We start from the raw sequence: 108,107 nt of genomic DNA on the forward strand, positions 1-108,107 counted from the left end.
CTCGGCCAGTCCCAGGCGGCGATGGCCACGTGGATCTTGGTGGCCTGGGCCGACACGCCGATCTGCTCGGGCCCGCGCCAGGCGATCGGGCGCAGGTAGCAGTCGGTCAGGCCGTTCTTGGCGGCGGTCGCCTTGCAGGCCTCGTCGATCTCCTCCACCGTGTACGGAATCTTGAAGTCGAGGATTTCGGCCGACCGGAACAGGCGCTCGGTATGTTCTCTCAGCGCGAAAATCTCCCCGCCATACATGCGTTCGCCCTCGAACACCGCCGAGGCGTAGTGCAATGCATGGGTCAGTACGTGCACCTTCGCGTCCCGCCAGGGCACAAATTGCCCGTCCAGCCAAATAAAGCCGTCGCGGTCATCGAAGGGAACGAGTGACATGAGCGAAAATTCTCCTCTCGCATTGACGGGGGATTTAAACGCTTCCAAAGACGCGGCGTCAAACGATACGCGCGCTATAGCACCGATCTTTTTCGCATGAACGCCCTTCCCGACGCCCGCCTGGTCCTCAGGGAGGAAGAGCTCGACGCGGCGCTGGAGCTGCTGATGCTGTCGGAGGCCGCGCTGTGGGCCGCCTGCGACGCCGCCCTGGACGCCGAACCCGAGCGCCGGCCGCCCCTCGGGCGCGGCCATTATCGCGCCGCCTTCCTGCTCAAGCGCCGGCCGGGGGTCGGCGTCCAGGAGCTGTCGCGCCTGACCGGCCTGTCCAAGCAGGGGGCCAGCAAGGTGCTGGGCGACCTGGAGCGGCACGGCCTGGCGGCGCGCGAGGCCGGCGAGCACGACGCCCGCCGCCGCCCCGCCAGCCTGACGCCGGCCGGGGCGGTCTTCGAGGCGCGGGTGTCGGAACGCTTGCGCGGCCTGCTGGCGCGGGCCTATCGCAGCGGGGGCCTTGACGCGGTGGGCGGGGCCCGGCGCATCCTCGCGGCCATGGCCGGGCCGCGCCTGAACGTCGGCCGCAGCCGTCGCGGAGAGACTGAGTGAACGGACGCAACCTCGATGGCCGTGAACGCCACCTGCTGGTGGTCGACGACGACAACCGCATCCGCGACCTGCTCAAGGAGTACCTGAACCGCGCCGGCTTCCGGGTCACCGGCGCCGCCGACGCAGCCTCGGCGCGACGGCTCATGGAGACCCTGGACTTCGACCTGCTGGTCTTCGACGTGATGATGCCGGGCGAGGACGGCTTCTCGCTGACGCGCTGGGTGCGCGAGCGGGCCGACACGCCGGTGCTGATCCTCACCGCGCGCGGCATGGCCGGCGACCGCATCGAGGGCCTGACGATCGGGGCCGACGACTATCTGCAAAAGCCCTTCGACCCGCAGGAGCTGCTGCTGCGGATCGAGGCCATCCTGCGCCGCACCGGCGCCAAGCCCAGGCCGGGCGGCCGGGTGCAGTTCGGCCGCTGCGCCTTCGACCTCGACCGGGGCGAGCTGTTCCGCGACGAGGCCCTGGTGCGGCTGACCGAGGCCGAGACCCAGCTGATGCGCCGGCTGGCCAACAGCCCGCACGCGGCGGTCGACCGGCTGGACCTGGCCCGCGACACCGCCGACATCACCGGCCGGGCGGTCGACGTCCAGGTCACCCGCCTGCGCCGCAAGATCGAGGACGATCCGAAGGCGCCGCGCTATCTGCAGACCGTGCGCGGCGTGGGCTACATGCTGGCGGCCGACTGATGCGCCGCCTGCTGTCGCGCTGGCTGTGGCCGCGGTCGGTCAAGAAGTGGCTGCCGACCACCCTGTTCGGCCGCAGCCTGCTGATCATCATCCTGCCCGTGGCGATCATGCAGGTGGTGGTGACCTGGGTGTTCTTCGACGCCCACTGGGAGGCGGTGACCAGCCGGCTGTCCGACAGCCTGGCCGGCGACATCGCCTGGGCGGTCGAGAGCTATCAGGACGATCCGAGCCCGCCGGCCCTGGCCCGCCTGGCCGCCCGCGCCGAACGGTCGATGGGCCTGTCCATCGCCCTGCAGCAGAACCGCAACCTGCCGACGGGCCGCCGCGCCTCGTTGTTCGCCGCCCTCGACCGGTCGCTGCAGCGCGCGCTGGAGGACCGGCTCGACGCCCCCTTCTGGTTCGACACCACCCGCTACCCCGCCTATGTCGACATCCGCGTGCAGGTCAAACAGGGGGTGTTGCGCATCATCGCCCCGCGCGACCGGGCCTTCGCCACGCGCGGGCACATCTTCATCCTCTGGCTGGTGGTGGCCACGGCCCTGCTGACCGCGGTGGCCGTCCTGTTCATCCGCAACCAGGTCCGGGCCATCGAGCGGCTGGCCGAGGCGGCCGACGCCTTCGGCCGGGGGCAGGACTCTCCCGACTTCAAGGCCCACGGCGCGCGCGAGGTGCGGCAGGCGGCGAACGCCTTCATCGCCATGCGCGAGCGCATCCAGCGCCACATCGACCAGCGCACCGCCCTGCTGGCCTCGGTCAGCCACGACCTGCGCACGCCGCTGACCCGCCTGAAGCTGGAAGCGGCCCTCGCCGAGCCGTCCCCCCGCGTCGAGAGCATCAAGCAGGACCTCGACGAGATGGAGCATATGATCGACGAGTATCTCGCCTTCGCCCGCGGCGAGGGCGGCGAGAGCGTCGACGCCGTCGCCCTGCGCCCGCTGGCCGAGGAGGTGGCCGAGGCCGCCGGCCGCGCCGGCGCGGCGGTCACGGTCGACGTCGACCCGGCCCTGACGATCGAGGTGCGGCGCAACGCCATCAAGCGGGCCCTGTCCAACCTGGCGATGAACGCCGCCGCGCACGGACACGTCGTCGAGATCGCGGCCCGGGCCCGCGTCGGCGGGGGGGTCGACATCGCCATCGACGACGACGGCCCCGGCATTCCCGAGGACCGGTACGAAGAGGCGTTCAAGCCGTTCAACCGCCTGGACGAGTCGCGCAACCAGAACGAAAAGGGCGTCGGCCTGGGCCTGGCCATCGCCCGCGACGCCGCGCGAAGCCATGGCGGCGACGTGGTGCTGTCGCGCTCGCCCCTGGGCGGCCTGCGCGCCGTCCTGCGCCTGCCCGGCTAGGAACGCCTGGCCCCCGGGGCGTCACGGCGGCGCCACGATCGGCCTTTAACCGTTGGCGGTCGAACAGGGGGGCGCATGACCATGGCCAAGACGACGAGATGGACCGGGCGGACGGCCCTGGGGGCGACGGCGGCGCTGGTCCTGGCGCTCGCCGCCTCGGCCGCCCCGCGCGAGGCCCTGACCAGCCAGGGGCTCGGGCCGGTCAAGGTCGGCATGACCCTGGCCGAGGCGCAGGCCGCGCTGGGCGGCGCCAAGCTGACGACGGCCGACAACGAGCCGGAGAACCCGCAGGGCTGCAAGATCGCCCGGCGCCTGGGCGCGGCGGTCAGCTACATGATCGAGAAGAACCGGATCGTCCGCATCGACGTCTTTCCGACGCCGGAGACCGGCCGCGTCCCACCCGACGTGCGCGCCGCCGCCGGGGTGGGGGTCGGCTCGACCGAGGCCGACCTGCGTCGCGCCTACGGCCGGGCGTTGAAGTCGTCGCCGCACCCGTATGACGAGAACGGCCGCTATTTCCGGGTCAACGACGCCGGCGGCCGGTCGGGCCTGATCTTCGAGACCTCGCACGGCCGGGTGACGTCGTTCCGGGCCGGACGCGAGCCGGCGCTGAGCTATATCGAAGGCTGCTCCTGAACCGGGGCCGCGCGTCCTAGAAGCCGGCGCCGACCTGCTTCAGCCGCTCGCGCAGGGTCTTCAGGCGCTTGTCGAGCTCGGCCATGGTGCGGTTGAGCGCGCCCTCGTCGTCGCGCCAGACCTGGAGCACGCGGGCCCACACGGCGGTCATCGCCGCGATGCGGACCGGCGTCGCCTCCACGCCGCCGGCCTCCAGCAGGGCCCGGGCGGTGCGCGGCAGACGCCGGGCCGCCGGCAGCGGGCCGTCGGCCTTGGCGACGGCGATCAGGGCGGCGCGGTGCGGCTCCATCGCCTCGATGCGGGCCATGGCCGCGTCGAACAGCCGGTCGTGGAGGTCGGCGTCGCCTTCGTGCGCGGCCGTGGCCAGGGCCGCGCGGTCGAAGCGGCGGGCCAGGTGGTCGACGATCCGCCCCTTGCTGTCGGCGAGCGCATAGAGGTCGGCCAGGGAGATCTCGGCCTTGGCCGCGATGTCGCGCAACGAGATCTGCGGCCAGGGGCGGTCGGCCGCCAGGGCCAGGGCCGCGGCGGCGGCGCGATCGAGGATGTCTTCGTCCGGCTTGCTCATGCCGCCTAGATGGCCGCTCGCGCCCGCCGCCACAAGGCGGCGTCAGCCAGCCAGTTCGCGCGAGCGGCGCACGGCCGCCTCGACCGCCGCGTCGAGCAGCGGACCAAGCCCGGCCTCGCCCGTCAGCACCGCCAGGGCGGCGGCGGTGGTGCCCCCCGGCGAGGTGACCTGCCGGCGCAGTTCGGCCGGCTCGCCCCCTTCGGCGTCGAGCAGCGCCGCCGCCGAGACGATGGTGGCGCGCGCCAGCGTCCGCGCCGTCTCGGCGGCCAGGCCCTGCCGCTCGCCCGCCGCCTCCAGGGCCTCGATGAAGGCGTAGAGGTAGGCCGGCGCCGATCCGGAGACGCCGACGGCGGCGTCCATCTGGGCCTCGTCCTCGATGTCGGCGGTGGTCGCCACCGGATCGAACAGGGCGTGGGCGGCGGCGCGGGCCGAGGCGTCCTCGGCGAAGATGCTGGCGACGCCCTTGGCGATGGCCACCCCGGTGGTGGGCATCACCCGCGCCGCGCGCCGGCCGCCGAAGGCCTGGGCGATGTCGGCTCCGCGCACGCCGGCGGCGATGGAGACGATCACGGCGTCCGCATGCAGACGCGGCGCGATGGCGGCCGCCGCCTCGCGCCAGGTCTGGGGCTTGACCGCCAGGAGCAGCGTCCGCGCCTCGGCCAGGGCCTCGTCGCCGGGGTTGAGCCGCGCGCCCGCCGCCTCGGCGGCGCGGGCCTCGTCGGAAGGATGCGGGTCCTTGATGATCAGATCGGCCGGCGCATAGGCCCCGACGCGGGACCAGCCCCGGATCAGGGCGCCGCCCATGCGGCCGGCGCCCAGCAGGAGAATCGGCGTCGCGGCCATCGCTTGCGCTCCCGTCGGCGGCGCGCCGCCGGAACTGGCCTCAGGCCTGGCCCACGGTCTCGAACATGCAGGCGGCCATGGCGTCCTCGGGGCTCTTGGAGCCCTTCAGCAGGAAGTCGAAAGCCGGATAGAAGCGGTCGGCCGCCTCCACCGCCGCGTCGATCATCGAGGCGGCCTGGGCCAGGGTCGGGCGCTCGCCCGACGGCAGGGCCAGCGAATGGCGGAACACCACCTCGCCGTCCTCGGTCCAGACCTCGAAATGGCCGAGCCAGACGCGCTGGTTGATCAGGGACAGCAGCTCATAGGCGGCGGCGCGCTTGGACTTGGGCGCGCGCATGTCCAGCGACAGGCAGAGCTGCAGGCAGTCGGCCTCCGGCCGCCAGGCGAACCACAGCTCGTAGTCCTTCCAGTCGCCGGCCAGGGCGAACGCCAGGTCGCCGTCCTCGGTGCGGTCGAAGGTCAGGTTCTCGGCCGTCAGGACATGCTCGACCACGTCCAGCGGATCGAGGCCGAAGTCGACTTCGTCTTCTTCCGAATGGGGGGTGTCCATGACCCTGACCAATCCTTCCGCGGGGCCCAGGACGGCGGAGATCCGCCGCTTTCAATCGCCCCTGATTTGGAATCCTAGTCTGCTTCGCGCAGTTCGTAACCGCCTTCACGTGGCGGGCGAGCCTATTTCGCGGGTTCGTCCACAGACTGTGTTTTCAAGGCCGCGACCTCGGCGCGCAAGGCGGCGATCTCGGCTTTCAGGCCGTCGAGCTCGTCGCGCCGCACCAGATCGAATTCGGCGACGGCGCGGTCGACCTGGGCGCGGAACGCGGCCTTGGCCTCCTCGCCGGCGGCCTGGGCCATGCCCATGGCGCTGGTCGTCAGCTTGGCGAACTCGTCGAGGAGCGGATTTTGCGTATGCATGCCCGCCTTATATGGGAAACCGGCCGCGAAAGCGAATAGGCGGCGAAATCCCCGCCTCCCCGCGCCGCGCCCGGCCTGCTAAACCGCTTGTCGAACGACCGTCGGGACCGGCCTGGCCGCCCCTGCGCAGAAGGATCGTCCATCGTGGTGTTTCCGAATTTCGACCCCTATGTGCTGGGCCTGCACTACGGCGACTTCGGTCTGCGCTGGTATGCGCTGGCCTATATCGCCGGCATCCTGCTGGGCTGGCGCTACGCCTCGGGACTGACGCGGAACGCCCGGCTGTGGGGAACGCGGACGCCGACGGCGACCCCGCCGCAGATCGACGACCTGATCCTGTGGATCACCCTGGGCGTCATCGGCGGCGGCCGGCTGGGCTACATCCTGTTCTACATGCTGACCCGCGCCGACCAGCGCGCCCTGATCGCCGAGCACCCGCTGGAGCTGATCAAGGTCTGGCATGGCGGCATGAGCTTCCACGGCGGCCTGATCGGGGTGATGCTGGCCGTGGCGTTCTTCGCCCGCGCCAACAAGCTGGACCTCCTGCGCGTGGGCGACCTGGTGGCGCCGGCCGTGCCCATCGGCCTGTTCTTCGGCCGGCTGGCCAACTTCATCAACGGCGAGCTGTGGGGGCGGGCCACCGACGCGGCCTGGGGCGTGGTCTTCTGCAACCAGCGCATCATGGAGGCCAACGGCGGCTATTGCCCGGCCGGGGACGCGCCGCGCCATCCCAGCCAGCTCTACGAGGCCCTGCTCGAGGGCGTGCTGCTGTTCCTGATCCTGCGCGTGGCCACCCACCGCCTGAAATGGCTGCAACGCCAGGGCGGGGTCAGCGGCCTGTTCCTGCTGTGCTACGGCCTGTTCCGCATCAGCCTGGAGAACGTGCGCGAACCCGACGCCGGGCTGAACCACCTGCCCCTCGGCCTGACCATGGGCATCCTGCTGTCGGTTCCGATGGTGGCCGGCGGCGCCTGGCTGGTCTGGCGCGCCGCGCGCGCCGCGCCGCCGGTCGAGGCCGCCGCGACGCCGCCGGCGGCATGAGCCTGAAGGACCGCCTCAAGGCCCAGATCGCCGCCGAAGGGCCGCTGACCGTCGCCCAGTACATGACCGCCTGCCTGCACGATCCGCAGGACGGCTACTACGCGGCCCGCCCGGCGCGAAGGCCCGTCCTCGGCGAGGACGGCGACTTCATCACCGCCCCCCTGGTCAGCCAGATGTTCGGCGAACTGATCGGCCTGTGGGCCGTCGAGGCCTGGAGCCGCCTGGGCCGGCCGGCGCGGTTCCGCCTGGTCGAGGCCGGGCCCGGCGACGGGACCCTGATGAGCGACCTGCTGCGCGCGGCCCGCCTCGCGCCCGACTTCCTGGCCGCCGCCGACCTGTGGCTGATCGAGACCTCGGCGCCGTTGCGCGCCCGCCAGGCCCAAGCCCTGGCCGGCCTCGCCCCGTCGCCCCGCTGGGCGGACGGCCTCGGCGAGGTTCCGGGCGGCGCGCCCCTGATCCTGGTCGCCAACGAATTGCTGGACTGCCTGCCGGTCCGCCAGTTCGTGCGCGACGCGGGCGGCTGGGCCGAGCGCATGGTCGGCCTCGGCCCCGACGGCGAGTTGGCCTTCGGCCTGCGCAAGGTTCCCGCACCCCGCATCGGGGCCGCCCCGCCCGTGGGCGCGGTGCTGGAGATCTCGGCGGCGCAGGCCGCCTTCGGCGCCGAGCTCGGGGCGCGGCTGGCCGCCGACGGCGGCGCGGCGCTGCTGATCGACTACGGCCGCGACCAGCCCGACGTCGGCGACACCCTGCAGGCCCTGCGCCGGCATCGGAAGGAATCGCCGCTGGCCTCGCCCGGTGAGGCGGACCTGACCGTCCACGCCGATTTCCCCGCCGTGCGGGCCGCCGCCGAGGCCGCCGGGGCGGCCAGCGCCATCCTCGCCCAGGCCGGGTTCCTGGAGCGGCTGGGCGTGCGCCAGCGGGCCGAGGCCCTGGCCCGCGCCCGCCCCGACCGCGCCGCGACCGTGGCGCGACAGCTTGCGCGGCTGACCGAGGCGGACCAGATGGGGGTTCTGTTCAAGGTCGCGGCCTTCTGGTCGCCGCCCGCCGCCGTTCCGCCCGCCTTCGAGGACGTCTGATGGCCGAGCTTCCCGTTCTGCGATCCGCGCTGCTGGCCGACCTGCCCGGGGTGCGCCACGCCTTCTTCAGCCGCAAGGGCGGGGTGTCCAAGGGGATTTATGAAGGCCTCAACGTCGGGCGCGGCTCCAAGGACGACCCCCGCGACGTCGCCGAGAACCGCCGCCGCGCCGCGGCCCATTTCGGCGCCGAGCCGGGCGCGCTGCTGACCTGCCACCAGATCCATTCCACCGTGGTGACGACCGCCGACGCGCCCTGGGGCGACGCCCGGCCCGAGGCGGACGGCGTGGCGACGACGACGCCGGGCCTGGTCTGCGGCGCCCTGGCCGCCGACTGCGCGCCGATCCTCTACGCCGACGCCGAGGCGCGGGTGGTGGCCGCCGTCCATTCCGGCTGGCGCGGCGCGCTCGGCGGCGTCCCCGGCGCGGCGGTCGAGACCATGATCGGCCTGGGCGCCGAACGCAGCCGCATCGTCGCCGTGGTCGGCCCCTGCATCGGCCCGGCCTCCTACGAGGTCGGGCTGGAGTTCCTCGACCGCTTCGAAGCCGAGGCGCCGGGCTCGGCGCGGTTCTTCCGGCCGGGCGCGGCCGGGGACAAGCGCCTGTTCGACCTGCCCGCCTTCGTGCTCCACCGCCTGGCCGAGGCCGGCGTCGCCCGCGCCGAATGGATCGGCGCCGACACCTGCGCCGACGAGGACTTCTTCTCCAACCGCCGGGCGTTCAAGCGCGGCGAGGGCGACTACGGCCGCCTGCTGTCGGCGATCGCCCTGGCCTGACGCCTTGCCGGCGGCGGCGATTTCGCGCAGACCGGGCGTGGGCGAACTGGAGGCGCAGGATGGAAGCTCCCGAGGTCGAGGGTCACCACTCTCATCATCACACGGGACACCGGTGGGTCGACCTGCTGCTGGCCGGCTGCGCCATCCTGATCTCGGTGATCTCGCTGTTCCTCGGCATCCATCACGGCCATACGATGGAGAAGCTGGTCCAGGCCAACACCTGGCCCTATCTCGACTACGGCACCAGCAACGCCACGCCGGACGGCGGGACCGACATCACCCTGCAATGGCACAACGCCGGGGTGGGGCCGGCGCGGGTCGAGACCTTCGAGGTGTTCTACAAGGACAAGGCCGTGGCCTCGCCGCGGGCCCTGTTGGACGCGTGCTGCCAACCCGCGGAGGGCGCCGGCAAGCCCCGCTTCATCACGTCGAGCCTGGGCGACATGGTCCTTCCGGCGCGGGAGACCACGCAGTTCCTGCGCATGCGGCCCGGCGATTCGTCCCCGGAGGTGATGCGCGCCTTCGACCAGGCCCGCGCCTCGATCGCCTCGCGCGTCTGCTACTGCTCGGTGTTCGACGAATGCTGGCTGCGCGACAGCCGCCAGCGCAAGCCCGAGGCGGTCAAGACCTGCCCCACGCCCGCGACGCCCTATCGCGACTGACCCCGTGCGGCGACTTTTCGCACCGCCGTATGATCAATCGAAACGAAATGGCTCTAGAAGCCTTTATCAGGCTGGTGCGCGTCGGCCGTCGAAACCGCTTCCCCTTTCGGCTGACGCGCACTAGAAGCTCGCGCGCATGACCCCCCAGGGAGTGTGACAGACCCATGAAGCTGCTCGCCGGCAACTCCAACCGCACCCTGGCCGAGGCCATCTCGGACTATCTCGACAACCCGCTGACCCGCGCCCAGGTGCGCCGGTTCGCCGACAACGAGGTGTTCGTCACCATCGACGAGAACGTCCGGGGCGAAGACGTCTTCATCATCCAGTCGACCAGCTATCCGGCCAACGACAACCTGATGGAGCTCTTGATCTGCATCGACGCGCTCAAGCGCGCCTCGGGCAAGCGGATCACGGCGGTGATGCCCTATTTCGGCTACGCCCGTCAGGACCGCAAGACCGGCGGCCGCACGCCGATCTCGGCCAAGCTGGTGGCCAACCTGATCACCCGCGCCGGCGCCGACCGGGTGCTGACCATGGACCTGCACGCCGGCCAGATTCAGGGCTTCTTCGACATCCCCACCGACAATCTTCTGCCGACGCCGCTGATCGCCAACGACATCCGCAACCACTACGGCCAGGGCGAAGGGGTGATGATCGTCTCGCCCGACGTCGGCGGCGTGGTGCGCGCGCGGGCGCTGGCCAAGCGGATCGACGCCGACCTGGCCATCGTCGACAAGCGCCGCTCGGGCCCGGGCGAGAGCGAGGTCATGAACATCATCGGCGAGGTCAAGGGCCGCCGCTGCATCCTGTTCGACGACATCGTCGATTCGGCCGGCACCCTGTGCAACGCCGCCGCCGCCATCATGGACCAGGGCGCCGAGTCGGTTTCGGCCTATGTGACGCACGGCGTGCTGTCGGGCGCGGCCAGCGACCGGGTGACCAAGTCGGTGCTGCGCGAGCTGGTGGTCACCGATTCGATCGAGCCGGCCGACCTCGTCCGCGGCTGCGAGAAGATCCGCGTGGTCAGCGTCGCGCCGCTGATCGGCGAGGCGATCCGGCGAATCGCCAACGAGGAATCGGTCTCCAAGCTGTTCGATTGACCTGGCCGGCGACGCGGGGCGCGGGCGGATGACCCAGTTGATCCTCCTGCCCGGCCTGCTGAACGACGCCGAGCTGTGGCGCGACGAGATCGCCGCCCTGTCGCCCCTTGTCGATTGCCGTGTCGGCGACCTGACGCGGGGCGAGACCATGGCTGCCCTGGTCGACGACGTCCTCGCCGTGGCCGAGCCGACCTTCGCCCTCGCCGGTTTCTCGTTCGGCGGCTATGTCGCCCTGCAGGTGCTGGCCCGCGCGCCGGAACGGGTGGAGCGCCTCGCCCTGATCGGCACGTCGGCCCACGCCGACGGTCCGGCGCGACAGGCCCAGAGGCGGGCCCTCGACCAGGCCGCCCGCCAACCCGGCCGCTTCACCGGCATCGGCGAGCGGATGCTGGCCAGCTATGTCGCCCCCGCCCGCCTGGGCGACCGCGAGCTGGCCGAGCGCGTGCAGGCCATGACCCGCCGGCTGGGCCGCGACGTCTTCCTGAGGCAGAACGCCGTCGAGCGGCCGGACGGCGAGGCCGCGCTGCGGGCCTTCCCGCGCCCGGTGCTGATTCTCTGCGGCGAACACGACGTCATCCGCCCGCCCGCCGAGCACCGCGACATGGCCGGAATGGCGCCGGACGCCGAGCTGATCGTCGTCCCCGACGCCGGGCATCTGGTTCCGATGGAGCGCCCCCTCGACGTCGCCGAGGCCATGCGGCGCTGGCTTTCGCGGCCGCCCAGAGATTTTCCCTGAGGCGTCGCCGTAATGCGCGGCCGAACGGTGCGTTATGGTCAACACATGGTTAAGATCGGCGCGGCCATAATCTCGACCACACCGCTTTATAGCTCTCCGCAAACTGTATCCTTGGGGGACACGCCGGCATGAAATCCGCTCAGCGCGCCCGATATTCCGCGACCTTGGCGGCGATCTTCGCCGCCGGACTGGCCTTGGCCGCCTGTAATACGCCCGCGCCGCCGCCGCCTCCGCCGCCGCCTCCGGCCGCGCCGCCGCCCGTGGCCCTGACCTCGCGGGTCATCGAGGCCGCCGCCGCCTACAAGGCCTACATGGACAAGACCGCCAAGATCAGCCCCGACTTCAAGGACGGCGATCAGGTGGCCCAGTCGGTGCGCGACGCCGCCGGCTACGAGACCGGCGGCCTGCAGAAGGGCGCGGCCGCCTACGCCGCCGTCGCGGCGTTGCAGGACGCCGGCTTCGTGGCCAACGTCCGCGTCTACGCCGTCGATCCCGCCCAGCGCCGCGACATGGTCGCCAAGATCATGGCCGACCCGACCTACGTTCTGGGCGTCAAGGGCGCGGACGCCGCCGCCGGCCTGGCCGTCGCCGCCCTGGACGACGCCGGCGCCAAGGTCGTGACCAGCGGCAAGGCGGTCAAGCAGGCCGCCTACAGCGTGCAGCACTCGGCCTGGTCCAAGGCCGACGTGCCGGGCCGGGACGCCCGCCTGGCCCTGGCCAAGAGCCTGTCGGGAACCATGCCGCCGGCGGCGGTGGACGATTCGGCCAAGCTGCAGTCGGCCACCACGGGCGCGCCGAGCTCGCTGGGCCTGACCGGCGCGGCCTTGCCGCCGCCCTATACGCCGACCGTGGTGCGCGGCCTGGCGGTGGCCGCCATCGCCGCCCTGGGCGAGGCCACCGACGTCAACGCCGACAACCTGATGCTGCTGCTGGCCGACCCCGGCACCGAGCAGTGCCTGAGGATGGCCAAGCTGAACCTCTATCAGTGCCTGGCCGTGGCCCGGCCCCATTACGAGGACATCTTCTGCCTGGGCCAGCACGAGATGATCGACACCGGCCAGTGCATCGTGAAGGCGGCCGGGGCGCCCAAGCCGGTCGAGGCCGTAGCGCCGCCGCCGCCGGAGAAGCCCGTCCCGGCCAAGAAGCCGACCAAGAAGGCGGCGGCCAAGAAGAAAAAGAAGTAGCTTCGGCTCCTTACGAACGACACGGTCCGCTCCGCCTTGCATGGCGGGGCGGATGCGTGTATCTAGCCGCACCCTATTCATCCGACCGACGCCGCGCGGATTTGCGCGGCGGTTTCGTTTTGAGAGCATGGCCATGGCCGAGATCGTCCTTAACGTCGAAGTCCGCGAGCGCACCGGCACCGGCGGCGCCCGTGAAACCCGCCGCGCCGGCCTCGTGCCCGGCGTCCTTTACGGCGGAGACCGCGACCCGGTCGCCGTGGCCGTGAAGTCCAACGAGTTCCGAAAGGCGCTCTACACCGGCAAGCTGCTGGGCCACCTGGTGACCCTGAAGCACGGCGCCGAGACCCAGCCGGTCATCGCCAAGGCCATCGACTTCCACCCGGTCACCGACGAGCCGTGGCACTTCGACCTGTACCGGGTCGACGAGCACCAGCAGGTCAAGATCGCGATCGTGGTCCACTTCAAGAACCAGGACGCCTCGCCAGGCCTGAAGCGTGGCGGCGCCCTGACCGTGGCCCTGCACGAAGTCGAAATCCTGGCCGCCGCCGACCAGATCCCGGAAGAACTGGTCGTCGACCTGACCGGCCTGGACATCGGCGCCCACATCAACGCCTCGGACATCAAGCTGCCCAAGGGCGTGACCCTGGCCGGCAAGGAAGACCTGGTCGTCGCCTCGATCACCGGCTCTTCGGCCCAGGCCGCAGAGGAAGCCGCGGCGGAAGCCGCCTCGGGCGAAGCCTGATCCGCTTCAGCCTGTAACGGGCGCTGGCGATGTTGATCCTGGCTGGTCTCGGCAATCCCGGGGCGAAGTACGAGAACAACCGCCACAACATCGGCTTCATGGCCGTCGACGAAATCGCGCGCCGGTGGAGGTTCTCCGCCGGCCGCAGTCGTTTTCAGAGCCTGACCGCCGAGGGGCAGATCGACACGCCCGAGGGCCCGGTGCGCGCCCTCCTGATGAAGCCCCAGACCTTCTACAACGAGACCGGCCGCGCGGTGGGCGAGGCCATGAAGTTCTTCAAGCTGACCCCGGCCGACGTGGTGATCTTCTACGACGAGATCGACATGGCCCCCGGACGGTTCCGCATGAAGACCGGCGGCGGGGCGGCCGGCAACAACGGCATCCGCTCGGTGACCAGCCAGATCGGGCCCGACTTCCGCCGCGCCCGCCTGGGCACCGGCCATCCGGGTCACAAGGACCGGGTGATGGGCCATGTGCTGTCGGATTTCCACAAGGTCGAGCGCCCCTGGGTCGAGGCCCTGACGCGGGCCTGCGCCGACGCCCTGCCCCTGCTCGCCGCCGGCGAGGACGAGCGCTATCAGGCCGAGGTCATGCGCCTGGCCCCCGCCGAGAAGATCGACCCGCGCAAGGCGGCGCGCGCCTCGGATTGACCGGGCCGGCTCCCATATAGGATAGCTCTTGCCGGTACCTGCGAAGGCGTCCTGATGTCCCTGCCCCTGCCCCTGCTGGGCCTGTCCCTGCTGTTCTCGATCCTGCTGTGCGTGCACGTGGTGCGCAGCGGCCGCGAGATGTACTGGCTGTTCATCATCCTGATGTTCCAGCCCCTGGGCGGACTGGTCTATCTGGTCGCCATCGTCATGCCGGAGATGATGCGCGGACCCGCGGCGCGGAAGATGGGCGAGGCCGCGCGCGACACCCTCGATCCCCAGCGCGAGTACCGCGAGGCCAGGCAGGCCTGCGACGACAGCCCCACCGTGCACAACCGCATGAAGCTGGCCGCCGCCGCCGCCGACCTCGGCCGCCACGACGAGGCCGAGGCGCTGTACCGCGAGGCGGCCCAGGGCGTGCACGCCGACGATCCGGCTCTGCTGACCGGCCGCGCGCGGGCGCTGGTCGAGCTGAACCGGCCGGCGGAGGCCCTGGCCTTGCTCGAACAACTGGACGGCTCGGGCGACGCCGCCCGGACGCCGCAGGCGACGCTGACCCGGGCGCGGGCCTACCAGGCCCTGGGACGCGTCGGCGAGGCCGACCGGGCCTATCAGGACGCCGTGGTCCGCTTCCACGGCCTGGAGGCCCTGGCCCGCCAGGCGGCCTTCCTGGCCGAGGCCGGCCGCAAGGGCGAGGCCCAGGCCGTGCTGGCCGACATCGACGGCCGCATCGCCAAGGCCAATCCGCATTTCCGCAAGGAAGGCCGCGCCTGGCGCGACTTCGCTGCGATGGCAGTGGCGGGGCGTTAGTTCAGGACGCGCCCGGCAGGACGCAGCCCTTGGCTGCGGGCGCCTTCTGGCAAAATCGCCCCCGGGTCTCCTTGAAAATCTCCTTCCACTGATTGCGGAGGGCTGTTCCAACATCCCCCGCAACCTGCTTTTGCTGTCCCACAAGGTGTCGCCCAGTGGCTCCCTCGAAAAAGGCGAGCGCTGTGTCAAGTTCGTCTGGGGTAAATGTTCGCGCATAAACTTCTGCGGCGGTATCGATGAGCTTAGGCTTGTATTCCACGGCTATTTCCTGCGCCGCTTCGAACAGCGCTTTACGCTCGTCAGCCGTGAACGTGGAAGCTCGATCCTCCGCGTAGAGGCCGCCCAACACGCGCTCCTGATAGGCCTTCACCGCTGAATCCAGTCCCATGGCGAGAACCAGCCGACGGGCTTTGGCGACGATTTCTGGCGCGGATGGCGGCGGCGCCGGCCCATCCTTTGGGACGGAGAAACGCAGCGGTATGCGAACCTCGCTTTCTACTGGCTGCCCCTTCCTGAGCGCCGGGCGGAAGCGAAGCTGCGGAGTCAAGCTGAGCGCCGCCTCTCCGAAACCCATTCCTTGGGGCTCCTCCGTCAGCACGCCGCAGGCCTTCAGGTTTCCCTCCACGGCGACGCGGCATTGGAGCTGGACATAGCCTGGCGTCTCGCTCTTAGCGGCAGCCTGCGGGTACACCCACATCATCTGTTCATCGGTCGGCTTCACGAGCCAATCCGGCTTCGTATCGATGTGAGCATCGGCCATAGTTGCGCCCATGGACGCGACGGCCAGAAATACGGTCAGCATGGCAGTCCCCCCTTCGCACAGACTCTCGCCATCGCTGCGCAGAAGATCAAGGCGCGCATGACGCGAGTTGGCCGCTATTCTGGTTCGCCATCGGGGTGCAGTCGTGCTAGGTCGCCCCGACCTGATCTCCACAACATTCGCATTCGAGACCCATGGCCCTGAAAGTCGCCATCGTCGGGCTGCCCAATGTCGGCAAGTCGACCCTGTTCAACGCCCTGACCCAGACGGCGGCCGCCCAGGCGGCGAACTATCCGTTCTGCACCATCGAGCCGAACGTCGGCGACGTGGCCGTGCCCGAGGCGCGGCTGGAGGCGCTGGCCAAGATCGCCGGCTCCAAGGAGATCATCCCGGCCCGGATCAACTTCGTCGACGTCGCCGGCCTGGTGCGCGGCGCCTCCAAGGGCGAGGGCCTGGGCAACCAGTTCCTGGCCAACATCCGCGACTGCGACGCCGTGGCCTTCGTCGCCCGCTGCTTCGTCGACGACGACGTCACCCACGTCGAGGGCCGGGTCGATCCGCTGTCGGACCTGGAGATCATCGAGACCGAGCTGATGCTCGCCGACCTCGAGAGCCTGGAGAAGCGCGTCCCCAATCTCGAGAAACGCGCCCGCGCCGGCAGCGACAAGGAAAGCGCCAACACCCTGCGCTTGGTCAACCTGGCCCTGGAGCAGCTGCGCGAGGGCCGCCCCGCCCGCGCGGCGACGATCAGCAAGGAGGACGACAAGGGCTGGCGCATGCTGCAGTTGCTGACCGCCCTGCCGGCGCTCTATGTCTGCAACGTCGACGAGGGCTCGGCCGACAAGGGCAACGCCCTGTCCGACCTGGTCGCCGAGCGGGCGGCCAAGGACAAGGCCAGCGCCGTGGTCATCTCGGCCAAGATCGAAAGCGAGATCGCCCTTCTCGACGCCGGCGAGCGCGCCGAGTTCCTGGAGACCCTGGGCCTGGAGGAGCCGGGCCTGAACCGCCTGATCCACGAAGCCTACAAGCTGCTCGGCCTGCAGACCTATTTCACGGTCGGCCCCAAGGAAGCCCGCGCCTGGACCATCCATGTCGGCGACACCGCGCCCCAAGCGGCCGGCGTCATCCACACCGACTTCGAGAAGGGCTTCATCCGCGCCGAGACCATCCCCTACGCCGAATACATCCGCCTGAACGGCGAGGTCGGCGCCAAGGAGGCCGGCAAGATGCGGCTGGAGGGCAAGGAATACGTGGTGCAGGACGGCGACGTCATGCACTTCCGCTTCAACGCCTGAGGCCGGCCGGAGAAATCCGGCCCGCGGCCGTCGCGACTCGGGGCGTCAAGTCTGGTTCTGGACGCCCCGTCGCCTATCTGCTGGTCTCCAACGCGACGGAGGATCCCGCGTGAGCGACACCATCGAACTGACCAGCCCCATCGACGGCTTTTCCTTCACCGCCCTGCACGCGCAGCCGACCGGCCCGCGCAAGGGCGGCGTCATCGTCATCCAGGAGATCTTCGGCCTCGACCAGTACGTCCAGGCCGACGTCGACCGCTGGAGCGCCCTCGGTTTCGAGGTCGTCGCGCCGTCGATGTTCGACCGGCAGGAGCGCGGCTACGTCGCCGAGCATGACCCGGCCGGCTTCGAGACCGGCCGCAAGCACGTGTTCGCCAACGGCTTCGAGAACCCGATCGCCGACGTCCAGGCCTGCGTCGACTTCCTCAAGGCTCGCGGGCCGGTGTTCCTGGTCGGCTATTGCTACGGCGGGGCCATCACCTGGCTGGCGGCCAACAAGGTCGCCGGCCTGTCGGCGGCGGCGAGCTATTACGGCGGCATGGTCGCCCAGAACGCCAGCCTCACCCCGGCCTGCCCGGTCATCTGCCACTTCGGCCGCAAGGACCAGCACATCCCGGCCGACCAGACCAAGGCCGCCATCGAGGCCGCCCAGCCGAACGTGCCGGTCTATATCTACGAAGCCTCGGGCCACGGCTTCAACAACGACGGCCGGCCGGACTCCGACCTGGAGGACGCCAAGCTGGCCCGCCGCCGCACCCTGGAGCTGTTCCAGGCCAACGGGGCGGGATGATGGGCGAGCGGATCGCCCTGACCAACCCGGCGGACGGCTTCGCCTTCGGCGCCTATCACGCGCCGCCGGCCGAGGCCCGACGCGGGGGGCTGGTGATCCTGCACGCCATCTGGGGGGTGACGCCGCACCTGCGGGCCCTGGCCGACGACATGGCCGGCGAGGGCTACGAGGTGCTGGTTCCCAGCCTGTCCGACCGGTTCGAACCCGGCTTCCCGGACAACGACGTCGATCCCCCGCGCCTGCCCCGGCGCGAGGTCTGGGCCGAATCGGTCGGCTGGGGCGCCGGAACGCTCGGCGACGTGCAGACGGCCATCGACCATCTGGCCGGACCGGTGTTCGTGATGGGCTTCTGCTTCGGCGGCACCACGGCTTGGCTGGCCGCCAGCCGATGCACGGGGATCGCGGCGACGGCCTGCTTCTACGGCGGCGCCATCGCCCGCTATGTCGATGAGACCCCGCGCTGCCCGACCATCCTGCACTTCGGCAAGACCGACCCGCTGATCCCGCCGGACGAGGTGGCGGCGATCACCGCCGCCCACCCAGACATCCCGGCCTTCCTCTACGACGCCGGCCACGCCTTCGTCGCGCCCAACGCCTATCACGCCGACAGCGCCCGGCTGGCCATGCTGCGCACCCGGCAACTGTTCCAGCGCTCGGGCGGCGGCCGGGGCGAGGCCTGAAACGACGCCGCCCCGGCGTTCCTCATCAGCCCTTGATGAAGGCCAGCAGGTCCGGATTGATGACGTCGGCGTGCGTGGTGCACATGCCGTGCGGCAAGCCCGGATAGACCTTCAGCGTGCCGTGCTTGACCAGCTTGGCCGACAAAAGCGCGGAATCGGCGATCGGCACGATCTGGTCGTCGTCGCCGTGCAGGATCAGCACCGGCACGTCGATGGCCTTGAGGTCCTCGGTGAAGTCGGTTTCCGAAAACGCCTTGATGCACTCGTAGTGGGCGTTGGCCGCCCCCGTCATGCCCTGGCGCCACCAGTTGTCGATCACTCCCTCCGACACCTTCGCGCCGGGACGGTTGAAGCCGTAAAACGGTCCCGCCGGCACGTCGCGGAAGAACTGGGCCCGGTTGGCGGCCAGCGCCGCGCGGAAGCCGTCGAACAACTCGATCGGCAGGCCGCCGGGATTGGCCGGGGTCTTCAGCATGATCGGCGGCACCGCCCCGATCAGCACCGCCTTGGCGACCCGGCCCTTGCCGTGCCGGGCCACATAGCGCGCCACTTCGCCGCCGCCGGTGGAATGGCCGATGTGCACGGCGTCCTTCAGGTCCAGGTGCGCCGCCAGCGCCGCCACGTCGGCGGCGTAGGTGTCCATCTCGTGGCCGGACGCGGTCTGGCTGGAGCGGCCATGGCCGCGGCGGTCATGGGCGATCACCCGATAGCCGTGCTGCAGGAAGAACAGCATCTGGGCGTCCCAGTCGTCGGACGACAGCGGCCAGCCGTGATGGAAGACGATGGGCTGGCCGGAGCCCCAGTCCTTGTAGAAGATTTCGGTTCCGTCCTTGGTCTTGATCAAAGGCATGGGATGACCTCTCGTCGGGGCGGCGCGCCGCCGTGAACAGCGGAGACTGCGTCGCCGCGGGGAGGAGCCTCGGCTCCGACAACAAAGCGCGGCCGCGCAGAAGGTTCTTGCGGAAAGATTCGCACCAGGCGGCGGCTAGCTTCGGCCCAGCACCCGGCCGGCGACGGCGTCCAGCCTGGCCGCCAGGGCTGGATCGCGGGCGTGCGGCGGGGTGATGATCGCATCGTCGAGGCAGGTGTCAATCGGCGAGGGCGCGCGCTCGGCCGGCAGCAGGTCGGCCAGCCGCCGCACCAGCGTCCGCGCCTTGTCGGCGTTGTCGCGCAGCACCTTGAGGATGTCGCCGACCTCGACCGGCTCGCCCTCGTCGCGCCAGGCGTCGTAGTCGGTGACCATGGCCACGCTGGCGTAGGGCAGCTCGGCCTCGCGGGCGAGCTTGGCCTCGGGCATGTTGGTCATGCCGACGACGTCGCAGCCCCACGACCGGTAGAGCCGGCTCTCGGCCCGGGTCGAAAACTGCGGGCCTTCCATGGCCAGATAGGTCCCGCCCTCGAAGGTCGGGGCGCCAGCCGCCCTGGCCGCCCGCGCCGCCAGGGCCGACAGACGCGGGCAGACCGGGTCGGCCATCGAGACGTGGGCGACCAGCCCCTCGCCGAAGAAGCTCTTTTCGCGGGCGAAAGTCCGATCGACGAACTGGTCGACGACGACGAAGGCACCCGGCGGCAGGTGGTCGCGCAGGCTGCCGACCGCCGACAGCGCCAGGATGTCGGTGCAGCCCGCCCGCTTGAGGGCGTCGATGTTGGCGCGGGCGTTGACCGCCCCGGGCGGCAGGCGATGGCCCTGGCCATGCCGGGGCAGGAACACCAGTTCGACCCCGCCCAGCCGGCCGCGCGACAACGCGTCGGACGGCGCCCCCCAGGGCGTCGACGCCGTCTCGCGGCGGCGGTCCTCGAGATCCAGGTCGTAGAGCCCCGAGCCGCCGATGATCCCCAGCACCCAGCCCGTCATGCCGCCCTCCCCGCGCCTGCTTCGCGCCGCCAGCCTAGCTCCAGGCGCGTAGGAAGTCCGGCAGGCACGGCAGGAAATCGAGGGCGACGTGCAGCAGGACGACCAGGCCCAGGCTGCGCGTGCGGCTCCAGATCACGCCGAACAGCAGGCCGACGGGCGACAGGCCGGCGACCCCGAGGGCCATGGCCTGCAGCAGGCTGGCGCCCGGTCCGGCGTAACTCGCCTCCGGACGCAGATGCAAGCCCCAGGCGTGGCCCAGGCCGAACAGCAACGCCAGGAGGGCGGCCGCCCCCAGCGACGAGCCGAGCATGGCCTCCAGCCGCCCCTGCAGGCCGACACGGAACACGAACGCCTCGCCCAGGGCGACCGCCACGATCAGCCAGAGGAAGCAGGCCGGCGCGGCCCAGCCCAGGGTCGCCGCCGACGGGCGCAACGCGGCGACGCGGGCCAGGCTGGGCCCGGCGAACACCACGGCGGCGAGCAGGGCGGCGGCGGCGGCGATCAGGATCGCCCACGGTCCGAGCCGGCCCGCTCCGCGCGGCCCGCGCCATCGGCCGCCGACCGTGGCGACCAGAAGCGCCGGGGCCAGCCCGTAGGCGGCGATCCTGGCGGCGGTTCCGGCGACGGACCCGCCCGCCGTCCAGCCCGAGGCGACCAGCCCGTGGACGGTGAGGACCACGGCGGCGGCGGCCAGCAGCCGGCCGACCGGCCGCTCCGGCGACGACGGCGCGGCCGGCGCCAGCGCCCAGACCGCGGCGGAGGCCGCCAGGCCGGCCAGGCCGGTCAGAATGAAGGGAAACGCGGCGCCGGCCTCGGGCGCCTCAAGGAGAAACGCCGACGACGCCGCCCACAGGCCGGCGTAAATCATGACGCAGCCGGTCGTTACGCTTGATGATCGAGCCGGATCGCCCACCTCGATCCTCCCCAATGTTCTGTACTATGACGACTTCGTCGGGCGGACACTGCCTCGACCAGCCGGCGTCGCCAAATGAGACTTTGTTCATGATCGGGCCCAGGCCTTTGGCGTGGCGAGCGATCGGGCGGTTCCTCCCCCTGGCGGCCGCCCTGGCCTCGCCGTCCGCGGCGGCTTCGGCGGAACTGGCCTGCCGGATGGAAGGCGCCGTTCTGCTCGTTCCCGCGCGGGTGGCCGGGGTGGCCGGCGAATACATCCTCGACGCCGGCGCGCCGCGGACGCTGCTGCACGACACCCGCGCCCAGGGCGCCGGCCTGGACGTCGTCGCGCTGCGCGCGCCGGTCCGCGTCGGCGGCGTCGATCTGGGCGAAGCCGCCATCGCAGTGGTCGACCTGGACGCCCGCACCCGCCGCCTGCCGATCCCGGCGGCCGGCGTGATCGGGTCGGACGTCCTGTCGCGGCGGACAGTCGACATCCGTTTCTCGCCGTGCCGGGTCGCGTTTCTTCCCCCCGCCGGCCGCGCGGCGGCCAGGGGGCGGCGCCTGCCGATGCGGCTGATCGACGGCGCGCCGGCGGTCGAGGCCGCCGTCTCCGACGGCGCGACCAGCCGCCGGGGCTGGTTTCGCGTCGACACCGGATCGCCGCTAGCGGTCAGCCTGTCCGCCGACGGGGCCGTCGCCCTGGACGAGGCCAGCCGTCCCGTCGCGCCGGAAACCACGTCCCCTGACGCCGTCCGCCCGCGCCTGGGCCAGCTGCGGGCGCTGTCGGTGGGCGCGATGCTGATCGAGAACCCGCCAGCGGGGCTGGCCCAGGTTCAGGCCGGGCTGGCCGGGGCGCTGGGCGCGCCGGTGTGGATGACCGCCGGCCGTCTGCGGCTCGACTACGCCCATGGCGATCTGATGCTCGGCCCGCCCTGATCCCCGGCCAAGCAAAAGGCCCGCCGGATCGCTCCGGCGGGCCCTTGCATCGCGTCCGGCGCGAGCGCGTCCAGGTCAGTGCGACTGGTTGCGCCACACCCGGCGGTAGCTCGCATAGAGCAGACCGGCGAAGGCGATGAGATAGATCATCACCGCGAAGCCGACCTGCTTGCGCTCGACCATCTTGGGCTCGGCCGCCCACATCAGGAACGCCGCGACGTCCTTGGCTTCCTGCTCGACGGTGGCCTTGGTGCCGTCGTCATAGGTCACCTTGTCGGCGGTCAGGGGCGGAGGCATGGCGATGAAGCCGCCTTCCGGCGTCTTGTGCTTGTCGCCGCTCCAGTACGAGCCCAGGTCCCCCGACATGTAGGGGTTGTAGTGCTGGGTCGGACCGGCCTTGAGCCCGGCGGGCGGCGCCTCGTAGCCGGTCAGGATCGAGTAGATGTAGGCCGGGCCGCCTTCGCGGGCCTTGGCCATCACCGACAGGTCCGGCGGCGCGGCGCCGCCGTTGCCGGCCGCCGCGGCGGCGGTGTTGGCGTAGGGCGAGGGGAAGTGGTCGGCCGCGGTGGCCGGACGCTTCACCGGATCGCCGGTCTCGGAATCGATGTCGTCGACCTGATAGTCCTTGGCGAGCGCCTTAACGTACGGGCTCTCGTTCGGGTTCTTGTACTTGGGGTCGTAGAACGGTCCGCCCGGCTGGGCCAGGTTGCGGAAGCTGACCAGGTTCATCGAGTGACAGGTCGCGCAGACCTCGCGATAGACCTTGTAGCCCCGCTGGAGCTGGGCCTGGTCGAACTTGCCGAACGGGCCTTCGAAGCTCCAGTGGACGTCCTTCGGCTCCTTGTGGGTGGTCGCCGCCTGAGCCGAGGCCCCCGCCAGCGCCAAGCCGAGCGCGGCTGCGAGAACGATACCTTTGCGCAGCATCGGGGCTCAGTCCTTCTTGGAGTGGTCGCCGGCGAGCACGGGCGACGAGATGGATTCGGGAACCGGCAGCGGCTTCTCGCGCAGACCCAGGACCGGCAGGATCACCAGGAAGTAGGCGAAGTAGTAGAAGGTCGCGATCCGGGACAGCCACACGAAGTTCAGGCCGATCGGACCGGCGTCGGTCTCGCCCACCTTGATGACCATGTCGTCCGGCAGGTTGCCGCCGCACCAGCCCAGGACCAGGCAGGCCGCCAGGAAGATGAAGAAGAACAGCCGGGCGGTCGGACGGTAGCGCATCGAGCGCACCTTGGACGTATCGAGCCAGGGCAGGATGAACAGCATGCCGATGGCGCCGAACATCAGCAGCACGCCGCCGAGCTTGTCCGGCACCGCGCGCAGGATGGCGTAGAACGGCAGGAAGTACCATTCAGGCACGATGTGCGCCGGCGTCACCAGCGGGTTGGCCGGGATGTAGTTGTCGGCGTGGCCCATGGCGTTCGGGTTGAAGAACACGAAGGCCGCGAACAGGATCAGGAACAGCACCATGCCGAACCCGTCCTTGACGGTGGCGTAGGGCGTGAACGGCACCGTGTCGGCCTTGGACTTGGGATCGACGCCGGTGGGGTTGTTCTGGCCGGTGACGTGCAGGGCCCAGATGTGCAGCACCACGACGCCGGCGATCATGAACGGCAGCAGATAGTGCAGCGAGAAGAAGCGGTTCAGGGTCGGGTTGTCGACCGCGAAGCCGCCCCACAGCCAGGTGGTGATGGCGTCGCCGACCACCGGGAAGGCGCCCAGCAGGTTGGTGATGACGACCGCGCCGTGGAACGACATCTGGCCCCAGGGCAGCACGTAGCCCATGAAGGCGGTGGCCATCATCAGCAGGTAGATGACGCAGCCCAGGATCCACAGCACCTCGCGCGGGGCCTTGTACGAGCCGTAGTACAGGCCGCGGAAGATGTGGATGTACACCGCCAGCAGGAACATCGAGGCGCCGTTGGCGTGCAGGTAGCGGATCAGCCAACCGTAGTTGACGTCGCGCATGATGCTTTCGACGCTGGCGAAGGCGTGGCCGGCGCTGGGGTCGTAGTGCATGGCCAGCACCACGCCCGAGACGATCTGCAGGCCCAGGCACAGCGACAGGATGCCGCCGAAGGTCCACCAGTAGTTCAGGTTCCGGGGCGTCGGGTAGTCGACGAAGCTGTCATAGCCCAGCCGGACGATCGGCAGGCGGGTGTCCAGCCAGCGGGTGAAAGCCGTTTTCGGCTCGTAGGTCGAATGTCCGCTCATGGGTCCTATCAGCCGATCTTGACCTTGGTGTCGGAAAGGAACGCGTAGTCAGGCATCACCAGGTTCTTGGGCGCCGGACCTTTGCGGATGCGGCCGGCGGTGTCGTAGACCGAGCCGTGGCACGGGCAGAACCAGCCGCCGTAGTCGCCGCCGCCGAAGGTGGGCACGCAGCCGAGGTGGGTGCAGGTGCCGACCAGGATCAGCCATTGCGCCTTGCCGGGCTTGTGACGCTCGGCGTCGGTCTGCGGGTCGCGCATCTCGGCGTGGTCGTCCTTGACCGCCGCGGCGATTTCCTTGGCCGTGCGGTTGCGCACGAACACCGGCTTGCCCCGCCACTTGACCACGACCTGCTGGCCCTCGGCCACCTTGGTCAGGTCGAACTCGATCGACGCCAGGGCCAGGGTGTCGGCGGCCGGGTTCATCTGGTCGATGAACGGCCAGGCGATTCCGACGCCAGCCCCGGCCGCGGCCGCGACCGCAGCGATGTGGATGAAGTCGCGCCGGCTCGGATCGTCGGCCACGTGCCCGTCGCCGGGTTTGGTTTCCACCACGGTGTCAGCCACCTTGAGCACCCTTCGATATCGAACGCCGTCGCTTGCGTTCGGAAAGCTTCCATGCGGGCCCGACCGGACCCCCGTCCCCATTCCGTCTGCGACACATGGCGGGCCTTGAACAGCGGCTCAGGGTTGCAGCAGAACGCCGCAACAGTTTACCGCCTGAGTCGTCGTCAGCCCGCCGACGTGCCGTGGAATGGACCGCTTAGAATGCGTGTGGCGCTTTTTCAACCGGACATTCCGCAAAATGTCGGAGCGGCCATCCGTCTGGCCGCCTGTCTGGCCGTCCCGCTGGACGTCATCGAGCCCTGCGCGTTTCCGCTTTCCGACAAATCCGTGCGCCGCGCGGCGATGGATTACGCAGCGTCGGCCGAGGTTTCGCGGCACGATTCCTGGGCGGCGTTCCTGGCCGCGCCGGCCCGCGCCGAGGGCCGGCTGCTGCTGTTCTCGACCCGGGCGGCCGAACCGTTCCAGCACTTCGCCTACGCCCCCGGCGACACCCTGCTGTTCGGCAGCGAGAGCGCCGGCGTCCCCGAGGCGGCGCACGCGGCCGCCGACCATCGCCTGTTCATCCCCCTGGCCCCCGGGGCGCGGTCCCTGAACGTGATCACGGCCGCCGCCATGGCCCTGGCCGAGGGGCTGCGTCAGACAAATGCTTTTCCCACATAAATTGTAGGGCTATAGAGCCCTCACGATCAATCCGAATGAGCGACGCCCCATGACCGAATCCGCCCTGCTCGACGCGCGCAAGGCCCAGGCCCGCGCCTGGTTCGAATCCCTGCGCGACCGGATCATGGCCGCCTTCGAGGCGCTGGAGGACGCCGCGCCGGCCGCGCTCTACGGCCCGACGCCCGGCCGGTTCGACAGGAAGCCCTGGACGCGCGAAGCCGGCGGCGGCGGCGTGATGGGCATGATGCACGGCCGCTTCTTCGAGAAGGTCGGGGTGCACGTCTCGACCGTGCACGGGACCTTCCCCCCCGACATGGCCAAGACCGTCCCCGGCGCCGCCGAGGACCCGCGCTTCTTCGCCACCGGGATCAGCCTGATCGCCCACATGGCCAATCCGCGCGTGCCGGCCGTGCATATGAACACCCGCTTCATCGCCACCACGAAGAGCTGGTTCGGCGGCGGCGGCGACCTGACCCCCCTGCTGGCCGACCAGCGCCGGCAGGACGCCCCCGACGCGGCGGTCTTCCACGCGGCGTTCAAGCGCGCCTGCGACGCCCACGACCCGGCCTGGCACCCGAAATACAAGGCCTGGTGCGACGAGTACTTCTTCCTGCCGCATCGCAACGAGCCGCGCGGCGTCGGCGGCATCTTCTACGACCACCACGACAGCGGCGACTGGGACCGCGACTTCGCCTTCACCCGCGACGTCGGCGAGGCCTTCCTGGAGGTCTATCCCAAGATCGCCCGCCATCGCATGGACGAGCCCTGGACCCCGGCCGAGCGCGAGGAGCAGTTGGTCCAGCGCGGCCGCTACGTCGAGTTCAACCTGCTCTACGACCGCGGCACCACCTTCGGCCTGAAGACCGGCGGCAACGTCGAATCGATCCTCAGCTCGATGCCGCCCGTGGTGAAGTGGCCGTAGGCTTCCACCCCGCTACCTCATCCCGGCCGCAGCGCCCGAAGGGCGCGGAGCGCCGGGACCCAAGCTAAGCCTCAGCCGCCGCATGGATCCCGGCTCGCCCCTGCGGGGTGTCCGGGATGACGGCGCACAGTGGCGGTAAGGTCGGGCCAGCCGACATCCGCCGAAGCGGACGGCCCCCGGTCTGAGAAGGGTGGCTAGCGGCCCTTGGCCGATGAACTGTTCGCCAGCCTTGCGATAGTCATGTTGTACGTCGACGCATAACCCTCCGCGACTGACCGAAGCTCTTGGCAACCTTCAGTCGTGGTGTCGCTCGTTTCGGTCAGCATGACGTGAGGTAACAGGCTAACTAAGTCCTCGCTCACGCCGGGGACCGTACCAACATATCCGCCCAGCATAACTAAGTGATTGTCGCCGCGCGCGTGCGCCGCTTCGGCGTCCGCAGTTGCATCTGCAGCTTTTAGCCTTTCAAGGCTCGGGCAACCGCGTGCTCTCCCGCGCTGAGAGGACAGATCGACGACGTACGCCCCAGCCGCCAGCAGCACTATGCCCAGCAATGCCGTAGTTGCGATCCGCTTCATCATGGCCTCCGCCAGGGGTCGTAAAGCCGCGTCAGCCGCTTGATTGCTTGCATCGTCGCAGGCCTCGACCAGACGGAACGGCCTCAGGCCTGCTTCACCCAGGCGATGACGAAGCCGTCGTGGCCCTTGCTTCCCACCGTCTGCACGGCGGTGCCCTCGACGCGGGGTTCGGCGGCCAGCATGTCCATCAGCCGGCGCACGCCCAGGACGGCCGGATCGGCGGTCCCGGCCTCGATCACCCGGCCGGCGCGGACGACGTTGTCGACCACGATCACCGAGCCGGGCCGCGACAGCCTGAGCGCCCAGGCGAAATAGTCGGCGTTGCTCTGCTTGTCCGCGTCGATGAAGGCGAGGTCGAACGGCCCCACGCCCTCGGCGGCGAGCTTGGGCAAGGTCTCCAGCGCCGGCCCGAGCCGCAGGTCGATCAGGTCGGACAGGCCGGCCCGCTCGAAATTGGCGCGCGCCACCTCGGCGTTGCGCGGATCGATCTCCAGGGTGGTCAGGCGGCCGCCCGGCGCCAGGGCCCGGGCCAGCCAGATGGCGCTGTAGCCGCCCAGCGCGCCGATCTCGAGGATGCGCCTCGCGCCGACCATGCGGGCCAGCAGATGCAGGAGCTTGCCCTGGTTCGGCGCGACGTCGATCGCCGGCAGGCCCGCCGCCCGCGCCGCCGCGAGCGCCCCGTCCAGCGCCGGGTCAGCGGGAACCAGACGGTCGATCAGATAGCCGTCGATCGCCGTCCATTGCGCCTGGGTCATCGCCGCCTGCTCCTTCGCCGGTGAGTCGCCGCTAGTAGGCCATGCCCTGGGCCACGGCCTTGAGCCGTTCGATGGCCGAGAACTTGTCGTCGATGAAGTCGTGGTCGATCCACCAGGCCTCGACCTCGCGCAGCACCTCGCCGACCATCGGCCCGCGCGGCACCCCGGCCTTGACCACGTCCTCGCCGTTCAGCGGGAAGGCCGGCGGGGCCCAGGTCGCGCCGACCGCCAGCAGGCCGCGCCATTGCGGCGTGGTCGCCGGGCGGTCCGAGGCGGCCCAGGCCAAGCGCACCCGGTCGGCGAAGGCCTCGGCGCCCAGGCGATAGACCAGCCGCCGCGCCTCGCGCGGGCTGGCCCACGAGACGATGCGCGGATCGGTCCCCAGGGCCGCCGTCAGCCGGTCGCGCTGGGCGTTGGACAGGCGCAGCCGCTCGGCCGCGCGCAACGCCGCCGCCGGATCGTCCGGCAGCAGGGCGGCCAGGCGCAGCAGGGCGTCGTTCTCGAACAGCTGGTCGGTCTGGACCTCGACCAACCGCTCCAGGCGGGCCGTCCCGACGGCTTCGGGCAGGATCTCGGCCAGCACGCCGGTCTGGGCCATCAGGCGGACCGTCGGGCGCGGATCGTCAGCGGCCAGCAGCTTGAGCAGCTCCTTGGCCGTCCGCTCGGCCGAGACCGCCGGCAGCAGGCCCTTGAGGCGGGCGCAGGCGGCCAGCGCCCCGGCGTCCGGCTCGCCCCGCCCGTACCAGGCGGTGAAGCGGAAGAAGCGCAGGATGCGCAGGTGGTCCTCGCGGATGCGGGTCTCGGCGTCGCCGACGAACACGATCCGCCCGGCCAGGGCGTCGTCGATCCCGCAGCCGACCGGGTCGAACACCGTCCCGCCGGCGTCGGCGTAGAGGGCGTTCAGCCTGAAGTCGCGCCGCGCCGCGTCCTCGCTCCAGTCTTCGGTGAAGGCCACCACCGCCCGGCGGCCGTCGGTCTCGATGTCGCGGCGCAGGGTGGTGATCTCGAACGGCCGCCCGCCGGAGACGGCGGTGACGGTGCCGTGCTCGACCCCGGTGGGAACCGCCTTGAGCCCCGCCGCCTCGATGGCGGCGATCACCGCCTCGGGCCGCAGGACGGTGGCGATGTCGACGTCGTCGACCGGCCTGCGCATCAGGGCGTTGCGCACGCAGCCCCCGACGAAGCGCGCGCAGTCCGGCCCGCCGGCGGCCTCCAGCGCGGCCATCACCGCCCGGGTCTCCGGCGCGGTCAGCCAGGGCTGCGCGCCGACGCCTGCGGCCTCATCCTTCGCGGCGACCATTCCCATTCCTCACCTCTTGTCGAACCGGCCCGGGACGATCCTGCCGTCGCCGGACGCTTCCGCGGGCACATAGACCTTGGCCCGGTTGTCGTCATGAAACACCGCCCCGGCCATCAGGGACAGGGCGAACAGCGCCGCCGCGATCGCCGCCAGCCAGGCCCAGGGCGTCGCCCCCATCGGCCGGCCCGAGCGCCGCGCGATCTCGCGCCAGACGAACCAGACCACGAACGGCAGGGCCAGCAGCACCAGCCGCGACAGGACGATCCTAAGCAACCGCTTCCCCGTACAGCCGCTCATAGAGGCCGCGCAGCATCCCCGCCGTCGCGCCCCAGATGAACCACTGCTCGTAGGGCATGGCGTAGAAGTAGCGCCGCCCGCCGCCCGGCGTCTCGCGCGACTGGCGCTGGTGGTTGGCCGGGTTCATCAGGAACTCGAACGGGGCCTCGAAGACGTCGGCGACCTCGTCGGGATTGGCCTTGAGCGTGAAGCCGGGCTCGATCCAGCCGACCACCGGCGTGACATAGAAGCCGGTGACCGTCTGGTAGCCGCTGAGCAGGCCCAGCGGACGCGCGAAGCTCGACTCCAGGCCGATCTCCTCCCAGGCCTCGCGCAGCGCGGTCTCGACCGGCGTCTCGCCGGGGTCGCAACCGCCGCCGGGAAAGGCGATCTGGCCGGTGTGGCTGCGCAGGGCGTCCGAGCGCCGGGTCAGGATGACGTTGAGCCCATGCTCGCGCTCGACCAGCGGGACCAGCACCGCCGCCGCCCGCAGCGAAGCCAGCTCGCCCCGGCGCAACTCGGGATTGAGGTCGTAGTCCGAATGCGCGGCGGCGCGCCCCGGATGGTGGGCGTCCAGCGGGTCGAGCCGGCCGGCGATCCAGTCGCGCAGCTCGCCGGGCGGGGCGTCCGGGCTCATGGCCGCGCCGCCTCGGCCGGGCCGATGGGGAACCAGGCGCCGTTGGAGGCGACGCCCAGCCGCCCGGCGTCGGCCGCGCCGGGGGCGGCCATCTCCACCAGCTCGTAGAACACCGGCCGGGCGATGCGCGCCTCCAGCCCCCGCCGCACGTGCACATAGGGGCGGGGCTCGCCGGTGACGGGGTCCTCCTCGACGCGGATGGGGTTTTCCGGCCCGGCCTCGACCTCGTCGCCGACATTGGTGACGAAACGCAGGGCCTCGCCCACACGGTCGACGCGGACGGCGACGAACGGCGCGTCCTCGACGACGATGCGCATCTTCTCAACCGGCGTGACCAAATGGAAACCGTCGGGGTCCTTGCGCAGCACGGTGGAGAACAGCCGCACCAGGGCCTCGCGGCCGATCGGCGTCCCCTCGTGCACCCACGCGCCGTCGCGGCGGATGACGATGTCGATTTCGCCGCAATGGGCGGGATTCCACAGGTGGACGGGCGGCGGCCCGCGCCCCGGAGCCTGGGCGCGGGCCGCCGAGGCCACGGCGTCGAGGCCGGTTTTGGACTCAAGGTCTGTCATCATCGACAATCTAGGTCGCGCACGGCGCGAGGCAAATCCCGCGCGCCGATCCGGCAGGCCATTTTCAACGCCGCCCGCCCCGGTTCCGATACGCGCCGCCCTCCGGGACGCCGTCGGCGCTAGGGCGCGACCACCGCGCCGGCGAAGGTCCCGGCGTCGGCCGCCAGGGGATGGATCAGCACCCGGCGCGGGTCGACCGGGCCGGGCAGCACGATCGAGCCCGGCGCCGTGGCCTGGAAACCGAAGCGTTCGAAATAGGGCGGGTCGCCGACCAGCAGCACCGCCCGCTCGCCCGCCGCCTTGGCCGCCTCGCAGCCGCGCGCCACCAGGGCGCCGCCGACGCCGTACTTGCGCATCTCGGCCTCGACCGCCAGCGGCCCCAGGAAGATGGCCGGCGCCGCGCCGATGCGGATGCTCCACTGCCGGACCGAGCCGACCAGCCGCCCGTCCGGCGCCCAGGCGCAGAACGACAGGTCGGGACGGAAGGCCGCCATCTCGCGCACGCGCTCGGACGACTTGACGAAGCGGCCCGGCCCGAAGGCGTGGTCGAGCAGCGCCTCGATGGCGTCGGAATCCTCCGGGCGCTCGGGGGCGAGCGTCGGATAGGGCGAGGTGTCGGCGGAAATGGAGAAGGTCATGGGCTCGATGCGGGATAGGACGAAAGCCATAGTCCCGGATCGTGAAGCACGGGCGACAGTCGCCGCCGTGAGGTCCGGGCGCGGTTCAGGCGCGGAAGCGGCTCCGCGCTAGGCTCGTTCGTCGCAGGCGTCGCATCGACCCGCAGCTCCATCCCATCAGGAAGCGGCGCACATAGGGCCCGTGCGTCGCCCCGTCAATGAAAGATGCATGAAGATCGCCCGCGCCGCCGCGCGCGGCCCCCGCCGGCCCTTGCCGCACAAGGCGGTCCGCGCCAAGTTCGCCGCCGATGCCAGACGAGCCGTCTTCCCCGCCCCCCACCGACGGCGCCGAGGCCGCCGCCCTGCTGCGCCAGCGCGATTTCATGCTGTTCTGGGGCGCGCGCTTCACCAACGCCCTGGCCGTGCAGATCCAGGCCGTGGCCATCGGCTGGCAGGTCTACGACATCGCCCGGCGCGCCGCCTCGATCGAGAAGGCGGCCTTCATCGTCGGGATGATCGGCCTGGCGCAGTTCCTGCCGCTGTTCGCCCTGACCCTGAACGCCGGCGAGGCCGCCGACCGCCACGACCGGCGGCGCATCATGACCGTCGCCCTCGCGGTCGAGGTGGTCTGCGCCGGCCTCCTGGCCTGGCTGGCCTGGAACGGCCATCCGCGGCTATGGCCCATTTTCGCCATCGCCGTGGTCTTCGGGGCCGGGCGGGCCTTCTTCTCGCCGGCCAGCGGGGCGCTGGGGCCGATGCTGGTCCCCCGCCAGCTGTTGCCGCGCGCCATCGCCTGGAACTCGCTGGCCTGGCAGAGCGCCTCGATCGCCGGCCCGGCCCTGGGCGGCGTGCTGGTGGCGATCTCGCCCGCCCTGGCCTACGGCGCGGCCCTTGGCCTGTTCCTGGTCGGCGCGACCCTGCTGCTGCTGATCCGGGCCGACGCCAGGCCGACGCCCCAGCCGGGCTCGCGCGGGGCCCTGATCAAGGAGGGCCTGGTCTATGTCTGGACCAACAAGATCGTCTTCGGCGCCATCTCGCTCGACCTGTTCGCCGTCCTGCTCGGCGGCGCCAGGGCGCTGTTCCCGGTGTTCGCCCGCGACGTGCTGCACGTCGACGCCCAGGGGTTCGGGCTGCTCAGCGCCTCGCCCGCCGTCGGCGCGGCGGCCATCGCCGTCTTCCTGGCCAGCCGGCCGATCCGGCGCCACGCCGGCCTGACCATGTTCGCGGGCGTGGCGGTGTTCGGCGCGGCCACCGTGGTCTTCGGCCTGTCGAGGTCCCTGCCGCTGTCCTGCCTGACCCTGGCCGTCCTGGGCGGGGCCGACATGCTCAGCGTCTATGTCCGCCAGACCCTGGTGCAGATCGTCACCCCCGACGCCATGCGCGGCCGGGTGTCGGCGGTGTCGGGCCTGTTCATCGGCGCCTCCAACGAACTCGGCGAGTTCGAGAGCGGCGTAGCGGCGCGTTTCCTCGGCCCCGTGGGCGCGGCGGTGTTCGGCGGGGTCGGGGCGATGATCGTCACCGGCGTCTGGGCCAGGCTGTTCCCCGCCCTGCGCAGGGCCGACCGCCTCTAGCCGCAGGCGCGCGCCTCTTGCCTGACCTTGCGTAGGCCTTCTAGCGTTCGCGCCGAGGTCTGTAAGGGAGACGCGCCATGGGCGTTCTGAGCGGTAAGGTGGTGCTGGTCACCGGCGGCGCCGGCGGCATCGGCAAGGAGTGCGCCCTGTTGGCGGCGCGCGAAGGCGCCAAGGTGGTGGTCAACGACCTGGGCGGCTCGGTCGGCGGCGGCGATGCGGGCGACGCCGGCCCGGCCGAAAAGACCGCCGCCGAGATCCGCGCCGCCGGCGGCGAGGCGGCGTCGAACTCCGAGAGCGTCACCAGCATGGCCTCGGTCAAGGGCATGGTCGAACAGGCGCTCGACACCTTCGGCGGCCTGCACGCCATCATCAATCCGGCCGGCATCCTGCGCGACGGCATGTTCCACAAGATGGCCGACGCCGACTGGGACGCGGTGATCGAGGTCCACCTGCGCGGCGCCTACAACGTCTCCCGCGCCGCCGTCGAACACTTCCGCGACCAGCAGGAAGGCAGCTTCGTCCACTTCACCTCGACCAGCGGCCTGATCGGCAACATCGGCCAGGCCAACTACGCCGCCGCCAAGCTGGGGGTGATGGGCCTGTCGCGCATCCTGGCCATGGAGGGCGCGATCAAGAACGTGCGCTCGAACATCATCGCCCCGTTCGCCTGGACGCGGATGATCGCCACCATCCCGGTCAAGGACGAGGCCTCGGCCCAGCGCGTCGAGCGGATGAAGAACGCCATGCGCGCCGATCAGGTGGCCCAGTTGGCCGTCGCCCTGGCCAGCCCGGAGGCCAAGGACGTCACCGGCCAGATCTTCGCCGTGCGCGGCAACGAGGTGATCCTGTTCGACCAGCCGCGCCCGGTGCGCTCGATGGCCAAGGTCGAGGGCTGGTCGCCGCGCTCGCTGCTCGACGTCGCCCTGCCGGCGATGAAGAACAGCTTCTTCGACGCCGGCGCCACCGCCAGCGTATTCCCCTACGACCCGGTCTGACCGGCCCAGCGCGCGAGGAAGTCCTCGCGCGCGACCTCCCAGTACAGCGAACGGCGAACGGTCCCGTCGGGCCGGACGGCGTCGCGCTCGCCCATGCGCGCGAAGCCGGCGGCGTCGATCAGCTTGGCCGAGCGGACGTTGTCGAGCGCCGCCGTCAGGCACATCAGCCGCACGCCCAGGGCCTGGAAGATCCAGCCGAAGGTGTGCAGCGCCCCCGCCCCGCCCGAGCCGCCGCCCTGGCGGTCGGCCCGCAGCGCCCCGCCCAGCTCCGCAGCCGACAGCTGCGGCCAGACGGTGATCTTGGAATAGCCGGTCGCCACGCCTTCCGCGTCGAAGGTGAAGATCAGCAGCCCTTCGCCGGCCGCGCGCGCCCGCATCCCCTCGGCGATCCAGGCGGCGACGCTGTCGCGGGTGAACGGCCGGGGCAGGTCGTAGATCGGGTCGGACACCGCCGGGTCGGCGAGCAGGCCCAGCACCGCCTCGACATGCTCCGGCGCCGCCAGGGCCCGCCCTGGCCCCAGGGTCAGCGGATCGGCGGCGCGGACCCGCGCGCGGATCGCCTCGGCCTCGTCCGGGCCGACGTCGAGGACGGTCTTCGGCGGCGCGCTCACGCCGCCTCCGCCAGCCGCTCGAGCGCCTCGCCGGTCATCCGCCGGGTGATCCAGTCGTCGAGGCTGGCCGCGCCGAGGCTGTCGTAGAAGGCGATGGACGGGGCGTTCCAGTCGAGCACCGCCCATTCCAGTCGCGCCAGGCCCTCGTCCCGGCAACGGCGGGCCAGGCGCGCGAGCAGCGCCTTGCCGGCCCCCGCGCCCCGCGCCTCCGGCCGCACATAGAGGTCTTCCAGATAGACGCCGTGGCGGCCCCGGAAGGTGGAGAAGTTGTAGAACCACACGGCGAAACCCACCGGCCGGCCGTCGAGCTCGGCGATGTCGCAGAAGGCGCGCGGCCGCTCGCCGAACAGCGCCGCCTCGACGTCGGCCCGCGTGGCGGCGACCTCGTGCAGCAGCTTTTCGTATTCGGCCAGGTCGCGGATGAAGCCGAGGATCAGGTCGGCGTCGGCGGGAACGGCGGGACGGACGGTCACGGTCATGGGCTTGCAGGCTCGCGCCGATCAACCGATCTTGACGCCCGGCGGCGGGACGCTGTCCTCGGGCACGAAGAAGTCGGGCATCAGCGGCGAGGTCGGGTCGACGCGATACCGGTCGAAGTCGCGCACGCCCTCGCCATAGAGGAAGCTGTCGTCGATCAGGAAATTGCCGCTGAACTCGGCCGCCTTCTTGGTGAAGATCGCATAGGCGGCGTCCGAGATGATCTCCGGCGTGCGGCACATCTTCATGCCCTCGTCGCCGGCCAGGGCGAACTTGATCGCCGCCGTGGCGATGCCCGTGCGCGGCCACAGGGCGTTGAAGGCGATCTCGCCCTTGAATTCCTCGGCCATGCCCAGCACGCACAGGCTCATGCCGTACTTGGCGATCGAATAGGCGACATGGCCGCCGAACCAGCGCGGCTTCATGTCCAGCGGCGGCGACAGCATCAGCACGTGCGGATTGGCCGCCTGCTTCAGGTGCGGGATGCAGGCCCGGGAGACCAGATAGGTCCCGCGCGTATTGATCTGGTTCATCAGGTCATAGCGCTTCATGTCGGTCTGCAAGGTGCCGGTCAGCGAGATGGCCGAGGCGTTGTTGACGCAGATGTCGATCCCGCCGAACGCGGCGACGGTCTTCTCGACGGCGTCGTAGACGTTGGCCTCGTCGCGGACGTCGACCACCAGGGGCAGGGCCCTGCCGCCGGCCTCCTCGATCTCCTTGGCTGTCGAATAGATGGTGCCGGGCAGCTTGGGGTGCGGCTCGGCGGTCTTGGCGGCGACGGCGATGTTGGCGCCGTCGCGGGCGGCCCTCAGCGCGATCTCGCGGCCGATGCCCCGGCTGGCGCCGGTGATGAACAGGGTCTTGCCCTTCAGGCTCATGACATTTTCCTCCGGCGGCCCCGACCAGGCGTGACACTATCGCCTTCCGCCAATGTCCTAGAGGAGCAGACCATGCTCAAGCGCTATGTCATCGAGCGCGACATCCCTGGCGTCGACAAACTGAGCCGCGACGAACTGCGCGGCGCGGCGGCGACGTCCTGCGACGCCCTGTCCAGGCTGGGCCCCAAGGTGCAGTGGGTCGAGTCCTTCGTCGCGCCGGACAAGACCTTCTGCATCTACCTGGCCGAGGACGAGGCGGCGATCCGCGAGCACGCCCGCCTCAGCGGCTTTCCGGCCACCCGCATCACCGAGGTGACGACGGTGATCGATCCGACCACCGCCAACGCCTGACCTAGCCGGCGCCGGTGGTCTCCACCGACAGGGCCCACAGCCGGTCGGCGGCGGCGGCGTCCAGGGCGTAGGGCAGCACGCCGCGCCAGGGCGTCTCCTTGCTCCACGGCTCGGCCTGGGCGCAGTCCTCCAGATAGAGGCCGCCGACGTCCTCGAGCTCGTCGCCGACGGCGGCCCAGACGCTGGTCGAGGCGCCCTGCTCGGGGGTCTTGAAGCCGTCGCGCACCTTGCCGGCGGCGTCGATCCAGCCCATGGCGATCTGCTCTTCCATCGTCATGTGGCGCTGCAGCGGCGTCATGATGCCGCCCGGCATGACGGCGTTGGCGCGCACGCCCTTGTCCTTGAAGCGGGCGTCGAAGCCGACGGCGAACAGGGCGTTGGCGGTCTTGGCCTGGCCGTAGGCCTCCCACTTGTCGTAGGGCCGGGCGCGGAAATGCGGGTCGTCGAAGTTCACCGGCGAGCGGCGATGGCCGATCGAGGACAGCGACACCAGCCGCGACGGCCGGCGCGCCTCCTCGGCCCCGTCGACCAGCACCCGGGCCAGCAAAGCCCCCAGCAGGAAGTGGCCGAAATGGTTGGTGCCGATCTGCATCTCCAGGCCATCGCCCGTATAGGCCAGGGGGCAGGCCATGACGCCGGCGTTGTTGATCAGCAGGTGCAGCGGCTCGCCGCCCCAGCCCGTCGCGAAGGCCCGCACCGAGGCGAGATCGGCCAGGTCGAGCATGCGCCAGTCGGCCGGCGCCTTGGCGGTCTTGTTGATGTCGGCCACGGCGGCCTGCGCCAGGTCGGGCTTGCGCGCGGCGATCGTCACGCGGGCGCCGGCCTCGGCCAGGGCCCGGGCGGTCTCGATCCCGATGCCGGTGGCCGCGCCGGTGACCACCGCGCGGCGGCCGGTCAGGTCGCGGCCGGCGACGACGTCGCGCGCGGGGGTGTATGCGCCGAAGCGCGAAGTGATGCGGTCGGTCATGTTCGTCTCCATCCCTGCCGCCAGCATAAGCGCCCCCGGCGGCTCGGCCAGCCCTGCGACGGAATCGCGCATCCCCGTCGTTGGAGGCTTCGCCGGCGCCTCCACGCAGGCCCCTCGAAGCAGCCCCCGAACAGGATCGCCACCGAATGCGCCTCGCCGTCCCGGCCGCCCTGAGCTTCGCCGTCGCCGCCATGGCCGCGCCCCCGATCGCCGCCGCGACGCCGGCGGCCGAACGCATCGAGATCCCCATCAAGCTGGTCGAGCAGGCCGACCACAACCTGCGCTTCAGCATACCGATCACGGTCGGCGGCGCGCCGGTGGAGGCCATGCTCGACACCGGCTCGGGCGGGCTTCGCCTGCTGGCCGGCGCGGTTCCCGACGGCGCGGTCGCGCCGACCGGCCGGCGCAGCGTCGCCACCTACGGCAGCGGCGTCAGGCTGATCGGCGAGGCGGCCAGGGCCAGCATCGGCGTCGGGCCGGCCACGGTCGAGCTGCCGGTCGAGATGACCCGCAAGATCGAGTGCGTCTCCGAGAAGCCGCGGTGCCCGGCCTCGAAGGTCGAGCCCGAACGCTACCGCATCGGCGGCGACGCCCGGCGCGGCGAGGGCTTCGCCGCCATCCTCGGCATCGGGTTGCGCCCGGCCGACACGCCCAACCCGCTGGCCCACATCGGCGACGGCCGCTGGATCGTCGAGCTGCCCCGCCCGGGCTCGGCCGCGCCGGGCAGGCTCGTCCTCAATCCGACCGAGGCCGAGCAAAAGGGCTTCATCCTCCATCAGCTTCCCGCCGCCGCGCGGCGCGACGCGGTGGGCGGACCGGCCTGGCGCGACAACCAGGTCCCGGCCTGCGTGCTGAACCTCGACGCCGGAACCTCGGAATGCGCCCCGGCCATGCTGGACACCGGCGCCCTGGGCTTTCGCTTCGCCCGCCGGGAGGACCCCAAGCCGGCCTGGCCGGCCGGGGTCCGCGCCGCCATCGCCTTCAAGCTCGACGGCGACCGCCAGATCGAGGACCGGTTCACCACCAACAGCCGGCCGGGCACGCGCGTGCGCTACGCCCGTCCGACCACCGACGACTTCGCCGAGGGGCTGAACGCCGGCTTCTATCCCTACTTCGCCTTCGACGTGCTCTACGACGCCAAGAGCGGCCAGATCGGCCTGCGGCCGCGCTGAGCCGCCTCAGGCGATCTTGGAGAAGTCCGGCGCGCGGCGCTGGGTGAAGGCGGCGAAGGCCTCGGCCGCCTCGGCGCTCCGCAGGCGCTCGGCGAAATGGGCGCCCTCGACGTCCATCAGGGCGGCGATCCGCTCGGCGTCGCGCATCAGCGACTTGGTGATCCGCAGCGCCCCGGCCGGCTTTTGCGCCAAGGCGCGGGCGGCGGCCAGGGCGGCGGGGCGCACCTCGGCCCGGGGCAGGGCCTTGTTGGCGAGGCCGACCGCCGCCGCCTCGGCGCCGGTCAGCGCCTCGCCGAGGGCGAACATGGCGTAGGCCCGCGCATGGCCGATCCGCGCCGGCAGCAGCAGGCTGGAGGCCGCCTCCGGCACCAGGGCCAGGTTGACGAACGGCGTGGTCAGCCGGACGTCCTCCGCCGCATAGACCAGGTCGCAGTGCAGCAGCATGGTCACGCCCACCCCGACCGCCAGGCCGTCCACCGCCGCCACCAGCGGCGTCTGCGCCCGGGCCAGGGCCTTGAGGAAGCGGGTGACGTTGCGCTCGCCCATGCTGCGGTCGGTGTCGCCGCCGGCGTTCTGGGCGGCGAAATCCATCAGGTCGTTGCCGGCGGTGAAGGCGTCGCCCTCGCCCTGGAACAGCACCGCCCGCACGGCCGGGTCGCGCTCGGCGTTCTCCAGGCTGTCGGCCAGCACGCCGTACATGGCGTCGGTGATGGCGTTCTTCTTGTCCGGCCGGTTGAAGGTCAGGATCAGCACGCCCTCTTCCTGGGCGACGACGACATGATCGGTCACGACTTACTCTCCTCTCGGGAACTTGGCCGCCAGGCCCTTCAGCCAGCGCGACACCACGGCCAGATCGGCCTCGCTGAAATCCTCGGCCAGGCGCCGGTTGAGCGCCTCCACCCCCGCCCGCGTCCGCGCCAGGGCCTCGCGCCCCCGGTCGGTCAGCCACAGCCGCTGCGCGCGGCCGTCGGCCGCGTCGGGGCGCCGCTCGACCAGGCCGGCCCGCTCCATGCGGTCGACCAGGCCGGTCATGGCCGAGGGGGCGATGTCCACCGCCTCGGCCGCCTCGCCGATCAGGGCGCCGTCGGACCCGGCCAGCACGAACAGGACGCCCGACTGCGCCGCCGTCAGCCCGCCGTCGCGCGCCATCTCGGCCTCGACCCAACGCTGGACGCGCCGTTGGCCGGAGGCGAGCAGGAAATACAGGCGGCGATCCTCGATCGGGGCGGACATGCGGCCGAGGATATAGTTCGCGCGCGAAACATCAAGACGCTTCGCATGCGAAATATCTCGGCGGCGGCACTTCACGTCAATGGCGGCTGGAAACCTGGATCGGCCTTGGCCATGGCGCGCTGGAAGGCGGGTCGCCCGCCGATGCGCGCCAGATAGGCGCCGATGTTCGGATGGCCGGCGAGGTCGCGCGGCGCGAAGACGCGCATGGTGGTCAAGGGGAAGACGGCCATGATGTCGGCCGCCGTGAACGCCTCGCCGGCCAGATAGGGCGCATCGCCCAGCCTGGCCTCGATCTGGTCGTAGGCGCGGTCCAGACGGGCCCGCAGCGTGGCGAAGACCTCGCCGCCGCCCTCGACCCGCCGGCCGATCGAGTCGATCAACGCCGCCGGCATCAGCGAGCCGTTCGCGAAATGGAACCAGAACAGGTAGTCGGTCCACGACGGATCGCCCGGCCGGACCTTCAGCCGCCCCTGGCCGTAGGTCTCGATGACGTACTCGACGATGGCGGCGGATTCGCCCAGCACCAGACCGCCGTCGACGACGACCGGCGCCGTGCCGAAGGGGGTCAGCGCCCGATAGGCCGCCGGCGCGAGCCGCGTCCGCGGATCGCGCTCGTACCGGACCAGTTCGTAGGGGACGCCCAGTTCCTCGCACAGCCAGACGATGCGGTCGGACTGCGACACGCCCAGATGGTGGACGACGAGCATGGCCGTTGCTCCTTGACCTCGATGGCGGGATTGACGATGCGTATCAGGCTCCTGACATCTAATATCAGGTCCTTGATATGTCAAACGCCGCCGACCCGCCCCCGATCCAGTTCGGCTACCTGCTGAAACGGGCCCAGCACGCGTTCAGGACGCGGATCGACGACGCGTTGCGCCCCCTGGGCCTGACGGCGCCGCAATACGCCGTCCTGTCCGCCGTCGACGCGATCGCCGGCGTCTCCAACGCCGAACTGGCGCGCGCCGCCTTCGTCACGCCGCAGGCGATGCAGGGCGTCCTGGCCAATCTGGAGCGCGACGGCCTATTGAAGCGCACCGCCCACCCCGATCACGGGCGCATCCTGCGCAACGAACTGACCGCCGAAGGACGCCAGGCCCTCGGCCAGGCCCGCCTGCACGTGCAGGACATCGAAGGCCTGCTCTCGCAGGCGGTCGGCCAGGAGAACGCCGCCCTGTTCGCCGAAGCGCTGGCCCGCTGCGCCGACGCGCTGACGCCCGCCTGATGAAGCCAATGCGGCGCATGCTTCACATGCGAACTGGATAGCCGCCGCCCTTCGGATGCGGGCGCTTAAAATGTCTGTGGAGGATGGCTTGCGGCCGTTCCGCTTCATCGCCGGCCCTTCTATTCCAGACGGACCGATGGCGGACCGGAAGGGCGGGCGGCGGATGTCAGGCGAGCGCAGCGTCAAGATCATTCCCGTGCGCACGCCGGAGTCGAAACAGTTCGTCGCCGACGTCGAAAGGGCCATGGCCATCACGCCGGTCCTGAACCGCCTGACCTACGCCGACACGGACGAGGTGCGGTCGCTGTTCGAGGAACTGGCCGGCCACAAGGTGGGCGAACACTTTCGCCTGGTCCCGCCGTTCTACACCGACTGCGGCAGGAACATCCGCGTCGGCGCCCGCGTCTTCATCAACCAGAACTGCACCTTCTACGCCCTGGCCGAGATCGTCATAGGCGACGACGTGCTGATCGGCCCCAATGTCAGCCTGATCACCTCCGAGCACCCGGTCGCGCCGTCGCAGCGCCGGGCCCATCTGCTCGGACGGCCGATCACCGTCGAGAACGGGGTGTGGATCGCGGCGGGCGTCACCGTCATCGGCGGCGTGACCATCGGCGAGAACTCGGTGGTGGCCGCGGGCTCGGTGGTCACGCGCGACGTTCCCGCCAACACCCTGGTCGGCGGCGCCCCGGCGCGGGTCATCCGGTCGATCGCCGGCGAATAGGGCCCATCCGCGACGCGGAGGCGGGCCCGCCCCCGCTCAGGCCGCGCGGTACCAGGCGACGCCGTCGGCGTCGGTCTCGGCCACGGCGGCGCCGCGCCCGATCAGGCAGTTGAGGTGAGCCAGGGCCTCGCCCGTGGCCATGCCCAAGAGGTCCGGGCCGATCTTGCGGGCGAACAGCGAGCCGAACACGTCCACCGCCCGCTTGGGCTCGGCCAGCGACTTGAGCAGGCGCTCCAGGCCGCGTTCGTGGCCGCGAGCCAGGTGGTCGAGGCGCGCGTGCAGACCACGGAACGGCTCGTTGTGGGCCGGCAGCACCAGGACGTCGTCGGGCACCTCGCGCTTGACCTTGGCCAACGAGTTCAGCCAGTCGGTCAAGGGATCGCCGTCCGGCTCGGTGGGGAACACCGAGACGTTGGACGAAATCTTGGGCAGCACCTGATCGCCCGAGATCAGCAGCTTGAGGTCCGGACAGTAGAGGCAGGCGTGCTCGGGCGAATGGCCCGAACCGACCACCACGCGCCAGTCGTGGGCCCCGATGCGCACCAGGTCGCCGTCCGACAGGCGGTGATAGCTGTCGGGCAGAGCGTAGAGCCCCTTGCCGAAGCCGCCGAAGCGGGCGCGGTAGTTCTCGATCGCCTCCTCGTCCCAGCCGGCGCGCTGATAGAAGCGCACGCCGTCCTCGGGCGCCTCGCGGCCGGTGTCGGCGGCCAGCATGCGGCAGGTGACGTATTCGAGCCGGCTGATCCACAGGCGGCAATCGAATTTGCGGGTGATCCACCCGGCCATGCCGATGTGGTCGGGGTGCATGTGGGTGACGAAGACGCGGCTGACCGGGCGGCCCTGCATCGGACCGGCGAAAGCCTGGCGCCAGGCCCCGGCGGTCTCGCGGGTCTGCACGCCGGTGTCGACCACAGCCCAGCCGTCGCCGTCCTCGACGGCCCACAGGTTGATGTGCGACAGCGCGAAGGGCAGCGGCATGCGCAGCCACAGGACGCCGGGCGCCACCTCTATGGTCTGGCCGGGCCCTGGAACGGTGTCGAACGGATAGACCAGCTGCGGCCGACGCTCGCCCGTTTCGCCGTCTTCAAGCCCGTCGCTCACGGCTGGTTCTCCCTGAGGCCGGCCGCCGTCCGTCCTCGGCCGCCCTGCCGGCATAAGGCGTCCTCGGCGAAAGACAAGGCCTCACGCGGCGGAACGGCGGCGGACGCGCTTGACCCCCGGGGCGGCGGGGCGTTTAAAACGCGCCACGGAAGGATTCACCCAGGAGAATTTCCCATGAGGCCAATCGGAATCGGTCTTGCGGTCGCCTTGATCGCCGCGGCCGCCATTCCGGCGTCCCTGTCGCTGGCCGCCAAGTCGTCTGGCGGCGGCGTCTCGGACCAGCAGCACAAGCAGGGCATGGAGGCCGCGCCGGCGCTGATCCAGGCCGCCAGCCTGCCCTGCACCCTGTCGGACGCCCGCTTCATCGGCCAGGGCAAGACCAAGGAAGGCGACAAGGAAGTCGTCAGCAAGTTCGTCGAAGTGGCCTGCTCGGAAGGCCCCGGCTACGTGTTCGCGGCCAAGGACGGGGCCACGCCGGACGTCTATGACTGCCTGGCCACCTCGGGCAAGGACGCCAGCGGCAAGGACAACACCCTCAAGTGCGCCCTGCCCGCCAACGCCAACCCCAGCGCCGGGCTGCAGTCGGGCATCACCAAGGCCGGCAACCCCTGCCAGGTGGCCGACGCCAAGTACATCGGCCAGAACAAGACCGCCGCCTTCTATGAGGCCAAGTGCTCCAGCGGCACCGGCGTCGTCGTGCTGCAGAACCTGCCCCGCACCGCCGCCGCGCCGGAAGTGCTGAGCTGCCTGGCCTGGGAAGGCATGGGCAAGACCTGCGAGCTGACCACCCATGACGCCAACCTGGCCCCGGCCAAGGCCCTGGCCGGCAAGGCCAACGCCTCTTGCCAGGTCAAGGACCAGCGCTACGTCCTGACCAGCAAGGCCGGCGACGACTATTACGAGTTCTCCTGCGCCGACAATTCCGGCTTCATGGTCCAGGCCAACAACAAGGGCGAGTTCGTCAAGACCATCCCCTGCGCCCAGGCCGACTTCGTCAACGGCGGCTGCACCCTGACCAACGCCCGCCAGGCCCAGACCGCCCAGGCCTCGCTCTACACCAAGCTGGCCAAGAAGGCCGGCTATGACTGCGAGGTGTCCAAGTACGCTGTGTTCCCGTCGGCCCCGCCGCAAAGCGAGGCGGTCGAGCTGTCCTGCGGCAACCGGGCGGACGGCGCCGTCGGCATCTTCTACGCCGACCACGCCAGCATCTACGACTGCGCCATGTCGCAGCTCGAAGGCTACCGCTGCTCGTTCACCAAGCAGGACGCGGCCTATCCCAAGCTGACCACCCAGCTGAAGGCCAAGGGCAAGAACACCTGCACGGTGTCCAACGCCCGCGCCATCGGCACCGCCGCCAACGGCGAAGGCTATCTGGAAGTGGCGTGCTCGGACGGCCTGCCCGGCTGGGTGCTGGTCTATCCGAAGGGCGCGGCCGACGCCAAGGAAGTGCTGGCCTGCAACCAGGCGTCCGGCATCGGCGGCGGCTGCAAGCTGCCCGGCAACACCAAGGGCTGATCCGATCGGCCCCGACTGACCGACGAGGCCCCGCCGGAGCGATCCGGCGGGGCTTTTCGTCGGCGTCCCACCTTACCGCTAATTCACTTGCCCGAGGTCGCCGGGAGGGGCGTGCTGGACGGGTCGGGAGATCGAGGGGCGAGCGGCCATGGGCGTCAGGTTCGGCATATGGGCGGCGACGACCGCGGCCATGATGGCGGCGACCGCCGCATCGGCCGCGCCTTCAGCCCCGGCGGCGACGGCCCAGACCCCGCGCGCCGTGGTCGACCGCGTCGCCAGGCTGATCGAGGACGACTACGTGCACCCCGACCAGGCCCGGCGGATCGCCGCGGACCTGCGTCAGGCCGCCAAGGCCGGCGCGTTCGACAAGCTGACCGACAACGGCGACCTGGCCACCGCCCTGACCGCCCGGCTCAAGCCGATCGACGCCCACTTCAACGTCGCCTGGCGGCCCCCGGAACCGGCGGCGCAGGAGCCGCCCCGGCCCATGATGGGGGGCCCGTCCCTGGAGCGCCGCCGCGGCTACGGCTTCCGGCGCGTCGAAATCCTCCCGGGGAACATCGGCTATGTCGACCTGCGGATGTTCGCCGATTTCGAGAAGGCCGACGCGCCGGCCAAGCGCGCCGCCGACGCCGCTATGGCCCAGGTCGCCGACACCGACGCCGTGATCATCGACCTGAGGGACAACGGCGGCGGCGCGCCGAACATGGTCGGCTATCTGGTCAGCTGGTTCACGCCGCCCGGCGCCGACATCTACAACACCTTCCACGAGCGCGCCGGCGCCGGCGTCGAGATCTCCAAGGAGACGCCGCCGCTGGACAATCCCGGCCCCCGGCGGCTGACGGTCCCGCTCTACGTCCTGGTCAGCGCCCGCACCGGATCGGCGGCGGAAAGCTTCGCCTACACCCTGCAGACCGCCCGTCGGGCCACGATCGTCGGCGAGACCAGCGCCGGCGCCGCCAATCCGGGCCAGCCCTACGACGCCGGCGGCGGCTTCTCGGTGTTCATCTCGTCGGGCGAGCCGATCAACCCGATCACCAAGACCAACTGGGAGCGCGTCGGCGTGCGTCCGGACGTCGCCGCGCCGTCGGCGCAGGCGCTGGACCGGGCGCAGGCCCTGGCGCTCGAGGCCGTGCTCAAGACGGCGCCGGCCGACGAGACCGCCGATGCGCGCTGGGCCCTGGAGGCCCTGCGGGCCAAGGCCCGGCCGCCGACCGGGCTGGCGCTGGGCGACTATGTCGGCGCCTTCCCGCCGCTTAGCCTGACCACCGAGGACGGCAAGCTGCTCCTGCACAATGGCCGCCGCCCCGTCCTGACCCTGGCGCCCCTCGGCGTGGACGCCTTCACCGTCGAGGGCGAGCCGACCCGGCGGTTGACGTTCGCCCGCGACGGCCAGGGCCGCGTCGTCGCCGCGAAGCTGGAGACCTCGGACGGTTCGGTCAGCCGCTTCAAGCGCGGCGACTGAACCGCCTAGCGGATGGCCGCCTCGATGAAGCGCGGCCCCGGGGTCGACATCGCCCGGGCCATGGCCTGATCGAAGCTTTCGGCGCTGACGCAGCGTTCGGCCGGCAGGCCGAGGCCGCCCGCCACCTGCACCCAGTCGATGCGCGGGTCGCCGAGATCGAGCAGGGTCCTGGCCGCCGGCCCGGCGTTGCCGGCGCCGGTGCGGGCCAGCTCGATGTTGAGGATGCGATAGGCGTGGTTGGCGAACACCACCACCGTCACGTCGAGGTTCTCCCGCGCCAGGCTCCACAGGCCCTGCACCGTGTACATGGCCGCGCCGTCGCCGTTGAGCGACAGCACCTTGCGGTCCGGGCAGGCCACCGCCGCGCCGAGGGCGAGGGGAACACCCTGGCCGATGGCGCCGCCGGTCAGGGCCAGCCAGTCGTGCGGCCGCGCCGCCTTGGTCTGCATGAAAATCGGCAGGCCGGCCGTGACCGCGTCGTCCGAGATGATCGCGCCCTCGGGCATGTGGCGGGCGATGGAGGCGCCGATGGCGTAGGGGTTGAGCTCGCCGGTCGGCGCGTCCGGCAGGTCGAGATCGACGACCGGGATCGCCTCGGGCGCGCCCAGCGCGTCGGCCAGGGCCGCCAGCGCGCCCGCCGCGTCCTGGGCCTTGTCGGCCAGGTCCAGGGTCCGGCAACCGTCGGGAACCAACACGCTCGGCTTGTCGGGATAAGCGAAGAAGGCCACCGGAACGCTGGTCCCGACCAGCACCATCAGGTCCGCGCCGGCCAGGTCCATCATGGCCTGCTCGCCGAAATACATCATGCGGTCGGGCGAGAAGCGCCCGGCCCCGCGCGGCTGGCGGGCGATGAAGGTGTCGTTGAGCACCCGCACCCCGGCGGCGGACAGGCGGCCGGCGGCCTTGAGCCCCTGTTCGGTGACGGCCGGATTGCCCAGCAGGACCACCGGCTTGGCCGCGGCGCGCACCGCCCTGGCGGCGGCCTCGATCGCAGCGGCGGCGGGCATGGCGCGGGTCGGCGGCGCGATCCTCGGCCCCTTCACCGTGGTCGGCGACCAGGCGCTGTCGGCCGGCAGGATCAGCGAGGCGCAGCCGCCCGGCGGGCCGTAGCTGGCGGCCACCGCCTCGGCCGCCAGGGGGCCGACCGCGTCGGCGCTGTCGGCCGACTTGACCCAGTTCGAGTTGGGCTTCGCCCAGCCGGCGACGTCCGAGGTCAGGGGCGCGTCGTACTGACGGTGATAGGTGGCGTGGTCGCCGATGACGTTGACCACCGGCGTGCCGGCCCGGCGGGCGTTGTGCAGGTTGGCCCCGCCGTTGGCGTAGCCGGGCCCCAGGTGCAGCAACGTCGCCGCCGGCTTGCCGGCCATGCGCCCGTAGCCGTCGGCCGCGCCGGTGGCGACGCCCTCGAACAGGCACAGCACCGGGCGCACGCGCGGCTCGCGGTCGAGGGCGACCACGAACTGCATCTCGCTGGTGCCGGGATTGGCGAAACAGGCCTCGACGCCGTTGTCGGCCAGGGTCTCGATGAGCGCGTCGGCGCCGTTCATGGGCGAACCTCGTCCGTCTGGGGAAAGCTTAAATTGGCGGCGCGGGCTAAAAGACCAGCACCTCGGGATCGGGGGTGGAAGCGAACAGCCGCTCGACCTCGGCGGCGCGGCGTTCGCGGGTCAGGGCCTGGTTGATGTAGCCCTTGTCGGTGATCTCGCCGGCGTCGGGATCGGGCGCGCCGTCGAGGATCAGGGCGCGGGCCACGCGGCCGCCGGGGCTCGACGCGGCGGCGTTGAAGCCGGCCAGCCCCGCCGTCACGGCGGCCCTCGCCGCCGCGTCGCCCAGCCGCTCGCAGAACGGCGCGTTGAGGAACAGCAGCAGGCCGACGCCTTCGCGGCCCTCGCCGCAGACCACCGCGTCGGCGACCGCGCCGCCGATCGCCGACACCGCCGCCGTGCGCAGCGCCCCGGCCGCGACGAACGAGCCCGAGGCCAGCTTGAAATTCTCGACCAGCCGGCCGTCGAACACCAGGCCAGCCTCGGGCCGGTCGGGTTCGGCCAGCCGGGCGGCGTCGCCCAGGCGATAGAAGCCCTCCTCGTCGAAGGCGGCGGCCGACGCCTCGGCGGCGTTCAGATAGCCCGGCGAGACCTGCGGCCCCTTCACGCGGATCTCGAACTTGGCCCCGTCGGGGGCCAGCTTCACCGCCGTGCCCGGCACCGGCAGGCCGATCATGCCGGTGCGCTCGTTGACCCAGTGGATGTTGCAGGCGGTGGGGCCGGTCTCGGTGGAGCCGTAGCCGGTGGCGAAGGTGATCTTCTCGCCGACCGTGCGCAGGGCCACGGCCTGCACCCGGTCGCAGACGCTCTGGGGCATGGCCGCGCCGCCGTACTGCAGCACCCGCACCCGGGCGAAGAAGGTCCGCGCCAGGGCCTCGTCGCGCTCCAGCTCGCCGGCGAACAGGCTCCAGCCGGCCGGGACCATGTTGTGATAGGTCGGCGAGACCTCGTGCAGGTTGCGCACCGTCTCGCCGAACCGCTGGGGGGTCGGCTGGCCGGCGTCGATATGCAGGTCGCCGCCGCGATGCAGCACCATGTGCAGGATGGCGTTGGCGCCCAGGCTGTGGCTCCACGGCGCGGCGTTGACCACCGCCGGCGGGTCGGGATCGTCGAAACAGGCGGCGATCTGCGCCGCGTTCAGCGCCATGTTGCGGTGGGTGCAGATCACCGCCTTGGGCCGGCCCGTCGAGCCGGAAGTCAGCAGCAGCTTGGCCGCGTCCTCGGGCCGGGCGAGGTTTTCGACCGCCGCCGCGCGCAGCAGTCGGCCGAAGGCGACGTGGCCGGGGCCGGGATTGCGGCTGGCGACCACCGGCAGCCCGGCCAGGGCCGGCAGGGCCAGCGCCCCGGCGAAGGCCTCGGCGTCATCGACATAGACGCAGCGCGGCCCGATCAGGCCGACGGCGTGGTTCAGCCGGGCGGGATCGGCCCCCGACAGGCCATACTGCGGCGAGACCGGAGCGGCCGCCGCGCCGATCCGCATGGCGGCGTAGCTGATCAGCGCGTGGTCGATGCCGTTGCGCGCCAGGATCAGCAGGGCGTCGCCGCGCCCGAGCCCCAGCTCGCGCAGGCCGCCGGCCAGGGCCGCCGCCATTCCATGCGCCTCGCCGAAGCCGACGCGCCGCCAGCCCTGGCCGGCGCGCTCGGCCAGCCACGACCGGGCGGGAGCGACGGCGGCCCAATGGTCGAGGGCGGCGTTGGCGGTCTGGAAACGGTCGTCGTAAGCGGTCGGATTGGTCAGGACCAGCGTCCCGTCGCCGCGGCGTTCGACCTCCAGCCGACGCGGCGCGTAGCGGGGATCGCGGAACCGCGTCCCTATCCCGCCCTGGGCCAGCGAGCCGTCTTCCATGCGATCTCCGCCGCGTTGCGCTTCCCCGCCGAATCGGTAGCCCGCCCCGCCGGCGATGGGAAGGGTCAGCCGGCCGGCCGCGCCGGCTTTCGCGCCAGGAACCGGGCCTCGGGCCGGTCCGCCGCCGGCCGCCGCCCAAAAAGAAGCGCGACGCCGTGACCGGCGCCGCGCGCGAGTGTCTTGGCCGCGGGTAGGTGCGGCGCACCCATTAAACGCCTGGAATCGGAAATCCGTCGCCAGCGTCAAAAAGCCTCACGCTTCCGGCAGGGTCTCCAGGAAGCGGGCCGGCTCGCCGGTTCCCTCGGCGACGATCTCGTCGTCGCGCATCACCACCCGGCCGCGGATGATGGTGGCCGTCGGCCAGCCCTTGGCCTCGAAGCCGTCGAACGGCGTCCAGCCCGAACGAGTGGCCATCCAGTCGTGGGTGATCGTCCGCCGGGCCTTGAGGTCGACGATGGTCAGGTCGGCGTCGAACCCCTCGGCGAGGCGGCCCTTGCCGGCCAGGCCGAACACGCGGTTGGCGCCGTGGCTGGTCAGGTCGACGAACCGCTCCAGGCTCAGCCGCCCCTCGGCGACGTGGGTCAGCATGACCGGCACCAGGGTCTGCACTCCCGGCATGCCCGACGGCGAGGCCGGATAGGGCCGGGCCTTCTCCTCGCGGGTGTGCGGCGCGTGGTCGGAGCCGAGCACGTCGGCCACCCCCATCTCGATCGCCCGCCACAGCCCCGGCTGGTGGCTGGCGTCGCGGATCGGCGGGTTCATCTGGGCGAAGCCCTTGAGCCGCTCATAGGCCTCAGGCCCGGTCAGGGTCAGGTGCTGCGGCGTCAGCTCGACGCTGGCCACGTCCTTGTTGCGGGCCAGGAACTCGATCTCCTGGGCGGTGGTGACGTGCAGGACATGGATGCGCTTGCCGGTCTTGCGCGCCAGGCGCACCAGCCGCTCGGTCGACTGGATGGCCGACTGGGCGTCGCGCACCTCCGGGTGGCTGGTCCAGTCGCCGATGCGGGCCAGGGGGCGGCGCTCGGCCAGGCGATATTCGTCCTCGGAATGGAAGGCGGCCCGCCGCTTGATGCTGCGCAGCACCGCCTCGACGCCCTCGTCGTCGGCGACCAGCAGGGTGCCGGTCGAGGCCCCCATGAACACCTTGACGCCGCAGCAGCCCGGCAGGCGCTCCAGGTCGCCCAGGAAGGCGGCGTTCTCGTGCGTGCCGCCGACATAGAAGGCGTGGTCGCAGTGCATCCGCCCCTTGGCCCGCGCCAGCTTGTCGGCCAGGGCGTCGGCGTCGGTGGTGGTCGGCTCGGTGTTGGGCATCTCGAACACGGCGACGACGCCGCCGAGCACCGCGCCGCGGCTGCCGCTCTCGAGGTCTTCCTTCCACTCCAGGCCCGGCTCGCGGAAATGGACCTGGCTGTCGATGACGCCGGGCAGCACGGTCAGGCCGGCCGCGTCGAACACCTCGCCCGCCGAGGCCTGGGACAGGTCGCCGACGGCGGCGATCTTGCCGGCGCGCACGCCGACGTCGGCGAGGCCGCGTCCGGCGTGGTTGACCACCTCGCCCCCGCGCACGATCAGGTCGAAGGTCTCAGGCATCGGGAAACTCGCTTTCGGTGTCGGCGTAGAGCTTCTTGGCCGCGCGGATCACCGATTCCACCGGCAGGTCGAGCATATGGCAGATCGGCTGCGAAAGGTCGGGATCGACCCTGCGGATGGCGTCGAGGTCGCGCGGGCCGCGCAGGGCCATGGTGTGGCGGCCCCAGGGTCCGTAGAGCCGTTCGTCCGAGGGGCCGAACAGCCCCAGGGTCGGCGCCCCGGCGGCGGCGGCCAGATGCATCAGGCCGCTGTCGTTGCCGATGAACATCCGCACGTGCTTGAGGCAGGCGAAGGCGGTGAGCAGGTCGATCTGGCCGGTGAGGTCGATCCACCGCTCGCGCGGGATCGACTTGCGCAGCGGCTCGGCGGCGCGCCAGTCGTCGGGACCGCCGAGGATCAGCAGCCGTCCCGTCGGCATCGGCCCGTTCGGTCCCAGGAGCTCGATGGCCGCGCGGGCGAAACGGTCGGTGGGCCAGGTCTTGCCGATCCAGTTGGCGGCCGGCCCGACCGCCAGTATCGGCCCCTGCCCGGCCAGCAGCTCCTGGGCGCGGGCCTCGGTCTCGGCGCCGACATGGAGATACGGGGCCGGCGGGTCGCCGTCGATCTGCAGCACGCGGGCGGCCTCGACCACCTTGTGCACCGGCTCGCCGAAGCCACGGCGATGCACGGCCCGCCGGCGACGGCGCAGGAAGCGGCTGATCGCCGAGCCGCGCAGGTCGACCACCAGCCCCCAGCGGCGGCGGCGCACGCGGTTCCACAGGCGGAACCAGTGGCGGTCGCCCTTCTCCTTGCGCATGACGATCAGGTCGTCGAGGTTGGGCATCTCGCGGAACAGCGGCGCGGCGACCGGGCCGGCGACGATGGTGAAGCGGGCGTTGGGGATCTCGTCGGACAGCCGCTTGACGAGGCCCGACGACAGCACCGCGTCGCCGATACGCGTGGCGGTGATGAATAGAATCGGAAAACCTGGGCCGGTCATCCGTCCTTCTATAGAGCCGACGGCCCTGGCGCTCCAGCGGCGGCGGCGCCACATGGGGAGCATGAGCGCTTCGCCCTTCTTCGCAGCCCTGCCCAGCCGGGCGCTGATCTCGGTGGCCGGCCCCGACTGGCGGGATTTCCTGCACAACCTGCTGACCAACGACGTCGCCGCCTTGAAGGCGGGCGAGGTCCGCTTCGCCGCCTTGCTGACGCCGCAGGGCCGGCTGCTGTTCGACCTGTTCGTGATCGGCCGCGAGGACGGCTGCTGGCTCGACTGCCAGGCCGAGCGGCGGGCGGCGCTGATCCAGAGGCTGTCGATCTATCGCCTGCGGGCCAAGGTCGAGATCGCCGCCGACGAAGCCGGCGTCGGCGTGCTGTTCGGCGACGCGGCCCTGGCGCCGCGCCCCGGCTGGAGCCCCGATCCGCGCCTGCCGGCCCTGGGCCTGCGCGGCTACGGCCAGCCGGCCCCCGCCGACGCCCGGCCGGCGGACGAGGCCGACTACGAGACCCTGCGCCTGGCGCTGGGCGCGCCGGGCCCTGGCGACTGGGGCGAGGACCGCGCCTATCCCATCGAGGCCGATTTCGACCTGTTGGGCGGCATCGACTTCCACAAGGGCTGCTTCATCGGCCAGGAGACCACCTCGCGCATGAAGCGGCGCGGCGTGGTCAAGAGCCGCATGGCCCCGATCGCCTTCGACGGGCCGCCGCCGCCGCCGGGGACCGAGATCCTGGCCGGCGAGCTGCGGGCGGGCGAGGTGCTGTCGGGCGTCGAGGGCCGGGCCATGGCGCTGCTGCGGCTGGACCGCGTGGCCGGCGCCGCGCTGACCGCCGACGGCCGGCCGGTGCGGATGGAACGGCCGGCCTGGTTTCCCGCCGACGCTTGACGCTTCGGCTGCGCGGCGCTCCCATGGCGGCGGATCGCCCGGCGCAAGACCGGGCCGCAATGCTCCATGGGGGACCCCTGCGATGAAAACCAAGCTGCTGGCGGCCTCGGCCGTCGTGGCGATGCTGGCCGCCGGCGGCTTCGCCGCGCACGCCGCCGCCAAGGCTCCGGCGAAACCCGCCGCCCACGCCGCGCCCACGGCCGCCGAGGCCAAGGCCTTCGTCGCCCGCGCCGAGGAGGCGCTGGCCAAGGAAAGCGAATACGCCAGCCGCGCCCAATGGGTGCAGAACACCTACATCACCGACGACACCAACTGGCTGACCGCGAAGGCCAACGCCGAGGCCACCGACCTGTCGGTGCGCTACGCCAAGGAGGCCGCCCGCTTCAACGGCGTCAAGGTCGACGCCGTCACCCGCCGCAAGCTCGAGCTGCTCAAGGGCGGGCTGGTAATGCCCGCGCCGGGCCGCCCGGGCGCCAGCCAGGAGCTCGCCGACATCCAGGCCCGGCTCGACACCGCCTATTCGACCGGCAAGGTGACCATCGACGGCAAGACCATGGGGCTCGACGATCTCGACGACGCCCTGCGCACCGAGCGCGACCCGGCCAAGATCAAGGCGATGTGGGACGGCTGGCACGCCGTGGCCAAGCCGATGAAGGGCGACTACGCCAAGCTGACCGCCCTGGCCAACCAGGGCTCGCGCGAGCTGGGCTACCCGGACACCGGGGCGCTCTGGCGATCCTGGTACGACATGCCGCCGGACGATTTCGGCAGGGAGACCGACCGGCTGTGGGCCCAGGTCGAGCCGTTCTACAAGAACCTGCACTGCTACGTGCGCGCCCGGCTGAACGACAAGTACGGCGACGCCGTCCAGCCGCGAAAGGGGCCGATCCGCGCCGACCTCCTGGGCAACATGTGGGCCCAGGAATGGGGCAACATCTACGACATCGTCGCGCCCAAGGCCGGGGCCGGCCTGAACTACGACCTGACCAAGCAGTTGGTCGACCACGGCTACGACCCGGTGAAGATGGTCAAGACCGGCGAGGGCTTCTACACCTCGCTGGGCTTCTCGCCCCTGCCCGACACCTTCTGGAAGCGCTCGCAGATCACCCGCCCGCGCGACCGCGAGGTGGTCTGCCACGCCTCGGCCTGGGACATCGACAACAAGCAGGACCTGCGCATCAAGATGTGCACGCGGGTCAACGCCGACGACTTCTTCACCGTCCACCACGAGCTGGGCCACAACTTCTATCAGCGCGCCTACGCCGACCAGCCGTTCCTGTTCAAGAACGGGGCGAACGACGGCTTCCACGAAGCCATCGGCGACTTCGTCGGCATGAACGCCCTGACGCCGACCTACCTCAAGCAGATCGGCCTGATCGACACGGTTCCCGGCGCCGAGGCCGACATCCCGCTGCTGCTCAAGCGGGCGCTGGACAAGGTGGCGTTCCTGCCCTGGGGCCTCCTGGTCGACAAGTGGCGCTGGGAGGTGTTCTCGGGCCGGGTGACGCCGGAACAGTACAACAAGGCCTGGTGGGACCTGCGGCTGAAGTACCAGGGCGTGACCCCGCCGGACGAGCGGCCGGCCGACGCCTTCGACCCCGGCGCCAAGTTCCACGTCGCCGACTCGACGCCGTACATGCGCTACTTCCTGGCCGACATCTACCAGTACCAGTTCTACCGCGCCGCCTGCCGCCAGGCCGGCTGGAACGGACCCCTGAACCGCTGCTCGGTCTATGGCGACAAGGAAGTCGGCCAGCGCTTCCAGGCCATGCTGGAGCTCGGCCAATCCAAGCCCTGGCCCGAGGCGCTGAAGACCTTCACCGGCGAGGACCGCCTCGATGCGAGCGCGATCACCGAATACTACAAGGCGCTCAACGACTGGCTGACCCAGCAGAACAAGGGCGAGGCGTGCGGCTGGTGACCGGCCGGCCGGCTTCCTGACCGCGGCGGCGCGGGGCCCGACGGCGGGCTCCGCGCCGGACCGCCGCCGCAGATTCAAGCGGCGTTAACCGACTTTGCTGGGCGTTCGTTTACCGCGTGCGCCGCATGCTGCCGAGGCTTGGGGAAGGTCCGCCCATAATTCGGCGAGGATGCATGGCTTGCGCGTCTAAAGAAAAGACGGGCCGGAATCGGCTTTGGAACGGCGCGCGCGCCTTCGCCCGCGATCGCAGCGGCGCGGCGGCGGCGATATTCGCCATCGCCATGCCGCTGGTGGCGGTGCTGGCCCTCGGCGCCGTCGACTACAGCCGCGCCTCGTCCGCCCGGCAAAGCCTGCAGGATTCGCTGGACTCGGCCGCCCTGGCGGTCGCCCGCTCGACCCTGACCGACGCGACCCAGATGAACACCCTGGGCGTCTCCATCCTGCGCTCGCAGCTCAACGCCAACGGCGGCATGACCCTGGTCTCGTCGCCGCAGAACTTCGTGGCGAGCAACAACACCATCGTCGCCGACGCCTCGGCGACCATCCAGCCGGTGCTGACCTCGCTGTTCGGGGCCACCATCACCCTCGCGGCCCACTCCGAAGTGGTGCGCTCGATCAACAAGATCGAAGTGGCCATGGTGCTCGACAACACCGGCTCGATGGCCGACACCCTGGGCTCGGGCACCAAGATGACCGCCCTGAAGTCGGCGGCGTCCTCGTTGGTCGACATCCTGTCGGCGGCGGCCCAGCGCGCGTCGGACCCCAACTCGGTCAAGATCGCCGTCGTGCCGTTCTCGATGACCGTCAGGGTCGCCCCGTCGAACAAGAGCTCGGGCTGGATCACCGGCGTGCAGCCGGCGGCCTACGGCGCGGACCTGTTCACCCAGGCGAACACCGACCGGTTCGCGCTGCTGGCCAAGATGGGGCTGACCTGGGCCGGTTGCGTCGAAAGCCGGCCGGCGCCCTATGACGTCCAGGACACCGGCTCGAGCCCGAGCGTTCCGGCGACGATGTTCGTGCCCTACTTCGCGCCCGACGAGCCCGACAACAACAAGATCTCCAACGGCTGGGGCTACTATTATTCCTTCACCAACAACTACATCACCAACGACCTGACCGGCACGACCTGGCAGGCGCGTCAGGGCAACGCGAACAAATACGGCACGTCCAACTGGTCCGGCTTCTCGCGCACCGACAACGGCACGGGCTCGAAGGGCCCGAACAAGGGCTGCTCGATGGCCGCCATGCAGCCGCTGCTCACCGTCAACACCGCCGCCAACGCCACGGCGGTCAAGAACCAGCTGAACAACATGCAGCCGAACGGCAACACCAACATCGCCATGGGCGCGATGTGGGGCTGGCACATGCTGTCGCCGACGCCGCCGTTCACGCCCGCCTCGCCCTATTCGGCCGGCGCGCTCTACACCACCGACAAGCTGTCCAAGGTGATGATCCTGCTCACCGACGGCGACAACACCAACGACACCTACAACAACCCGGAAAACTCGATCTACACCGGGGTCGGCTACATGTGGCAGAAGCGTCTGCTGGACGCCAGCTTGACGCCGCTGGACGAGACCTCGTCGTCCGATGACCGCATGCTGGCCATCGACTCGCGCGAGGCGCTGGTCTGCACCAACATGAAGGCCAAGGGCATCATCATCTACACCATCGGGGTGGGCGTCTCCGACCACTCGCGCAGCGGGCTGAGCGCCTGCGCCTCGTCGCCCGACAAGTATTTCGACGTCACGGACTCGGCGCAGCTGAGCTCGGTGTTCAGCACCATCGCCGGCCAGATCAACAACCTGCGCATCTCGAAATAGGCCGCCGTCAGGCGCTGCGGCGGGCCTCGCGCGCGGCGCCGACGGACACGGCGGCGCGCACCGCGTCGATCAACGCGGTCGCCGAGATCGGCTTGGCCAGGTGGTGGTCCGCCCCGGCCGCCCGCGAAGCCGCGACATGCTCGGGCAAGGCGTTGGCGGTGAGGGCGTAGATCGGCGTCGGCGCCAGGCCCGCCGCCGCCTCGCGCAGACGAATGGTCCGGATGGCGGTCAGGCCGTCCATCACCGGCATCTGCATGTCCATCAGCACCAGGTCGAAGGCGGCGGCCTCGGCGGCGGCCACCGCCTCGGCGCCGTTCTCCACGCAGGTCAGCACCGCGCCGACCGCTTCGAGGATCAGCGAGACGACCCGGCGGTTGGCGGGATTGTCCTCGGCCAGCAGCACCCGCGGCGGCGCGGCGTCCTCCAGGGCCGGGGATTGGGCCGGCTCGGGCCGCGCGTGCTCCTGATCGCCGCCCTCGGCCTGGCGCGGCAGGTCGACCGTCAGCCGGAAGCTGGAGCCAAGTCCGGGGGCCGATTCCACCGCCAGCTCCCCGCCCATGGCTTGGGCCAGGGTCCGCGAGATCGCCAGCCCCAGGCCGCTGCCCCCGAACCGGCGGGTGATCGAGCCGTCGCCCTGCTCGAAGCGGCGGAACAGCCGGGCCTTCACATCGGCGGGAATGCCGACGCCGGTGTCGCGCACGGTGATCGCCAGCCGCTCGCCGTCCTCGATCCGCGCGACCTCGACGCGGACGGCGACGCCGCCGCGCTCGGTGAACTTGACCGCATTCGACAACAGGTTGGCCAGGATCTGCCGCAGCCGGACGACGTCGCCGCGATAGCCGCCGCGCGCGGCCGGCGCCACGGTGACGGCGAAGTCCAGCCCCTTGGCCCGGGCCTGGGCCCGGAACAGCGCGGCGACCACGCCCACCGCGTCCTCCAGGTCGAACGGGTCGTCCTTGAGCTCGAGATGGCCGGATTCGATGCGGGCGAGGTCGAGGACGTCGTTGAGCAGGCAGCCCAGGGTGTTGGCCGAGTCCTCGATCAGCTCGACCATCTCGCGCTGGCGCGGCCCAAGCTCGGTGCGGGCCAGCGCCCCGGCCACGCCCAGCACGCCGTTGAGGGGCGTGCGGATCTCGTGGCTCATATTGGCCAGGAACTCGCTCTTGGCCTGGTTGGCGGCCTCGGCGGCGTCGCGCGCCTGACCGGCGGCGATCTCGCCCAGCTTGTGCGCCGTGATGTTCTTGAACACGCCGACCAGCCGCTCGATGCGGCCGTCCTCGCCGCGCACCATCTCGCAGGACGAGCTGACCCAGACCTCGACGCCGTCCTCCCGCGCGAGGCGGTGATCGCAGCGATAGGGCGTCCCCTCGGCGACATGGCGGTCCCACTGGGCGACGGCCTCGGCCCTGTCGCCGGGATGGACGCACGCCCAGATGTCGGGGGCGAGCTCGTCGAAGCTCGGGCGCCGCCCGAAGAAGTCCTCCGGCCGCGCGCCGTGCAGCTGCAGGGCGCCGCGGGCGAAGTCGAGCTCCCACACCAGCAGATCGCCGATCTCGACCGCCATCTCCAGCCGCCGCTCGGACCGCTCGACCTGGCGCAGGGAGCGGACGATGTCGCTGACGTCGTGGGTCATCATCAGCAGGCCGCCCACCTCGCCGCCGGCGTCGCGCCAGGGGGTGATCTCGCAGCGGACCCACATGGTGCGGCCGCCCGGCAGCGGCATGGCGATCTGTTCGGCGTGCACCGATTCCCCCGCCAGGCAGCGCTGGTGGACCTCGCCCCAGCGCCGGTGGATCTCGGGGAACAGCTCGCGGACGCTGCGGCCGGCCACCTCGGCCCCTTCCATGCCCAGGTCGGCGCGCCAGCGCTGGCTGACGTGCACGAAGCGCATGTCGCGATCGGTCATGGCCAGGGCGACCGGCGCGGCCTCGACCATGGCCCACAGCAGGCGCTCGGCCGAGCGCGCCTGCGCCTCGGCGCGCTCCAGCTCGCGCAGGTCGCGGCGGCGGTCGCAGTCCAGCGCCACCAGGGCGGCCAGGTCCTCCAGCCGCGCCGCCAGCTCGGGATCGAAGGCCTTGGCCTCGGGGCCGCCCACGCAGATCGCGCCCGGGCGCACGCCGTCCTGCAGGCGGATCGGCGCGGCGGCGAAGAAGCGCACGCCGGGAGCGCCGACGACGAAGGGATTGTCGGCGTAGGCCGGATCGCGCCGGGCGTCCTCGATCCACACCAGCTGGTCGGTCAGAACCGCCCGGGCGGTGACCGAGATGTCGCGCGGCGTCAGGCGGCCGCCGACGCCGGGGCGCCAGACCCCGTCGGCCTGCATCATCGCCACATGGGCCAGGGGAACGCCGGCCAGGGCCGCCGCCAGCCTGGCCAGGCGCTCGAAGGCCGGCTCGGCCGCCGCCAAGTCCAGCGCGGCCACGGCGGCCAGGCGCTCCGCTTCTTCCGAAGGCGACGGCGCAGGGGTCATGAGGATCGCTCGTCCAAGTCTGTGGCGAGCACCCTGGAGCGGCGTCCTTAATTTTGCGTACGCGTGAGAGACCGGCGTTAGATCAATTTGATCTCGCGCAGGCGCTCCTGGAGGAAGTCCTCGGCGGTGATCGGGACCGGATAACGGTCGGGGCGGTCCGGCCCGATGCAGGACGGCAGGGTGCGGATCAGATATTCAGGCTCGAAATGCAGGAAGAACGGCGTCGAATAGCGCGAGACGCCGCGCCGCTCGGGCGGCGGATTGACCACGCGGTGGCTGGTCGAGGGCAGGACATGGTTGGTCAGCCGCTGCAGCATGTCGCCGATGTTGCAGACCAGCGAGCCGGGCGGCGGATTGATCGGCAGCCATTCGCCTTCGCGCGTCATCACCTCCAGGCCGCCCTCCTCGGCGCCCAGCAGCAGGGTGATGACGTTGATGTCCTCGTGCGCGCCGGCGCGGACGTGGCCGCCGGCGTCGGCGGGCGTCGGCGGATAGTGCAGCAGGCGCAGCACGCTGTTGCCCAGCCGCACGGGGTCGTCGAAGAAGCCGACGTCGAGGCCCAGATAGCGGGCGATGGCCCGCAGGACCCGCACGCCCATGGCGTCGAGGGCGCCGTAGAGGCCGCCCACCGCCGGATGGAACCCCGCGACCTCGGCCGGCCAGACGTTGTCGGGCATGTAGCGGCGATAGCCGTGGCCTGGCGGCAGGTCGCGGCCGACGTGCCAGAATTCCTTGAGGTCCGACAGCTGGGCGCCCTTGGCGGTCTCGACGCCGAAGGCGGTGTAGCCCCGCGCGCCGCCGGCCCCGGCCAGGATGTACCGGCGCTTGACCTCCTCGGGCAGGGCGAAGAAGGCCTTGGTCGCCGCCGCCGCGTCGTCGACCGCTCCCTGGGGCAGGTCGTGGTCGGCGATCACCGCGAAGCCGTAGCGCGCGAACGACGCGCCGAGGGCCTCGGCGAAGCCGTCGAAGTCCCGGTCGTACAGGGCGTAGGAAACGGGTTCGATGGCGGCGGGCACGGGCGGGCTCCTGCGGACGGCGGCGAAGGGGTCGATGTTCTACACGCTCCGGCCCCGCAGGCGAAGGCCGCCGGGCCCGGCAAGATTCCGCAGGCCGCGCCCGAAGGCCGCCCCGGCGGGCCAGGACGCCGGGAGCGGCCGCCGGCCGGCCGGCGCAGACGCGGCGAAGTGCAGCGCGCGGACGGCCCAAAGCCTCGACTTCGCGGAACCGGCGCGCGCGGCCCGCGTTAGGGCGTCGACACCTGAGAGGACTCCGTCATGCTCAAGAAGATCGCCGTCAGCATCAGCCTGTGCGGGGCCATGGCCCTGGCCGCCTGCGAAACCACCGACCCGAACACCGGCCAGGTGGTGCGCAGCAACGCGCGGACCGGCGTCCTCGCCGGGGCGCTGGGCGGGGCCGCCCTCGGCGCGCTGACCAACACCCACAGCGGCAACCAGGCCGCCAAGAACGCCCTGCTCGGGGCCGGCATCGGGGCCCTGGCCGGCGGCCTCGTCGGCAACTACATGGACAAGCAGCAGGCCCAGCTGCGCCAGCAACTGGCCGGCAGCGGCGTCGACGTGCAGCGGCAAGGCGACAACATCGTCCTGAACATGCCGGGCGACATCACCTTCGACACCAACCAGGCCGACATTTCGTCGCGGTTCTATCCGACGCTGGACCAGGTGGCGCAGACGCTGTCGAGCTATCCGCAGACCTATGTCGACGTGGTCGGCTTCACCGATTCGACCGGCTCGGACGCGCTGAACCAGGGACTGTCCGAACGACGCGCCCAGTCGGTCGCCGCCTATCTGCAAAGCCACGGCGTGGTTCAGCAGCGCATCACCGTCACCGGCATGGGCAAGCGCAACCCGATCGCCACCAACGCCACCCCCGACGGCCGCGCCAAGAACCGCCGCGTCCAGATCGTGCTGACGCCGGTCACGGCCTGACCGGCCTCTGCGTCCCGGCGCCCGGCTTCCCGGGGGCCGGGCCTCAGACGCGCTCGATCTCGGCCTGCTCGCGCAGCTCGTCGTCCAGGCTCGAGGTGTCCCAGGCGTCGTCCACCGTGTCGGGCCGCATGCGCTGCAGGTCGGCCTGCAACAGGCGGTCCATGGTCTGGGCGGCGTCGCGCGAGGCCAGGATGTAGTTCTCCTCCTGCCCCCAGATCGGGGCCAGCTCGGCGAACGTCCGCCGGTCGTGCCGCCGGAACAGGTTGGCGGCGCGATGGGCGCGGTGGCTGCGGAAGCCCATCAGCTTGAGCGCCTTCTGGCCGAGGAACAGCGCCCCCTCGAAGGTCTCGCGCTCGACCACGTCGGCGCCGTTGCGCAAGAGGTCGTAGGCGTGCCGCCGGTCCCAGGCCCGGGCCAGGATCTTCAGGTGCGGGAAGGCCTCCCGCGCCTTCTCGGCCAGCTCCACCGTCTTCTCGCGGTCGTCCAGGGCGATGACCAGCAGCTTGGCCGTCTCGGCGCCGGCGCTGCGCAGCAGGTCGATGCGGGTGGCGTCGCCATAGTGCACCGGCCGGCCGAAGCGACGCAGCAGGTCGATCTGCTCGATGTCGGAATCCAGCACCGCCGTCTGGAAGCCGTTGGCGGTCAGCAACCGTCCGACCACCTGGCCGAACCGGCCGAAGCCGGCGATGACCACGTCGGGCGGGCCCTCGTCGAAGGGGGTGTCCTCCGGCTCGACGCTGGGCATGGCCGCGTCGAGGGCGGTGGCGATCCGCTCGTAGGCCAGCATGGCCAGCGGCGTCAGCGCCATCGAAAGGGCGACGGCGGCGGTGAGCAGAGCCGCCAGCTCGGCGCCGATGACGCCGGCGCCCACGGTGAAGGTGAGCAGCACGAAGGCGAACTCGCCGCCCTGGGCCAGGGCGGTGGCCACGGCCGCCGCCGGCCGGCTCGACGCGCCGGCCAGCCGGGCCAGGCCGAACATCACCAGGAACTTCAGCGTCATCAGGCCCAGCACCACGCCGACCAGCTGCAGCGGCCGGTGGGCGACCAGGCCGAAGTCGATCCCGGCGCCGACGGTGATGAAGAACAGGCCGAGCAGCAGGCCGCGGAACGGCTCGATGTCGGTCTCCAGCTCGCGGCGGAACTCGCTCTCGGCCAGCACCACCCCGGCCAGGAAGGCGCCCAGGGCGGGCGACAGGCCGACCAGCTCCATCAGCACGGCCACGGCGACCACCAGCAGCAGGGCCGAGGCGGTGAAGATCTCGCGCAGGCGGGCGGCGGCGATGAAGCGGAACACCGGCCGCACCAGATAGCGCCCGCCGCCGACCACCACCGCCACCGCGCCGAGGACGGCGACGGTCTGCAGCCAGGCCGGCAGGGCGGCGATCAGGCTGTGCGACTGGGCGGCGGAGGCCGAGGCGTGCGCCGCCCCGCCGTCGGCCGACAGCAGCGGCAGAAGGGCGAACAGCGGGATGACCGAGAGGTCCTGCAGCAGCAGCACCCCGAACGCGGCGCGGCCGACCGGCCCGCTGCGCAACCCCTTCTCGTCGAGGGTCTGGAGCACGATGGCCGTCGACGACATGGCCAGGACCAGACCGACCGCCAGGGCCTGGCGCCAGTCGAGGCCCAGCGCCATGCTGGCCCCCGCCACGGTGACGGCGGTGGCCGCCACCTGGGCGCCGCCGAGGCCGAAGATGGCCCCGCGCATGCTCCAAAGGAGCGCCGGCCGCACCTCCAGCCCGATCAGGAACAGCAGGATGACCACGCCGAACTCGGCGAAGCTCATCACATCCTTCTGGTCGCCGACCAAGTTTAGCGCCCAGGGGCCGATCACCGCCCCGGCGATCAGATAGCCCAGCACCGAGCCCAGGCCGAGGCGCTTGGCCACCGGCACCGAGACCACGCTGGCGGCGAGGTAGACCAGGGCCTGGATCAGGATCGCGCTCACCGATCAGGCCTCCATCTTGGCGAGGTCGGACGCCCCGATCAGCCGTTCGATGCGCGAGCGGTAGCGGGCGGCCTCGATCTTGAGGGCGTCCTCGTCCTTGATCGCGGCGGCGTGCACCACGAACGGGCGCATCCATTTCATGCCGCACAGATAGGCGGTCTGCTCCAGCGGGCGCAGGAACTCGTCGATGGTGAAGTTGTTGGAGCCTTCCGGCCGGTAGGCCCCCGCCCCGCCGCCGGTGGTGCAGGCCACGAACAGCCGCTTGCCGACCAGGGCCTTGCCCTCCTTGCCGTAGGCGAAGCCATGCAGCCAGACGAGGTCGAGCCACTCCTTGAGCAGCGAGGGCACCGAATACCAGTAGAGCGGGAACTGCAGGGCGATCACGTCGTGGTCGACCAGCTTCTTCTGCTCGGCGTCCACGTCGACCATGAAGTCCGGATAGAGCTCGTAAAGGTCGTCGAAGGTCACGCCGGCGCAGACCTTGGCGGCCTTGAGCAGGGCGCGGTTGGCGCGCGAACGCTCCAGGGCCGGGTGGGCGAGCACCAGCAGCAGATTGCGGTTGGACGGAGCATGCGTGGTCATAGAAGCGTCCCTGTCGCGTGCGTTTCACCCGGGCGGCCGCCGTTCCGCCTAGAAGATGGTTCATTGAAGCCGCCGGCCCCGGCGTCCGTCGTCACGATCCAGCCCAGGCGGCGACGCGCCGGACCTTCGCACGATTTGTGAAGAACACGATATTCAACAGCAGTTGAAATAAGGGGGCGGGCGGCGCTAGGAGGAGTACGAGCGCGCCCCTGACGGACGCGCCCCCGGCGGCGGACCGGATCGCATTCCGCCTGGCGTCGTCCGTATCAGGTGGGTGCGCCCGCCGTGGATGGAAAGGGCGCCACGCAAGAGAAGTTCGGGCGCGACCGCCGACGGACTGGACCTCCAGCCGCGGCCGCGTCAGCAATGCGCGTCGAAGCGCCAACCTGGGGAGATCCGATGGCCAGTAAAGTTCAGACGGACGCGACGGCGGCGCTCGCCGGGCTGTTGTTCGACGGCATGACCATCATGGCCGGCGGCTTCGGCCTGTGCGGCATTCCGGAAAACCTGATCGCGGCCATCCGCGAGAGCGGGGTGAAGGACCTGACCGTGGTCTCCAACAACTGCGGCGTCGACGACTTCGGCCTCGGGATCCTGCTGGCCGGCGGCCAGATCAAGAAGATGATCTCGTCCTATGTCGGCGAGAACAAGCTGTTCGAGCAGCTCTACCTGTCGGGCGAACTGGAGCTGGAGTTCAATCCGCAGGGCACCCTGGCCGAGCGCATCCGCGCCGGCGGCGCCGGCATCCCGGCCTTCTTCACCAAGACCGGCGTCGGCACCCTGGTCGCCGAGGGCAAGGACGTGCGCGAGTTCGACGGCGAGCTCTACGTCATGGAGCGCGGCCTGACCGCCGACCTCGCCATCGTCAAGGCCTGGAAGGGCGACGCCGAGGGCAACCTCGTCTATCGGAAGACGGCGCGGAACTTCAATCCGATGATGGCCACGGCCGGCAAGGTGACGGTGGCCGAGGTCGAGGAGCTGGTCGGGATCGGCGAGCTGGACCACGACGCCATCCACACCCCCGGAATCTTCGTGAACCGCATCCTCAAGGGCGCGGTGTTCGAAAAGCGCATCGAGCGCGTCACCACCCGCCAGAAGGACGCCGCGTAATGGCCTGGACCCGTGACGACATGGCCGCCCGCGCGGCCAAGGAGCTGCAGGACGGCTTCTATGTGAACCTCGGCATCGGCATCCCGACCCTGGTGGCCAACTACATCCCCGAGGGCGTGCACGTGACGCTGCAGAGCGAGAACGGCATGCTGGGCATGGGGCCCTTCCCCTATGAGGGCGAGGCCGACCCCGACCTGATCAACGCCGGCAAGCAGACCATCACCGAACTGCCGCAGTCGAGCTACTTCAGCAGCGCCGACAGCTTCGCCATGATCCGCGGCGGCCATATCAACCTGTCGATCCTCGGCGGGATGCAGGTGTCGGAAGCCGGCGACCTGGCCAACTGGATGGTGCCCGGCAAGATGGTCAAGGGCATGGGCGGGGCCATGGACCTGGTGGCCGGCGTCAAGCGCGTGGTGGTGGTCATGGACCATTGCGAGAAGTCGGGCGCGCCCAAGCTGCTCAAGCAATGCACCCTGCCCCTGACCGGCGCCGGCGTGGTCGACCTGCTGATCACCGAGCTCGGCGTGTTCGAGATCGACCGCAAGGGCGGCGGCGTGACGCTCAAGGAACTGGCCCCCGGCGTCACGGTCGACGAGGTCAAGGCCAAGACCGAGGCGGCCTTCACGGTCGCCGTCTGAGCCTGGGACTGTAAATCGGAGGGGAGGACGCGGCGGCCTCTTCCCCTCCGGAGCCGGCTCGTTCAAACGTCTATTTCAACGCCGCGCAAGACGGCGACGCCGTGACCCAGGAAGCCCGCCGCATGACCGACCAAGCCCCCGTCCCGCAGTCCTTCGCCGCCCGCATCAAGGAGCTGGCCGCCGAAAAGCCCGACGCGCCGGCGGTGAGCTGCGAGAACGACAGCCTGACCTGGGGCGCGCTGCACCGGCGCACCAACCGCATCGCCCGCGCCCTGGCCAAGCTGGGCGTCAGGCACGGCGACCTCGTCACCATCGGCCTGCCCAACGGCGTCGGGTTCATCGAGGCGGCCTTCGCCTGCTGGAAGCTGGGGGCGACGCCGCAGCCCATCTCCTGGCGGCTGCCGGCGGCCGAACTGCGCGAGGTGGTCGAACTGGCCGCCTCGCCGGTGGTGATCGCCCGCGCCGACATCGTCGTCGACCGGTCCCGGGTCGACATCGACGGCCTGCTGGCCCTCAGCGACGACGAGGCGGACCTGCCCGACGCCGTCTCGCCGTCCTGGAAGGCCCCGACCTCGGGCGGATCGACCGGCAAGCCCAAGCTGATCCTGTCGGGCGCGCCCAGCGTGGTGGCCGCCGCGGCCGGCGGTCTGTGGCGGCTGGACGCCGACACCGTGGCGCTGATGCCGGGACCGCTCTATCACAACGGCCCGTTCGGCTCGGCGATCGCCGCCATGCTGGCCGGCGGCCACCTGGTGCTGACCCCGAGGTTCGACGCCGAGGCGACCCTGGCCGCCGTGGCGCGCCACAAGGCGACCTGGCTCTATCTGGTGCCGACGATGATGAGCCGCATCTGGCGACTGCCGGAGGAGACGCGCGCCGGTTACGACGTCTCGTCCCTGCGCACGGTGTGGCATCTGGCCGCGCCCTGCCCGCCCTGGCTGAAGGAAGCCTGGATCGGCTGGCTGGGCGGCGAGGTGATCATGGAGCTCTACGCCGGCACCGAGGCCCAGGCCATCACCGTGATCAGCGGGACCGAATGGCTGACCCATCGCGGCTCGGTGGGCCGGGTGGCGGCCGGCCAGATGAAGATCGTCAAGGCCGACGGCTCCGAAGCCGGTCCCGACGAGGTCGGCGAGATCTACATGAAGCCCGCCGACGGCGCGCCGGCCACCTACCACTATCGCGGCGCCGACGCCCGCGCCCTGACCGAGGGTTGGGAGTCGCTGGGCGACATCGGCCGATTCGACGCCGAAGGGTTCCTCTACCTCGCCGACCGGCGCACCGACATGATCCTGGTCGGCGGCTCCAACGTCTATCCGGCCGAGGTCGAGGCGGCGATCGACGAGCACCCGCTGGTGCAGTCGAGCTGCGTCATCGGCCTGCCCGACGAGGACCTGGGCGCCCGGGTCCACGCCATCGTCCAGCCCCGTCCGGGACTCGACATCGGCGACCTGATGCGCCATCTCGAAGGTCGGCTGGTCAGCTACAAGCGGCCGAGAAGCGTCGAACTGATCGACCAGCCCCTGCGCGACGAGGCCGGCAAGGTGCGGCGTTCCCAACTGCGCGAGGCGCGACTCGCCCAGGCTTGAGGACGTCGGTCGGAGGCGTGATTGTCACACGTCCGTGACCACAAGGTCGCGTTTCCTGCCAAGGCCTTAACGGCGCCCGTTCGCACGGCGCGTCATCAACAGGTTCTTAACGAAAAAGTCCGGTTAACGACACATCGACCCGTTGACGGTCCATCAACCCTATGGCCCCATATATCGGGCTGTTGGGGTTCCACCCCACAAGATGTAGAGCTTGCGGCGGCGGGGAGGGGCCCTGTCGCCGAGCCGTAACCGTATGGGTGAGTAGGGTCATGATGGGCAGTGAAGCGACGAAACCAGTCTCCTCAGAGGCCGCGTTCGCCAAGACCCGTCCCGGCGAGCGGCCGCAGCTCCAGCTGGTGCGCAAGGTCGAGGTCGACCGCGCGCGCGACGCCCTGATCACCGAATTCGGCAAGCGGACGCTGGAGGATCGCTACCTCCTGCCCGGCGAGTCGTACCAGGACATGTTCGCCCGCGTGGCCACCGCCTACGCCGACGACGCCGACCACGCCCAGCGCATCTACGACTACATCTCCAAGCTCTGGTTCATGCCGGCCACGCCGGTGCTGTCGAACGGCGGCGCCGATCGCGGCCTGCCGATCAGCTGCTTCCTGAACGCCGTCTCCGATTCGCTGGAAGGCATCGTCGGCGTCTGGAACGAGAACGTCTGGCTGGCCTCCAACGGCGGCGGCATCGGCACCTATTGGGGCGGGGTCCGCTCCATCGGCGAGAAGGTCAAGGGCCAGGGCCAGACCAGCGGCATCATCCCCTTCATCCGTGTGATGGACAGCCTGACCCTGGCCATCAGCCAGGGCAGCCTGCGCCGGGGCTCGGCGGCGGTCTATCTGGACATCCACCACCCCGAAATCGAAGAGTTCCTCGAAATCCGCAAGCCGTCGGGAGACTTCAACCGCAAGTCCCTCAACCTGCACCACGGCATCTCGATCACCGACGCGTTCATGGAGGCCGTGCGCGACGGCAAGCCGTTCGGCCTGCTCTCGCCCAAGACCGGCGAAGTGGTGCGCAACGTCGACGCCCGCGGCCTGTGGCAGAAGATCCTCGAGATCCGCCTGCAGACCGGCGAGCCCTACCTGATCTTCGAGGGCACGGTGAACCGCGCCCTGCCCCAGCACCAGCGCGAGCTCGGCCTCAAGGTCAAGCAGTCGAACCTGTGCTCGGAGATCATGCTGCCGACCGGCAAGGACCACCTGGGCCGCGAGCGCACCGCCGTCTGCTGCCTGTCCTCGGTCAACGCCGAGAAGTTCCTGGAATGGCGCGACCATCCGACCTTCGTCGAAGACGTCATGCGCTTCCTCGACAACGTGCTGCAGGACTTCATCGACCGCGCGCCCGACGCCATGGGCCCGGCCAAGTACGCCGCCACGCGCGAGCGTTCGGTGGGCCTGGGCCTGATGGGCTTCCACTCGTTCCTGCAAAGCCAGAACGTGCCCTTCGAGAGCGCCCTGGCCAAGTCGTGGAACATGCGGCTGTTCAAGCACCTGCGCCGCGAGGCCGACAAGGCCAGCCGCACCCTGGCCGAAGAGCGCGGCGCCTGCCCCGACGCCGAGGAGCGCGGCGTGATGGAGCGGTTCTCGCACAAGCTGGCCATCGCCCCGACCGCCTCGATCTCGATCATCTGCGGCGGCACCAGCGCCGGCATCGAGCCGATCCCGGCCAACATCTACACGCACAAGACCCTGTCGGGCTCTTTCGCGGTCAAGAATCCCTACCTGGAAGGTCTTCTCGAAGAAAAGGCCCGCAACACCGATGCGGTCTGGGCCTCGATCCTGGAAAACGAAGGATCGGTCCAGCACCTGGACTTCCTCAGCCAGGACGAGAAGGACATCTACAAGACCGCCTTCGAACTGGATCAGCGTTGGGTGGTCGAGCTGGCCGCCGACCGGACGCCCGAGATCTGCCAGTCGCAGTCCCTCAACGTCTTCCTGCCCGGCGACGTCGACAAATGGGACCTGCACATGCTGCACTATTCTGCGTGGGAGCGCGGCGTGAAGTCGCTCTACTACCTGCGTTCGAAGTCGGTGCAGCGGGCGGCCTTCGCCGGCGGCGAAGGCGCGGTCACGACTTCCGAGGCGCTGGAGACGCCCCGCACGGACTACGAGGAATGCCTCGCCTGCCAGTAACAGAGCCTGTTGCGATTTAACTTTAGAGCGGCGCTTTTTTGTAAAGGCGCCGTTTTTTGTTATTTACATCGGAACGACCAGCCTCATTAATCTGTTACAAGCACGTAATAAGTGTCGCGAAGAAAGCTTTTCGATAAGCACTAGCGATCAGGGGTGAGGGACCGGCCGATGGACCGGAGGTTGGGAGTGGTTGTGGCGACCTGCACGGCCGTGGCCTCCATGGGCCAAGCCGGGCAAGCCTGCGCCCACCCGTCCTCCAAGGCGGCGAAAGCCGCGCTGGCCCGGGCCGCCTTCGTCGATCCGGCCGCCGCCACGCCCGCGGCCCCCAGCCTCAAGCTGAACAGCGGCGGACAGTTCTCCGCCCGCGCCGACGACGGCGCAGGCTTCGCCCCCGCCTATTCCGCAACGACCCTGGGCGTGCGCGACGAACGCGTCAGCGCCGCCGTAGGCGGGCCGTTCGCCTTCCCCGCCTACACCGGCACGACGCTCGACCCGATCCGGCTGTCGCAGACCGACCGGCTGATCGACGGGTCGGGCCTGGCGCGCTGGCGCACCAACGAGGTGACGCTGGGCGACGGCTCCGACGGCGCGGTCGATTCCCTGCGCATGTCGGTCGGCGGCGTGGCCCGGGGCGCGGGCGGCCTGGTGCTGGCCCGGCCGGACAGCCTGCTCGATCCCGACGCCGAGGCCTTCGACGTCACCTACACCCGCGGCTGGCCTTCGGCCTTGAAGTTCAAGACCGGCGACTACGCCCTCGACGTCTCGCCGCACGCCGGCGTCGGCATGTCCAACGCCGGCGGCTCGGCCGAGGCCGGGGCGATGATCCAGTTCGGCCAGGACGTCGACAGCCGCGTGCGCGAACGGCTGAACGGCCTCGGGATCAAGACGGTCGACGGGTCCAGCTTCGGCAATCGCGGGCGCTGGTACCTGTTCGCCGCCGCCAGCGGCCGGGCCGTCGGCCTGAACATGCTGCGCGACAGCCAGGGCGACTTCCGCCGGGCCAACTGGTCCACCGATCCGGCCAGCGCCCTGATCGGTGACGCCCAGGCGGGCGTGGGCTGGCGCAAGGGCGCGATGCAGGCCTCGTTCGGCTATCTGCACCGCGAGATCAAACCCAGCAGCTCGGCCAGCCTGAAGGGCATGGACAACCGCGACGACGACATGGTCGCCTTCTCGCTGTCGTTCAAACCGCGCCGCTGACGGCCGGCCCGGCGCCGCCTTGCAGGCGGTCGCGCCAGTCGATCATCATCTAGTCGATCACGCACTCCGCCAGGCCGTCGTCGCGCACGACGCCCATCCGCCCGTCGATCTTGCGCGTGCGCTTCTGCACATAGGGCCCGGGATTGGCGGCCTTCCACTTCAGGGGACTGGGCAGCACCGCCACCAGGCCCGCCGCCTGGGCGCGGGTCAGCGAGGCGGCGCTGGTGTGAAAGTAGCGCTGGGCGGCGGCCTCCGCGCCATAGACGCCCGGCCCCATCTCGACCACGTTGAGATAGGTCTCCATGATCCGGCGCTTGCCCCAGATCGCCTCGATCAGCACGGTGTAATAGGCTTCCAGCCCCTTGCGCACATAGGACCGGTCCGGCCAGAGGAAGACGTTCTTGGCCGTCTGCTGGCTGATGGTCGAGCCGCCCCGGATCTTGTTCGGGCGGCGGTCGTTGTGCGCCATCGCCTTCTCCATGGCGTCGATGTCGAAGCCGTGGTGATCGCAGAAGCGGGCGTCCTCGGCCGCGACCGCCGCCTGCACCAGGGCCGGCGAGATGCGCGAGATCGGCCGCCAGCGATAGTCCATGCCCCGCCCCTGCACGACGCGCTCCAGCATCAGGATCGTCGCCGGCGGCGGCGCGAAACGATAGACCAGCACCAGCAGCGGCGGCCCGATCAGCAGCACGAGGACCAGGACGCCGAGGATGCGGCGGACCGTCCGCCAGAAGCCGCCGGAGCCGGCCGGCCGGGCTCTCGCCGCCGGGACGGCCCTGGGTTTCTTGCCGCTCGCCACGCTGCAAAACTCCTTGCCCTGACGCAGGGGCGCGGTGCTAACGACTCGGGCCGCTCCCCTTCTCGCTCCGGACTTACCATGAACGTCACCGAGGCCGTCCAGCGCCGCATCTCCGTCCGCGCCTTCAAACCCGACCCGGTGCCGGCGGCCCTGGTCCGCGAAATCCTCGAGGCCGCCCACCGCGCGCCCTCCGGCGGCAACCTCCAGCCCTGGCGCGTCTACGCCCTCGCCGGCGAGCCGCTGGCGGCGCTGAAGGCCGAGGCGTCGGCCCGGCTGGCCGATCCGACCCAGGCCGAGCCGACCGAGTACGACGTCTATCCGCCCAACCTCTGGGAGCCCTTCCGCACCCGCCGCTACGAATGCGGCGAGGACCTCTACGCCACCATCGGCATAGAGCGCGACAACCGCCTGGGCCGCCTGATGCAGCTGGCCAAGAACGGGCAGTTCTTCGGCGCGCCGGTCGGCCTGTTCTTCTGCCTCGACCGCAAGCTCGGCCCGCCGCAATGGGCCGACGTCGGCATGTATATGCAGACGGTGATGCTGCTGGCCGTCGAGCGCGGCCTCGACACCTGCCCGCAGGAGTTCTGGGCCCGCCTGCCGCAGACCGTGGGCGCGGCCCTCGACCTGCCCGACGACCATATGCTGTTCGCGGGCATGGCCCTGGGCTGGCGCGACGACGCCCACCCCATCAACACCCTGCGCACCCGCCGCGACCCGTTCGAGACCTGGGCGCAGATGCGGGGGTTCGCCTAGGCGGCCGCCAGGCTCACCCCAGCGCCGGGGAGGTCGCCACCCCCGCCAGGCCGTCCTCGTCGCCCCAGGCGACGCGGTCGCCCCTGGCGGTCACGGCCAGGGCGCTGATCGGCGCGCCCTTGTCGGCCTTGATCGTCTCGATCCGCCGCGAGGTCAGGTCGCAGACCCAGACGCGGCCGTCGTCGAGCCCGGCGGCCAGCACGGTCCCGTCCGCCGTCCCGGCCACCCGCGTGACCAGGGCGCTCTGGTCGAAGCCGACCTCGCTGGCTTCCTTGCCCATCGGGCCGTTGGCCCCGCCGAACGGCCACACCACCACGCCGTTGGCGCCGCTGGTGGCCATCAGCATGCCCTTGGCCAGGAAGGCGAGGCTCTTCACCTTGGCCGGATAGCCGCCCATGCGCATGTCCTTGGCGTCGGCCAGCCGCCAGCCGTGCAGCTGATTCTCCTGCATCGACGAGATCAGGAACTTGCCGTCGAGGCTGAACGACACGCCGACATGGCTGCCGGCCCATTTCAGCAAGGTCGGCTTCTGCTCGGCGATGCGGGCGTACCACAGCATGACCCCGCCATAGGTGGCGACCGCCAGCCGCCGCCCCTTGGGATCGAAGGCGACGTCGGAGACCGACTTCTCGTGCGTGAAGACGCGGGCGAACCTCGGGTCGGCGATGTCGCGCACATGCGCCTCGCGCCCGGCGGCGAAGGCGATCAGGCCCGATTCGCGGCTGGCGGCGACGGCGTCGATCCAGCGCCCCTTGATCTCGGCCAGGACCGTGGCGACCACCTCGTCGCCCTCGATCCGCGACCAGACCAGCCGGCCGTCGTCGCCGCCGGTGACTACGCCCCGCCCGCCCGGATGGACGGCCGCGCACAGCGCCGCCCCGTCGTGCGCCTCGACCGAGACATAGCCGTCGCCGTGCAGCAGGCGCACCACCCCGTCGCCCAGGGCGAAGCTGGCGCGGCCTTCGCGGTCGAACAGGGCGGCGGTGACGTAGGCGTCGAAATCCTGGCTCATGCCCCGCGCATAACCCACCGGGGCCCGCGAGGCGAGCCCCGCCGCGCCCTCGCCGCTCGCCTCGCTCCCGCGGCGGCGTCTCGCCGTCCGCGCGCGTCGGACGCCCCCGGCGCACGCCAGACGGGCGCCGGGAGGCGGCTAAACGCCGACCGGCGTTACATCGGTGTTTAGTGGGCTTTACCTTCGCGTCCGCCGACGCTAAAGGGCGATAAAGATCGTAGGCCCGCGGCGCGCGGGTGATGAGGAGACGTCGTCTATGGGCGCCAAGCTTGCCGGTTCGGGGGGCTCGAAATACTCCCTCGGCCAGAATTCCGATATCAACGTCACGCCTTTCGTCGACATCCTGCTCGTGCTGCTGATCATCTTCATGGTCGCCGTGCCGATGGCGACCGTTTCGATCAAGCTCGACCTGCCGCCGGCCGTTCCGCCGCCCCCGGGCGCGAAGCCGAAGGAACCGACCTTCATCTCGATCTCGAAGACCGGCGACCTGTTCATCGGCGGCAACGCCACCAGCCTCGACCGTCTGGGCGCCGACCTGTCGGCCAAGATCGACCGCAACGAAGCCGTGTTCATCCGCGCCGACCGCGAAGTCCACTACAAGGACTTCATGGGCGTGGTGAACCAGCTGCAGACCGACGGCTTCTACAAGGTGGCCCTGGTCAACGAGAACCTGAACGGCTAAGCGCCGAACCCAGGGTTCAGGCATTCGATCGGCCGGCGTCTGACGACGCCGGCCGATTTTGTTTTTGGGCCATCCGCTTCTTCGTCATCCCGGACGGCCTGCACGGCCGATCCAGGATGACGCCGCGCCCGCCAACCTAGGCCGCGCAGGCCTCGAAGCCGGCCTTCAGCGCCGCCTCGTCGAGATTGCGGCCGATGAACACCATGCGGCTGTAGCGATCCTCGTCCTCGCGCCATTCGCGCTGGAGATCGCCTTCCAGGATCATGTGCACCGCCTGGAACACCAGCCGCCGGTCCTCGCCCTTCACGTCGACGATGCCCTTGGCGCGCAGGATGTCCGGCCCCTGCTTGGCCAGCAGGTCGTTCAGCCAGCTGCTGACCTTTTGGCCGTCGACCGGGCGGTCGAGGCGCAGCGAAACGCCCTTGATCGCCTCGTCATGGATGTCGGCGGCGTGATTGTGGTGGTGGTGATGGCCATGATCGTGGCCGTGGTCATGATCGCAGTGCTCGTCGTGCACGTGGCCCGGCTCGCCATGGGCCGGATTGAGGAACTCCGGCTCCAGGTCCAGGATGCGGTCGAGGTCGAAGCCGCCGCGGCCGAGGATGGCGTCCAGCGCCACGTTCGAACGCTGGGCGCGGTGGATCGGCGCCAGCGGGTTGAGCCGGCGGATGCGCGCCTCGATCAGCTTCAGCTCGTTCTCGTCGACGAGGTCGGTCTTGTTCAGCACGATCTGGTCGGCGAAGGCGATCTGCTCGGCCGCCTCCCTGGAATCGGACAGGCGCAGCAGCACGTGCTTGGCGTCGACCACGGCGGTGACCGAATCGAGCCTGGCCCTGGCCTTGACGTCGTCGTCGACGAAGAAGGTCTGGGCCACGGGGCCTGGATCGGCCAGGCCGGTGGTCTCTACGATGATGGCGTCGAACCGGCCCTTGCGCTTCATCAGGCCCTGGACCACGCGGATCAGGTCGCCGCGCACGGTGCAGCAGACGCAACCGTTGTTCATCTCGAACACTTCTTCGTCGGCGCCGACCACCAGGTCGTTGTCGATGCCGATCTCGCCGAACTCGTTGACGATGACGGCGTAGCGCTTGCCGTGGTCCTCGGACAGGATGCGGTTGAGCAGCGTGGTCTTGCCGGCGCCGAGATAGCCGGTCAGCACGGTCACGGGGGTCTTGTCGGTCATGGCCTCTATGTAGAGCGGCGCGGGCGAAAATGGAGGGGCCAATTGCGGCCGGCGGCGTTTCGCCCCGGCCGACCGCCCGCTCAGCCCTTCAGGTGGGCCCGGCCCGGCAGGCTCTGCAACAGCCCGCGATTGATCCCGAACAGCGCCGAGACCCCGAACAGCGCGGCCGCGCACAGGGTCATCACCGCGCCCGGCTCCACTCCCAGCCGCCCGGCGAGCAGCAGGCCGCCGCCGCTGGCCAGGGCCGAGATCAGCGCCGCCGCGCCCGCCTGCCCGGCGTAGCCCCGCGCCCAGAAGCGCGACGCGGCGGCGGGGATCATCATCAGGCCGACGGTCATCAGCGCGCCGAAGGCCCTGAAGCCGGCGACGAGGTTGAGCGCCACCAGCACCATCAGGATCAGGTGCAGAAGGCCGCCGGGCAGCCCCGAGGCCCGCATGAACACCGGGTCGGCGCTCTCGGCCAGGAAGCCCCGGATGAACAGGGCGACGGCGAGCAGGGTGGCGGTGGCGGCGACGGCGGCCAGGACCAGGGCGTGGGCGTCGAGGGCGGTGGCCGCCCCGAACAGCATGTCGTGCAGCGCCTCCGGCCGCGCCCCGCGCCCGAGGATCAGCACCCCCAGCGCCAGGGCGCTGAGATAGAACACCGCGAACGAGGCGTCCTCGGGCAGGCGGCGGGTCTGGGCCAGCAGGCTGGACAGCCCGGCGACCACGAAGCCGGCCGTCAGCGCCCCCAGGGTCAGGGCGATCGGGTCGGGTCCGGCCAGCAGGTAGGCGATGGCGGCGCCGGGCAGGATGCCGTGGCTCATGGCGTCGCCGATCAGGCTCATGCGACGGGCGATCAGCAGCACGCCCAGCGGCGCGCCGCCGAAAGCCAGGGCCAGGGCCCCGGCCGCCGCGCTTTTCCAGGCGACGCCCTCGACCAGTTCAGGCGTCAATGCCGGTGCTCCGCCTCGTCGTGGGCCGGATGGTCGTCGTCATGGCGATGGCAGACCTGCGGATCGTCGCTCCAGGCCTCGGACAGGCGGCGGGCGACCAACAAGTTCTCCGGGGCCAGGGCCTCGCCAGTCGGTCCCCACGCGACCTTCTCCCGGGCCAGCAGCAAGGTGTCGCCGCAGAGCTGGCGCACCACGTCCAGGTCGTGCAGCACCATGATCACCGTGCGGCCCTCGCGCGGCCAGCGTTGGATCAGGTCGATGAGGTCCGAGGTGGTCCGCGCGTCCAGGGCCGTGAACGGCTCGTCCAGCAGGATGAGGCCGGCGTCCTGCAACAGCACCCGCGCGAACAGCGCCCTTTGCAGCTGGCCGCCCGAGACCGAGCCGATGGCCCGGCTCTCGAAGCCCTCCAGGCCGACCGCGGCCATGGCCTCGCGCAGGCGGGCGCGGTCGGAGCGCGTCAGCCCGCCGAACAGGCCCCGCCGGCGCCAGAAGCCCAGGGCGACCAGATCCTCGAGGGTGATCGGGAACTGCTTGTCGACGCCGTTGTCCTGGGGAAGGTAGGCGATGTCGCGATGCCTGAAGCCGTTCAGCTCGATGCGGCCGGCCAGCGGCGGCAGCGCCCCCGCCACGCCCTTGAGCAGGGTCGACTTGCCCGAACCGTTCGGCCCGACCACCGCCGTCAGGCGCGAGGTCGAGAACGCGCCGTCCAGGTGATGGACGGCGGGGCGACGCTCATAGCCCAGCGTCAGGTCGTGCAGGCGGACCGCGCTCATCAGCTCGCCAGCGCCCACCACACGGCGCCCCAGACCAGTGCGCACGCCGCGCCGGCGATCGCCAGCCGCACGCCGACGCCCATCTGCAGCAGGTTGAAGCTCTTGACGGCCATGGGCGCTCTATAGCGCGTTACATTGTAACAGGCGAGCGCTTTCCGCCTAGGGCCGCACGTCGAACACCAGGTTGAAGGGCGTCTCGGCCGCGCGGCGGAAACGAGTGAAGCCGGCCTGCTCGGTCACCTGGCGCAGGCGCGCCTCGCCGGCCTGGGCGCCGAGCCCGAGGCCCACCTCCTGGCTGAGCGAGGCCGGCGTGCAGATCATGGTCGAGGCCGAGTAGAACAACCGGCCGACGGGATTGAGATTGTCGGCCATGTCGTCGTGAGCGAACGGCTCGACCAGCATCCACACCCCGTCCGGGCCCAGCGATTCGCGGATGTGGCGGGCGGCCCCGACCGGATCGCCCATGTCGTGCAACGCGTCGAATATGGCGGCCATGTCGTAGTCGCGGCCGGGGAAGTCCTTGGCCGAGGCGACCTCGAACGAGACCCGGTCGCCGACGCCCGCCTCCTCGGCCGCCTGGCGCGCCCGTTCGATCGACGGGGCGTGATAGTCGAAGCCGAAGAACCGCGAGTTCGGATAGGCCTTGGCCATCACCACCGTGGAGGCCCCGTGGCCGCAGCCGACGTCGGCGACCCGCGCGCCCGCCTTCAACCGCCCCTCGACGTCCTCGAGCGCCGGAATCCAGGACGACACCAGGTTGGCGTTGTAGCCCGGCCGGAAGAACCGCTCGGTGCCGCGGAACAGGCAGCCGTCGTGCTCGTGCCAGCCGACGCCTTCGCCGGTGCGGAACGCCTGGGTGATCTTGGGCTCGTCGCGGAACATGGCGGCCAGGATCTCGAAGCCGCCGGCCATGAACGCGGGCCCGCCCTCGTCGGCGAAGACCATGGCCTGTTCGGGCGACATCGAGAAACGGCCGGCGGCCTTGTCGTAGTCGACATAGCCGGAGGCGGCCTGGGCGGCGAGCCATTCGCGCACGTAGCGCTCGGCGGCGCCGGCGCGGGCCGCCAGTTCGGCCGGCGTCGCCGGCCCCAGCTCCGCCAGCGCCCGATAGAGGCCGAGCCTGTCGCCGACCACGACCAGGGCGGCGGAGATGGCCGCGCCCATGTCGCCGACCATCTTTCCCATGAAGGCTTCGAGTTTTTGGGGATCTGCGCTCATCGTCGTCTCCCGTCGCCGGCGAGGACGAACGGCTCGCCTCGCGGCGTCTTGCGACGCCGGTCGCGAGCGGCGGCCTGGACCGCCCGGCGCGGCCGGCGGATCTGATGCTGACGGGCGGTTATACGCCCGAAGCCCTCGGCCCGAATTGACGCTTTCGACCTTCGGGCCGCGCGACGCCGCATTGACTCGAAAGGTTTGCCCTGTATAAGACGCGCCTTCGCCTGCGGGACCCCTCGCGGGCTCCATTCTTTTTGCGATTTTCAGCGCCGCCGCGGACTCGTCCGATCAGGCGCGCTGTCCCTGGACGAGGCGTGAAGCGATGTACGCGGTGATCAAGACCGGCGGCAAGCAGTACCGGGTGAAGGCGGGCGACCTGCTCGTCGTCGAAAAGCTCGACGGTGAAGCTGGCGCGAACGTGACCTTCAATGAGGTCCTGCTGCTGGGCGAAGGCGCGGATGTCGTGGTCGGCTCGCCGACCGTCGACGGCGCTTCGGTGACCGGCGCCCTGATCGAGACCCGCAAGGGTCAGAAGGTGAAGATCTTCAAGAAGATCCGTCGCCAGGGCTATCGCCGCACCAAGGGCCATCGCCAGCTTGAGACTGTCGTGCGCGTCACCTCGGTCGCCGGCGCCGGCAAGACCGACAAGTGGGACGGCAAGATCGACCTGACCAGCAAGGCCGTTCTGGACGCCCGCGCCCGCGGCCTCGGCGACGCCGCCGTTCCGGCCGCCGTCACGCCGGCCGGCGTGACGGTCGAGGACGTGGCCGTGAAGGCCTCGAAGGCCTCGCCCAAGGTCAAGGCCGCGGTCGTCGAGCACGCCGATCCGGTGGCGGAAGCCCCGGCCAAGAAGGCTGCGCCGAAGAAGGCCGCCGCGCCCAAGGCCAAGAAGGCCGAAGGCGGCGAAGAGGCCTAAGGACGAGATTCGAAAGGTTTAGGAGACCACCATGGCTCACAAAAAATCGGGCGGCTCCTCGCGCAACGGGCGCGACTCCGCCGGCCAGCGCCTCGGCGTCAAGAAGTTCGGCGGTGAGAACGTCCTCGCCGGCAACATCATCGTGCGTCAACGCGGCACCAAGTTCTGGCCGGGCGTCAATGTCGGCATCGGCAAGGACCATACCCTCTTCGCGACCATCAACGGCGCGGTGAAGTTTGTAACCAAGCGCAACGACCGAACCTACGTCACGGTCGTTCCGGCGATGCAGGCTCAGGCCGCTGAATAGCGCGATCTGAGACATCTCTCCCGGATCGCGCCGCTCCAATAGAGCCAAGGCGATCCGGACCGAAGACCCAAGCGGGGAGTCCGGAACGCCGGGCTCCCCGTTTCGTTTTCAGGCCCGCACAGACGGGTCAGGGAGGTGGACATTGTGTGTGATCGACAGATCCCCGGTGATCGAGACCCGGCGGCTGTCCCTGCGCGCGCCGCGCGCCGAGGATGCGCCGCGCGTCGCCGCGCTGTGCGACGACTACGCCATTCCGAGCATGACCAGCCGCATGCCGTGGCCCTATGGCCTGGCCGACGCCGAGGCCTTCGTGCGCGCGGTGCAGGCCCAGGACCGCTCGGTCGACAACACCTTCGTCGTCGAGCTTGAGGACGAGGGCGTGATCGGCGCGATCGGCCTCAGCACCACGCCGGGCGAGCCGCTGGAGCTGGGCTACTGGATCGGGCGGGCCTATTGGGGACGCGGCCTGGCCACCGAGGCGGCGGTCGGCCTGGTCGACTGGGCCAAGTACGAATGGCGCAAGCGGATGGTGGTCGCCGGGCACTTCGCCGACAACGCCGCGTCCGGCCAGGTGCTGTGCAAGACCGGCTTCCTCTACACCGGCGAGGTCAAGATGCGGCCGTCGAAGGCGCGGGGCGAGCCGACGCCGTGCCGGATGATGGTCTGGCTGGCCTGAGGCGACCGCCCCTTCGCCGCCGTCGTCGTCCCGGCGGCGGCGAAGGAGTGAAACGACGGCGCCTACTTCGCCGCCTTGATCGCAGCCTCCAGGGTGGCGAGGTCCATCTCCTTGCCGCCAGGGGCCTCGACCTTCTTGCCGTTGACCACGAAGGCGGGGGTGGCGTCGATCTTGTCCTGGTTGACGGCGCGGTCGACCCGCGCGTCGAGGGCCTCGGCCGCGGCCTTGTCGGTCAGGCAGGCCTTGAACTTGGTCTCGTCGACGCCGACCGTGGCCCCCACCCGCTTGAGCACCTTGAGCACCCCGCCCATGGTGCCGTCCTCGTACATCTCCTTCTGGCCGGCGAAGACGCCGTCGACCACCTTGAAGTAGTCGGCCTTGGGGACGCAGCGGGCCAAAAGGACGCCGGCTCCGGCGATCTCGGGCGGCGAGGTGATGAACTCGCGATAGACGTAGAGCGCCTTGCCGGTGTCGACATAGGCCTTCTTGAAGGCCGGGAAGACGTCCTGGTTGAAACGCGCGCAGTGCGGGCAGCTCAGCGAGGCGTACTCGACCACCACCACCGGCGCGTTGGCGTCGCCGATGGTCATGTCGTCGGGCCGCAGGACCGGCTTGGCGGCCAGGGCCTGGCTCGACAGCGCCATGGCGGCGGCCAGTCCGATCAATCCGAAAAACCGTGCGCGCATCTGGGCTCCCCTGGGCGTTCCGCCCGGCCATTTAGGCGTTTTTCCGAGGCGCGGAAAGGCGCCGCCGACCGCAAACCCTTCCCTGCGCCGCCCCCTTCGACCATAAGGACGCGATGAAGTTCCTCGACCAATGCAAGATCTACATCCGCTCCGGCGACGGCGGCGGCGGGGCCGTGTCGTTCCGGCGCGAGAAGTACATCGAATACGGCGGTCCCGACGGCGGCGACGGCGGCAGGGGCGGCGACGTCTGGATCGAGGCCGTCGAAGGCCTCAACACCCTGATCGACTACCGCTACCAACAGCATTTCAAGGCCGGCACCGGCGTGCACGGCATGGGCCGCAACCGCCATGGCGCGGCCGGCGACGACGTGGTGCTCAAGGTCCCGGTCGGCACCCAGGTGCTGGACGAGGACAAGGAGACCCTGATCGCCGACCTCGACCACGTCGGCATGCGCCTGCTGCTGGCCAAGGGCGGCAACGGCGGCTGGGGCAACGACCGCTTCAAGGGGCCGATCAACCAGGCGCCCATGCACGCCAATCCCGGCCAGCCGGGCGAGGAGCGCTGGATCTGGCTGCGGCTGAAGCTGATCGCCGACGCCGGCCTGGTCGGCCTGCCCAACGCCGGCAAGTCGACCTTCCTGGCCGCCGCCTCGGCCGCGCGGCCCAAGATCGCCGACTATCCCTTCACCACCCTGACGCCGAACCTGGGCGTGGTCGACCTGTCGGCCAACGAACGCTTCGTCATCGCCGACATCCCCGGCCTGATCGAAGGCGCCTCGGACGGGGCCGGCCTGGGCACGCGCTTCCTGGGCCACGTCGAGCGCACCGCCGTGCTGATCCACCTGATCGACGGAACCCAGGAGGACGTGGTCCAGGCCTATCAGACCATCCGCGGCGAACTGGAGGCCTATGGCGAAGGCCTGGCCGACAAGCCCGAGCTGCTGGCCCTGAACAAGGCCGACGCCCTGACGCCGGAAGATCGCGAGGCGCGCGCCGCCGAACTGGAGGCCGTCGCCGGCCGCCGGCCGTTCATCATTTCCGGCGTCTCCGGCGAGGGCGTGACCGACCTGCTGCGCGCCGCCTTCGGCGAGGTGCGCCGGCGCCGCCAGGCCGAACGGCTTGAGGAAAGCGGCGGCCAGGACGCGGCGGAGGAATGGCGTCCGTGACCAGCCTCGCCTCCGCCCGCCGGGTGGTGATCAAGGTCGGCTCGGCCCTGCTGGTCGATTGGGACAGCGGCTCGGCCGACCACGCCTGGCTGACGGCCTTCACCGCCGACGTGGCCCGCCTGCGGGCGCGGGGCCAGCAGGTGCTGGTGGTGTCGTCCGGCTCGATCGCCCTGGGCCGCCGCCGGCTGGGCCTGGGCGCGCGCCGCCTGAGCCTGCCGGAAAAACAGGCCTCGGCCGCCGCCGGCCAGTCGCTGCTGATGCACGCCTGGGAACAGGCCTTCGCCCCGCACGGGGTGACCACCGCCCAGATCCTGCTGACCCGCGACGACACCGAGATCCGCCGCCGCTGGCTGAACGCCCGCGCCACGGTCGACGCCCTGCTTGAGCTGGGCGTCACGCCGATCGTCAACGAGAACGACACCGTCGTCACCGAGGAGATCCGCTACGGCGACAACGACCGGCTGGCCGCCCGCGTCGCCCAGATGATCGGCGCCGACCTCCTGGTGCTGCTGTCCGACATCGACGGCCTCTACACCGCCGACCCGCGCCGCGATCCGAACGCCCGCCACCTGCCCGTCGTCGCCGAGCTGACGCCCGAGATCGAGGCCATGGGCGGCGGCGCCAACGCCGGCGACGGGGTCGGCACCGGCGGCATGGCCACCAAGATCATGGCCGCCCGCATCGCCGGCGGCGCCGGCTGCGCCACCCTGGTGACCCTGGGCCGCCGCCCGGCCCCGTTGCAGGCGGTCGAGGCCGGCGAGCGCGCCACGGTGTTCGAACCGCACACCACCCCCGCCGCCGCCTACAAGCAGTGGATCGCCGGCTCGCTGGCGCCGCAGGGCGTGCTGGTGGTCGACGCCGGGGCCGTCGTCGCCCTGCGCGCTGGCAAGTCGCTGCTGCCGGCCGGCGTCCGCGCCGTCGAGGGCCGCTTCGGCAAGGGCGACGCGGTGCTGATCCGCGACGCCGACGGCCGCGAGATCGCCCGCGGGCTGGCCCGCTACGACGCCGGCGAGGCCGACCGCATCAAGGGCCTGCGCTCGGACGGGGTCGAGGCGGCGCTGGGCTATTTCGCCGGCGCGCCGCTGATCCATGCCGACGACCTGGCCCTGGCGAGGGGATGACATGCGCGCGCTCGGCCTGATCGGCGGCGTCAGCTGGGAAAGCACGGCGATCTATTATCGCCTGCTCAACACCATGACGCGCGAACGCCTGGGCGGCCTGCACTCGGCCAGGCTGATCCTGTGGTCGGTCGACTTCGCCGACATCGCCGCCCGCCAGAGCGCCGGCGAATGGGACAGCCTGACGGCCAGCATGGTCGATGCGGCCCGCCGCCTGGAAGCGGCCGGCGCCGAGGCGGTCGTGATCTGCGCCAACACCATGCACAAGATGGCCGACGAGGTCGCAGCGGCGGTCGGCGTCCCGCTGCTGCACGTCGCCGACGCCACGGCCCAGGCGGTGCGCGCGGCCGGCTCGGCGCGGCCGATCCTGCTCGCCACCCGCTACACCATGGAGCAGGCCTTCTACCGCGACCGCCTGGAGGCGAACGGCGTCACCGCCGTGATCCCCGACCAGGCCGGCCGAGACCGCGTCCACGCCATCATCTACGACGAACTGTGCCAGGGGATCGTGTGGCCGGAATCGAAGACCGTGCTGCTGGACGAGATCGCCCGCCTGCGCGGCCAGGGCGGCGACGGGGTGATCCTGGGCTGCACCGAACTGGGCATGATCCTGTCGGCGGGCGACCTCGACATCCCCGTCTTCGACACCACCGTCCTCCACGCCCGCCGCGCCGTCGACTTCGCGCTGGGTTGAACGATCCGGCGGCTTTCGTCACGGCAAGCCTTGCCAATCGTCACATTTCCTTGTGAAAGCAGGGCATGGACGACGCGGGCTTCAATCTGGACGCGGCCATGCTGGCCATGGGACGTCGGGCGCGGGAAGGCGCGCGCGCCCTGCGGCTTTCGACCGCCGAGCAGCGCACCGCCGCCATCGCCGCCATGGCGCGGGCGATCCGCGCCGAGGCCGACGCCATCCTGGCCGCCAACGCCCGCGACCTCGCCGCCGCCCAGGCGTCCGGCACGCCCGAAGCCATGCAGGACCGCCTGCTGCTCAACCCCGCGCGCCTGGAAGGCGTCGCCGCCGGGATAGAGGCGGTGGCCGCCATCCCCGACCCCTTGGGCGCCGAAATCGCCCGCTGGACCCGGCCCAACGGCCTGGACATCGCCCGGGTGCGCACGCCGATCGGCGTCATCGCCATGATCTACGAGAGCCGGCCCAACGTCACCGCCGACGCCGCCGCCCTGTGCGTGCGCTCGGGCAATGCGGTGATCCTGCGCGGCGGCTCGGAGTGCCTGCGCTCGTCGCTGGCCATCCACGCCGCCATCGAGCGCGGCCTGGTCGAGGCCGGCCTGCCCAAGACCTGCGTTCAGGCCGTGCCCACCGCCGACCGCGCCGCCGTCGGCCTGATCCTGTCCGGGCTCGACCGCACCGTCGACCTGATCATCCCGCGCGGCGGCAAGAGCCTGGTCGCCCGCGTCCAGGCCGAGGCCCGCGCCCCGGTGCTCAGCCACCTGGAAGGTCTGAACCACGTCTTCGTCCACGCCGCCGCCGACCTCGCCAAGGCCCGCGCCGTGACGGTCAACGCCAAGATGCGGCGGGTGTCGGTGTGCGGGGCGCTGGAGACCCTGCTGATCGACCGCGCGGCGGCCCAGAGGCTTCTGCCGCCGATCGCCGCCGACCTGGCCGCCGCCGGCTGCGAGCTGCGCGGCGACGCGGACGCCCGCGCCCTGGTCCCGTCGATGCTGGCGGCGACCGAGGAGGACTGGCGGACCGAGTACCTCGAACCCATCCTGGCAGTGAAGGTCGTCGACGGCCTCGACGGCGCCGTCGCCCATATCGCCGAATACGGCTCGGGCCACACCGACGGCATCGTCACCGAGGACGCGGCGACGGCCGAGGCCTTCGTCGCCGGGGTCGATTCGGCCATCGTGCTGGTCAACGCCTCGACCCAGTTCGCCGACGGGGGCGAATTCGGCTTCGGCGCCGAGATCGGCATCGCCACCGACAAGCTGCACGCGCGCGGACCGGTGGGCGCGGAACAACTGACGACGTTCAAGTATGTGGTTCGCGGGACCGGCCAGACGCGTCCCTGAGGCCGGCAGACCTGGCGCGCTGCGCCTCGGCTTCGACCTGAAGCCGGGCATGCGGGTCGGTCTGTACGGCGGCTCGTTCAATCCGGCGCACGAGGGCCACGCCCACGTCGCCGAGACGGCGCGCGTGCGGCTGGGACTGGACCGGGTGATCTGGCTGGTCTCGCCGCAGAACCCCCTCAAGTCGAGGCACGAGACCGCCAGCCTCGCCCAGCGCCTCGCCGGCGCGCGCCGGCTGGCGCGGGGGCCGTCGATGATCGTCTCGGACGCCGAGACGCGCATCGGCGCCCAGTACACGCTCGACACCCTGCGCGTGCTCAAGAAGCGGTTCCCCGGCGTGAAGTTCGTCTGGATCATGGGCGCAGACAGCCTGGCGAGCTTCCATCGCTGGCGCGGCTGGACCCAGATCATGCGCGAGGCGCCGGTCGCCGTGGTCTCGCGGCCGTGGGCCGGGCTCAAGAGCCGCACCTCGCCGGCCGCGCGCCGCTTCGCCCATATGCGCGTGCCGTCCAGCCAGGCGCTGGGGCTGGCCGACGCCGGGGCGCCGGCCTGGGTCTATCTGCGCGGACCGCTCAATTTCGCCTCGTCGACGGCGCTGCGGGCGAGGCTGCGGCCCAGCCCGCCGTCGGCCGGCGACGCCGGGCCCCGGCAGGGGTCGTAAGATCGTCCCCGCCGTGCTAGGGTGGCGTCTGCGAATAGCGAGCAAAGGAGCATCACGCTGAATCGCGAGTCCGCGCCCCAGGCGCCCGAAGCGCCGGCCCAGGAGGCCGATGCTTCCTCTCCCGACCAGAGTAGCGCCCTCTCGACGAGCGCCCTGGAGAAAATGATCCTGGCCAAGCTCGACGACGACAAGGCCCAGGACGTCGTTTCCATCGATCTGAAGGACAAGAGCTCGGTCGCCGATCGCATGATCGTCGCGTCGGGCCGGTCGCATCGCCACGTCGGCGCGCTGGCCGACCACCTGCTCCGCGTCCTCAAGGACGCCGGCTACGGCCGCGCGCGCGTCGAGGGCCTGCCGCATTGCGACTGGGTGCTGATCGACGCCGGCGACGTCATCGTCCATCTGTTCCGCCCCGAGGTCCGCCAGTTCTACAACATCGAGAAGATCTGGTCGGTCGAGCCGCCGTCGCGCGCCGTGGTCAACTGACCGGCCGGCCCCGCCGACCGCGGGGCCGCGACGCCTGACATGAAGATCACCCTCCTCGTCGTGGGCAGGCTCGGCCGGTCGGCCGAGGCCGAGCTGTCCCGGGACTACGCCGAACGCGCCTCCGCCGCCGGACGGGCCCTCGGCCTCGGCCCGGTCGAGATCGTCGAGGTCGAGGCGAGGAAGCCGGGCAAGGCCGCCGAGGCCGAGGCCCTGGCTCCCCATCTGGCCGACGCCCACGTCATCGCCTGCGACGAACGCGGCAAGGCTTGGCGCTCGCGCGAGTTCGCCGCCCATGTCGGCCGGCTGCGCGACGATGGCGTGCGGCGGCTGGTCCTGGTCATCGGCGGCGCCGACGGCCTCGACCCGGCGCTGCGCGACGCCGCCCGCGAGAAGCTGGCCTTCGGCGTCCAGACCTGGCCGCACGCCCTGGCCCGGGTGATGCTGGCCGAGCAGGTCTACCGCGCCGTCACCATCCTGGCCGGCTCGCCCTATCATCGCGACTGAAGGCGCGGCCAGCGCCAGACCCAGCAGACCGCGCGATCCCGCCGGCTCAATCGAGTGTCGGCTCTAGCGCGGCTCGCCGAGGGTGCGCCGAAAGAACAGAGCGACGTCCTGGTGGTAGTAGAGCCCGTCCGGGCCGTCGGAATTGTGTTCCATGCCCGGGATCAGCAGCAGTTCGAACCGCTTGTCGGCTTTGATGAGGGCGTCCGCCATCCGCATCGTGGTGGATAACGACGCGCTCGTATCGCTGGTCCCGTGCATGATCTTCAAGGAGCCCCGCAGATTTCCGGCCAGGGCCGTGTTGGAGGCCGCCGCGTAGCCGGATGGATTGTCGGCGAGCAGTCCCATGTCCGGTTCGTTGACCGCGGCGTCCTCCTCGAGCGCGCCCGGCGCCCCCGCATAGCCCGCCTTGAAGACGTCGGGCGCGGTCAACATGCCCCGCAGCGCGAAATAGCCGCCCCAGCTGTGACCGACGATCCCGACCCGGTCCATGTCGAGCCACGGACGTGACGCCGCGATCTGGCGCAGTCCGGCGACATAATCGGGAATTTCCGTCTGGCCGACCTTGCCGTAGGTGGCGTCCTGGAAGGCCTTGCTGCGGCCGGAGGAGCCGCGGACATCAAAGGCCACAACGACGAACCCCATCTGCGCGAGGCCGCTCATCCGCAGCGACATGGCGGTGAAGTAGCCGCCGCCCAAGACCGTCGCGAACGGCCCCCCGTAGATATAGGCCAGAACCGGGTAGCGCTTCGCCGGGTCGAAGTCGCGCGGCTTGAAGACGGCGCCGTATATCGGGGTCACGCCGTCGGCGGCCAGCACCTCCAGCGGTTCGGGCGGGCGCCATCCGATCGCCTTGACGGCGGTGTCGTCGCTGGCGGTCAAGCGAAGCCGGTCGCCGCCGTCAGCCCGGACCATCTCCCGTATCCGCGGCTGGGTGGGAGACGACCAGGTGTCGAGCACGAACCGTCCCGACGGCGCGACGGTCGCCCGATGCAGACCGCGCGCCTCCCCGAGCGGCTGCAAGGGTCCGCCGGCCAAGCTGGTGCGATAGAGCTGCTCGTCATAGGGCCGCGCCGGATCGATCGAGGCGGTGACAAGCAAGGCGCCGCCAGGCCCCACGCCATTGACGCGCCGGACCGGGAAGTCGCCATGAGTGATCTGGCCGATTAGGCGGCCGCCGCCGTCGTAGTGGTAGACATGTCGCCAGCCGTCGCGTTCGGACATCCAGAGAAAGCCGCCGTCTTCCAGCGGAGTGACCTGCAAGGGCCAACCCTCCGTGATGAAATCGAGGTCTCCGACGTTGGTCTCCGCCCGTTCTTCCCGCAGCAGGAGCCGCCGCTCGCCCAAGCCGTCGATGATCGACAGGTCCAGGCGCTTGCCGTCCCGGCTCAGGTGCAGGACGAAGGCGGTCCGACCGTCGGCGCGCCAGCCGGCGAACCAGTCGTACCCCTCGTCCTGCGCCGGAGCGACGCGAACGACGCCGCCCGTTTTCGGCTGGACGAGATAGAGTTCGGATTTGGCCAGGGGCGTCCCGGTCTTCGCATAGGGAACCATGGTCACCCGCTCGAGTCCCGACTCGTAGTCCACGATAGGGATGCGGTGGACCGCGCGTTCGTCGGTCCGCCAGACCACCAGCCGCGCGCCATCCGGGGACCAGGCCTTGTCGGGAATCGTCCAGTCGTAGTTCGGTTCCCCGGTCCGCTCGACAAGCACGCGCCCGGTCGCGTCGCGGACGACGAAACCGCCGTCGCGCGCCATCGCGCCCAGCGTCGCGCCCGCCGTCGCGCCCGGCGTCGGCGCGGACGTCGCCCCCGAGAGGACGAAGGCGTCGAGACCGGCGGCCGCTCGGACGCGCCTGCCGGCGAGGCCTAGCCGAAGGGCGCGCTTCTTATAGGAGAACAGGATCGCCCCCTGGTCGGGCGCGACAACGAACTGCATCTGCGAGAGCGCGGCGACCGGCTCACCCGTCAGTTCGGATAGCTGTCGGCGGAGCTCAACCGGCGGCAGGATCGGCTTGCGACGCCCCGAGCGGGCGTCGACCAGAACCCAGGTCCCCGCCTGTGGCCCGATCTCGTCCCAGAACACCAACCGGTCGTGGTCCGCCAGCCAGCGCGGCATCACCAGGCTGTCACGCAGGAGCAGCGGCATCCTGAGGAACCGCCCCGACAGTTCCAAACGCGCCTGGGCGGCGGGATCAAGCGGCGCATTGGGAGAGACGATCTGCGCGGGCGCCGGAAACGGTGAAGCGAGGACGAGGGCCGCGATCAGTAAGGCAGGGAACCAGCGCATGGCTTCGATGGTACGAAACCCGATCAGGCGCTACCAATATATCTTTTGGGGTCGATCAAGACGGAAAGCGTCTGAATGGAATTCCGCCAGCTACAGCTTTTCGTCGCCGTCGCCGAGGAGCTTCACTTCGGACGGGCCGCCATTCGGGTCGGCATGGCGCAGCCGCCGCTTAGCCAGCAGATACGCCGTCTTGAGGCGGAACTGGGCGTGTCGTTGCTGACCCGCACCAGCCGGCGCGTGGCCCTGACGGCTGCGGGCTCGCAGGTGTTGGAGGGAGCCCGCGAGCTGCTGTCGCGGCGCGCCGACCTGGAGAGCAACGTACGCCTCGCGGCCCAGGGCGAGACCGGCGTTGTTCGCCTGGGTTTCAGCCCTTCCACGGCGTTCGGCATCCTGCCGGACATCATCCGTCGTTTCAGAGCCGAGTTTCCGGGCGTGACCCTGCAGATCGATGACCGCGACGTGGTCGACAAGGGCCTGGCCGTGGCGGCCGGGGATCTTGACCTGGCCATCGTTCGGGGGCCGTTCCGTCATCCCGCCGCGATCTGCGAAAGTTTGCTGCGTGAACCGTTCATGCTCGCCCTTTCCGCTTCCCATCCGCTGGCGCGGAACGCGCGCGTAGCGCTGTCCGCGCTGGCGGACCAACCGTTCGTCCTGTTTTCGAGGGCGTCGGCGCCGGGCCTGCATGACACCATCACCAGCATGTGCCTCGGCGCGGGCTTTTCGCCGGACATCGTGCAAGAGGCCGGATCATGGTCGTCGGTGGTCAGCCTGATCGAGGCCGGACTGGGGATCACCATCGCGCCAGGCTCGGCGCGCGCTCTTTGTCCCACTGGCGTGGTGTTCCGCGCTCTGGAGGGCGCCATGGGCGAGGCCGAACTCGTCCTGGTGGAGCCTCGGCGCCCCCTGTCGCCCGCCGCCAAGCGCTTCAGGACGATCGCCAGGCAGGCGGCGGACAGACGGGGCGTGACCTGAGCCCGGCCAGGGCCTGGTCCGTCCAGATTCGGTTCGAAATTGAACCGCCTGCTATCCCGTGGCCCATCACGCGAAGCCTTGTGCGCGACCGCCGTCGTGGAGTTCTCCATATTGACGGCCTTAATCTGGAAATGGGCAGGTCATAAGTTGCAACGGCGGCGGGTGGGACAAAGGCGGCGGATCAGCTAGCTTCCGCCGGCATGTTCCGGCGCGCCGCCACCGTCACCGCCACCGCCGTCGTCTTCCTGGCCGCCAGCGCCCAGGGGGCCGCGCCCCCGCACGCCTCGGGCCGGGACGAGCTGAACCAGGTCGAGGCCGACCGCAAGTCCCGCGAACAGGAGCGCGACGCCCTGCGCGTCCAGGCCGCCGACGCGCGCAAGGAGATCGCCGGCCTGCAGCGCCAGTTGGTCGCCCTGGCCGCCGACCAGGCCAAGGGCGAGCGCGACGTGGCCGACAAGCGCCGCCGGCTGGACACGCTGAACGCCCAGGAAGCCGAGCTGACCACGCGGATGGGCAGGAACCGCGCCGAGCTCGCCCGGCTGCTGGGGGCGTTGCAGCTCTATCGCAGCAATCCGCCGCCGGCCCTGCTGGTCAACCCGCACGACGCCCGCGACGCGGTGCGGGCGGCGATCCTGATGCGGGCGGTGACGCCCGAGCTGGAGCGGCGGGCCGCAGCCTTCCGCGCCGAGGCCGAGGACATCAAGCGCCTGCGCCGCGAGGCGGCCTCCGCCAGCGAGGACCTGTTCACCAGCGAGAGCGCCGTCGGCGACCGCCGCAGCCGCATCGAGGCGATGATCGCCGAGAAGACCACGCTCGAGCGCAGCCTGACCGGCGACGCCATCGTCGCCGACCAGGACGTGCGCGCCCTGACGGCCAAGGCGCAGTCGCTGCGCGAGCTGTTGCAATCGCTGCCGGCGCAGGGGCCGGCGGGCCAGCCGCCGCCGCCCGACCCGGACAAGTCCGGCCTGCTCGGCGGACCCAAGCCCTTCGTCACCCCGGTGCAGGGCGAGATCGCCCGCCGCTTCGGCGCCAAGCTGCCCCAGGGCGGAGCCTCGGAAGGCTGGACCTACGCCACCCTGTCCAACGCCCAGGTGGTGGCCCCGGCCCAGGGCGTGGTCGACTACGCCGGCCCCTTGAAGGGCATGGGCCTCGTCTTGATCTTGCGTTTGGGCGGCGGATACCATCTGGTGCTTGCGGGCCTGGACACGATCCTCGCGGCCCCCGGACGATCGGTCGCAGCGGGAGAACCTGTCGGCCGCATGGGGGATGGCGGATCATCGGCTCCGGAACTCTATATCGAGGTCCGCAAGGACGGCGCGCCGGTCGACCCGGCCCGCTGGCTCAAGGCCTCCCGTTGAACGGCGGGGGCCCCGGGCGACATACGGTCGGCGAGTGGTTCGGGCGCGTCTCCGAAAAGACGCAAAGAGGCTTTAGGCGGCTTATGATGCGCAAGTACCTTCTGATCGGCGTTTCGGCCTTCGTGCTCGGCGCAGGCTCCATGGCCTATGTCAGCCAGCGGGCCCAGGCCACGGCCGCCCAGCCGCGCAGCCAGATCTACAAGATGCTCGAACTGTTCGGCGACGTGCTGTCGACCGTGCAGAACCAATACGTCTCCGAGGTCGACAGCAAGAAGCTGATCGAGGCCGCCATCGACGGCATGGTCACCTCGCTCGACCCGCATTCGGGCTATCTCAGCCCCGACAGCTTCTCGGACATGCGCGAGCAGACGCGCGGCGAGTACGGCGGCCTGGGCATCGAGGTCACCAGCGAGGACGGGGTGGTCAAGATCATCTCGCCGATGGACGACACGCCCGCCGCCCGCGCCGGGGTGCAGGCCGGCGACTACATCACCGCCATCAACGGCCAGAGCCTGCTGGGCCTGCCGCTGAACGACGCCGTCAAGCAGATGCGCGGCCCGGTCGGCGAGGCGATCACCCTGACCATCGCCCGCGAGGGCAAGGACCCCTTCGACGTCAAGCTCAAGCGCGAGGTGATCAACGTCATCTCGGCCAAGGGCCGCATGGAGGGCGACTACGGCTATCTGCGGGTGTCGGCCTTCAACGAGAAGACCGCCGAGGAGGCCAGCGCCGCCCTGCGCAGCCTCAAGGCCAAGAACCCCAAGATGAAGGGCCTGGTCCTCGACCTGCGCAACAATCCCGGCGGCCTGCTCGACCAGGCGGTCGAGATCTCCAGCCTGTTCCTCAACGGCGGCGAGGTGGTCTCGCAGCGCGGCCGCGACCCCAAGGACGTGGAACGCTACAACGCCCGCACCGACGGCGACGTGCTGCACGGCCTGCCGATGGTGGTGCTGATCAATTCCGGCTCGGCCTCGGCGGCCGAGATCGTCGCCGGCGCCCTGCAGGACCGCCACCGCGCCGCCCTGGTCGGACTGACCAGCTTCGGCAAGGGCTCGGTCCAGACGGTGATCCCGCTGCACGGCGGGGCCGACGGCGCGTTGAAGCTGACCACCGCCCGCTACTTCACGCCCTCGGGCCGCTCGATCCAGAAGACCGGCATCGAACCCGACCTCGAGGTGGCGCAGACCCCGGAACAGGCCCAGGCCCTGGCCGACCGCAGCTTCCAGTTCAGCGAGGCCAGCTTCGCCAACGCCCTCAACGCCGAGGAAGGCAAGACGCGCCGCGCCGCCCACGCTCCGGCCGAGGCGCCTCCCAGCGGCTTCGACGTCAAGAAGGGCGATTTCCAACTGAGCCGCGGCCTCGACGTGCTGAAGTACGGCTCGGTCGAGGCCACGCCCAAGATGCCGGCCGCCAAGGCCCGGCTGGCCTCGGCCCTCAGCAAGACCGGCGCGGTCAAGACCGACGGCGGCACGGCCCCGCCCAAGGCGCCCGACGCCGCCGACAAGGACAAGCAGGCCCCCCGCAAATAGGCGGCCTCGCCCTCCGGATCAGCCGGAGGGCAGCTGCTTGGGCGAAAGCTTGGCGATCTCGTCCGGCGTCAGCTTGGTCATGCTGTCGACCATGCACCGCTCCGACACGCCGTGGTCGCGCACCGATATGTCGACGTCGATGGCCGAGCAGATCAGGGCCGATCCGCCGGCGGTCTTGAGCACGACGCCGTTGGTCGACATCGGCAGGGCGTTGCAGGGATAGCGGAAGTCGAAGCGGTAGATGTCCTTGGTGTTGACCCGCGCATAGAGGTGGTTGGGGCCGTCGGCGCGGGTGCCCCGCAGTTGAGGCAGGAAGAAGCACGGCTTCCTCGCCGGCTTGGCGGCCGGCGTCGGCGTGGCGGCGGCCGGCGGGCTGGCCGGCTGGGCGAAGGCGAGACTGGCGACGCCCGCCAGTCCGATGGCTGAAAGCACTGCGATCCGGCTCATGGTCCTTGCTCCGTTCTGCGGCCGCTTCGGCCCTGGGCCGGCGAAGACGTCCCAAGGCGAACGCGCGGCGGGAGCTTGACTGAATTTCGACATCGACGTCAAAGGCGCTTTTCTACGCTTCGCCGCCGTCCTAGCCTCAAGGAAAAGCGGCGCGGGGACGGATCATGGACATCGAGCAACTGCGCCGGGGCGCGCAGACGCCGGCCCAGGCGGGGGCGGGCGACCTGGGCGGGGTCTCGACCGATCTCGCGGACGCCTTCGCGGTCGACCCCCACTTCAACTGGTTCCTGCGCGACGACGCCGGCCGCGCCAGGGTCCGCCGCCGTTTCTTCCGTTTCCTGATCGATCGCATGGCCTTCCCCGCCGGGCGGATAGACCGGCCGAACGGCGGCGGCGCGGCGGCGGTGTGGATGCCGTCGGAGGCGCTGGCGCCCCAGCCGCTGTGGCGCGAGCTGCAGGCCCTGCCCATGCTGCTGGCGGCCACGGGCCTGGAGCGTTTTCCCCGGCTGACGGCGCTGCGGGCGGACATGGACGCCCACCACCCGATGGACCAGCCCCACGTCTATCTGTGGTTCCTCGGCGTCGCGCCCCAGGCCCAGGGGCTGGGCGTCGGCTCGCGCCTGCTGCGGGCGGGGCTGGACCGGCTCGACGCCGAAGGGCGCGCCGCCTATCTGGAGACCGGCACCGAGCGCAACGTGGCGCTCTATCGCCGCAACGGCTTCACCATCCTCTCCGAGCACCGCGCCCGCGCCGACGCCCCGGTGATGTGGAGCATGTGGCGCGAACCGCACGCCGGCTGAAGGAAACGCCGGGAGGGCGGGAACCATTCCCCGCGCCGGAGCATTCCTTTGCGCCGAGGGATCAGAGTTTCGTACAGGAGTAGTCTATGCGTCGGATCGTTTTCTCGGCGGGCGCCGTGGCCGCAGCCTTGGCCCTGGCGGCGGCGCCGGTGCTGGCCGAGGCCCAGCCGCGCCACCACCGCCACCACTCCACCCGCGACCAGCGCTGCAAGGGCGCGCGCCAGCGTTCGGCCAACACCGGCACGGTGGTGGGCGCGGTGGGCGGCGGCCTGGCCGGCAACATGCTCGGCAACCACAGCATGACCAGCACCCTGGTCGGCGCCGGCGTCGGCGCGGTGGCCGGCCACCAGATCGGCAAGCACAACTCCAAGTGCCGCTGATCCAGCGCCGCTGACCGGACGGAACCGCAGGCCCGCCTGACGGCGGGCCTCACCCGGCGATCACGCCTCCAGTTCGATGTCCCAATAGAGGTAGTCGAGCCAGCTTTCGTGCAGGTGGTTCGGCGGGAAACGCCGGCCGTGCTCCTGCAGCTCGTAGGCCGTGGGCCGGCGCGGATGGCGGTGCGGGTACATCTCCGCCTCGCGCGGCGTCCGCCCGCCCTTGGTCAGGTTGCAGCGGGCGCAGGCGGTGACGATGTTCTCCCAGGTGGTGCGCCCGCCGCGCGAGCGCGGCACCACATGGTCGAAGGTCAGGTCGTCGGGCGAGCTGCAGTACTGGCAGGCGAAGGCGTCGCGCAGGAACAGGTTGAACCGCGTGAAGGCCGGCGGCCGGTCCTGGGCCACGTAGTGCTTGAGCGACACCACGCTGGGCAGGCGCATTTCGAACGAGGGCGAGTGGACCACGTGGTCATAGGTCGAGACCACGTCGACGCGGTCGAGAAAGACCGCCTTGATGACCTCCTGCCACGGCCACAGCGACAGGGGATAATAGGATAGCGGCCGGAAATCGGCGTTCAGAACGAGGGCGGGCATGCCGGACGGCGGGCGTTTAAGCACCTGCATCGTCGAGCCTCCCGCCAGCCTCGCCGGGCCGGGCTATGGCGTACGCAGTGGGACTGAAGACACGCCTCCTTCCTCACGCCTGTCCGAGAATCACACGCTCCCGAAACAAGTCAGAAGATAGGCCATTTAACGCGACGGCTCCATGACACCGGCGCATCACCCGGGCGGAAAAGCGATTTCTCCGCTACGCACCCCGGCGTAGAAGCGCCATAGCAGGTGGGCGGCGACGCTGCGGTGCGGGGCCCAGTCGGCCGACCGCGCATAGAGATCCTCGATCGTGCGGCGGCGCTCGCCGCCCTCGGCCAGGCGCAGGGCCTCCTGCAGGGCGATGTCGGCGGCTGGGAAGAAGTCGCGCCGCCCCTCGCAGAACATCAGATAGACTTCGGCGCTCCAGCGGCCGACGCCCTTGAGCGCGGTCAGGGCGGCCACCGCCTCGCCGTCGTCCAGGACGGGCAGGCGGTCGAAATCCATGTGGCCGGCCCGGCAGGCCTCGGCCATGGCGACGACGTAGCGCGCCTTGGGCCGCGACAGGCCGAGGGCCTTCAGCCCCTCCTCGCCGCGACCGGCGGCGGCCTCGGGCGCGACCTCGCCGAGCCCCTGCTCCAACCGGGCCCAGATGGCGGCGGCGGCGGCGGTCGACACCTGCTGGCCGACGATCATCCTGACCAGGCCGGCGAAACCGCCCTGCCCGGCGCGCCAGGGAAAAATAGGGGTGGCCGCGTGTACGGCGGCGAGGACCGGATCGGCCTTGGCCAGCGCCTCGCGCGCGGCGGCGATCTGGCGCTGATCGGGGAAATCGAGGGTTGAAGGGGACGGCTGGGACACGCCCCCTCAAAAGCAGACCATTGGAGCGGGTTCAAACGAAACCGCCGCGCCGGGGCCGTCCCCGGCGAAGGGCCCTCAGGCGAGGGCCAGGGCGCCGGCGCTGATCATGCCGATCAGCAGGAGCATGAAAGAGCCGCTGCGGTCCAGCGCGCGTTCGAAGACAGACAGAACAGACATGGTCACGGTCCTTGGATTCGGTGGCGGCGCTGGTCGGTCCAGGCGCCGGCTCGATCTGAGCGTCGTTTAGATACGGCGTTATCTGAACGCTGTCAAGATGATCTTTACGGCGTTCGGATTGGGGCGTAGGTTGACGTTATGGACAACCTTGCAGCCCCCGCCGAGAACCGCCCCTACCACCACGGCGACCTGCGCCGCGCCCTGGTGGCGGCGGCCCGGCGCATCCTGGAGAACGAGGGGCCGGCGGCGCTGTCGCTGCGGGCGGTGGCGCGCGAGGCCGGCGTCAGCCCAGCCGCGCCCTACCACCATTTCAAGGACAAGAACGAGCTCCTGGAGGCGGTGGCCCACGAGGGCTGGGAGGCGCTGGATGCGGCGATGACCAAGGCCCGCGCCGACGCCAAGACCCCGCGCGAGCGGATGACCGCCCTGGGCGTCGGCTATGTATACTTCGCCCGCGACAACCCGGCGCTCTATCGCGTGATGTACGACCGTTCGCGCGACAAGGACGCCCTGCCCGACCATATGAACAAGTCGCCGGACAGCGCCTATTGCCAGGTGCGCGACACCATCCTCGAACGCACCAGCGGCGACGCCCCCACCGACATCGACGTCGAGTTGTCCACCATCGCCGCCTGGTGCGCCGCCCATGGCCTGGCCGAGATGAGCGGCTTCAAGCAGTTCACGGCCCTCAAGGAGGCCCTGGGCGGCGAGGAGGCCTTCCTGCGGGCGGTGCTCGAACATCTGGGCATGTTCGCCAGGGTCAATGCCGACTAAACAGGCGGCGTGAGCGCCCCCTTCGTCACCCGTTTCGCCCCCTCGCCCACCGGCCTGCTGCATCGCGGCCACGCCTTTTCGGCCATGGCGGCCGAGGCGGCGGCCAGGGCGGCCGGCGGGCGCTTCCTGCTGCGCATCGAGGATATCGACACGGCCCGCAGCCGGCCCGAGTTCGAGGCGGCGATCCTCGAGGACCTCGCTTGGCTGGGCCTGGACTGGGAGCGGCCGGTCCGCCGCCAGTCCGACCACCTGGCCGACTATCAGGCCGTCCTCGCGGCCCTGCGGGAACGGGGCCTGGTCTATCGCTGCTTCCGCACCCGCAAGGAGGTGCTGGACGAGATCGGCCGCGCCCCGCACGGCGCCGTCGAGACCTTTCGCGGCGCGCCCCTGCCCCCGGACGAAGAGGCTGCGCGCCTCGCCGCCGGCCGGCCCTTCGCCTGGCGGCTGTCGCTGGACGCGGCCAGGGCCGAGCTCGGCCCGGCCTGGGAGGCCCTGAGCTTCACGGAGGAAGGCGAGGGCCCCGGCGGCGAGCATGGCGTCATCCCCGCGCGGCCCGAACGGGCGGGCGACGTGGTGTTGGCCCGCAAGGACGTCGGCGTTGCCTACCATCTGGCCGTCGCCCACGACGACGCGCTGCAGGGCGTGACCCACGTCATCCGCGGCGAGGACCTGTTCGAGGCCGCCCACGTCCAGCGCCTGATCCAGGCCCTGATGGGCTGGCCGGCGCCGACCTATCGCCACCACCGCCTGCTGACCGGGCCGGACGGCAAGCGCTTCGCCAAGCGCGACAAGGCCGAGACCTTGCGCGACATCCGGGCGCGAGGCGTCACGGCCGCCGCCCTGCGCGACGAACTGGGAGTTCCCGCCGCATGACCGCCGCCGCCTCCGTCGCCGCGCCGGACCGCGCCGACCGCCGAGCGCCGCTCGCGGCCCTGATCCTGGGCGCCTGCGCCATCGGCTTCGCTCCGGTGCTGGTGCGGCTGGCCGAGACCGGACCGGCCGCGGCCGGCTTCTGGCGGCTGGCCTTCGCCTTGCCGATGCTGGCCGTCCTGGCCGCCCGCGTCGACAAGGCCGCCTTCGCACCGCCGTCGCGGGCCATGCTGGCGGCCGGGCTGCTGTTCGCCGGGGACCTGGCCTTCTGGCACTACGGCATCCGCTACACCTCGGTGGCCAAGGCGACGGTGATGAGCAACCTGACGCCCGTCGTCGTCACCCTGGCCGCCTGGCTGGCGTTCCGCGAGCGGCCAAGGCGGCTGTTCCTGGCCGGGCTGGCCCTGGCCGTGGCCGGGGCGGCGGCGATGGCGCTGTCCAAGAGCAACCTGCCGGGCCGCGACCCGCCGCTGGGCGACGCGCTCTCCCTGGCCACCGCCTTCTGGTACGCGTTCTATTTCCTGGCCGTGCGCAAGGCCCGCGAACAGTCCTCCGCCTCGCGGGTGATGTTCTGGTCCAGCGCCGTCGGCGCGCCGATCCTGCTGGTCGTCGCCCTGGCCATGGGCGAGGACATCCTGCCGGCCGGCCCCGGCGGCTGGGCGGCCTGCCTGGGCCTGGGCGTCGCCCACGTGGTCGGCCAGGGCGCCATCGCCTGGGCCCTCGGGCGGCTGCCGACGGCCACCGCCTCGGTGGTGGTGCTGGTCCAGCCGGTGGTGGCGGCGCTGCTCGGCTGGCTGCTGTTCGCCGAGCGGCTGACCCCGGTCCAGGCGCTCGGCGGCGCGGCGGCCCTGGCCGGCGTGGCGTTCGCGCAGTGGGCGGCGGGACGCAAGGCGGCGAGCTAGTCCGCCGTCCCGATCCGCCGGCCGACGCTCATCGCGGCGGCGGCCTCGAAACCCGGCCCGCCGCGACGGCCAGCACGTCGTCGCAGCCGCCGCCATGGCCGATCCTCTCGACAAGGCTCCGGCAAAGCCGCCCGGCCGAGGCCGGGTCCCCCGACCGCGCCAGCAGGCGGGCGAGGCCGCTGGTGGCGGCCGGCTGCAGCGGCGACAGGCCCAGCACCCGGCGGTACCACAGCTCGGCCTGCTGTCCGGCGCCCAGGGCGGCGTAGCGGTCGGCGATCAGCACGCCGAAGTCAGCGTACCAGGGCCGGATGCGCGACGACTGCCGGTCGTAGACGCGGGTCATGGCCTCGAAGGCCCGTTCCAGATAGCGCAGGCTGGCCGGATGGTCGCCGCGCATCTCGGCCAAATCGCCGAGCTCGACCAGGGCCGTCCAGGCGTCGGGGTCCAGGGCCGCGGCGCGACGATAGGCGCGCTCGGCCTCGTCGAAGCGGCCCTGGGCGGCGAGGACCAGGCCGAGGGCGCCCTGGGCCGAGGCGTCGCGGGGCGCCAGCCTGACCGCCTGCCCGGCCAGGGCCAGGGCCCGCGACAGCCGCGCGCGGGCCGGCGGCGTCGACAGCCGTCCCTGGGCGATGGCCCCCGCCAGGTCGGTGGACGGCAAGGGCGGGGCGGCCGCGTCGTTCGGCCAGCGCAGAGTCTTCTGCACCAGGGCCTCGGCCAGGCCGGCGAGGGCCGGCGCATGGTCCGGGCGGTCGGCGAGCACCCGCTCGTACAGGGCGATGGCGGCCTCGTTGTCGGCCCGGGTGAACTGGTAATAGAAATCGTCGGCGCGGCGGGTCAGCGCCGCCGCCGAGGCCTGCCCCGGCGCTCGTGCGTCCTGACGCCAAGCCAGGCCGGCGCCCGCCAGGACCACCAGCACGGCGCCCGCCGCGGCGACCGCCGGCCGCCGCCATATGGGCCGGACGGCGGGGCGTGGCCGCCGATCGTCGAGCGGCGTCCGCGTCACCGGGGCGATCAGGCGATAGCCACGCTTGGGAATGGTTTCGATGAACCGCGGCGCCTTGGGATCGTCAGACAGGACGCCGCGCAGCTTCCAGACGCAGCGGGCCAGGGCGTCGTCGCCGACGGTCAGGCCCGGCCACAGCGCGGCCAGCAGTTCGGCCTTGGACAACACCGCCTCGGGCCGCGAGGCGAGCAGGACCAAGAGGTCCATGACCTTGGGCTCGACCGGCCGGCGTTCGCCGTCGCGGCTGAGCGTCCCGGCGGCGTGGTCGGCGGTCCAGCCGCCGACCGTGAGCATGGATTCAGCGCCCGTCGCCGTCATCGGCGGTCCTCCAGGAGGAAATGGTCGGGAAAAAGGGAGCCGCCGGTCATGGCCGCCGCCCGCGCCCGGGCTAAGCTCCCCGCACGCCGGTTACGAAGGGGAAAAAGGCTCGATGATCCGATCTGCATGCCGTTCATCGCGGCGTTCCCTTCTCGCGCCCCTGTTCGCCGCGCCCCTGTTCGCCGCCGTGCTGGCGGCCACGCCCGCCGGGGCGGCCGAAGCGCCGTCCCATCCGGCCACCATAAGCGCCGCCGACGCCCGCGACGACCTCCGCCAGCTGTACGCCACCCTGCAGGCCTCGCATTTCGACCTCTACGCCCGGGTGTCCAAGGCCGACTATGACCGGCTCTATCGGCGGACCCTGGCCGAGATCCGGGGCCCGGCGACCTACGCCGAGACGGCGGTCCGGTTTCAACGCTTCGTCGCCTTCGGCAAGGTCGCCCACGCCCGGATCGACGCCATCTACGCCCTGTTCGACCAGCACATGGCAGGCGGCGGCAAGGCCTTCCCGCTGTTGATCCGGGTGGTCGGGGACAAGGTCCTGGTCGCCGACAACCGCAGCGGGTCGGATCAGGTGCGACGCGGCGACGAGATCACGGCGCTGGACGGCCGGCCGATCGGCGAGTGGCTGGTCCTGTGCGGGCGCGACCTGTCGGCGGACACCCCCTACATGGCCCACGCCCTGATGGAGCTCGACCTGCCGATGCTGCTGTGGCTCGAACGGGGCCCGGTCGAGCGGTTCGAGGTCGCCATACGACGGGCCGACGGCCAAGTCGCCAAGCTCGACTTGCCGGCGCGGACGGCCGCCGAGATGAAGGCCGCCGCCAAGGCCGAGCCCGCCGTGCTCGCCCGCGACGCCAACGCGCGCGTCGCGCGCATGCTGCCGGACCACGTCGCCTATCTGCAGCCCGGCCCCTTCTACAACAGCGCGCCCGGGGCCGTGGACGAATACGACAACAGCGCCTTCCGCGCCTTCGTCGACGGCGCGTTCCAGGACTTCCTGGCGGCGGGGGCGACCAGCCTGATCATCGACCTCCGCGACAATCCCGGCGGCGACAGCTCGTTCAGCGACCTGATGGTGCGCTGGTTCGCCGACCGTCCTTTCCGGTTCAACGCCTCGTTCCGGATCAAGGTCAGCGCGGCGGCCGTCGCCGCCAACGCCAAGCGCGTCGCCCTGGCGCCCGACGACGGCTCCAGCGTTTCGGCCCGCTACGCGGCGGCCTACGCCAAGGCCAGGCCCGGCCAGGTGATCGCCTTCGACGATGCGCCCACCCCGCCCAAGCCCGAGCCCCGGTTCAAAGGCGCGGTCTATGCGCTGATCAACCGCAACAGCTACTCCAACACCGTCGCCGTGGCCGCCACGATGCAGGACTATCGTCTGGGTCGGGTGATCGGCGAGGAGACGTCCGACCTCGCCACCACCTACGGCGCCATGGAGACCTTCACCCTGGCGCACAGCGGCCTGGTCGTGGGCTTCCCCAAGGCGCGGATCGTCCGGCCCGACGGCGACCTGACGCCCCGGGGCGTGGTTCCCGACCTGGCCATCGCGACCCCGCCGGTCGAAGGCGTCGACGACCCGGTCCTGACGGCGGCGATCGACCTCGCCCGCCGGCGCGGGCCGCCCGTTCAGGCTGGCCGGTCCCAGTAGCGATAGGCGTAGGCGGTCTCGAACCCCAGGCCGCGATAGAGGCCGACGGCCGGCGCGTTGGCGGCCTCGACCTGAAGGTAGGCGCGGCGGGCCCCGGCGGCGGTCGCGGCGGCGAACAGGCCGTCCAGGATGCGGCGGGCCAGGCCCTGACGGCGGCGGTCCGGAGCGGTGCGCATGGCGAAGACGCCGGCCCAGTCGCCCTCGACCGCGCAGGCGCCGATGGCGGCGGGGCTCTCCTGGACGTCGATGCGGGCGAAGAAACGCGGCGGGGCGATACGCTCCAGGGCCTCGATCCGCTCGCGGGCGTCGCCGGGATCGTGAGCGGTGGCCGAGAACACCGACAGGAAGCCGTCGTCCAGCCGGTCCGAAACCGGCGCGGCGGCCGCCTCGCCCGCCGGCAGGGCGGCGGTCATCATCAAGGTCTCGGTGCGGGGCCGGTAGCCGCGCGCGGCCAGCACGGCGGCGAGGTCGGCGGGCGCCGTCGCGCCGTCGGCCAGCTTGAAGACCGGCGGCAAGCCCCGCGCCGCGTACCAGGCCTCAACCGCCGCGACGGCGGCGCCCGGCGGGCGGTCCGGCTCGCCCAAAGGCCAGCAGGCGTTCAGCCGGCCCGAGAAGCCGTCGGCCGCATGAAGGCGCCAGCCGCCCAGGTCGGAGCGTCGCGCCGAGGGCCAGGCGCGGGCGGCGACCGGCTCCAGGATCGCCGGATCGTCCACCCCGGCCTTCAGCCCTTCTCGGCCAGCAGGCGGTCGATCAGGGCGCGGGCCTCCTTGCTCGACCAGTCGGCGCCGCCGCCCAGGCGGGCCCGTTCGACCCCCTTGCGGTCATAGATGATGGTGGTCGGGAAGCCCTCGGGCTTGGGGTCGATGCCGAAGGTCAGCTTGTAGCCGGGATCGCGATAGACCTTCAGCGGCGGGGCCTTGGCGATGTCCTCGACGACGAGGTTGTCGTCCTCGGGCTTGTCGACGCTGACGGCGACCACCTGCACCGGCTGGGCGGCGTAGGCGGCCTGGAGCTTGCCCAGGGTCGGCATCTCCTGCTTGCAGGGCGCGCACCAGGTGGCCCACAGGTTCAGCACCACCACCTGGCCGCGGAAATCGGACAGCGCCACCGACTTGCCCTGGCCGTCGGTGAACGGCGTGGTCGGGGCCATGCCGGGCGATTTGGGGAATTCGATCTTGGCCAGGGCGCCGGTTTTCAAATCATGCAGGTCGGCCTTGCCTGGATGTTTGAACGAAGCGACCGCGATGACGTATAGAACCGCCGCGGCGCCGACCAGGGCGACGCCCCACAGCAGGTATCGCAGCAGATCCGGCTTGGGTTTCTTCGCCGGATTTTGGATGTCGCTCATATGACCAAGACCCCTTCTGACGCGTCCGCCCAAGCCCACGCGGCCGGCGACGGCCAAGCGATGTGGGGCGGGCGGTTCTCCACCAAGCCGGCCGAACTGATGCAGGCGATCAACGTCTCCATCGGCTTCGACAAGCGCCTCGCCGCCCAGGACCTGGCCGGCTCCAAGGCGCACGCGGCGATGTTGGCCAAGGTCGGCGTCATTTCAAGCGCCGACGAGGCCGCCATCCAGAACGGCCTGTCGCAGATCGAGGCCGAGATCGCAAACGGAACCTTCCCGTTCCGCGACGAATACGAAGACATCCATATGAACGTCGAGGCGCGCCTGCGCGAGCTGATCGGCGCGGCGTCCGGGCGGCTGCACACCGCCCGCTCGCGCAACGACCAGGTGGCCCTCGACTTCCGCCTGTGGGTGCGCGAAGCGTGCGACCGCTCGGCGGCGCAGGTCCGCACCCTGCAGGCCGCGCTGCTGGCCAAGGCCGAGGCCCACGCCGACGCCATCATGCCGGGCTTCACCCACCTGCAGCCGGCCCAGCCGGTGACCTTCGGCCACCACCTGATGGCCTATGTCGAGATGTTCGGCCGCGACGCCTCGCGCTTCGTCGACGCCCGCGCGCGGATGAACGAAAGCCCGCTGGGCGCGGCGGCCCTGGCCGGCTCGCCCTTCCCCATCGACCGCCACATGACCGCGGCGGCCCTGGGCTTCGAGCGGCCGACCGCCAATTCGCTGGACAGCGTCTCGTCGCGCGACTTCGCCCTGGAGGCGCTGTCGGCGGCCTCGATCTGCGCCACCCACCTGTCGCGCCTGGCCGAAGAGATCGTGATCTGGACCACGCCGCAATTCGGCTTCATCAAGCTCAGCGACGCCTTCACCACCGGCTCGTCGATCATGCCGCAGAAGCGCAACCCGGACGCCGCCGAGCTGGTTCGCGCCAAGGTCGGACGGATCCTCGGCTCGCTGACCAGCCTGATGGTGGTGATGAAGGGCCTGCCGCTGGCCTATTCCAAGGACATGCAGGAGGACAAGGAGCCGGTTTTCGTCGCCTTCGACTCGCTGGAGCTGGCCCTGAACGCGATGGCCGGCATGGTCGCCGACCTCGAGCCCGTGCGCGAGCGCATGGCCGCCGCCGCCGGGGCGGGCTTCTCGACCGCCACCGATCTGGCCGACTGGTTGGTGCGGACGCTGGACCTGCCGTTCCGCGAGGCGCACCATGTCACCGGCGCTGCGGTCAAACGCGCCGAGACGCTGGGGACCGACCTGCCGGGCCTGCCGCTGTCCGAACTTCAGGCGATCGAGCCTCGGATCACGGCGGAGGTCTTTCAGGTGCTGACGCCGGAGGCCTCGGCCGCCAGTCGCATGAGCTACGGCGGAACCGCGCCCGCCCAGGTGCGCGCGCAGATTCAGCGTTGGAAGGACCAACTGAAATGAAGCGCACCCTCGTCCTGTCGGCCGCCGTCATGATCGCCGCCGCCGGCCTGTCGGCCTGCGGCAAGGTCGGCGAGCTGGAGCAGCCGGCGCCCCTGTGGGGGGCCCAGGCCAAGGCCGACTACGCCAAGAAGAAGGCCGAGCAGGAAGCCCGCAACCGCGCCGCCGCCGAACAGCGCAACAAGCCGGCCCTGCCCAGCCAGCCGGGCGCCATCACCGACCCGGCCAACGTGCCGGCCACCACCCACGACGCGCCCCTGCCCAGCACCAACGACCCGTTCGGCAAGTCGCCCAACCTCAACGGCCCGGGCTGAGCGGCGGGGCATGAACCATTTCGAGGTTCGGGACGGCGAGCTCTGCTGCGAGGGCGTGCCCCTGTCGCGCATCGCCGACGCCGTCGGCACACCGGTCTACGTCTATTCCACCGCCACCCTGCAGCGGCACTTCACGGTGTTCCGCGAAGCGTTCGCGCCCTATCCGCAACTGGGCGCGCCGCTGATCGCCTTCGCGGTCAAGGCCAACTCCAATGTCTCGGTGCTGAAGACCCTGGCCGAGGTCGGGGCCGGCGCCGACACGGTGTCGGAAGGCGAGATTCGCCGGGCGCTGGCGGCGGGGATACCGCCGGGCAGGATCGTGTTCTCCGGCGTCGGCAAGACCGCCGCCGAGCTGGCCTTCGCCATCGAGACCGGCGTCGCCGAGATCAATGTCGAGTCCGAGCCCGAGCTCGACCTGCTGGCCGAGGTCGCCGCCGCCCAGGTCAAGGCCGGCGGGGGCGCGCGGCCGGCCATCGCCTTCCGCGTCAATCCCGACGTCTCGGCCGGCGGCCACGCCAAGATCTCCACCGGCAAGTCCGAGAACAAGTTCGGCGTCTCCTTCGCCGAGGCCGAGCGCCTCTACGCCAAGGCCGCCGCCTCGCCGCACCTGCGGCCCGTGGGCGTGGCCTGCCACATCGGCAGCCAGATCACCGACCTTGCGCCCATGGAGGACGCCTTCCGCAAGATGCGGGGCCTGGTCGAGCGCCTGCGCGGCCTGGGCCTGACGGTCGAGCGGCTGGACCTGGGCGGCGGCCTGGGCGTGCCCTATTTCAACCAGCCCGCGCCGCCGACGCCGGCCGATTTCGCCGCCATGGTGGCGCGCGTGGTCGACGGCCTCGACGTCCAGCTCGCCTTCGAGCCCGGGCGGGTGATCGCCGCCAACGCCGGGGTGCTGGTCACGCGCGTGATCCACGTGCACGAGCGGCCGGAGGGCCGGCGGTTCATGGTGCTGGACGCGGCGATGAACGACCTGATCCGCCCGGCGATGTACGACGCCTATCACGACATCCGCCCGGTGCGGCCGACCAATGCGCCGCTGGCCGCCTACGACGTGGTCGGGCCGGTGTGCGAGACCGGCGACACCTTCACCCGCGAGCGTGACCTGCCCGAGGCCGGGTCCGGCGACCTCGTCGCCTTCATGTCGGCGGGGGCCTACGGCGCCAGCATGTCCAGCGAGTACAACACCCGGCCGCTGATCCCCGAGGTGCTGGTCAAGGGCGACCAGTTCGCGGTGATCCGGCCGCGCCCGACCTATGACGAGATGCTGGCGCGCGAACCGGTCGCCGCCTGGCTCTGAGGCGGACCGGCGGCGTCGAGGTCGCGGTCGAGCAGGCAGTCGATGAAGTTGCGCAGCGCCGGCCGCATCTGGCGGCGGCTGGGATAGTAGAGGTGCAGGCCCGGGAAGGTCGGCGAATAGGCCTCCAGCACCCGCACCAGCCGCCCCTGGGCCAGCCAGTCGGGGATGCGCTCGTCATAGACGTAGGCCACGCCCACGCCCTGCGCCGCCGCCTCCAGCAGCACCGCCGAGTCGGTGACGATCAGCGGCCCCCGCACGCCGACCTCGAACTCGGCCCCGTCGTGCTCGAACTCCCAGCGATAGAGGCTGCCGTCGGTCGGCCAGCGCCAGTTCAGGCAGGCATGTTCGTGCAGGTCGGCCGGCGTCCGGGGAACGCCCCGCCGGGCCAGATAGTCGGGCGAGGCCACGGCGTACATCTCCAGGTCGCTGGTCAACCGCACCGCCACCATGTCCTGGTCGAGCCGCTCGCCGATGCGGATGCCGGCGTCGAACCGGCCGGCGACGATGTCGGCCAGCGAATCCTGCACCACGAGGTCCAGGATCACGTCCGGGTTGCCGCGGTGGAACCGGCCGAGCCGCTCGGCCAGCAGGCCCAGCGCCGCCGTCCTCGGCAAGTTGATGCGCAGGGTTCCGGTCGACCGCCCGTGGGTCGCCACCGCCTCAGCCATGGCCCCGTCCAGCTCCTCGATGGCCGGGGTCAGGCGGGCGTGCAGCCGCTCGCCGACGGCGGTGGGCGCGACGCTGCGGGTGGTGCGGTTGAGCAGGCGCACGCCCATCCGCTCCTCCAGCTGGCGGATGGTCTGGCTGAGCGCCGAGGGGGTGACGCCCAGGTGCGCGGCCGCCCGTACGAAGCTGCCCTGCTCGACCACGGCGGCGAAGGCGGTGAGGCTGGCGAAGTCGGCACCGCGCATTATCCACTCCGGACTAAACAACCATTGCAGATAATGCCCCATAATCTAACGAAGGTCAGGCCCCCACCTTCCCCTCACGCCCGCGCCCACCGACGGGCCGTCTGGAAGATGGAACCTCGCCCGTGACCCACAAGCTGACCCTGGAATCCTATCGCCTGCTGGGCCGCTCCGGCCTGCGCGTCTCGCCGCTGTCGCTCGGCTCCATGACCTTCGGCGCCGACTGGGGCTGGGGCGCCGACGACGCCGAGTCCCGCCGCATCTTCGACGCCTATGTCGACCGCGGCGGCAACTTCATCGACACCGCCAACCGCTATACCGACGGCACGGCCGAACGCCTGCTGGGCGAGTTCGCCCGCGACAAGCGCGAGCGGCTGGTGCTGGCCACCAAGTACACCCTGGCCATGCGGCCGGGCGATCCCAACTCCGGCGGCAACCACCGCAAGAACATGGTCCGCTCGGTCGAGGACAGCCTGAAGCGGCTGGGGACCGACTATATCGACCTGCTCTATCTGCACGTCTGGGACTCGACGACGCCGGTCGAAGAGGTGCTGCGGGCGATGGACGACCTCGTCTCCCAGGGCAAGGTGATCTACCTGGGGATTTCCGACACCCCCGCCTGGCAGGTGTCGCGCATGCAGGCCATCGCCGACCTGCGCGGCTGGTCGCCGCTGATCGCCCTGCAGATCGAGTACAGCCTGGCCCAGCGGACGGTCGAGCGCGACCTGATCCCGATGGCGGCCGAGATGGGCCTGGGCGTGCTGCCCTGGTCGCCCTTGGCCAGCGGCGTGCTGACGGGCAAGTACAGCCGCGCCGACCTGACGGCGAGCGCCGCCAGCGCGGACATCACGGGCAGCCGCCGCGACGTCGCCGCCGCCAACGGCTCCCTGACCGAACAGAGCCTGGCCATCGCCGACGTGGTCGCCGAGGTCGCCAGGGAAGCCGGCCGCACGCCCGCCCAGGTCGCCCTGGCCTGGACCCTGCTCAACCCGCAGGTCGTCTCGCCGATCCTGGGCGCGCGCACCCTGGCGCAGCTGGAGGACAATCTGGGCGCGCTGGACGTGGTCCTGACCGAGGCCCAGCGCCAGCGTCTCGACGCGGCCAGCGCCGTCGAACTGGGCTTCCCGCACGACTTCGTCCTGCGCCCCAGCATACGTCAGATCATCAGCGGCGGCGCCGAGATCGCGCCCCGCCGCTGAAGACCCCGACAAACAGGCGGCGGCCCCGGCCGTCGCCTGTCCGTGTCTCCGCTGGCGTCCCCGTCAGTCCCGATCCGGAGCGCCCGGCGGGAACAGCGAGCGATAGGGCCGCGCCTCCTCCACCGCCCGCGCCACCGACGGCCGGGCCAGCAGGCGGGCGCGGTAGGCGGCCAGGTGCGGACGGCGCTCGCCGATCTCGTGCACCCAATCGGCGTAGAACAGGGCCGGCGCGGCGCCGCAGTCGGCGAGGCCGAACGCCTCGCCCACCGCCCAGGTGCGATCCGCCATCACCCCGTCCAGCCAGTCGTAGATGGCGTCGAGCGTGGCCTTGGCCTGATCGACGCCATAGGCGTCGCGGTCGGCCGGCGGGCGAAGATGGTCCAGAACCACTTTCTGGGTCGAGGTCATCACATAGTTGTCGAACACCCGGTCCATGGTCCGCGCCTGCAGGGCCGCGGCCGGGTCCAGGGGGATCATCCGGGCCGGGCCGGGATGACGCAGGTCGAGATGCTCGATGATGATGCTGGTCTCGATCACCGGCGGCCCGTCGCCGTCGACCAGCACCGGGAACTTCTTCAGCGGCCACAGCGCCGCCAGCTCCTCGAAGGCCGGAGGATCCTCGGGCCCCAACACGCGGTAGGTGAACGGCGTGGCGTTCTCATAGAGGGCGATGAGCACCTTCTGGCAGTAGGACGAGAACGGATGGGCGTAGAGCTGCAGCGTCACGGTCGCCTCGCGAACTGATTGCAAGTTGAAATCGGTTGCAGACTGGAATCACCGATCTTATTTTGCAAGCGGTTTCCGCGGAGTGATTTTCTTGGAGCGCGCGCACCGGTCCGGCTGCCCGATCAACCTGACGCTGGAGATGATCGGCGACCGCTGGAGCCTGATCGTCATCCGCGACATCATGTTCGGGAACCGGCGGCGCTTTCGCGAACTGCTCGGCCAGTCCGAGGAAGGCATAGCCTCGAACGTGCTGGCCGACCGCCTGAAGCGGCTGGTCGAGGCCGGCCTGCTGACCCGGGCGGGCGATCCCAGCCACAAGCAGAAAGCGATCTACAGCCTGGCCGAGCCGGCGGTTCAGCTGGTTCCGCTGCTGGCCCACATGGGGGCCTGGGGCCGGCGGCACACGCCGGTCTCGCCGCAGCTGTCGATCCGCGCCCAGTTGCTGGAGGAAGGCGGCCCGTCGATGTGGGCGGCGTTCATGGACGAGCTGCGCAGCGTCCACCTGGGCGCGCCCAGGCCGGAGCGGTCGGTGG

The 108,107-nt window shown here is 71.1% G+C and carries 114 protein-coding genes (2 of these 114 running past the window's edge); 63 read left to right on the top strand and 51 right to left on the bottom strand.

Annotated elements, in window-relative coordinates; all coding sequences use genetic code 11:
* Positions 1–383: the start of a branched-chain amino acid aminotransferase gene (locus C5708_RS10440; protein WP_242920725.1), read on the bottom strand. It extends 508 nt beyond the left edge of the window; only the first 383 of its 891 coding nucleotides appear in the window; its start codon is at positions 381–383; the stop codon falls past the left edge of the window.
* Positions 384–479: 96 nt separating this feature from the next.
* Here C5708_RS10440 and C5708_RS10445 point away from each other — a divergent pair, with 96 nt between their 5' ends.
* From C5708_RS10445 to C5708_RS10460, 4 genes are all read left to right on the top strand, one after another.
* Positions 480–983 carry a helix-turn-helix domain-containing protein gene (locus C5708_RS10445; RefSeq protein ID WP_242920726.1) on the top strand — a complete coding sequence of 168 codons (504 nt, stop codon included), beginning with the start codon at positions 480–482 and terminating at the stop codon, positions 981–983.
* The gene (locus tag C5708_RS10450; protein ID WP_242920727.1) at positions 980–1,675 is read left to right on the top strand and encodes a response regulator; all 696 of its coding nucleotides are present in this window, start codon (positions 980–982) and stop codon (positions 1,673–1,675) included. Before C5708_RS10445 ends, C5708_RS10450 begins: the two co-directional genes overlap by 4 nt.
* Positions 1,675–3,021, top strand: a complete 1,347-nt coding sequence (locus tag C5708_RS10455) for an ATP-binding protein (RefSeq protein WP_242920728.1) — start codon at positions 1,675–1,677, stop codon at positions 3,019–3,021. Before C5708_RS10450 ends, C5708_RS10455 begins: the two co-directional genes overlap by 1 nt.
* 81 nt (positions 3,022–3,102) lie before the next feature.
* A complete protein-coding gene (locus C5708_RS10460; RefSeq protein ID WP_242920729.1) occupies positions 3,103–3,657 on the top strand; it encodes a hypothetical protein in 555 nt (184 codons plus the stop codon).
* Between the two features lie 16 nt (positions 3,658–3,673).
* On the opposite strand, the gene C5708_RS10465 is transcribed toward C5708_RS10460, so the two are convergent.
* The 4 genes from C5708_RS10465 to C5708_RS10480 form a co-directional block, all read right to left on the bottom strand.
* The gene (locus C5708_RS10465) at positions 3,674–4,222 is read right to left on the bottom strand and encodes a TetR family transcriptional regulator (RefSeq protein WP_242920730.1); all 549 of its coding nucleotides are present in this window, start codon (positions 4,220–4,222) and stop codon (positions 3,674–3,676) included.
* Between the two features lie 42 nt (positions 4,223–4,264).
* The gene (gene proC, locus C5708_RS10470) at positions 4,265–5,065 is read right to left on the bottom strand and encodes a pyrroline-5-carboxylate reductase (RefSeq protein ID WP_242920731.1); all 801 of its coding nucleotides are present in this window, start codon (positions 5,063–5,065) and stop codon (positions 4,265–4,267) included.
* Positions 5,066–5,105: 40 nt separating this feature from the next.
* Positions 5,106–5,615, bottom strand: coding sequence for a YbjN domain-containing protein (locus C5708_RS10475; protein WP_242920732.1), 510 nt, complete (start codon positions 5,613–5,615; stop codon positions 5,106–5,108).
* 122 nt (positions 5,616–5,737) lie between these two features.
* Positions 5,738–5,977, bottom strand: a complete 240-nt coding sequence (locus C5708_RS10480; protein ID WP_242920733.1) for an accessory factor UbiK family protein — start codon at positions 5,975–5,977, stop codon at positions 5,738–5,740.
* A gap of 144 nt (positions 5,978–6,121) precedes the next feature.
* Here C5708_RS10480 and lgt point away from each other — a divergent pair, with 144 nt between their 5' ends.
* The 10 genes from lgt to C5708_RS10530 all read left to right on the top strand — a co-directional run bounded on the left by lgt (position 6,122) and on the right by C5708_RS10530 (position 14,748).
* Positions 6,122–7,018: a prolipoprotein diacylglyceryl transferase gene (gene lgt / locus C5708_RS10485; RefSeq protein ID WP_242920734.1), complete on the top strand. Its 897-nt coding sequence runs from the start codon at positions 6,122–6,124 to the stop codon at positions 7,016–7,018.
* Complete coding sequence (locus C5708_RS10490) at positions 7,015–8,094, top strand: SAM-dependent methyltransferase (protein ID WP_242920735.1); 1,080 nt, start codon at positions 7,015–7,017, stop codon at positions 8,092–8,094. Before lgt ends, C5708_RS10490 begins: the two co-directional genes overlap by 4 nt.
* Positions 8,094–8,867: a peptidoglycan editing factor PgeF gene (gene pgeF / locus C5708_RS10495; RefSeq protein ID WP_242920736.1), complete on the top strand. Its 774-nt coding sequence runs from the start codon at positions 8,094–8,096 to the stop codon at positions 8,865–8,867. The genes C5708_RS10490 and pgeF overlap by 1 nt, the downstream gene beginning before the upstream one ends.
* A 59-nt stretch (positions 8,868–8,926) precedes the next feature.
* Positions 8,927–9,529: a hypothetical protein gene (locus tag C5708_RS10500; RefSeq protein ID WP_242920737.1), complete on the top strand. Its 603-nt coding sequence runs from the start codon at positions 8,927–8,929 to the stop codon at positions 9,527–9,529.
* Positions 9,530–9,693: 164 nt separating this feature from the next.
* A complete protein-coding gene (locus C5708_RS10505) occupies positions 9,694–10,629 on the top strand; it encodes a ribose-phosphate pyrophosphokinase (protein WP_242920739.1) in 936 nt (311 codons plus the stop codon).
* Positions 10,630–10,657: 28 nt separating this feature from the next.
* Positions 10,658–11,365 carry an alpha/beta hydrolase gene (locus C5708_RS10510; protein ID WP_242920741.1) on the top strand — a complete coding sequence of 236 codons (708 nt, stop codon included), beginning with the start codon at positions 10,658–10,660 and terminating at the stop codon, positions 11,363–11,365.
* Positions 11,366–11,493: 128 nt separating this feature from the next.
* Positions 11,494–12,549, top strand: coding sequence for a hypothetical protein (locus C5708_RS10515; protein WP_242920743.1), 1,056 nt, complete (start codon positions 11,494–11,496; stop codon positions 12,547–12,549).
* A 133-nt stretch (positions 12,550–12,682) separates the two neighbouring features.
* Entirely contained in the window at positions 12,683–13,291 is a 609-nt protein-coding gene (locus C5708_RS10520; RefSeq protein WP_242920745.1) for a 50S ribosomal protein L25/general stress protein Ctc, read from the top strand.
* A gap of 29 nt (positions 13,292–13,320) precedes the next feature.
* The gene (gene pth / locus C5708_RS10525) at positions 13,321–13,941 is read left to right on the top strand and encodes an aminoacyl-tRNA hydrolase (RefSeq protein ID WP_242920747.1); all 621 of its coding nucleotides are present in this window, start codon (positions 13,321–13,323) and stop codon (positions 13,939–13,941) included.
* A gap of 54 nt (positions 13,942–13,995) precedes the next feature.
* On the top strand, positions 13,996–14,748 hold the full coding sequence (locus C5708_RS10530) for a tetratricopeptide repeat protein (RefSeq protein ID WP_347567012.1): 753 nt from the start codon (positions 13,996–13,998) through the stop codon (positions 14,746–14,748).
* A gap of 1 nt (position 14,749) precedes the next feature.
* Here the strand turns inward: C5708_RS10530 and C5708_RS10535 are convergent, their stop codons facing one another.
* Positions 14,750–15,550 carry a TonB family protein gene (locus C5708_RS10535; RefSeq protein WP_242920749.1) on the bottom strand — a complete coding sequence of 267 codons (801 nt, stop codon included), beginning with the start codon at positions 15,548–15,550 and terminating at the stop codon, positions 14,750–14,752.
* 152 nt (positions 15,551–15,702) lie between these two features.
* On the opposite strand from C5708_RS10535, the gene ychF reads away from it, so the two are divergent.
* The 3 genes from ychF (at position 15,703) to C5708_RS10550 (ending at position 18,273) form a co-directional block, all read left to right on the top strand.
* Complete coding sequence (gene ychF / locus C5708_RS10540; protein WP_242920751.1) at positions 15,703–16,803, top strand: redox-regulated ATPase YchF; 1,101 nt, start codon at positions 15,703–15,705, stop codon at positions 16,801–16,803.
* 109 nt (positions 16,804–16,912) lie between these two features.
* Positions 16,913–17,593 (top strand): dienelactone hydrolase family protein, encoded by a 681-nt coding sequence (locus tag C5708_RS10545; RefSeq protein ID WP_242920753.1) that lies wholly within the window; start codon positions 16,913–16,915, stop codon positions 17,591–17,593.
* Positions 17,593–18,273: a dienelactone hydrolase family protein gene (locus C5708_RS10550; protein ID WP_242920755.1), complete on the top strand. Its 681-nt coding sequence runs from the start codon at positions 17,593–17,595 to the stop codon at positions 18,271–18,273. The genes C5708_RS10545 and C5708_RS10550 overlap by 1 nt, the downstream gene beginning before the upstream one ends.
* A 25-nt stretch (positions 18,274–18,298) precedes the next feature.
* Here the strand turns inward: C5708_RS10550 and C5708_RS10555 are convergent, their stop codons facing one another.
* The 3 genes from C5708_RS10555 to C5708_RS10565 form a co-directional block, all read right to left on the bottom strand.
* A complete protein-coding gene (locus C5708_RS10555) occupies positions 18,299–19,123 on the bottom strand; it encodes an alpha/beta hydrolase (RefSeq protein WP_242920757.1) in 825 nt (274 codons plus the stop codon).
* 135 nt (positions 19,124–19,258) lie between these two features.
* Complete coding sequence (locus C5708_RS10560; RefSeq protein ID WP_242920759.1) at positions 19,259–20,128, bottom strand: S-methyl-5'-thioadenosine phosphorylase; 870 nt, start codon at positions 20,126–20,128, stop codon at positions 19,259–19,261.
* 34 nt (positions 20,129–20,162) lie between these two features.
* Positions 20,163–20,996: a CPBP family glutamic-type intramembrane protease gene (locus C5708_RS10565; RefSeq protein ID WP_242920768.1), complete on the bottom strand. Its 834-nt coding sequence runs from the start codon at positions 20,994–20,996 to the stop codon at positions 20,163–20,165.
* A 242-nt stretch (positions 20,997–21,238) separates the two neighbouring features.
* Here C5708_RS10565 and C5708_RS10570 point away from each other — a divergent pair, with 242 nt between their 5' ends.
* Positions 21,239–21,958: a retropepsin-like domain-containing protein gene (locus C5708_RS10570; protein ID WP_242920770.1), complete on the top strand. Its 720-nt coding sequence runs from the start codon at positions 21,239–21,241 to the stop codon at positions 21,956–21,958.
* A gap of 75 nt (positions 21,959–22,033) precedes the next feature.
* On the opposite strand, the gene C5708_RS10575 is transcribed toward C5708_RS10570, so the two are convergent.
* Genes C5708_RS10575 through petA form a run of 3 tightly spaced genes read right to left on the bottom strand, consistent with a single transcriptional unit; the run spans position 22,034 to position 24,723 of the window.
* Entirely contained in the window at positions 22,034–22,882 is an 849-nt protein-coding gene (locus tag C5708_RS10575) for a cytochrome c1 (protein WP_242920772.1), read from the bottom strand.
* Positions 22,883–22,888: 6 nt separating this feature from the next.
* Entirely contained in the window at positions 22,889–24,172 is a 1,284-nt protein-coding gene (locus C5708_RS10580) for a cytochrome b N-terminal domain-containing protein (RefSeq protein WP_242920774.1), read from the bottom strand.
* Positions 24,173–24,180: 8 nt separating this feature from the next.
* Positions 24,181–24,723: a ubiquinol-cytochrome c reductase iron-sulfur subunit gene (gene petA / locus C5708_RS10585; protein WP_242921097.1), complete on the bottom strand. Its 543-nt coding sequence runs from the start codon at positions 24,721–24,723 to the stop codon at positions 24,181–24,183.
* A 213-nt stretch (positions 24,724–24,936) separates the two neighbouring features.
* On the opposite strand from petA, the gene C5708_RS10590 reads away from it, so the two are divergent.
* Positions 24,937–25,395, top strand: coding sequence for a TrmH family RNA methyltransferase (locus C5708_RS10590; RefSeq protein ID WP_242920776.1), 459 nt, complete (start codon positions 24,937–24,939; stop codon positions 25,393–25,395).
* 49 nt (positions 25,396–25,444) lie between these two features.
* Positions 25,445–26,317 carry an oxygen-dependent coproporphyrinogen oxidase gene (gene hemF, locus C5708_RS10595; protein WP_242920778.1) on the top strand — a complete coding sequence of 291 codons (873 nt, stop codon included), beginning with the start codon at positions 25,445–25,447 and terminating at the stop codon, positions 26,315–26,317.
* Between the two features lie 194 nt (positions 26,318–26,511).
* On the opposite strand, the gene C5708_RS10600 is transcribed toward hemF, so the two are convergent.
* The 7 genes from C5708_RS10600 to C5708_RS10630 form a co-directional block, all read right to left on the bottom strand.
* Entirely contained in the window at positions 26,512–26,898 is a 387-nt protein-coding gene (locus C5708_RS10600) for a hypothetical protein (RefSeq protein ID WP_242920780.1), read from the bottom strand.
* Positions 26,899–26,978: 80 nt separating this feature from the next.
* Entirely contained in the window at positions 26,979–27,650 is a 672-nt protein-coding gene (locus tag C5708_RS10605) for an O-methyltransferase (RefSeq protein ID WP_242920782.1), read from the bottom strand.
* 31 nt (positions 27,651–27,681) lie between these two features.
* Positions 27,682–28,950, bottom strand: a complete 1,269-nt coding sequence (locus C5708_RS10610) for a CCA tRNA nucleotidyltransferase (RefSeq protein ID WP_242920785.1) — start codon at positions 28,948–28,950, stop codon at positions 27,682–27,684.
* 9 nt (positions 28,951–28,959) lie between these two features.
* Positions 28,960–29,223 (bottom strand): DUF6111 family protein, encoded by a 264-nt coding sequence (locus tag C5708_RS10615; protein ID WP_242920786.1) that lies wholly within the window; start codon positions 29,221–29,223, stop codon positions 28,960–28,962.
* The gene (locus C5708_RS10620) at positions 29,216–29,863 is read right to left on the bottom strand and encodes a CoA pyrophosphatase (protein WP_242920788.1); all 648 of its coding nucleotides are present in this window, start codon (positions 29,861–29,863) and stop codon (positions 29,216–29,218) included. The genes C5708_RS10615 and C5708_RS10620 overlap by 8 nt, the downstream gene beginning before the upstream one ends.
* Positions 29,860–30,435 carry a DUF1285 domain-containing protein gene (locus tag C5708_RS10625; protein ID WP_242920790.1) on the bottom strand — a complete coding sequence of 192 codons (576 nt, stop codon included), beginning with the start codon at positions 30,433–30,435 and terminating at the stop codon, positions 29,860–29,862. Before C5708_RS10625 ends, C5708_RS10620 begins: the two co-directional genes overlap by 4 nt.
* A gap of 119 nt (positions 30,436–30,554) precedes the next feature.
* A complete protein-coding gene (locus C5708_RS10630) occupies positions 30,555–31,073 on the bottom strand; it encodes an N-acetyltransferase (protein ID WP_242920792.1) in 519 nt (172 codons plus the stop codon).
* Between the two features lie 287 nt (positions 31,074–31,360).
* Between C5708_RS10630 and C5708_RS10635 the strand changes: the two genes are divergently transcribed.
* Together C5708_RS10635 and C5708_RS10640 are read left to right on the top strand one after the other, a co-directional pair.
* Positions 31,361–32,623 carry an MFS transporter gene (locus C5708_RS10635; RefSeq protein WP_242920794.1) on the top strand — a complete coding sequence of 421 codons (1,263 nt, stop codon included), beginning with the start codon at positions 31,361–31,363 and terminating at the stop codon, positions 32,621–32,623.
* A 77-nt stretch (positions 32,624–32,700) separates the two neighbouring features.
* Positions 32,701–33,618, top strand: coding sequence for an SDR family NAD(P)-dependent oxidoreductase (locus C5708_RS10640; protein WP_242920796.1), 918 nt, complete (start codon positions 32,701–32,703; stop codon positions 33,616–33,618).
* On the opposite strand, the gene C5708_RS10645 is transcribed toward C5708_RS10640, so the two are convergent.
* Genes C5708_RS10645 through C5708_RS10655 form a run of 3 tightly spaced genes read right to left on the bottom strand, consistent with a single transcriptional unit; the run spans position 33,603 to position 35,584 of the window.
* Positions 33,603–34,229, bottom strand: coding sequence for a GNAT family protein (locus C5708_RS10645; RefSeq protein WP_242920798.1), 627 nt, complete (start codon positions 34,227–34,229; stop codon positions 33,603–33,605). The genes C5708_RS10640 and C5708_RS10645 overlap by 16 nt on opposite strands.
* Positions 34,226–34,708: a GNAT family N-acetyltransferase gene (locus C5708_RS10650; protein ID WP_242920800.1), complete on the bottom strand. Its 483-nt coding sequence runs from the start codon at positions 34,706–34,708 to the stop codon at positions 34,226–34,228. The genes C5708_RS10645 and C5708_RS10650 overlap by 4 nt, the downstream gene beginning before the upstream one ends.
* Before the next feature lie 21 nt (positions 34,709–34,729).
* Complete coding sequence (locus tag C5708_RS10655; RefSeq protein WP_242920802.1) at positions 34,730–35,584, bottom strand: NAD(P)-dependent oxidoreductase; 855 nt, start codon at positions 35,582–35,584, stop codon at positions 34,730–34,732.
* A 72-nt stretch (positions 35,585–35,656) separates the two neighbouring features.
* Here C5708_RS10655 and C5708_RS10660 point away from each other — a divergent pair, with 72 nt between their 5' ends.
* Positions 35,657–35,935: a DUF4242 domain-containing protein gene (locus C5708_RS10660; RefSeq protein ID WP_242920804.1), complete on the top strand. Its 279-nt coding sequence runs from the start codon at positions 35,657–35,659 to the stop codon at positions 35,933–35,935.
* Position 35,936: 1 nt separating this feature from the next.
* Here C5708_RS10660 and C5708_RS10665 read toward each other — a convergent pair whose 3' ends face one another.
* Positions 35,937–36,902 carry an oxidoreductase gene (locus C5708_RS10665; RefSeq protein WP_242920806.1) on the bottom strand — a complete coding sequence of 322 codons (966 nt, stop codon included), beginning with the start codon at positions 36,900–36,902 and terminating at the stop codon, positions 35,937–35,939.
* A gap of 146 nt (positions 36,903–37,048) precedes the next feature.
* On the opposite strand from C5708_RS10665, the gene C5708_RS10670 reads away from it, so the two are divergent.
* Positions 37,049–38,074 carry a hypothetical protein gene (locus tag C5708_RS10670; RefSeq protein WP_242920808.1) on the top strand — a complete coding sequence of 342 codons (1,026 nt, stop codon included), beginning with the start codon at positions 37,049–37,051 and terminating at the stop codon, positions 38,072–38,074.
* A 6-nt stretch (positions 38,075–38,080) separates the two neighbouring features.
* On the opposite strand, the gene C5708_RS10675 is transcribed toward C5708_RS10670, so the two are convergent.
* From C5708_RS10675 to C5708_RS10685, 3 genes are all read right to left on the bottom strand, one after another.
* Entirely contained in the window at positions 38,081–38,863 is a 783-nt protein-coding gene (locus C5708_RS10675; protein ID WP_242920810.1) for an enoyl-CoA hydratase-related protein, read from the bottom strand.
* Between the two features lie 3 nt (positions 38,864–38,866).
* A complete protein-coding gene (locus C5708_RS10680) occupies positions 38,867–39,307 on the bottom strand; it encodes a MarR family winged helix-turn-helix transcriptional regulator (protein WP_242920812.1) in 441 nt (146 codons plus the stop codon).
* A gap of 71 nt (positions 39,308–39,378) precedes the next feature.
* Entirely contained in the window at positions 39,379–40,014 is a 636-nt protein-coding gene (locus C5708_RS10685) for a glutathione S-transferase family protein (RefSeq protein WP_242920813.1), read from the bottom strand.
* A gap of 77 nt (positions 40,015–40,091) precedes the next feature.
* Here C5708_RS10685 and C5708_RS10690 point away from each other — a divergent pair, with 77 nt between their 5' ends.
* Together C5708_RS10690 and C5708_RS10695 are read left to right on the top strand one after the other, a co-directional pair.
* Positions 40,092–40,532, top strand: a complete 441-nt coding sequence (locus tag C5708_RS10690; RefSeq protein ID WP_242920815.1) for a MarR family transcriptional regulator — start codon at positions 40,092–40,094, stop codon at positions 40,530–40,532.
* A 163-nt stretch (positions 40,533–40,695) separates the two neighbouring features.
* A complete protein-coding gene (locus C5708_RS10695; RefSeq protein ID WP_242920817.1) occupies positions 40,696–41,256 on the top strand; it encodes a sugar O-acetyltransferase in 561 nt (186 codons plus the stop codon).
* A gap of 36 nt (positions 41,257–41,292) precedes the next feature.
* On the opposite strand, the gene C5708_RS10700 is transcribed toward C5708_RS10695, so the two are convergent.
* Positions 41,293–42,357, bottom strand: a complete 1,065-nt coding sequence (locus tag C5708_RS10700; RefSeq protein WP_242920819.1) for an MBL fold metallo-hydrolase — start codon at positions 42,355–42,357, stop codon at positions 41,293–41,295.
* 174 nt (positions 42,358–42,531) lie between these two features.
* On the opposite strand from C5708_RS10700, the gene C5708_RS10705 reads away from it, so the two are divergent.
* Positions 42,532–43,872 carry a hypothetical protein gene (locus C5708_RS10705; RefSeq protein ID WP_242920821.1) on the top strand — a complete coding sequence of 447 codons (1,341 nt, stop codon included), beginning with the start codon at positions 42,532–42,534 and terminating at the stop codon, positions 43,870–43,872.
* A gap of 148 nt (positions 43,873–44,020) precedes the next feature.
* Positions 44,021–45,337: a S41 family peptidase gene (locus C5708_RS10710; RefSeq protein WP_242920823.1), complete on the top strand. Its 1,317-nt coding sequence runs from the start codon at positions 44,021–44,023 to the stop codon at positions 45,335–45,337.
* 5 nt (positions 45,338–45,342) lie between these two features.
* On the opposite strand, the gene C5708_RS10715 is transcribed toward C5708_RS10710, so the two are convergent.
* The 4 genes from C5708_RS10715 to C5708_RS10730 all read right to left on the bottom strand — a co-directional run bounded on the left by C5708_RS10715 (position 45,343) and on the right by C5708_RS10730 (position 51,296).
* Entirely contained in the window at positions 45,343–46,884 is a 1,542-nt protein-coding gene (locus C5708_RS10715; RefSeq protein ID WP_242920832.1) for an acetolactate synthase large subunit, read from the bottom strand.
* A 46-nt stretch (positions 46,885–46,930) separates the two neighbouring features.
* Complete coding sequence (locus C5708_RS10720; protein ID WP_242920834.1) at positions 46,931–48,727, bottom strand: AMP-binding protein; 1,797 nt, start codon at positions 48,725–48,727, stop codon at positions 46,931–46,933.
* 252 nt (positions 48,728–48,979) lie between these two features.
* Complete coding sequence (locus tag C5708_RS10725) at positions 48,980–50,317, bottom strand: dihydroorotase (protein ID WP_242920836.1); 1,338 nt, start codon at positions 50,315–50,317, stop codon at positions 48,980–48,982.
* The gene (locus tag C5708_RS10730) at positions 50,310–51,296 is read right to left on the bottom strand and encodes a glycosyltransferase family 9 protein (RefSeq protein ID WP_242920838.1); all 987 of its coding nucleotides are present in this window, start codon (positions 51,294–51,296) and stop codon (positions 50,310–50,312) included. Before C5708_RS10730 ends, C5708_RS10725 begins: the two co-directional genes overlap by 8 nt.
* Before the next feature lie 61 nt (positions 51,297–51,357).
* Here C5708_RS10730 and C5708_RS10735 point away from each other — a divergent pair, with 61 nt between their 5' ends.
* The 3 genes from C5708_RS10735 (at position 51,358) to C5708_RS10745 (ending at position 55,923) form a co-directional block, all read left to right on the top strand.
* On the top strand, positions 51,358–52,179 hold the full coding sequence (locus tag C5708_RS10735) for a folate-binding protein YgfZ (RefSeq protein ID WP_242920840.1): 822 nt from the start codon (positions 51,358–51,360) through the stop codon (positions 52,177–52,179).
* An 82-nt stretch (positions 52,180–52,261) separates the two neighbouring features.
* Positions 52,262–54,100: a M2 family metallopeptidase gene (locus tag C5708_RS10740; RefSeq protein ID WP_242920842.1), complete on the top strand. Its 1,839-nt coding sequence runs from the start codon at positions 52,262–52,264 to the stop codon at positions 54,098–54,100.
* Between the two features lie 173 nt (positions 54,101–54,273).
* Entirely contained in the window at positions 54,274–55,923 is a 1,650-nt protein-coding gene (locus C5708_RS10745; RefSeq protein WP_242920844.1) for a TadE/TadG family type IV pilus assembly protein, read from the top strand.
* Between the two features lie 7 nt (positions 55,924–55,930).
* Here C5708_RS10745 and C5708_RS10750 read toward each other — a convergent pair whose 3' ends face one another.
* Entirely contained in the window at positions 55,931–58,393 is a 2,463-nt protein-coding gene (locus C5708_RS10750; protein ID WP_242920846.1) for an ATP-binding protein, read from the bottom strand.
* 77 nt (positions 58,394–58,470) lie between these two features.
* Complete coding sequence (locus C5708_RS10755) at positions 58,471–59,409, bottom strand: 2-oxoglutarate and iron-dependent oxygenase domain-containing protein (RefSeq protein ID WP_242920848.1); 939 nt, start codon at positions 59,407–59,409, stop codon at positions 58,471–58,473.
* A gap of 258 nt (positions 59,410–59,667) precedes the next feature.
* Here C5708_RS10755 and C5708_RS10760 point away from each other — a divergent pair, with 258 nt between their 5' ends.
* Positions 59,668–60,339: an OmpA family protein gene (locus C5708_RS10760; protein ID WP_242920856.1), complete on the top strand. Its 672-nt coding sequence runs from the start codon at positions 59,668–59,670 to the stop codon at positions 60,337–60,339.
* Between the two features lie 43 nt (positions 60,340–60,382).
* On the opposite strand, the gene C5708_RS10765 is transcribed toward C5708_RS10760, so the two are convergent.
* Positions 60,383–62,284 (bottom strand): monovalent cation:proton antiporter-2 (CPA2) family protein, encoded by a 1,902-nt coding sequence (locus C5708_RS10765; RefSeq protein ID WP_242920858.1) that lies wholly within the window; start codon positions 62,282–62,284, stop codon positions 60,383–60,385.
* A gap of 3 nt (positions 62,285–62,287) precedes the next feature.
* Positions 62,288–62,866 carry an NAD(P)H-dependent oxidoreductase gene (locus C5708_RS10770; RefSeq protein WP_242920860.1) on the bottom strand — a complete coding sequence of 193 codons (579 nt, stop codon included), beginning with the start codon at positions 62,864–62,866 and terminating at the stop codon, positions 62,288–62,290.
* Between the two features lie 399 nt (positions 62,867–63,265).
* Here C5708_RS10770 and C5708_RS10775 point away from each other — a divergent pair, with 399 nt between their 5' ends.
* The 5 genes from C5708_RS10775 to C5708_RS10795 all read left to right on the top strand — a co-directional run bounded on the left by C5708_RS10775 (position 63,266) and on the right by C5708_RS10795 (position 69,544).
* Positions 63,266–63,976, top strand: a complete 711-nt coding sequence (locus tag C5708_RS10775; protein WP_242920861.1) for a CoA transferase subunit A — start codon at positions 63,266–63,268, stop codon at positions 63,974–63,976.
* Complete coding sequence (locus C5708_RS10780) at positions 63,976–64,617, top strand: CoA transferase subunit B (protein WP_242920863.1); 642 nt, start codon at positions 63,976–63,978, stop codon at positions 64,615–64,617. The genes C5708_RS10775 and C5708_RS10780 overlap by 1 nt, the downstream gene beginning before the upstream one ends.
* Positions 64,618–64,739: 122 nt before the next feature.
* Entirely contained in the window at positions 64,740–66,206 is a 1,467-nt protein-coding gene (locus C5708_RS10785) for an AMP-binding protein (protein WP_242920865.1), read from the top strand.
* A gap of 269 nt (positions 66,207–66,475) precedes the next feature.
* The gene (locus C5708_RS10790; RefSeq protein WP_242920867.1) at positions 66,476–68,344 is read left to right on the top strand and encodes a ribonucleoside-diphosphate reductase subunit alpha; all 1,869 of its coding nucleotides are present in this window, start codon (positions 66,476–66,478) and stop codon (positions 68,342–68,344) included.
* A 192-nt stretch (positions 68,345–68,536) separates the two neighbouring features.
* Positions 68,537–69,544, top strand: a complete 1,008-nt coding sequence (locus C5708_RS10795; RefSeq protein ID WP_242920869.1) for a lipid A-modifier LpxR family protein — start codon at positions 68,537–68,539, stop codon at positions 69,542–69,544.
* Positions 69,545–69,593: 49 nt separating this feature from the next.
* Here the strand turns inward: C5708_RS10795 and mtgA are convergent, their stop codons facing one another.
* Positions 69,594–70,256, bottom strand: coding sequence for a monofunctional biosynthetic peptidoglycan transglycosylase (gene mtgA / locus C5708_RS10800; RefSeq protein WP_242921098.1), 663 nt, complete (start codon positions 70,254–70,256; stop codon positions 69,594–69,596).
* 165 nt (positions 70,257–70,421) lie between these two features.
* Between mtgA and C5708_RS10805 the strand changes: the two genes are divergently transcribed.
* Positions 70,422–71,096, top strand: a complete 675-nt coding sequence (locus tag C5708_RS10805; protein WP_242920871.1) for a nitroreductase — start codon at positions 70,422–70,424, stop codon at positions 71,094–71,096.
* A 13-nt stretch (positions 71,097–71,109) separates the two neighbouring features.
* Here the strand turns inward: C5708_RS10805 and C5708_RS10810 are convergent, their stop codons facing one another.
* Positions 71,110–72,108 (bottom strand): WD40 repeat domain-containing protein, encoded by a 999-nt coding sequence (locus C5708_RS10810; protein ID WP_242920873.1) that lies wholly within the window; start codon positions 72,106–72,108, stop codon positions 71,110–71,112.
* Positions 72,109–72,364: 256 nt separating this feature from the next.
* On the opposite strand from C5708_RS10810, the gene C5708_RS10815 reads away from it, so the two are divergent.
* A complete protein-coding gene (locus tag C5708_RS10815; protein WP_242920875.1) occupies positions 72,365–72,790 on the top strand; it encodes a biopolymer transporter ExbD in 426 nt (141 codons plus the stop codon).
* Between the two features lie 136 nt (positions 72,791–72,926).
* Here the strand turns inward: C5708_RS10815 and C5708_RS10820 are convergent, their stop codons facing one another.
* The 4 genes from C5708_RS10820 to C5708_RS10835 form a co-directional block, all read right to left on the bottom strand.
* Positions 72,927–73,973: a GTP-binding protein gene (locus C5708_RS10820; RefSeq protein ID WP_242920877.1), complete on the bottom strand. Its 1,047-nt coding sequence runs from the start codon at positions 73,971–73,973 to the stop codon at positions 72,927–72,929.
* Between the two features lie 80 nt (positions 73,974–74,053).
* The gene (locus C5708_RS10825) at positions 74,054–74,908 is read right to left on the bottom strand and encodes a metal ABC transporter permease (RefSeq protein ID WP_242920879.1); all 855 of its coding nucleotides are present in this window, start codon (positions 74,906–74,908) and stop codon (positions 74,054–74,056) included.
* Complete coding sequence (aztA, locus tag C5708_RS10830) at positions 74,905–75,681, bottom strand: zinc ABC transporter ATP-binding protein AztA (RefSeq protein ID WP_242920881.1); 777 nt, start codon at positions 75,679–75,681, stop codon at positions 74,905–74,907. The genes C5708_RS10825 and aztA overlap by 4 nt, the downstream gene beginning before the upstream one ends.
* Positions 75,682–75,840: 159 nt before the next feature.
* On the bottom strand, positions 75,841–76,899 hold the full coding sequence (locus C5708_RS10835) for a class I SAM-dependent methyltransferase (protein ID WP_242920883.1): 1,059 nt from the start codon (positions 76,897–76,899) through the stop codon (positions 75,841–75,843).
* A 319-nt stretch (positions 76,900–77,218) separates the two neighbouring features.
* On the opposite strand from C5708_RS10835, the gene rplU reads away from it, so the two are divergent.
* The 3 genes from rplU (at position 77,219) to C5708_RS10850 (ending at position 78,795) form a co-directional block, all read left to right on the top strand.
* The gene (gene rplU / locus C5708_RS10840; protein WP_242920885.1) at positions 77,219–77,812 is read left to right on the top strand and encodes a 50S ribosomal protein L21; all 594 of its coding nucleotides are present in this window, start codon (positions 77,219–77,221) and stop codon (positions 77,810–77,812) included.
* A gap of 31 nt (positions 77,813–77,843) precedes the next feature.
* Positions 77,844–78,119, top strand: coding sequence for a 50S ribosomal protein L27 (gene rpmA / locus C5708_RS10845; RefSeq protein ID WP_242920887.1), 276 nt, complete (start codon positions 77,844–77,846; stop codon positions 78,117–78,119).
* Between the two features lie 142 nt (positions 78,120–78,261).
* On the top strand, positions 78,262–78,795 hold the full coding sequence (locus tag C5708_RS10850; protein ID WP_242920889.1) for a GNAT family N-acetyltransferase: 534 nt from the start codon (positions 78,262–78,264) through the stop codon (positions 78,793–78,795).
* Positions 78,796–78,857: 62 nt separating this feature from the next.
* Here C5708_RS10850 and C5708_RS10855 read toward each other — a convergent pair whose 3' ends face one another.
* The gene (locus C5708_RS10855; RefSeq protein WP_242920891.1) at positions 78,858–79,481 is read right to left on the bottom strand and encodes a thioredoxin domain-containing protein; all 624 of its coding nucleotides are present in this window, start codon (positions 79,479–79,481) and stop codon (positions 78,858–78,860) included.
* A 113-nt stretch (positions 79,482–79,594) separates the two neighbouring features.
* On the opposite strand from C5708_RS10855, the gene obgE reads away from it, so the two are divergent.
* The 7 genes from obgE to rlmH all read left to right on the top strand — a co-directional run bounded on the left by obgE (position 79,595) and on the right by rlmH (position 85,447).
* Positions 79,595–80,647 carry a GTPase ObgE gene (gene obgE, locus C5708_RS10860; RefSeq protein WP_242920893.1) on the top strand — a complete coding sequence of 351 codons (1,053 nt, stop codon included), beginning with the start codon at positions 79,595–79,597 and terminating at the stop codon, positions 80,645–80,647.
* The gene (gene proB, locus C5708_RS10865) at positions 80,635–81,768 is read left to right on the top strand and encodes a glutamate 5-kinase (RefSeq protein ID WP_242920895.1); all 1,134 of its coding nucleotides are present in this window, start codon (positions 80,635–80,637) and stop codon (positions 81,766–81,768) included. The genes obgE and proB overlap by 13 nt, the downstream gene beginning before the upstream one ends.
* 1 nt (position 81,769) lies before the next feature.
* Positions 81,770–82,459: an aspartate/glutamate racemase family protein gene (locus C5708_RS10870; protein ID WP_242920897.1), complete on the top strand. Its 690-nt coding sequence runs from the start codon at positions 81,770–81,772 to the stop codon at positions 82,457–82,459.
* Positions 82,460–82,524: 65 nt separating this feature from the next.
* A complete protein-coding gene (locus C5708_RS10875; RefSeq protein WP_242920899.1) occupies positions 82,525–83,799 on the top strand; it encodes a glutamate-5-semialdehyde dehydrogenase in 1,275 nt (424 codons plus the stop codon).
* Entirely contained in the window at positions 83,765–84,457 is a 693-nt protein-coding gene (locus tag C5708_RS10880) for a nicotinate-nucleotide adenylyltransferase (RefSeq protein WP_242920901.1), read from the top strand. The genes C5708_RS10875 and C5708_RS10880 overlap by 35 nt, the downstream gene beginning before the upstream one ends.
* Positions 84,458–84,514: 57 nt before the next feature.
* Complete coding sequence (gene rsfS / locus C5708_RS10885) at positions 84,515–84,943, top strand: ribosome silencing factor (RefSeq protein WP_242921100.1); 429 nt, start codon at positions 84,515–84,517, stop codon at positions 84,941–84,943.
* A 39-nt stretch (positions 84,944–84,982) separates the two neighbouring features.
* A complete protein-coding gene (rlmH, locus tag C5708_RS10890; RefSeq protein ID WP_242920902.1) occupies positions 84,983–85,447 on the top strand; it encodes a 23S rRNA (pseudouridine(1915)-N(3))-methyltransferase RlmH in 465 nt (154 codons plus the stop codon).
* Positions 85,448–85,510: 63 nt separating this feature from the next.
* Here the strand turns inward: rlmH and C5708_RS10895 are convergent, their stop codons facing one another.
* Complete coding sequence (locus C5708_RS10895; protein WP_242920904.1) at positions 85,511–87,733, bottom strand: DPP IV N-terminal domain-containing protein; 2,223 nt, start codon at positions 87,731–87,733, stop codon at positions 85,511–85,513.
* 75 nt (positions 87,734–87,808) lie between these two features.
* On the opposite strand from C5708_RS10895, the gene C5708_RS10900 reads away from it, so the two are divergent.
* The 3 genes from C5708_RS10900 to C5708_RS10910 all read left to right on the top strand — a co-directional run bounded on the left by C5708_RS10900 (position 87,809) and on the right by C5708_RS10910 (position 91,592).
* Positions 87,809–88,705 carry a LysR family transcriptional regulator gene (locus tag C5708_RS10900; RefSeq protein ID WP_242920906.1) on the top strand — a complete coding sequence of 299 codons (897 nt, stop codon included), beginning with the start codon at positions 87,809–87,811 and terminating at the stop codon, positions 88,703–88,705.
* A gap of 200 nt (positions 88,706–88,905) precedes the next feature.
* Positions 88,906–90,063: a peptidoglycan DD-metalloendopeptidase family protein gene (locus C5708_RS10905; protein ID WP_242920908.1), complete on the top strand. Its 1,158-nt coding sequence runs from the start codon at positions 88,906–88,908 to the stop codon at positions 90,061–90,063.
* An 86-nt stretch (positions 90,064–90,149) separates the two neighbouring features.
* Complete coding sequence (locus tag C5708_RS10910) at positions 90,150–91,592, top strand: S41 family peptidase (protein WP_242920910.1); 1,443 nt, start codon at positions 90,150–90,152, stop codon at positions 91,590–91,592.
* Between the two features lie 18 nt (positions 91,593–91,610).
* On the opposite strand, the gene C5708_RS10915 is transcribed toward C5708_RS10910, so the two are convergent.
* Positions 91,611–92,039, bottom strand: a complete 429-nt coding sequence (locus C5708_RS10915) for a DUF6491 family protein (RefSeq protein WP_242920912.1) — start codon at positions 92,037–92,039, stop codon at positions 91,611–91,613.
* Between the two features lie 164 nt (positions 92,040–92,203).
* Here C5708_RS10915 and C5708_RS10920 point away from each other — a divergent pair, with 164 nt between their 5' ends.
* Both C5708_RS10920 and C5708_RS10925 read left to right on the top strand, forming a co-directional pair.
* A complete protein-coding gene (locus C5708_RS10920; protein WP_242920914.1) occupies positions 92,204–92,839 on the top strand; it encodes an N-acetyltransferase in 636 nt (211 codons plus the stop codon).
* Positions 92,840–92,925: 86 nt separating this feature from the next.
* Entirely contained in the window at positions 92,926–93,219 is a 294-nt protein-coding gene (locus C5708_RS10925; protein WP_242920916.1) for a glycine zipper 2TM domain-containing protein, read from the top strand.
* Between the two features lie 60 nt (positions 93,220–93,279).
* Here C5708_RS10925 and C5708_RS10930 read toward each other — a convergent pair whose 3' ends face one another.
* Together C5708_RS10930 and C5708_RS10935 are read right to left on the bottom strand one after the other, a co-directional pair.
* Complete coding sequence (locus tag C5708_RS10930) at positions 93,280–93,840, bottom strand: HNH endonuclease (protein WP_242920918.1); 561 nt, start codon at positions 93,838–93,840, stop codon at positions 93,280–93,282.
* Positions 93,841–93,996: 156 nt separating this feature from the next.
* The gene (locus C5708_RS10935; RefSeq protein ID WP_242920920.1) at positions 93,997–94,665 is read right to left on the bottom strand and encodes a DNA-3-methyladenine glycosylase 2 family protein; all 669 of its coding nucleotides are present in this window, start codon (positions 94,663–94,665) and stop codon (positions 93,997–93,999) included.
* 315 nt (positions 94,666–94,980) lie between these two features.
* On the opposite strand from C5708_RS10935, the gene C5708_RS10940 reads away from it, so the two are divergent.
* From C5708_RS10940 to C5708_RS10950, 3 genes are read left to right on the top strand one after another with little or no spacing between them, the layout of a single operon-like run.
* Positions 94,981–95,616, top strand: coding sequence for a TetR/AcrR family transcriptional regulator (locus C5708_RS10940; RefSeq protein ID WP_242920922.1), 636 nt, complete (start codon positions 94,981–94,983; stop codon positions 95,614–95,616).
* Positions 95,617–95,625: 9 nt separating this feature from the next.
* A complete protein-coding gene (gene gluQRS, locus C5708_RS10945) occupies positions 95,626–96,489 on the top strand; it encodes a tRNA glutamyl-Q(34) synthetase GluQRS (RefSeq protein WP_242920924.1) in 864 nt (287 codons plus the stop codon).
* Entirely contained in the window at positions 96,486–97,388 is a 903-nt protein-coding gene (locus C5708_RS10950) for a DMT family transporter (protein WP_242920926.1), read from the top strand. The genes gluQRS and C5708_RS10950 overlap by 4 nt, the downstream gene beginning before the upstream one ends.
* A gap of 28 nt (positions 97,389–97,416) precedes the next feature.
* On the opposite strand, the gene C5708_RS10955 is transcribed toward C5708_RS10950, so the two are convergent.
* Positions 97,417–98,709: a transcriptional regulator gene (locus C5708_RS10955; RefSeq protein ID WP_242920931.1), complete on the bottom strand. Its 1,293-nt coding sequence runs from the start codon at positions 98,707–98,709 to the stop codon at positions 97,417–97,419.
* A 112-nt stretch (positions 98,710–98,821) separates the two neighbouring features.
* Between C5708_RS10955 and C5708_RS10960 the strand changes: the two genes are divergently transcribed.
* Positions 98,822–100,357, top strand: a complete 1,536-nt coding sequence (locus tag C5708_RS10960; protein WP_242920933.1) for a S41 family peptidase — start codon at positions 98,822–98,824, stop codon at positions 100,355–100,357.
* Here C5708_RS10960 and C5708_RS10965 read toward each other — a convergent pair.
* Positions 100,336–101,070, bottom strand: a complete 735-nt coding sequence (locus C5708_RS10965) for a GNAT family N-acetyltransferase (RefSeq protein WP_242920935.1) — start codon at positions 101,068–101,070, stop codon at positions 100,336–100,338. The two genes, C5708_RS10960 and C5708_RS10965, sit on opposite strands and share 22 nt — an antisense overlap.
* Positions 101,071–101,078: 8 nt before the next feature.
* Positions 101,079–101,705 carry a TlpA disulfide reductase family protein gene (locus C5708_RS10970; protein ID WP_242920937.1) on the bottom strand — a complete coding sequence of 209 codons (627 nt, stop codon included), beginning with the start codon at positions 101,703–101,705 and terminating at the stop codon, positions 101,079–101,081.
* Here C5708_RS10970 and argH point away from each other — a divergent pair, their 5' ends adjacent.
* Genes argH through lysA form a run of 3 tightly spaced genes read left to right on the top strand, consistent with a single transcriptional unit; the run spans position 101,706 to position 104,741 of the window.
* Positions 101,706–103,133: an argininosuccinate lyase gene (gene argH, locus C5708_RS10975; protein WP_242920939.1), complete on the top strand. Its 1,428-nt coding sequence runs from the start codon at positions 101,706–101,708 to the stop codon at positions 103,131–103,133. It begins immediately after the preceding gene.
* Positions 103,130–103,444, top strand: a complete 315-nt coding sequence (locus tag C5708_RS10980) for a hypothetical protein (RefSeq protein ID WP_242920941.1) — start codon at positions 103,130–103,132, stop codon at positions 103,442–103,444. The genes argH and C5708_RS10980 overlap by 4 nt, the downstream gene beginning before the upstream one ends.
* A 10-nt stretch (positions 103,445–103,454) precedes the next feature.
* Positions 103,455–104,741 carry a diaminopimelate decarboxylase gene (gene lysA / locus C5708_RS10985; RefSeq protein ID WP_242920943.1) on the top strand — a complete coding sequence of 429 codons (1,287 nt, stop codon included), beginning with the start codon at positions 103,455–103,457 and terminating at the stop codon, positions 104,739–104,741.
* On the opposite strand, the gene C5708_RS10990 is transcribed toward lysA, so the two are convergent.
* Positions 104,696–105,652: a LysR family transcriptional regulator gene (locus C5708_RS10990; protein WP_242920945.1), complete on the bottom strand. Its 957-nt coding sequence runs from the start codon at positions 105,650–105,652 to the stop codon at positions 104,696–104,698. The two genes, lysA and C5708_RS10990, sit on opposite strands and share 46 nt — an antisense overlap.
* 122 nt (positions 105,653–105,774) lie before the next feature.
* On the opposite strand from C5708_RS10990, the gene C5708_RS10995 reads away from it, so the two are divergent.
* Positions 105,775–106,848 (top strand): aldo/keto reductase, encoded by a 1,074-nt coding sequence (locus C5708_RS10995; RefSeq protein WP_242920947.1) that lies wholly within the window; start codon positions 105,775–105,777, stop codon positions 106,846–106,848.
* 63 nt (positions 106,849–106,911) lie between these two features.
* Here C5708_RS10995 and C5708_RS11000 read toward each other — a convergent pair whose 3' ends face one another.
* Positions 106,912–107,598 carry a glutathione S-transferase family protein gene (locus C5708_RS11000; protein ID WP_242920949.1) on the bottom strand — a complete coding sequence of 229 codons (687 nt, stop codon included), beginning with the start codon at positions 107,596–107,598 and terminating at the stop codon, positions 106,912–106,914.
* A gap of 67 nt (positions 107,599–107,665) precedes the next feature.
* On the opposite strand from C5708_RS11000, the gene C5708_RS11005 reads away from it, so the two are divergent.
* Positions 107,666–108,107 carry the 5' portion of a helix-turn-helix domain-containing protein gene (locus C5708_RS11005; protein WP_242920951.1) on the top strand. Its footprint extends 56 nt past the window's final position, so only the first 442 of its 498 coding nucleotides appear in the window; the start codon lies at positions 107,666–107,668; its stop codon lies off the right edge, out of view.

The sequence above is a fragment of the Caulobacter sp. CCUG 60055 genome (assembly GCF_022750545.1).
Lineage (GTDB): Bacteria > Pseudomonadota > Alphaproteobacteria > Caulobacterales > Caulobacteraceae > PUIC01.

Excerpts from the sequence above, each read along its gene's own strand:
- C5708_RS10445 (WP_242920726.1), top strand. The coding sequence starts at position 480 with ATGAACGCCCTTCCCGACGCCCGCCTGGTCCTCAGGGAGGAAGAGCTC.
- C5708_RS10455 (WP_242920728.1), top strand. The coding sequence starts at position 1,675 with ATGCGCCGCCTGCTGTCGCGCTGGCTGTGGCCGCGGTCGGTCAAGAAG.
- C5708_RS10460 (WP_242920729.1), top strand. The coding sequence starts at position 3,103 with ATGGCCAAGACGACGAGATGGACCGGGCGGACGGCCCTGGGGGCGACG.
- C5708_RS10465 (WP_242920730.1), bottom strand. The coding sequence starts at position 4,222 with ATGAGCAAGCCGGACGAAGACATCCTCGATCGCGCCGCCGCCGCGGCC.
- proC (WP_242920731.1), bottom strand. The coding sequence starts at position 5,065 with ATGGCCGCGACGCCGATTCTCCTGCTGGGCGCCGGCCGCATGGGCGGC.
- C5708_RS10475 (WP_242920732.1), bottom strand. The coding sequence starts at position 5,615 with ATGGACACCCCCCATTCGGAAGAAGACGAAGTCGACTTCGGCCTCGAT.
- C5708_RS10480 (WP_242920733.1), bottom strand. The coding sequence starts at position 5,977 with ATGCATACGCAAAATCCGCTCCTCGACGAGTTCGCCAAGCTGACGACC.
- C5708_RS10490 (WP_242920735.1), top strand. The coding sequence starts at position 7,015 with ATGAGCCTGAAGGACCGCCTCAAGGCCCAGATCGCCGCCGAAGGGCCG.
- pgeF (WP_242920736.1), top strand. The coding sequence starts at position 8,094 with ATGGCCGAGCTTCCCGTTCTGCGATCCGCGCTGCTGGCCGACCTGCCC.
- C5708_RS10500 (WP_242920737.1), top strand. The coding sequence starts at position 8,927 with ATGGAAGCTCCCGAGGTCGAGGGTCACCACTCTCATCATCACACGGGA.
- C5708_RS10505 (WP_242920739.1), top strand. The coding sequence starts at position 9,694 with ATGAAGCTGCTCGCCGGCAACTCCAACCGCACCCTGGCCGAGGCCATC.
- C5708_RS10510 (WP_242920741.1), top strand. The coding sequence starts at position 10,658 with ATGACCCAGTTGATCCTCCTGCCCGGCCTGCTGAACGACGCCGAGCTG.
- C5708_RS10515 (WP_242920743.1), top strand. The coding sequence starts at position 11,494 with ATGAAATCCGCTCAGCGCGCCCGATATTCCGCGACCTTGGCGGCGATC.
- C5708_RS10520 (WP_242920745.1), top strand. The coding sequence starts at position 12,683 with ATGGCCGAGATCGTCCTTAACGTCGAAGTCCGCGAGCGCACCGGCACC.
- pth (WP_242920747.1), top strand. The coding sequence starts at position 13,321 with ATGTTGATCCTGGCTGGTCTCGGCAATCCCGGGGCGAAGTACGAGAAC.
- C5708_RS10530 (WP_347567012.1), top strand. The coding sequence starts at position 13,996 with ATGTCCCTGCCCCTGCCCCTGCTGGGCCTGTCCCTGCTGTTCTCGATC.
- C5708_RS10535 (WP_242920749.1), bottom strand. The coding sequence starts at position 15,550 with ATGCTGACCGTATTTCTGGCCGTCGCGTCCATGGGCGCAACTATGGCC.
- ychF (WP_242920751.1), top strand. The coding sequence starts at position 15,703 with ATGGCCCTGAAAGTCGCCATCGTCGGGCTGCCCAATGTCGGCAAGTCG.
- C5708_RS10550 (WP_242920755.1), top strand. The coding sequence starts at position 17,593 with ATGGGCGAGCGGATCGCCCTGACCAACCCGGCGGACGGCTTCGCCTTC.
- C5708_RS10555 (WP_242920757.1), bottom strand. The coding sequence starts at position 19,123 with ATGCCTTTGATCAAGACCAAGGACGGAACCGAAATCTTCTACAAGGAC.
- C5708_RS10560 (WP_242920759.1), bottom strand. The coding sequence starts at position 20,128 with ATGACGGGCTGGGTGCTGGGGATCATCGGCGGCTCGGGGCTCTACGAC.
- C5708_RS10565 (WP_242920768.1), bottom strand. The coding sequence starts at position 20,996 with ATGATTTACGCCGGCCTGTGGGCGGCGTCGTCGGCGTTTCTCCTTGAG.
- C5708_RS10570 (WP_242920770.1), top strand. The coding sequence starts at position 21,239 with ATGGAAGGCGCCGTTCTGCTCGTTCCCGCGCGGGTGGCCGGGGTGGCC.
- C5708_RS10575 (WP_242920772.1), bottom strand. The coding sequence starts at position 22,882 with ATGCTGCGCAAAGGTATCGTTCTCGCAGCCGCGCTCGGCTTGGCGCTG.
- C5708_RS10580 (WP_242920774.1), bottom strand. The coding sequence starts at position 24,172 with ATGAGCGGACATTCGACCTACGAGCCGAAAACGGCTTTCACCCGCTGG.
- C5708_RS10590 (WP_242920776.1), top strand. The coding sequence starts at position 24,937 with ATGCGTGTGGCGCTTTTTCAACCGGACATTCCGCAAAATGTCGGAGCG.
- hemF (WP_242920778.1), top strand. The coding sequence starts at position 25,445 with ATGACCGAATCCGCCCTGCTCGACGCGCGCAAGGCCCAGGCCCGCGCC.
- C5708_RS10600 (WP_242920780.1), bottom strand. The coding sequence starts at position 26,898 with ATGATGAAGCGGATCGCAACTACGGCATTGCTGGGCATAGTGCTGCTG.
- C5708_RS10605 (WP_242920782.1), bottom strand. The coding sequence starts at position 27,650 with ATGACCCAGGCGCAATGGACGGCGATCGACGGCTATCTGATCGACCGT.
- C5708_RS10610 (WP_242920785.1), bottom strand. The coding sequence starts at position 28,950 with ATGGTCGCCGCGAAGGATGAGGCCGCAGGCGTCGGCGCGCAGCCCTGG.
- C5708_RS10620 (WP_242920788.1), bottom strand. The coding sequence starts at position 29,863 with ATGAGCCCGGACGCCCCGCCCGGCGAGCTGCGCGACTGGATCGCCGGC.
- C5708_RS10625 (WP_242920790.1), bottom strand. The coding sequence starts at position 30,435 with ATGACAGACCTTGAGTCCAAAACCGGCCTCGACGCCGTGGCCTCGGCG.
- C5708_RS10630 (WP_242920792.1), bottom strand. The coding sequence starts at position 31,073 with ATGACCTTCTCCATTTCCGCCGACACCTCGCCCTATCCGACGCTCGCC.
- C5708_RS10635 (WP_242920794.1), top strand. The coding sequence starts at position 31,361 with ATGCCAGACGAGCCGTCTTCCCCGCCCCCCACCGACGGCGCCGAGGCC.
- C5708_RS10640 (WP_242920796.1), top strand. The coding sequence starts at position 32,701 with ATGGGCGTTCTGAGCGGTAAGGTGGTGCTGGTCACCGGCGGCGCCGGC.
- C5708_RS10650 (WP_242920800.1), bottom strand. The coding sequence starts at position 34,708 with ATGACCGTGACCGTCCGTCCCGCCGTTCCCGCCGACGCCGACCTGATC.
- C5708_RS10655 (WP_242920802.1), bottom strand. The coding sequence starts at position 35,584 with ATGAGCCTGAAGGGCAAGACCCTGTTCATCACCGGCGCCAGCCGGGGC.
- C5708_RS10660 (WP_242920804.1), top strand. The coding sequence starts at position 35,657 with ATGCTCAAGCGCTATGTCATCGAGCGCGACATCCCTGGCGTCGACAAA.
- C5708_RS10665 (WP_242920806.1), bottom strand. The coding sequence starts at position 36,902 with ATGACCGACCGCATCACTTCGCGCTTCGGCGCATACACCCCCGCGCGC.
- C5708_RS10670 (WP_242920808.1), top strand. The coding sequence starts at position 37,049 with ATGCGCCTCGCCGTCCCGGCCGCCCTGAGCTTCGCCGTCGCCGCCATG.
- C5708_RS10680 (WP_242920812.1), bottom strand. The coding sequence starts at position 39,307 with ATGTCCGCCCCGATCGAGGATCGCCGCCTGTATTTCCTGCTCGCCTCC.
- C5708_RS10685 (WP_242920813.1), bottom strand. The coding sequence starts at position 40,014 with ATGCTCGTCGTCCACCATCTGGGCGTGTCGCAGTCCGACCGCATCGTC.
- C5708_RS10690 (WP_242920815.1), top strand. The coding sequence starts at position 40,092 with ATGTCAAACGCCGCCGACCCGCCCCCGATCCAGTTCGGCTACCTGCTG.
- C5708_RS10695 (WP_242920817.1), top strand. The coding sequence starts at position 40,696 with ATGTCAGGCGAGCGCAGCGTCAAGATCATTCCCGTGCGCACGCCGGAG.
- C5708_RS10705 (WP_242920821.1), top strand. The coding sequence starts at position 42,532 with ATGAGGCCAATCGGAATCGGTCTTGCGGTCGCCTTGATCGCCGCGGCC.
- C5708_RS10710 (WP_242920823.1), top strand. The coding sequence starts at position 44,021 with ATGGGCGTCAGGTTCGGCATATGGGCGGCGACGACCGCGGCCATGATG.
- C5708_RS10715 (WP_242920832.1), bottom strand. The coding sequence starts at position 46,884 with ATGAACGGCGCCGACGCGCTCATCGAGACCCTGGCCGACAACGGCGTC.
- C5708_RS10720 (WP_242920834.1), bottom strand. The coding sequence starts at position 48,727 with ATGGAAGACGGCTCGCTGGCCCAGGGCGGGATAGGGACGCGGTTCCGC.
- C5708_RS10725 (WP_242920836.1), bottom strand. The coding sequence starts at position 50,317 with ATGCCTGAGACCTTCGACCTGATCGTGCGCGGGGGCGAGGTGGTCAAC.
- C5708_RS10730 (WP_242920838.1), bottom strand. The coding sequence starts at position 51,296 with ATGACCGGCCCAGGTTTTCCGATTCTATTCATCACCGCCACGCGTATC.
- C5708_RS10735 (WP_242920840.1), top strand. The coding sequence starts at position 51,358 with ATGAGCGCTTCGCCCTTCTTCGCAGCCCTGCCCAGCCGGGCGCTGATC.
- C5708_RS10740 (WP_242920842.1), top strand. The coding sequence starts at position 52,262 with ATGAAAACCAAGCTGCTGGCGGCCTCGGCCGTCGTGGCGATGCTGGCC.
- C5708_RS10745 (WP_242920844.1), top strand. The coding sequence starts at position 54,274 with ATGGCTTGCGCGTCTAAAGAAAAGACGGGCCGGAATCGGCTTTGGAAC.
- C5708_RS10750 (WP_242920846.1), bottom strand. The coding sequence starts at position 58,393 with ATGACCCCTGCGCCGTCGCCTTCGGAAGAAGCGGAGCGCCTGGCCGCC.
- C5708_RS10760 (WP_242920856.1), top strand. The coding sequence starts at position 59,668 with ATGCTCAAGAAGATCGCCGTCAGCATCAGCCTGTGCGGGGCCATGGCC.
- C5708_RS10770 (WP_242920860.1), bottom strand. The coding sequence starts at position 62,866 with ATGACCACGCATGCTCCGTCCAACCGCAATCTGCTGCTGGTGCTCGCC.
- C5708_RS10775 (WP_242920861.1), top strand. The coding sequence starts at position 63,266 with ATGGCCAGTAAAGTTCAGACGGACGCGACGGCGGCGCTCGCCGGGCTG.
- C5708_RS10780 (WP_242920863.1), top strand. The coding sequence starts at position 63,976 with ATGGCCTGGACCCGTGACGACATGGCCGCCCGCGCGGCCAAGGAGCTG.
- C5708_RS10785 (WP_242920865.1), top strand. The coding sequence starts at position 64,740 with ATGACCGACCAAGCCCCCGTCCCGCAGTCCTTCGCCGCCCGCATCAAG.
- C5708_RS10790 (WP_242920867.1), top strand. The coding sequence starts at position 66,476 with ATGATGGGCAGTGAAGCGACGAAACCAGTCTCCTCAGAGGCCGCGTTC.
- C5708_RS10805 (WP_242920871.1), top strand. The coding sequence starts at position 70,422 with ATGAACGTCACCGAGGCCGTCCAGCGCCGCATCTCCGTCCGCGCCTTC.
- C5708_RS10810 (WP_242920873.1), bottom strand. The coding sequence starts at position 72,108 with ATGAGCCAGGATTTCGACGCCTACGTCACCGCCGCCCTGTTCGACCGC.
- C5708_RS10815 (WP_242920875.1), top strand. The coding sequence starts at position 72,365 with ATGGGCGCCAAGCTTGCCGGTTCGGGGGGCTCGAAATACTCCCTCGGC.
- C5708_RS10820 (WP_242920877.1), bottom strand. The coding sequence starts at position 73,973 with ATGACCGACAAGACCCCCGTGACCGTGCTGACCGGCTATCTCGGCGCC.
- aztA (WP_242920881.1), bottom strand. The coding sequence starts at position 75,681 with ATGAGCGCGGTCCGCCTGCACGACCTGACGCTGGGCTATGAGCGTCGC.
- C5708_RS10835 (WP_242920883.1), bottom strand. The coding sequence starts at position 76,899 with ATGAGCGCAGATCCCCAAAAACTCGAAGCCTTCATGGGAAAGATGGTC.
- rplU (WP_242920885.1), top strand. The coding sequence starts at position 77,219 with ATGTACGCGGTGATCAAGACCGGCGGCAAGCAGTACCGGGTGAAGGCG.
- rpmA (WP_242920887.1), top strand. The coding sequence starts at position 77,844 with ATGGCTCACAAAAAATCGGGCGGCTCCTCGCGCAACGGGCGCGACTCC.
- C5708_RS10855 (WP_242920891.1), bottom strand. The coding sequence starts at position 79,481 with ATGCGCGCACGGTTTTTCGGATTGATCGGACTGGCCGCCGCCATGGCG.
- obgE (WP_242920893.1), top strand. The coding sequence starts at position 79,595 with ATGAAGTTCCTCGACCAATGCAAGATCTACATCCGCTCCGGCGACGGC.
- proB (WP_242920895.1), top strand. The coding sequence starts at position 80,635 with ATGGCGTCCGTGACCAGCCTCGCCTCCGCCCGCCGGGTGGTGATCAAG.
- C5708_RS10870 (WP_242920897.1), top strand. The coding sequence starts at position 81,770 with ATGCGCGCGCTCGGCCTGATCGGCGGCGTCAGCTGGGAAAGCACGGCG.
- C5708_RS10875 (WP_242920899.1), top strand. The coding sequence starts at position 82,525 with ATGGACGACGCGGGCTTCAATCTGGACGCGGCCATGCTGGCCATGGGA.
- C5708_RS10880 (WP_242920901.1), top strand. The coding sequence starts at position 83,765 with ATGTGGTTCGCGGGACCGGCCAGACGCGTCCCTGAGGCCGGCAGACCT.
- rlmH (WP_242920902.1), top strand. The coding sequence starts at position 84,983 with ATGAAGATCACCCTCCTCGTCGTGGGCAGGCTCGGCCGGTCGGCCGAG.
- C5708_RS10895 (WP_242920904.1), bottom strand. The coding sequence starts at position 87,733 with ATGCGCTGGTTCCCTGCCTTACTGATCGCGGCCCTCGTCCTCGCTTCA.
- C5708_RS10900 (WP_242920906.1), top strand. The coding sequence starts at position 87,809 with ATGGAATTCCGCCAGCTACAGCTTTTCGTCGCCGTCGCCGAGGAGCTT.
- C5708_RS10905 (WP_242920908.1), top strand. The coding sequence starts at position 88,906 with ATGTTCCGGCGCGCCGCCACCGTCACCGCCACCGCCGTCGTCTTCCTG.
- C5708_RS10910 (WP_242920910.1), top strand. The coding sequence starts at position 90,150 with ATGCGCAAGTACCTTCTGATCGGCGTTTCGGCCTTCGTGCTCGGCGCA.
- C5708_RS10915 (WP_242920912.1), bottom strand. The coding sequence starts at position 92,039 with ATGAGCCGGATCGCAGTGCTTTCAGCCATCGGACTGGCGGGCGTCGCC.
- C5708_RS10920 (WP_242920914.1), top strand. The coding sequence starts at position 92,204 with ATGGACATCGAGCAACTGCGCCGGGGCGCGCAGACGCCGGCCCAGGCG.
- C5708_RS10925 (WP_242920916.1), top strand. The coding sequence starts at position 92,926 with ATGCGTCGGATCGTTTTCTCGGCGGGCGCCGTGGCCGCAGCCTTGGCC.
- C5708_RS10930 (WP_242920918.1), bottom strand. The coding sequence starts at position 93,840 with ATGCAGGTGCTTAAACGCCCGCCGTCCGGCATGCCCGCCCTCGTTCTG.
- C5708_RS10940 (WP_242920922.1), top strand. The coding sequence starts at position 94,981 with ATGGACAACCTTGCAGCCCCCGCCGAGAACCGCCCCTACCACCACGGC.
- C5708_RS10950 (WP_242920926.1), top strand. The coding sequence starts at position 96,486 with ATGACCGCCGCCGCCTCCGTCGCCGCGCCGGACCGCGCCGACCGCCGA.
- C5708_RS10955 (WP_242920931.1), bottom strand. The coding sequence starts at position 98,709 with ATGACGGCGACGGGCGCTGAATCCATGCTCACGGTCGGCGGCTGGACC.
- C5708_RS10960 (WP_242920933.1), top strand. The coding sequence starts at position 98,822 with ATGATCCGATCTGCATGCCGTTCATCGCGGCGTTCCCTTCTCGCGCCC.
- C5708_RS10970 (WP_242920937.1), bottom strand. The coding sequence starts at position 101,705 with ATGAGCGACATCCAAAATCCGGCGAAGAAACCCAAGCCGGATCTGCTG.
- argH (WP_242920939.1), top strand. The coding sequence starts at position 101,706 with ATGACCAAGACCCCTTCTGACGCGTCCGCCCAAGCCCACGCGGCCGGC.
- C5708_RS10980 (WP_242920941.1), top strand. The coding sequence starts at position 103,130 with ATGAAGCGCACCCTCGTCCTGTCGGCCGCCGTCATGATCGCCGCCGCC.
- lysA (WP_242920943.1), top strand. The coding sequence starts at position 103,455 with ATGAACCATTTCGAGGTTCGGGACGGCGAGCTCTGCTGCGAGGGCGTG.
- C5708_RS10990 (WP_242920945.1), bottom strand. The coding sequence starts at position 105,652 with ATGCGCGGTGCCGACTTCGCCAGCCTCACCGCCTTCGCCGCCGTGGTC.